The 115,343-nt window shown below is 34.7% G+C and carries 116 protein-coding genes, 6 pseudogenes, 1 riboswitch and 1 other annotated feature (1 of these 124 running past the window's edge); of the genes and pseudogenes, 87 read left to right on the forward strand and 35 right to left on the reverse strand.

Translation table 11 applies throughout. From position 1 onward, the window contains the following. The 3 pseudogenes from ILS93_RS16650 to ILS93_RS16660 form a co-directional block, all read left to right on the forward strand. A pseudogene (locus tag ILS93_RS16650) lies at nucleotides 1–485 on the forward strand (hypothetical protein); the annotation flags it as partial. Between the two features lie 963 nt (nucleotides 486–1,448). Further along, nucleotides 1,449–1,781, forward strand: a pseudogene (gene tnpA / locus ILS93_RS16655) (IS200/IS605 family transposase). Beyond that, nucleotides 1,766–1,915 (forward strand): annotated as a pseudogene (locus ILS93_RS16660) (RNA-guided endonuclease TnpB family protein); the annotation flags it as partial. The pseudogenes tnpA and ILS93_RS16660, both read left to right, overlap by 16 nt. A gap of 618 nt (nucleotides 1,916–2,533) precedes the next feature. Here ILS93_RS16660 and ILS93_RS16665 read toward each other — a convergent pair. Beyond that, on the reverse strand, nucleotides 2,534–3,397 hold the full coding sequence (locus ILS93_RS16665; RefSeq protein ID WP_222660924.1) for a flagellin N-terminal helical domain-containing protein: 864 nt from the start codon (nucleotides 3,395–3,397) through the stop codon (nucleotides 2,534–2,536). Between the two features lie 256 nt (nucleotides 3,398–3,653). Here ILS93_RS16665 and ILS93_RS16670 point away from each other — a divergent pair, with 256 nt between their 5' ends. The 17 genes from ILS93_RS16670 (at nucleotide 3,654) to ILS93_RS16750 (ending at nucleotide 17,293) form a co-directional block, all read left to right on the forward strand. Continuing rightward, on the forward strand, nucleotides 3,654–4,439 hold the full coding sequence (locus ILS93_RS16670) for a lytic transglycosylase domain-containing protein (RefSeq protein ID WP_222660926.1): 786 nt from the start codon (nucleotides 3,654–3,656) through the stop codon (nucleotides 4,437–4,439). 62 nt (nucleotides 4,440–4,501) lie between these two features. Beyond that, complete coding sequence (locus tag ILS93_RS16675; RefSeq protein ID WP_000775712.1) at nucleotides 4,502–4,726, forward strand: flagellar motor switch protein FliN; 225 nt, start codon at nucleotides 4,502–4,504, stop codon at nucleotides 4,724–4,726. Between the two features lie 14 nt (nucleotides 4,727–4,740). Then, nucleotides 4,741–5,727 carry a flagellar motor switch protein FliM gene (fliM, locus tag ILS93_RS16680; protein ID WP_222660929.1) on the forward strand — a complete coding sequence of 329 codons (987 nt, stop codon included), beginning with the start codon at nucleotides 4,741–4,743 and terminating at the stop codon, nucleotides 5,725–5,727. A 10-nt stretch (nucleotides 5,728–5,737) separates the two neighbouring features. Further along, nucleotides 5,738–6,097, forward strand: coding sequence for a flagellar motor switch protein FliN (gene fliN / locus ILS93_RS16685; RefSeq protein ID WP_000680010.1), 360 nt, complete (start codon nucleotides 5,738–5,740; stop codon nucleotides 6,095–6,097). A 12-nt stretch (nucleotides 6,098–6,109) separates the two neighbouring features. Further along, nucleotides 6,110–6,430, forward strand: a complete 321-nt coding sequence (locus tag ILS93_RS16690) for a hypothetical protein (RefSeq protein ID WP_000121176.1) — start codon at nucleotides 6,110–6,112, stop codon at nucleotides 6,428–6,430. Further along, complete coding sequence (locus ILS93_RS16695) at nucleotides 6,427–7,185, forward strand: flagellar type III secretion system pore protein FliP (RefSeq protein ID WP_001220582.1); 759 nt, start codon at nucleotides 6,427–6,429, stop codon at nucleotides 7,183–7,185. The genes ILS93_RS16690 and ILS93_RS16695 overlap by 4 nt, the downstream gene beginning before the upstream one ends. A gap of 33 nt (nucleotides 7,186–7,218) precedes the next feature. After that, nucleotides 7,219–7,494: a flagellar biosynthetic protein FliQ gene (locus ILS93_RS16700; protein WP_001098085.1), complete on the forward strand. Its 276-nt coding sequence runs from the start codon at nucleotides 7,219–7,221 to the stop codon at nucleotides 7,492–7,494. Between the two features lie 15 nt (nucleotides 7,495–7,509). Continuing rightward, nucleotides 7,510–8,271 carry a flagellar biosynthetic protein FliR gene (locus tag ILS93_RS16705; RefSeq protein ID WP_001055718.1) on the forward strand — a complete coding sequence of 254 codons (762 nt, stop codon included), beginning with the start codon at nucleotides 7,510–7,512 and terminating at the stop codon, nucleotides 8,269–8,271. A 10-nt stretch (nucleotides 8,272–8,281) separates the two neighbouring features. Continuing rightward, nucleotides 8,282–9,328: a flagellar type III secretion system protein FlhB gene (gene flhB, locus ILS93_RS16710; RefSeq protein WP_001040116.1), complete on the forward strand. Its 1,047-nt coding sequence runs from the start codon at nucleotides 8,282–8,284 to the stop codon at nucleotides 9,326–9,328. A gap of 24 nt (nucleotides 9,329–9,352) precedes the next feature. Next, the gene (gene flhA / locus ILS93_RS16715; RefSeq protein WP_097817754.1) at nucleotides 9,353–11,419 is read left to right on the forward strand and encodes a flagellar biosynthesis protein FlhA; all 2,067 of its coding nucleotides are present in this window, start codon (nucleotides 9,353–9,355) and stop codon (nucleotides 11,417–11,419) included. A 14-nt stretch (nucleotides 11,420–11,433) separates the two neighbouring features. After that, nucleotides 11,434–12,744 (forward strand): flagellar biosynthesis GTPase FlhF, encoded by a 1,311-nt coding sequence (flhF, locus tag ILS93_RS16720; protein ID WP_222660932.1) that lies wholly within the window; start codon nucleotides 11,434–11,436, stop codon nucleotides 12,742–12,744. 42 nt (nucleotides 12,745–12,786) lie between these two features. Then, nucleotides 12,787–13,560 (forward strand): flagellar basal-body rod protein FlgG, encoded by a 774-nt coding sequence (locus ILS93_RS16725; protein ID WP_098537403.1) that lies wholly within the window; start codon nucleotides 12,787–12,789, stop codon nucleotides 13,558–13,560. A 170-nt stretch (nucleotides 13,561–13,730) separates the two neighbouring features. Continuing rightward, nucleotides 13,731–15,026: an NtaA/DmoA family FMN-dependent monooxygenase gene (locus ILS93_RS16730; protein WP_088048459.1), complete on the forward strand. Its 1,296-nt coding sequence runs from the start codon at nucleotides 13,731–13,733 to the stop codon at nucleotides 15,024–15,026. A gap of 177 nt (nucleotides 15,027–15,203) precedes the next feature. Further along, nucleotides 15,204–16,040: a TrmB family transcriptional regulator gene (locus ILS93_RS16735; protein ID WP_222660934.1), complete on the forward strand. Its 837-nt coding sequence runs from the start codon at nucleotides 15,204–15,206 to the stop codon at nucleotides 16,038–16,040. Further along, a complete protein-coding gene (locus tag ILS93_RS16740; protein ID WP_088048461.1) occupies nucleotides 16,033–16,758 on the forward strand; it encodes an AzlC family ABC transporter permease in 726 nt (241 codons plus the stop codon). Before ILS93_RS16735 ends, ILS93_RS16740 begins: the two co-directional genes overlap by 8 nt. Further along, nucleotides 16,749–17,060 carry an AzlD domain-containing protein gene (locus ILS93_RS16745; protein ID WP_087986303.1) on the forward strand — a complete coding sequence of 104 codons (312 nt, stop codon included), beginning with the start codon at nucleotides 16,749–16,751 and terminating at the stop codon, nucleotides 17,058–17,060. Before ILS93_RS16740 ends, ILS93_RS16745 begins: the two co-directional genes overlap by 10 nt. A 62-nt stretch (nucleotides 17,061–17,122) precedes the next feature. Beyond that, entirely contained in the window at nucleotides 17,123–17,293 is a 171-nt protein-coding gene (locus ILS93_RS16750) for a DUF3951 domain-containing protein (protein WP_064476524.1), read from the forward strand. A 25-nt stretch (nucleotides 17,294–17,318) separates the two neighbouring features. Here the strand turns inward: ILS93_RS16750 and ILS93_RS16755 are convergent, their stop codons facing one another. The 5 genes from ILS93_RS16755 to ILS93_RS16775 form a co-directional block, all read right to left on the reverse strand. Beyond that, the gene (locus tag ILS93_RS16755; protein WP_098111819.1) at nucleotides 17,319–17,678 is read right to left on the reverse strand and encodes a hypothetical protein; all 360 of its coding nucleotides are present in this window, start codon (nucleotides 17,676–17,678) and stop codon (nucleotides 17,319–17,321) included. Between the two features lie 11 nt (nucleotides 17,679–17,689). Further along, a complete protein-coding gene (locus ILS93_RS16760; RefSeq protein WP_103655421.1) occupies nucleotides 17,690–18,283 on the reverse strand; it encodes a dienelactone hydrolase family protein in 594 nt (197 codons plus the stop codon). 2 nt (nucleotides 18,284–18,285) lie between these two features. Next, nucleotides 18,286–18,621 carry an antibiotic biosynthesis monooxygenase family protein gene (locus tag ILS93_RS16765; protein ID WP_222660936.1) on the reverse strand — a complete coding sequence of 112 codons (336 nt, stop codon included), beginning with the start codon at nucleotides 18,619–18,621 and terminating at the stop codon, nucleotides 18,286–18,288. A gap of 185 nt (nucleotides 18,622–18,806) precedes the next feature. Next, nucleotides 18,807–18,986 (reverse strand): H-type small acid-soluble spore protein, encoded by a 180-nt coding sequence (locus ILS93_RS16770; RefSeq protein ID WP_001025744.1) that lies wholly within the window; start codon nucleotides 18,984–18,986, stop codon nucleotides 18,807–18,809. A 66-nt stretch (nucleotides 18,987–19,052) separates the two neighbouring features. Next, nucleotides 19,053–20,267: a helix-turn-helix domain-containing protein gene (locus tag ILS93_RS16775; protein ID WP_222660938.1), complete on the reverse strand. Its 1,215-nt coding sequence runs from the start codon at nucleotides 20,265–20,267 to the stop codon at nucleotides 19,053–19,055. Nucleotides 20,268–20,385: 118 nt separating this feature from the next. On the opposite strand from ILS93_RS16775, the gene ILS93_RS16780 reads away from it, so the two are divergent. Together ILS93_RS16780 and ILS93_RS16785 are read left to right on the forward strand one after the other, a co-directional pair. Further along, a complete protein-coding gene (locus tag ILS93_RS16780) occupies nucleotides 20,386–21,654 on the forward strand; it encodes an MFS transporter (protein ID WP_222660940.1) in 1,269 nt (422 codons plus the stop codon). A 126-nt stretch (nucleotides 21,655–21,780) separates the two neighbouring features. Continuing rightward, entirely contained in the window at nucleotides 21,781–22,305 is a 525-nt protein-coding gene (locus tag ILS93_RS16785; RefSeq protein WP_000736432.1) for a COG3014 family protein, read from the forward strand. Nucleotides 22,306–22,345: 40 nt separating this feature from the next. Here the strand turns inward: ILS93_RS16785 and ILS93_RS16790 are convergent, their stop codons facing one another. Continuing rightward, a complete protein-coding gene (locus ILS93_RS16790; protein WP_098111814.1) occupies nucleotides 22,346–23,239 on the reverse strand; it encodes a LysR family transcriptional regulator in 894 nt (297 codons plus the stop codon). A 163-nt stretch (nucleotides 23,240–23,402) separates the two neighbouring features. Here ILS93_RS16790 and ILS93_RS16795 point away from each other — a divergent pair, with 163 nt between their 5' ends. Genes ILS93_RS16795 through ILS93_RS16815 form a run of 5 tightly spaced genes read left to right on the forward strand, consistent with a single transcriptional unit; the run spans nucleotide 23,403 to nucleotide 29,194 of the window. After that, nucleotides 23,403–24,395: an ABC transporter ATP-binding protein gene (locus ILS93_RS16795; RefSeq protein WP_098111813.1), complete on the forward strand. Its 993-nt coding sequence runs from the start codon at nucleotides 23,403–23,405 to the stop codon at nucleotides 24,393–24,395. After that, nucleotides 24,373–25,398 carry an ABC transporter substrate-binding protein gene (locus tag ILS93_RS16800; RefSeq protein WP_098111812.1) on the forward strand — a complete coding sequence of 342 codons (1,026 nt, stop codon included), beginning with the start codon at nucleotides 24,373–24,375 and terminating at the stop codon, nucleotides 25,396–25,398. Before ILS93_RS16795 ends, ILS93_RS16800 begins: the two co-directional genes overlap by 23 nt. Nucleotides 25,399–25,410: 12 nt before the next feature. Next, entirely contained in the window at nucleotides 25,411–27,081 is a 1,671-nt protein-coding gene (locus ILS93_RS16805; RefSeq protein WP_098111811.1) for an ABC transporter permease, read from the forward strand. Beyond that, nucleotides 27,078–28,340 (forward strand): MBL fold metallo-hydrolase, encoded by a 1,263-nt coding sequence (locus ILS93_RS16810; RefSeq protein ID WP_142315092.1) that lies wholly within the window; start codon nucleotides 27,078–27,080, stop codon nucleotides 28,338–28,340. Before ILS93_RS16805 ends, ILS93_RS16810 begins: the two co-directional genes overlap by 4 nt. A 20-nt stretch (nucleotides 28,341–28,360) precedes the next feature. Continuing rightward, nucleotides 28,361–29,194 (forward strand): hypothetical protein, encoded by an 834-nt coding sequence (locus tag ILS93_RS16815; protein ID WP_064476514.1) that lies wholly within the window; start codon nucleotides 28,361–28,363, stop codon nucleotides 29,192–29,194. Nucleotides 29,195–29,245: 51 nt separating this feature from the next. Here ILS93_RS16815 and ILS93_RS16820 read toward each other — a convergent pair whose 3' ends face one another. Further along, entirely contained in the window at nucleotides 29,246–29,668 is a 423-nt protein-coding gene (locus ILS93_RS16820) for a YfmQ family protein (protein ID WP_064476513.1), read from the reverse strand. A 131-nt stretch (nucleotides 29,669–29,799) separates the two neighbouring features. Here ILS93_RS16820 and ILS93_RS16825 point away from each other — a divergent pair, with 131 nt between their 5' ends. The 6 genes from ILS93_RS16825 (at nucleotide 29,800) to ILS93_RS16850 (ending at nucleotide 33,291) form a co-directional block, all read left to right on the forward strand. After that, nucleotides 29,800–29,916, forward strand: a complete 117-nt coding sequence (locus tag ILS93_RS16825; RefSeq protein WP_002011946.1) for a hypothetical protein — start codon at nucleotides 29,800–29,802, stop codon at nucleotides 29,914–29,916. Between the two features lie 65 nt (nucleotides 29,917–29,981). Continuing rightward, complete coding sequence (locus ILS93_RS16830; RefSeq protein ID WP_061680580.1) at nucleotides 29,982–30,143, forward strand: hypothetical protein; 162 nt, start codon at nucleotides 29,982–29,984, stop codon at nucleotides 30,141–30,143. 161 nt (nucleotides 30,144–30,304) lie between these two features. Then, on the forward strand, nucleotides 30,305–30,940 hold the full coding sequence (locus ILS93_RS16835; protein WP_142315435.1) for a cupin domain-containing protein: 636 nt from the start codon (nucleotides 30,305–30,307) through the stop codon (nucleotides 30,938–30,940). A 101-nt stretch (nucleotides 30,941–31,041) separates the two neighbouring features. Continuing rightward, nucleotides 31,042–32,133 (forward strand): serine hydrolase, encoded by a 1,092-nt coding sequence (locus ILS93_RS16840; protein ID WP_222660942.1) that lies wholly within the window; start codon nucleotides 31,042–31,044, stop codon nucleotides 32,131–32,133. Between the two features lie 121 nt (nucleotides 32,134–32,254). Further along, the gene (locus ILS93_RS16845; protein ID WP_222660944.1) at nucleotides 32,255–32,830 is read left to right on the forward strand and encodes a histidine phosphatase family protein; all 576 of its coding nucleotides are present in this window, start codon (nucleotides 32,255–32,257) and stop codon (nucleotides 32,828–32,830) included. 89 nt (nucleotides 32,831–32,919) lie between these two features. Next, a complete protein-coding gene (locus tag ILS93_RS16850) occupies nucleotides 32,920–33,291 on the forward strand; it encodes a hypothetical protein (RefSeq protein WP_046959012.1) in 372 nt (123 codons plus the stop codon). Nucleotides 33,292–33,309: 18 nt separating this feature from the next. On the opposite strand, the gene ILS93_RS16855 is transcribed toward ILS93_RS16850, so the two are convergent. Genes ILS93_RS16855 through ILS93_RS16865 form a run of 3 tightly spaced genes read right to left on the reverse strand, consistent with a single transcriptional unit; the run spans nucleotide 33,310 to nucleotide 34,930 of the window. After that, on the reverse strand, nucleotides 33,310–34,170 hold the full coding sequence (locus ILS93_RS16855) for an alpha/beta fold hydrolase (protein ID WP_149174132.1): 861 nt from the start codon (nucleotides 34,168–34,170) through the stop codon (nucleotides 33,310–33,312). A 36-nt stretch (nucleotides 34,171–34,206) separates the two neighbouring features. Further along, the gene (locus ILS93_RS16860; RefSeq protein ID WP_103655426.1) at nucleotides 34,207–34,536 is read right to left on the reverse strand and encodes a DUF3147 family protein; all 330 of its coding nucleotides are present in this window, start codon (nucleotides 34,534–34,536) and stop codon (nucleotides 34,207–34,209) included. Next, nucleotides 34,520–34,930, reverse strand: coding sequence for a MarR family winged helix-turn-helix transcriptional regulator (locus ILS93_RS16865; RefSeq protein ID WP_064476507.1), 411 nt, complete (start codon nucleotides 34,928–34,930; stop codon nucleotides 34,520–34,522). The genes ILS93_RS16860 and ILS93_RS16865 overlap by 17 nt, the downstream gene beginning before the upstream one ends. 124 nt (nucleotides 34,931–35,054) lie before the next feature. Here ILS93_RS16865 and ILS93_RS16870 point away from each other — a divergent pair, with 124 nt between their 5' ends. Then, nucleotides 35,055–35,882, forward strand: coding sequence for a PP2C family serine/threonine-protein phosphatase (locus ILS93_RS16870; protein WP_222660946.1), 828 nt, complete (start codon nucleotides 35,055–35,057; stop codon nucleotides 35,880–35,882). Between the two features lie 42 nt (nucleotides 35,883–35,924). On the opposite strand, the gene asnB is transcribed toward ILS93_RS16870, so the two are convergent. After that, the gene (asnB, locus tag ILS93_RS16875; protein WP_064476505.1) at nucleotides 35,925–37,748 is read right to left on the reverse strand and encodes an asparagine synthase (glutamine-hydrolyzing); all 1,824 of its coding nucleotides are present in this window, start codon (nucleotides 37,746–37,748) and stop codon (nucleotides 35,925–35,927) included. Nucleotides 37,749–38,011: 263 nt separating this feature from the next. On the opposite strand from asnB, the gene ILS93_RS16880 reads away from it, so the two are divergent. Next, a complete protein-coding gene (locus ILS93_RS16880; protein ID WP_098103325.1) occupies nucleotides 38,012–38,578 on the forward strand; it encodes a sigma-70 family RNA polymerase sigma factor in 567 nt (188 codons plus the stop codon). Then, a complete protein-coding gene (locus ILS93_RS16885; protein ID WP_222660949.1) occupies nucleotides 38,575–39,681 on the forward strand; it encodes a DUF4179 domain-containing protein in 1,107 nt (368 codons plus the stop codon). The genes ILS93_RS16880 and ILS93_RS16885 overlap by 4 nt, the downstream gene beginning before the upstream one ends. Nucleotides 39,682–39,720: 39 nt before the next feature. Here the strand turns inward: ILS93_RS16885 and ILS93_RS16890 are convergent, their stop codons facing one another. Next, complete coding sequence (locus ILS93_RS16890) at nucleotides 39,721–40,794, reverse strand: WD40/YVTN/BNR-like repeat-containing protein (RefSeq protein ID WP_064476502.1); 1,074 nt, start codon at nucleotides 40,792–40,794, stop codon at nucleotides 39,721–39,723. Nucleotides 40,795–41,006: 212 nt separating this feature from the next. Here ILS93_RS16890 and ILS93_RS16895 point away from each other — a divergent pair, with 212 nt between their 5' ends. Then, nucleotides 41,007–41,906: a cation diffusion facilitator family transporter gene (locus tag ILS93_RS16895; RefSeq protein WP_064476501.1), complete on the forward strand. Its 900-nt coding sequence runs from the start codon at nucleotides 41,007–41,009 to the stop codon at nucleotides 41,904–41,906. Nucleotides 41,907–42,099: 193 nt separating this feature from the next. Next, a complete protein-coding gene (fbpA, locus tag ILS93_RS16900; RefSeq protein ID WP_000098301.1) occupies nucleotides 42,100–42,270 on the forward strand; it encodes a Fur-regulated basic protein FbpA in 171 nt (56 codons plus the stop codon). 56 nt (nucleotides 42,271–42,326) lie between these two features. Here fbpA and ILS93_RS16905 read toward each other — a convergent pair whose 3' ends face one another. The 3 genes from ILS93_RS16905 to ILS93_RS16915 form a co-directional block, all read right to left on the reverse strand. Next, nucleotides 42,327–42,998 (reverse strand): GntR family transcriptional regulator, encoded by a 672-nt coding sequence (locus ILS93_RS16905; protein ID WP_222660951.1) that lies wholly within the window; start codon nucleotides 42,996–42,998, stop codon nucleotides 42,327–42,329. A 7-nt stretch (nucleotides 42,999–43,005) separates the two neighbouring features. Then, nucleotides 43,006–43,980 carry a DMT family transporter gene (locus tag ILS93_RS16910; protein WP_064476499.1) on the reverse strand — a complete coding sequence of 325 codons (975 nt, stop codon included), beginning with the start codon at nucleotides 43,978–43,980 and terminating at the stop codon, nucleotides 43,006–43,008. Between the two features lie 186 nt (nucleotides 43,981–44,166). Further along, nucleotides 44,167–45,354 carry a GTP-binding protein gene (locus ILS93_RS16915; RefSeq protein WP_222660953.1) on the reverse strand — a complete coding sequence of 396 codons (1,188 nt, stop codon included), beginning with the start codon at nucleotides 45,352–45,354 and terminating at the stop codon, nucleotides 44,167–44,169. 184 nt (nucleotides 45,355–45,538) lie between these two features. On the opposite strand from ILS93_RS16915, the gene ILS93_RS16920 reads away from it, so the two are divergent. The 4 genes from ILS93_RS16920 (at nucleotide 45,539) to nhaC (ending at nucleotide 49,914) form a co-directional block, all read left to right on the forward strand. Then, on the forward strand, nucleotides 45,539–46,516 hold the full coding sequence (locus ILS93_RS16920) for a permease (protein WP_064476497.1): 978 nt from the start codon (nucleotides 45,539–45,541) through the stop codon (nucleotides 46,514–46,516). Between the two features lie 13 nt (nucleotides 46,517–46,529). Continuing rightward, nucleotides 46,530–47,414, forward strand: a complete 885-nt coding sequence (locus ILS93_RS16925; RefSeq protein WP_222660955.1) for a TIGR03943 family putative permease subunit — start codon at nucleotides 46,530–46,532, stop codon at nucleotides 47,412–47,414. Between the two features lie 112 nt (nucleotides 47,415–47,526). Next, entirely contained in the window at nucleotides 47,527–48,186 is a 660-nt protein-coding gene (locus ILS93_RS16930; protein ID WP_064476495.1) for a class I SAM-dependent methyltransferase, read from the forward strand. A gap of 324 nt (nucleotides 48,187–48,510) precedes the next feature. Then, nucleotides 48,511–49,914 (forward strand): Na+/H+ antiporter NhaC, encoded by a 1,404-nt coding sequence (nhaC, locus tag ILS93_RS16935; protein WP_222660957.1) that lies wholly within the window; start codon nucleotides 48,511–48,513, stop codon nucleotides 49,912–49,914. A gap of 41 nt (nucleotides 49,915–49,955) precedes the next feature. On the opposite strand, the gene ILS93_RS16940 is transcribed toward nhaC, so the two are convergent. Next, nucleotides 49,956–50,336, reverse strand: a complete 381-nt coding sequence (locus tag ILS93_RS16940) for a MerR family transcriptional regulator (RefSeq protein WP_088048489.1) — start codon at nucleotides 50,334–50,336, stop codon at nucleotides 49,956–49,958. A gap of 16 nt (nucleotides 50,337–50,352) precedes the next feature. Next, complete coding sequence (locus ILS93_RS16945; protein ID WP_064476492.1) at nucleotides 50,353–51,063, reverse strand: SDR family NAD(P)-dependent oxidoreductase; 711 nt, start codon at nucleotides 51,061–51,063, stop codon at nucleotides 50,353–50,355. A gap of 192 nt (nucleotides 51,064–51,255) precedes the next feature. Here ILS93_RS16945 and fumC point away from each other — a divergent pair, with 192 nt between their 5' ends. Continuing rightward, the gene (gene fumC / locus ILS93_RS16950) at nucleotides 51,256–52,644 is read left to right on the forward strand and encodes a class II fumarate hydratase (RefSeq protein ID WP_222660959.1); all 1,389 of its coding nucleotides are present in this window, start codon (nucleotides 51,256–51,258) and stop codon (nucleotides 52,642–52,644) included. A 91-nt stretch (nucleotides 52,645–52,735) separates the two neighbouring features. Here the strand turns inward: fumC and ILS93_RS16955 are convergent, their stop codons facing one another. After that, entirely contained in the window at nucleotides 52,736–53,155 is a 420-nt protein-coding gene (locus tag ILS93_RS16955; protein ID WP_222660962.1) for a PH domain-containing protein, read from the reverse strand. 164 nt (nucleotides 53,156–53,319) lie between these two features. Here ILS93_RS16955 and ILS93_RS16960 point away from each other — a divergent pair, with 164 nt between their 5' ends. Then, nucleotides 53,320–53,481: a hypothetical protein gene (locus ILS93_RS16960; protein WP_222654999.1), complete on the forward strand. Its 162-nt coding sequence runs from the start codon at nucleotides 53,320–53,322 to the stop codon at nucleotides 53,479–53,481. A 37-nt stretch (nucleotides 53,482–53,518) separates the two neighbouring features. Here ILS93_RS16960 and ILS93_RS28715 read toward each other — a convergent pair. Then, nucleotides 53,519–53,698 (reverse strand): annotated as a pseudogene (locus tag ILS93_RS28715) (MBL fold metallo-hydrolase); the annotation flags it as partial. A gap of 255 nt (nucleotides 53,699–53,953) precedes the next feature. Here ILS93_RS28715 and ILS93_RS16965 point away from each other — a divergent pair. Both ILS93_RS16965 and ILS93_RS16970 read left to right on the forward strand, forming a co-directional pair. After that, nucleotides 53,954–54,718, forward strand: coding sequence for a DUF2087 domain-containing protein (locus ILS93_RS16965; protein ID WP_222654998.1), 765 nt, complete (start codon nucleotides 53,954–53,956; stop codon nucleotides 54,716–54,718). A gap of 99 nt (nucleotides 54,719–54,817) precedes the next feature. Then, complete coding sequence (locus ILS93_RS16970; protein WP_098103561.1) at nucleotides 54,818–56,227, forward strand: MATE family efflux transporter; 1,410 nt, start codon at nucleotides 54,818–54,820, stop codon at nucleotides 56,225–56,227. A gap of 56 nt (nucleotides 56,228–56,283) precedes the next feature. On the opposite strand, the gene ILS93_RS16975 is transcribed toward ILS93_RS16970, so the two are convergent. Then, the gene (locus ILS93_RS16975; RefSeq protein WP_064476487.1) at nucleotides 56,284–56,982 is read right to left on the reverse strand and encodes a peptidase E; all 699 of its coding nucleotides are present in this window, start codon (nucleotides 56,980–56,982) and stop codon (nucleotides 56,284–56,286) included. Nucleotides 56,983–57,471: 489 nt separating this feature from the next. Here ILS93_RS16975 and ILS93_RS16980 point away from each other — a divergent pair, with 489 nt between their 5' ends. From ILS93_RS16980 to ILS93_RS17005, 6 genes are all read left to right on the forward strand, one after another. Further along, the gene (locus ILS93_RS16980; protein ID WP_142289436.1) at nucleotides 57,472–57,870 is read left to right on the forward strand and encodes a DUF3942 family protein; all 399 of its coding nucleotides are present in this window, start codon (nucleotides 57,472–57,474) and stop codon (nucleotides 57,868–57,870) included. 107 nt (nucleotides 57,871–57,977) lie between these two features. Further along, nucleotides 57,978–58,394, forward strand: a complete 417-nt coding sequence (locus tag ILS93_RS16985; RefSeq protein WP_098103563.1) for a BlaI/MecI/CopY family transcriptional regulator — start codon at nucleotides 57,978–57,980, stop codon at nucleotides 58,392–58,394. 1 nt (nucleotide 58,395) lies between these two features. Continuing rightward, nucleotides 58,396–59,208: a M56 family metallopeptidase gene (locus ILS93_RS16990; RefSeq protein ID WP_222660964.1), complete on the forward strand. Its 813-nt coding sequence runs from the start codon at nucleotides 58,396–58,398 to the stop codon at nucleotides 59,206–59,208. A 53-nt stretch (nucleotides 59,209–59,261) separates the two neighbouring features. Next, on the forward strand, nucleotides 59,262–59,975 hold the full coding sequence (gene ccdA / locus ILS93_RS16995) for a cytochrome c-type biogenesis protein CcdA (protein WP_064476483.1): 714 nt from the start codon (nucleotides 59,262–59,264) through the stop codon (nucleotides 59,973–59,975). Between the two features lie 18 nt (nucleotides 59,976–59,993). Then, nucleotides 59,994–60,548: a TlpA family protein disulfide reductase gene (locus ILS93_RS17000; RefSeq protein ID WP_064476482.1), complete on the forward strand. Its 555-nt coding sequence runs from the start codon at nucleotides 59,994–59,996 to the stop codon at nucleotides 60,546–60,548. Between the two features lie 18 nt (nucleotides 60,549–60,566). Beyond that, nucleotides 60,567–61,247 (forward strand): prolipoprotein diacylglyceryl transferase family protein, encoded by a 681-nt coding sequence (locus ILS93_RS17005; RefSeq protein WP_064476481.1) that lies wholly within the window; start codon nucleotides 60,567–60,569, stop codon nucleotides 61,245–61,247. 53 nt (nucleotides 61,248–61,300) lie between these two features. On the opposite strand, the gene ILS93_RS17010 is transcribed toward ILS93_RS17005, so the two are convergent. After that, nucleotides 61,301–61,846, reverse strand: coding sequence for a helix-turn-helix domain-containing protein (locus ILS93_RS17010; RefSeq protein WP_064476480.1), 546 nt, complete (start codon nucleotides 61,844–61,846; stop codon nucleotides 61,301–61,303). Between the two features lie 149 nt (nucleotides 61,847–61,995). Between ILS93_RS17010 and dsdA the strand changes: the two genes are divergently transcribed. Both dsdA and ILS93_RS17020 read left to right on the forward strand, forming a co-directional pair. Next, on the forward strand, nucleotides 61,996–63,336 hold the full coding sequence (gene dsdA, locus ILS93_RS17015) for a D-serine ammonia-lyase (RefSeq protein WP_064476479.1): 1,341 nt from the start codon (nucleotides 61,996–61,998) through the stop codon (nucleotides 63,334–63,336). Between the two features lie 158 nt (nucleotides 63,337–63,494). Next, a complete protein-coding gene (locus tag ILS93_RS17020; RefSeq protein ID WP_088048501.1) occupies nucleotides 63,495–64,742 on the forward strand; it encodes a DUF445 domain-containing protein in 1,248 nt (415 codons plus the stop codon). Nucleotides 64,743–64,772: 30 nt separating this feature from the next. Here ILS93_RS17020 and exsE read toward each other — a convergent pair whose 3' ends face one another. The 4 genes from exsE to ILS93_RS17040 are packed head-to-tail and all read right to left on the reverse strand — an operon-like array spanning nucleotide 64,773 to nucleotide 67,711. After that, nucleotides 64,773–65,729 (reverse strand): exosporium protein ExsE, encoded by a 957-nt coding sequence (exsE, locus tag ILS93_RS17025; RefSeq protein WP_064476477.1) that lies wholly within the window; start codon nucleotides 65,727–65,729, stop codon nucleotides 64,773–64,775. Then, the gene (locus tag ILS93_RS17030) at nucleotides 65,726–66,796 is read right to left on the reverse strand and encodes a hypothetical protein (protein WP_064476476.1); all 1,071 of its coding nucleotides are present in this window, start codon (nucleotides 66,794–66,796) and stop codon (nucleotides 65,726–65,728) included. Before ILS93_RS17030 ends, exsE begins: the two co-directional genes overlap by 4 nt. Further along, nucleotides 66,789–67,232, reverse strand: coding sequence for a hypothetical protein (locus ILS93_RS17035; RefSeq protein WP_048543328.1), 444 nt, complete (start codon nucleotides 67,230–67,232; stop codon nucleotides 66,789–66,791). The genes ILS93_RS17030 and ILS93_RS17035 overlap by 8 nt, the downstream gene beginning before the upstream one ends. Then, the gene (locus ILS93_RS17040) at nucleotides 67,229–67,711 is read right to left on the reverse strand and encodes an RNA polymerase sigma factor (protein ID WP_154131357.1); all 483 of its coding nucleotides are present in this window, start codon (nucleotides 67,709–67,711) and stop codon (nucleotides 67,229–67,231) included. The genes ILS93_RS17035 and ILS93_RS17040 overlap by 4 nt, the downstream gene beginning before the upstream one ends. A gap of 282 nt (nucleotides 67,712–67,993) precedes the next feature. Between ILS93_RS17040 and ILS93_RS17045 the strand changes: the two genes are divergently transcribed. The 6 genes from ILS93_RS17045 (at nucleotide 67,994) to cls (ending at nucleotide 74,428) form a co-directional block, all read left to right on the forward strand. Next, on the forward strand, nucleotides 67,994–68,632 hold the full coding sequence (locus ILS93_RS17045; protein WP_000694104.1) for a response regulator transcription factor: 639 nt from the start codon (nucleotides 67,994–67,996) through the stop codon (nucleotides 68,630–68,632). A gap of 4 nt (nucleotides 68,633–68,636) precedes the next feature. Further along, nucleotides 68,637–69,737, forward strand: coding sequence for a sensor histidine kinase (locus tag ILS93_RS17050; protein ID WP_064476475.1), 1,101 nt, complete (start codon nucleotides 68,637–68,639; stop codon nucleotides 69,735–69,737). A gap of 136 nt (nucleotides 69,738–69,873) precedes the next feature. After that, the gene (locus ILS93_RS17055; RefSeq protein WP_222660967.1) at nucleotides 69,874–70,812 is read left to right on the forward strand and encodes an ABC transporter ATP-binding protein; all 939 of its coding nucleotides are present in this window, start codon (nucleotides 69,874–69,876) and stop codon (nucleotides 70,810–70,812) included. Between the two features lie 37 nt (nucleotides 70,813–70,849). Further along, nucleotides 70,850–71,959: an ABC transporter permease gene (locus ILS93_RS17060; RefSeq protein ID WP_064476474.1), complete on the forward strand. Its 1,110-nt coding sequence runs from the start codon at nucleotides 70,850–70,852 to the stop codon at nucleotides 71,957–71,959. 1 nt (nucleotide 71,960) lies between these two features. Beyond that, entirely contained in the window at nucleotides 71,961–73,106 is a 1,146-nt protein-coding gene (locus ILS93_RS17065) for an ABC transporter permease (protein ID WP_000651861.1), read from the forward strand. A gap of 110 nt (nucleotides 73,107–73,216) precedes the next feature. Continuing rightward, the gene (gene cls / locus ILS93_RS17070) at nucleotides 73,217–74,428 is read left to right on the forward strand and encodes a cardiolipin synthase (RefSeq protein ID WP_064476473.1); all 1,212 of its coding nucleotides are present in this window, start codon (nucleotides 73,217–73,219) and stop codon (nucleotides 74,426–74,428) included. A gap of 52 nt (nucleotides 74,429–74,480) precedes the next feature. Here the strand turns inward: cls and pyrH are convergent, their stop codons facing one another. After that, nucleotides 74,481–75,224 (reverse strand): UMP kinase, encoded by a 744-nt coding sequence (gene pyrH, locus ILS93_RS17075; protein ID WP_064476472.1) that lies wholly within the window; start codon nucleotides 75,222–75,224, stop codon nucleotides 74,481–74,483. A gap of 377 nt (nucleotides 75,225–75,601) precedes the next feature. Between pyrH and ILS93_RS17080 the strand changes: the two genes are divergently transcribed. From ILS93_RS17080 to ILS93_RS17105, 6 genes are all read left to right on the forward strand, one after another. Continuing rightward, the gene (locus tag ILS93_RS17080; RefSeq protein ID WP_000713278.1) at nucleotides 75,602–76,873 is read left to right on the forward strand and encodes a cation:dicarboxylate symporter family transporter; all 1,272 of its coding nucleotides are present in this window, start codon (nucleotides 75,602–75,604) and stop codon (nucleotides 76,871–76,873) included. A 24-nt stretch (nucleotides 76,874–76,897) separates the two neighbouring features. Beyond that, complete coding sequence (gene aspA, locus ILS93_RS17085) at nucleotides 76,898–78,337, forward strand: aspartate ammonia-lyase (RefSeq protein WP_222660969.1); 1,440 nt, start codon at nucleotides 76,898–76,900, stop codon at nucleotides 78,335–78,337. 75 nt (nucleotides 78,338–78,412) lie between these two features. Further along, nucleotides 78,413–80,125 carry an oxaloacetate-decarboxylating malate dehydrogenase gene (malS, locus tag ILS93_RS17090; protein WP_142289438.1) on the forward strand — a complete coding sequence of 571 codons (1,713 nt, stop codon included), beginning with the start codon at nucleotides 78,413–78,415 and terminating at the stop codon, nucleotides 80,123–80,125. Between the two features lie 63 nt (nucleotides 80,126–80,188). Then, on the forward strand, nucleotides 80,189–81,487 hold the full coding sequence (locus tag ILS93_RS17095) for a sensor histidine kinase (RefSeq protein WP_081257374.1): 1,299 nt from the start codon (nucleotides 80,189–80,191) through the stop codon (nucleotides 81,485–81,487). 2 nt (nucleotides 81,488–81,489) lie between these two features. Next, the gene (locus tag ILS93_RS17100) at nucleotides 81,490–82,422 is read left to right on the forward strand and encodes a response regulator (protein ID WP_064476470.1); all 933 of its coding nucleotides are present in this window, start codon (nucleotides 81,490–81,492) and stop codon (nucleotides 82,420–82,422) included. Nucleotides 82,423–82,540: 118 nt separating this feature from the next. Continuing rightward, on the forward strand, nucleotides 82,541–85,735 hold the full coding sequence (locus tag ILS93_RS17105) for a DEAD/DEAH box helicase (protein WP_222654992.1): 3,195 nt from the start codon (nucleotides 82,541–82,543) through the stop codon (nucleotides 85,733–85,735). Between the two features lie 100 nt (nucleotides 85,736–85,835). Here the strand turns inward: ILS93_RS17105 and ILS93_RS17110 are convergent, their stop codons facing one another. Beyond that, nucleotides 85,836–85,970, reverse strand: a complete 135-nt coding sequence (locus tag ILS93_RS17110) for a DUF3934 domain-containing protein (protein WP_000047588.1) — start codon at nucleotides 85,968–85,970, stop codon at nucleotides 85,836–85,838. Nucleotides 85,971–86,375: 405 nt separating this feature from the next. Next, nucleotides 86,376–86,634 (forward strand) — a binding site (T-box leader). A gap of 70 nt (nucleotides 86,635–86,704) precedes the next feature. Between ILS93_RS17110 and asnA the strand changes: the two genes are divergently transcribed. Next, nucleotides 86,705–87,688: an aspartate--ammonia ligase gene (gene asnA, locus ILS93_RS17115; RefSeq protein WP_061676615.1), complete on the forward strand. Its 984-nt coding sequence runs from the start codon at nucleotides 86,705–86,707 to the stop codon at nucleotides 87,686–87,688. A 136-nt stretch (nucleotides 87,689–87,824) separates the two neighbouring features. Further along, the gene (locus tag ILS93_RS17120) at nucleotides 87,825–88,262 is read left to right on the forward strand and encodes a helix-turn-helix domain-containing protein (RefSeq protein WP_064476468.1); all 438 of its coding nucleotides are present in this window, start codon (nucleotides 87,825–87,827) and stop codon (nucleotides 88,260–88,262) included. 207 nt (nucleotides 88,263–88,469) lie between these two features. Here the strand turns inward: ILS93_RS17120 and ILS93_RS17125 are convergent, their stop codons facing one another. Next, nucleotides 88,470–88,922, reverse strand: a complete 453-nt coding sequence (locus tag ILS93_RS17125; protein ID WP_064476467.1) for a VOC family protein — start codon at nucleotides 88,920–88,922, stop codon at nucleotides 88,470–88,472. Between the two features lie 357 nt (nucleotides 88,923–89,279). Further along, nucleotides 89,280–90,509 carry an aspartate kinase gene (locus ILS93_RS17130; protein ID WP_064476466.1) on the reverse strand — a complete coding sequence of 410 codons (1,230 nt, stop codon included), beginning with the start codon at nucleotides 90,507–90,509 and terminating at the stop codon, nucleotides 89,280–89,282. A 199-nt stretch (nucleotides 90,510–90,708) separates the two neighbouring features. Then, nucleotides 90,709–90,895: riboswitch (Lysine riboswitch) on the reverse strand. Nucleotides 90,896–91,086: 191 nt separating this feature from the next. Here ILS93_RS17130 and ILS93_RS17135 point away from each other — a divergent pair. The 3 genes from ILS93_RS17135 to ILS93_RS17145 are packed head-to-tail and all read left to right on the forward strand — an operon-like array spanning nucleotide 91,087 to nucleotide 94,241. Beyond that, on the forward strand, nucleotides 91,087–91,995 hold the full coding sequence (locus ILS93_RS17135) for a DoxX-like family protein (protein ID WP_064476465.1): 909 nt from the start codon (nucleotides 91,087–91,089) through the stop codon (nucleotides 91,993–91,995). 3 nt (nucleotides 91,996–91,998) lie between these two features. After that, nucleotides 91,999–92,610, forward strand: a complete 612-nt coding sequence (locus tag ILS93_RS17140) for a DUF4166 domain-containing protein (RefSeq protein ID WP_064476464.1) — start codon at nucleotides 91,999–92,001, stop codon at nucleotides 92,608–92,610. Nucleotides 92,611–92,615: 5 nt separating this feature from the next. After that, nucleotides 92,616–94,241 (forward strand): YndJ family protein, encoded by a 1,626-nt coding sequence (locus tag ILS93_RS17145; RefSeq protein ID WP_103655435.1) that lies wholly within the window; start codon nucleotides 92,616–92,618, stop codon nucleotides 94,239–94,241. Nucleotides 94,242–94,269: 28 nt separating this feature from the next. Here ILS93_RS17145 and ILS93_RS17150 read toward each other — a convergent pair whose 3' ends face one another. Beyond that, nucleotides 94,270–94,755, reverse strand: a complete 486-nt coding sequence (locus ILS93_RS17150) for an 8-oxo-dGTP diphosphatase (protein WP_222660972.1) — start codon at nucleotides 94,753–94,755, stop codon at nucleotides 94,270–94,272. A gap of 175 nt (nucleotides 94,756–94,930) precedes the next feature. Between ILS93_RS17150 and ILS93_RS17155 the strand changes: the two genes are divergently transcribed. The 4 genes and pseudogenes from ILS93_RS17155 (at nucleotide 94,931) to ILS93_RS17170 (ending at nucleotide 98,539) form a co-directional block, all read left to right on the forward strand. Further along, nucleotides 94,931–96,175: an N-acetylmuramoyl-L-alanine amidase gene (locus ILS93_RS17155; RefSeq protein ID WP_098111224.1), complete on the forward strand. Its 1,245-nt coding sequence runs from the start codon at nucleotides 94,931–94,933 to the stop codon at nucleotides 96,173–96,175. 255 nt (nucleotides 96,176–96,430) lie between these two features. Then, the gene (locus tag ILS93_RS17160; protein WP_103655436.1) at nucleotides 96,431–97,843 is read left to right on the forward strand and encodes an S-layer homology domain-containing protein; all 1,413 of its coding nucleotides are present in this window, start codon (nucleotides 96,431–96,433) and stop codon (nucleotides 97,841–97,843) included. 145 nt (nucleotides 97,844–97,988) lie between these two features. Next, nucleotides 97,989–98,126 (forward strand): annotated as a pseudogene (locus ILS93_RS17165) (MFS transporter); the annotation flags it as partial. Between the two features lie 134 nt (nucleotides 98,127–98,260). Then, complete coding sequence (locus tag ILS93_RS17170) at nucleotides 98,261–98,539, forward strand: hypothetical protein (RefSeq protein ID WP_098111222.1); 279 nt, start codon at nucleotides 98,261–98,263, stop codon at nucleotides 98,537–98,539. 19 nt (nucleotides 98,540–98,558) lie between these two features. On the opposite strand, the gene ILS93_RS17175 is transcribed toward ILS93_RS17170, so the two are convergent. Then, nucleotides 98,559–99,023: a hypothetical protein gene (locus tag ILS93_RS17175; protein ID WP_064476458.1), complete on the reverse strand. Its 465-nt coding sequence runs from the start codon at nucleotides 99,021–99,023 to the stop codon at nucleotides 98,559–98,561. 111 nt (nucleotides 99,024–99,134) lie between these two features. On the opposite strand from ILS93_RS17175, the pseudogene ILS93_RS28720 reads away from it, so the two are divergent. The 6 genes and pseudogenes from ILS93_RS28720 to ILS93_RS17205 form a co-directional block, all read left to right on the forward strand. Then, nucleotides 99,135–99,437, forward strand: a pseudogene (locus ILS93_RS28720) (carbon starvation CstA family protein); the annotation flags it as partial. A gap of 89 nt (nucleotides 99,438–99,526) precedes the next feature. Then, on the forward strand, nucleotides 99,527–100,339 hold the full coding sequence (locus ILS93_RS17185) for a polyphosphate kinase 2 family protein (RefSeq protein WP_064476456.1): 813 nt from the start codon (nucleotides 99,527–99,529) through the stop codon (nucleotides 100,337–100,339). A 177-nt stretch (nucleotides 100,340–100,516) separates the two neighbouring features. Next, nucleotides 100,517–101,056: a PadR family transcriptional regulator gene (locus ILS93_RS17190; RefSeq protein WP_098103673.1), complete on the forward strand. Its 540-nt coding sequence runs from the start codon at nucleotides 100,517–100,519 to the stop codon at nucleotides 101,054–101,056. Nucleotides 101,057–101,092: 36 nt separating this feature from the next. Next, the gene (locus ILS93_RS17195; protein WP_098103672.1) at nucleotides 101,093–102,841 is read left to right on the forward strand and encodes an MFS transporter; all 1,749 of its coding nucleotides are present in this window, start codon (nucleotides 101,093–101,095) and stop codon (nucleotides 102,839–102,841) included. 299 nt (nucleotides 102,842–103,140) lie between these two features. Next, nucleotides 103,141–103,476, forward strand: coding sequence for a YrdB family protein (locus ILS93_RS17200; RefSeq protein ID WP_064476453.1), 336 nt, complete (start codon nucleotides 103,141–103,143; stop codon nucleotides 103,474–103,476). Between the two features lie 218 nt (nucleotides 103,477–103,694). After that, nucleotides 103,695–104,963: an MFS transporter gene (locus tag ILS93_RS17205; RefSeq protein ID WP_064476452.1), complete on the forward strand. Its 1,269-nt coding sequence runs from the start codon at nucleotides 103,695–103,697 to the stop codon at nucleotides 104,961–104,963. Between the two features lie 87 nt (nucleotides 104,964–105,050). On the opposite strand, the gene ILS93_RS17210 is transcribed toward ILS93_RS17205, so the two are convergent. Continuing rightward, nucleotides 105,051–106,034, reverse strand: a complete 984-nt coding sequence (locus ILS93_RS17210) for a ketoacyl-ACP synthase III (protein ID WP_098103293.1) — start codon at nucleotides 106,032–106,034, stop codon at nucleotides 105,051–105,053. A 182-nt stretch (nucleotides 106,035–106,216) separates the two neighbouring features. On the opposite strand from ILS93_RS17210, the gene ILS93_RS17215 reads away from it, so the two are divergent. Both ILS93_RS17215 and hflX read left to right on the forward strand, forming a co-directional pair. Further along, on the forward strand, nucleotides 106,217–106,771 hold the full coding sequence (locus ILS93_RS17215; RefSeq protein WP_064476450.1) for a hypothetical protein: 555 nt from the start codon (nucleotides 106,217–106,219) through the stop codon (nucleotides 106,769–106,771). Nucleotides 106,772–107,255: 484 nt separating this feature from the next. Further along, the gene (gene hflX / locus ILS93_RS17220; protein ID WP_061673188.1) at nucleotides 107,256–108,515 is read left to right on the forward strand and encodes a GTPase HflX; all 1,260 of its coding nucleotides are present in this window, start codon (nucleotides 107,256–107,258) and stop codon (nucleotides 108,513–108,515) included. A 41-nt stretch (nucleotides 108,516–108,556) separates the two neighbouring features. Here the strand turns inward: hflX and ILS93_RS17225 are convergent, their stop codons facing one another. Then, entirely contained in the window at nucleotides 108,557–110,197 is a 1,641-nt protein-coding gene (locus ILS93_RS17225; protein ID WP_064476449.1) for a peptide ABC transporter substrate-binding protein, read from the reverse strand. Nucleotides 110,198–110,442: 245 nt separating this feature from the next. Here ILS93_RS17225 and ILS93_RS17230 point away from each other — a divergent pair, with 245 nt between their 5' ends. From ILS93_RS17230 to ILS93_RS17245, 4 genes are all read left to right on the forward strand, one after another. Beyond that, nucleotides 110,443–111,654: an MFS transporter gene (locus tag ILS93_RS17230; protein ID WP_064476448.1), complete on the forward strand. Its 1,212-nt coding sequence runs from the start codon at nucleotides 110,443–110,445 to the stop codon at nucleotides 111,652–111,654. A gap of 10 nt (nucleotides 111,655–111,664) precedes the next feature. Beyond that, complete coding sequence (cysK, locus tag ILS93_RS17235; RefSeq protein ID WP_064476447.1) at nucleotides 111,665–112,582, forward strand: cysteine synthase A; 918 nt, start codon at nucleotides 111,665–111,667, stop codon at nucleotides 112,580–112,582. Nucleotides 112,583–112,659: 77 nt separating this feature from the next. Continuing rightward, nucleotides 112,660–113,172 carry a GNAT family N-acetyltransferase gene (locus tag ILS93_RS17240; protein WP_222660974.1) on the forward strand — a complete coding sequence of 171 codons (513 nt, stop codon included), beginning with the start codon at nucleotides 112,660–112,662 and terminating at the stop codon, nucleotides 113,170–113,172. 99 nt (nucleotides 113,173–113,271) lie between these two features. Beyond that, nucleotides 113,272–114,096, forward strand: a complete 825-nt coding sequence (locus ILS93_RS17245) for a DUF4037 domain-containing protein (RefSeq protein WP_064476446.1) — start codon at nucleotides 113,272–113,274, stop codon at nucleotides 114,094–114,096. 38 nt (nucleotides 114,097–114,134) lie between these two features. On the opposite strand, the gene ILS93_RS17250 is transcribed toward ILS93_RS17245, so the two are convergent. Continuing rightward, nucleotides 114,135–115,343: the 3' portion of a putative polysaccharide biosynthesis protein gene (locus tag ILS93_RS17250; RefSeq protein ID WP_064476445.1), read on the reverse strand. Its footprint extends 426 nt past the window's final position; only the last 1,209 of its 1,635 coding nucleotides appear in the window; its start codon lies beyond the right edge, outside the window; it ends in the stop codon at nucleotides 114,135–114,137.

The following is a 115,343-nucleotide window of genomic DNA, read 5'->3' on the forward strand; positions in this document are numbered from 1 at the left end:
CAGAAGGTGACATTGTAAAAGTATACAATGTAGCGAAAGATGGAGAAGTAAAAGCAACATCAGAAGCAGTAGCTGACGGTGGAAAAGAAGCAACAATTAAAGTGAAAGACTTATTAGAGTCAACAGGTGGAACAGTGTACGTAACTGTGACAAAACCAAACAAAGATGAAAGTAGCCGAACAGCAGTAAAATACGCAACAGAAGTATCAGAAGCTCTAAAAGCAAACAATATTGTTGTGCTAAACAATGATGGTGAAGATGATATTGTAAGAGTAACAGGGTTAGCTACAGGTGATGTTGTAAATGTTTATGACGCATTAACAGAAGGGAAAAAACTAGGCACAAATACTGTAGGAGATAAAAAGACAGCAGTAAATGTAAAAATCAAACAACTAGGGGAACAGGCAGGAAAAGTTTATGTTACTGTCACAAAGAATAATAAGCTAGAAAGTGCACGCACAGCAAAAGATTATATTGCGGAGTAAATGAATAAATAATTTTTATAATTATTGATAAAAAAGCATCGGGACATTTCTGAAAAGAAAATACCTGGTGCTTTTTAATTTTCTTTGAGAGATTTTATAAAGAATAAGAAACTGAATGATTAAGAATAATGGAGAAGAACATAGGCGTATCTGAAAGCAAATATTTTAGGTTTCCTAATGTTATTTCTTTTTTATATATAAAGATGTTTTAAATTTAGGCATAGATTATTATTTCTATTAAATCATACTTGTAATTTAATTTTTTTATTGGTTACTCTAGATCATGTAATTTATATTTTTAGGTAGATAGAGATTATAAATATATACACTTTGATAAAGAAGTGCTTAAAAGAGAAGTGAGATAGGAGAAGGTTAATGGAATATAAAATGACTAGATGAATGAAAAAATAGTAAGGGAATTTGGTTTAAGAAGGCATATTGGTCATTATATGAAAAACAATATACCTTTTTAATTGTTATATAATTTTTGAAAATTTTTGGTAATGTTATAACTGTTTGTGGGACGAAATTTGCTTATTGTTGTTTATGATAATAATTTATATTTCACAAAATCACTAAAGTTTTTGGCTTTATAAGACCTATCTATAGGTGAAAAAGAATACAAGGATATGTTTTGAGTATTTGAGTGTCTAATATGTAATTGAAGCCGTTGTATCATTACATTCATTTTAGTATGGTGATGTTGCATTTCTTGGAATGCAATATTTATTTTTGTAATTGCTTTACTAGCCTCAGTCTTTGTTGTGATTTTAAGAGTACTTTTTACTAAAGAGGTTACCTTTTTACAGCCCTTTCCGAATGAGAAAGCCCATCGCCTTTAGAAATGGGATGAAAGTGAGGTTGGATACGGAGTATCACTAAAAATCGTAAGGTTTGTGGTGCTTTAAGTATCCAAAGTATTGGTAGTTTCTTCGAGTATTTTTTGTGATTTTTCGAAAATAACTGGTGCACTGTAACTATAATCATTTTGTAATTTGTCCACGATACAGAAGAAAGATTTTTTAAAATGCAAAAGTAGAAGAATGTTTCAAAGTGTTGGTTGAAGAGATATGTAAAGAACTTGATATTATTATTGCAATAGAATGTGTTAAAGACCACGTTCACTTGTTTTTAAATACACTGCCAACACTTAGTCCTGCTGATACAATGTCAAAAATAAAAGAAGTGCCATCGAAACGTTTGAGAGAGGAATCTCCTCATCTTATGTACTTGCAAGGTTTATGGGTGTGTGCCTACTTTATTTCTATTGCTAGAAATGTATGTCACAGACCATAACAGTTAAAGTGAAATTGCTTCCCACAAAAGAAAAAATTAGCTTATTGGAACAAAGTAGCCGTGAGTATATCAAACTCATGAATATGCCTGTATCTGAAATAGTTGAAGCAAGGGAAAGCACGAGAAAAAGTACAAGTGTCAACGTGGGTTTGAGACACATCGTGATATCGTTGAGACAATGAATATTCGCTACGCAACTGTGATTGATGGTAACAGCCAAAATCAGCCTAAGCACTTATATGGTCTGGTTTAGGGGGCAATAAGATGCTCTCATCTTGAAGGTTGTCCAAAACAGAAATGGACTGCGAACGTTTAGTTATTCAAGAATCCCACCCGTAAATCAGTAAATACGTAAGGGTTTGGCTTGAGACTTTAGTCGTGGGAGCCTTAATTAATGAAGAGAATAATAGGGCTTGTTGTAGGATCGAGTTTGTTATAAGTAAGTGAGTTGTTTGATTAAAAGGTGTTTTATTAAGAGAATTTATGGGGAAATCAGACACTTTTGTTAGCGCGACTAGTAGATTGTAAAGTATGGTTTCTTTTTTTGTGTATTATCTATTTTTGTAGAAGAACTATCTGGGAGTTTGTTCGATATAATTGATTGTTGAGATATATGAATTTTACCTTTATATGATGGTAGAGCCTTTGTAATAATTGAATGTATACCAGAACGTAGGAGTACATCTTTTTAAACATTGTAAAAAATACATCTCTCAGTAAGGAGAGATGTATTTTAGTAGAAATCAAATGGATTATTGTAATAATTTACTTACCATTTGTGGAGTTTGGTTTGCTTGAGAAAGCATGCTGATACCAGCTTCGTTCAAGATTTTAAACTTAGTCATTTCAGACATTTCTTTTGCCATGTCAGCGTCTTCGATTTGAGAAGCTGAAGATGCCATAGTAGATTCTTGGCTCTTTAAGTTATTAACATTGAAGTCAAAACGGTTTAATGTTGCACCAAGAGTAGCACGATTTTCAGCAACTGTTCTTAAGGCGTTATCAATAGCCTTAATTGCCTCAGTTGCACTTGAAGCGTCAGATGCCTGTGCAGCATCATCAGCATCCGCAATTGTATCTTCCCCAATTTTTACAGTGTCTTTTTGAAGTGATAATCCCTCTAATGAAGAATTTTTTAATTGAATTTTTAATTGTGTACCTGCATCAGATGAATCGATTGTTTGAATAGCAACTTCTTTATCATCTTTTAATAAAGATTGATCATTAAATTGAGTATTAGTCGCGATGTAATCAATTTGATCTTGTAATTCAGCAAATTCTTTTTGTAAAGATGCTTGGTTTCCTTTGTTGTTAGAACCAGTTGCAGATTGATTCGCAAGATCACGCATACGAAGTAAGATGTTAGATACAGAGTCTAAAGCTGAATCTGCTGTACGGATTAATGACATACCATCTTGTGTATTACGAGCAGCAACATTTAAGCCACTTTCTTTTGCACGCATACGAGTTGCGATAGCTAAACCAGCTGCATCATCGGCTGCACTGTTAATACGTTTACCACTTGATAAACGATTCATTGCATTATTCATTTTGTCTTGGTTTTGGCGCATATACTCTTGAGTACGCATGCTGTTAATGTTTGTATTAATTCTCATGTTAAGAACCCCCATTTTTTTATATTGACTTTTCTGCAAATTGAAAAACGGTAATATGCGAAAAAATCAATTTCGAGATTTATTGTAATCCCTGTCATAGCGGGTGTCAACTAAAAATTCGAATTAATAAATATAAAAAAATAACAGTTTAACAATATATTCATTTTTTTATTACAATATTATTAAAAGGATTATTGCAAACTTTAAAAAAAAACTCTAATATTAGATTATCTTTGTTTACCGAAAAGGTGATATTATGTTAGTTGGAAATATAGTAAAAGAAGTGCTTGCATATAAGAAAGGACAAATTCAGCAAAAGTTAAGTAGTCCACAAGCATTCGTTAGTAGTCGTTTTCAAGAGAAGTTGCAGAGTGAACCTGCGAAGGAGACGAAGGATACTGCGCAGCCGGTAAATGTAGAGGATATGAGTCAGCCGATACAATCTACGAAAATAGAAACGGTCGTAAATAAAACGGAACAATCTATTAATAAAGTAGAGGAAGCGAGTAAGCCTGAAGAAAAGGCTGAAACGAAGAACGTAGATGAAGTGCAAGTCGCACAAAAAGAGTTTGAACGACGTTTCCCAGAAACGAAAAATGAGGCTGCTGATACGTGGGGATTAACGAAGAAGTATAATATTCAAAAAATACGTTCTTCCAATGAGGGGAAGTATGAGGATATTATTGATCGCGCTAGCCGTACATACGGAATTCCGAAAACGTTAATTCAAAAAATGATTGAAGTAGAGTCTAATTTTAATCCGAAAACGGTGTCACATGCAGGTGCGATGGGTCTTATGCAGCTTATGCCAGCGAATGTGAAAGAGATGGGTATAAAAAATCCATTTTCACCAGCTGAAAGTATTGAGGGCGGTGTGAAAGAGTTAAGCGGTTATTTAAAGAAAAATAACGGCGACTTAGTATTGGCACTTGCTTCTTATAATGCTGGCCCTGGTAATGTGAGAAAGTACGGAGGCGTACCACCATTTAAAGAAACGCAAGGATATATTAAAAAAATATTAAATATCGACGTTTCAAAATAAGAAATTTCATATATAGAGAGAACATGAAATTTTCGTGAACATGATATGGGAGTTGGCTAGATTTGAAATTACAAGATGATATTCCGTTAACAATTTATTTTGAAATCGGAAATACGAAAAAGAAAATTGAAGATTTGCTTCATATTACGAAAGGTACATTGTATCGTCTTGAAAATTCAACGAAAAATACGGTGCGTCTTATGCTTGAGAATGAAGAGATTGGAACCGGAAAGATTTTGACGAAGAATGGAAAGATGTACGTTGAAATCGTTGAATTGAAAAGGTAGGGAAGGGGATTGTCATGAGTGGCGAAAAATTAAGCCAAGAGCAAATTGATGCCCTGCTGAAGGCGGTAAATGAAGGCGAGGAAATGCCAGCTTTCGCACAAGAAGCAGGGAAGCAAGAGAAATTTCAAGAGTATGATTTTAATAGACCGGAGAAGTTCGGTGTTGAGCATTTACGTAGCTTGCAAGCAATTGCTTCTACGTTTGGAAAACAGACGTCACAGACGTTGGCAGCACGTATGCGTATTCCGATTGAGTTAGAACCTTCAACGGTTGAGCAAGTTCCATTTACGAGTGAGTATGTGGAGAAAATGCCAAAAGATTATTATTTATATTGCGTTATTGACCTTGGTCTTCCAGAGCTTGGAGAAATTGTTATTGAGATTGATTTAGCGTTCGTTATTTACATTCATGAATGCTGGCTTGGCGGAGATAGTAAGCGTAACTTTACGATGCGCAGACCACTTACCGCATTTGAGTTTTTAACGCTTGATAATATTTTTATGCTCCTTTGCAAAAATTTAGAGCAATCATTTGAAAGTGTTGTGGCGATTGAACCAAAATTTGTAACGACGGAGACAGACCCGAATGCATTAAAGATTACGACGGCGAGTGATATTATTTCATTACTGAATGTAAATATGAAAACAGAGTTTTGGGATACGACGGTGCGCATCGGAATTCCGTTCTTATCTGTTGAAGAAATTATGGATAAGTTAACGTCTGAAAATATTGTTGAACATTCTTCAGATAAACGTAAAAAGTATACGTCTGAAGTGGAAGTGAAAGTAAATCAAGTGTACAAACCTGTTCACGTTGCAATTGGCGAGCAAAAGATGACGATGGGTGAGATTGAACAAATTGAAGAAGGCGATATTATTCCGCTTCATACGAAAGTTTCGGATGAATTACTTGGTTATGTAGATGGAAAGCATAAATTTAATTGTTTTATTGGAAAAGATGGAACGCGTAAGGCGCTCTTATTTAAAAGTTTTGTAGAGTAGGAGGATCCATATGAAGCATGAAGTATCTCCTGTGTCATTAATGGGATTAGAAGATTTTGCAGGGAAGCGAAATGAAGCAGGTAAAGCACATATTGATACTGTTTCAGACATTTCGATTGAACTTGGTGTAAAGCTTGGGAAGTCATCTATTACGCTTGGTGATGTGAAACAGTTAAAAGTGGGCGATGTTCTGGAAGTAGAGAAAAACTTAGGACATAAAGTAGATGTGTATTTAAGTAATATGAAAGTCGGCATCGGTGAAGCGATCGTAATGGACGAGAAGTTCGGTATTATCATTTCTGAAATTGAAGCCGATAAGAAGCAAGCTGCGCTTATGAAAGCGCAAAGTCAAATGCAAGATAAAGAGTAGAGGAGGAGTCATATGTCGTATATGACGACCTTATTTCAAGTCGTTTTACTGTTTGGTGCGCTCGGCTACGGTGCATATTATATGACGAAAAAGACGCGCAAGCAGCAGTTTTTTAAACAAGGTGAAAATGGCCATATTCAAGTGAAGGACGGCGTGTATTTAAATCATCAAACGAGTGCCTTTTTATTTGAAGTAGACGGCAAGCAAGTGTTCACTGTTATTAGTAATAACGGTGTACAATCTGTGCAATTAACAGGAACAGGAAATCAGTTTCAACAAGCGCTAGAAGACGCGGTGAAGAGTGAAACGAAAAAAGTAGAGGATCCATCATGAGAATAAAGAAACAGTTATCATTATTAGCCGTTATTTTCGTATTTTCTATCGTTTTTTCAATTATTTTTGTAAATCCAGCGTATGCGGCCCCGAACGGTTTTATTAATTTCGAAAATGGAAAAGAGTTTACGAGTAATTCAAGTGTACAATTATTTGCGCTCGTTACCCTTTTATCATTATCTTCTTCTATCGTTCTATTATTTACACATTTTACTTATTTTATGATCGTTCTTGGGATTACACGTCAAGGACTTGGGGTAATGAATTTACCACCGAACCAAGTACTTGTTGGACTTGCATTATTTTTATCACTCTTTACGATGCAGCCTGTACTTGGACAACTAAAGAGCGATGTGTGGGATCCGATGACGAAAGAGAAAATAACAGTAAGTCAAGCTGCGGAGACGACAGCTCCGATTATGAAAGAGTATATGTCAAAGCATACGTATAAGCATGATTTAAAAATGATGCTGAAAGTGCGCGGAGAAGAGTTGCCGAAAGATTTGAAAGATCTTTCCTTATTTACGCTCGTACCATCCTTTACGTTAACGCAAATTCAAAAGGGATTATTAACGGGGATGTTCATTTATTTAGCGTTTGTATTTATAGATTTGATTATTAGTACACTTTTAATGTACCTCGGGATGATGATGGTACCGCCGATGATTTTAAGTTTACCATTTAAAATACTCGTTTTCGTATATTTAGGTGGATATACAAAAATCGTCGACATTATGTTTAAAACGGTCGCCTGAAGCGTTTGATGCTATGTGATAGGAGTCATATAAATGAATACGTCACCAATTATAGATATTTTTCAAACCTTTTTTTACAAAGGGGTTATGATTTTAATGCCGGTTGCCGGCGTAAGTATGATTGTCGTTATTATTATCGCTGTCATTATGGCGATGATGCAAATTCAAGAGCAAACGCTGACGTTTTTACCGAAAATGGCGAGTATTGTACTCGTTATTATCATTTTAGGTCCGTGGATGTTTCAAGAGTTAACGACGCTTATTTTAGATTTATTTGATAAAATCCCATCGCTATTGCGTTCGTACTAAGATAGGTGAACTGAAATGAATATGGAATTATGGGCGGCGACGTTTTTTGCGTTTTGCCGCATTACTTCATTTTTATATTTTTTACCGTTTTTCTCAGGTCGATCGATTCCAGCGATGGCGAAGGTTACAGTAGGACTTGCCCTTTCGATTACAGTTGCCGATCAAGTTGATGTCTCTCATATCAAGACAGTTTGGGACGTTGCAGCTTATGCAGGAACGCAAATTGTAATTGGATTATCGCTTTCAAAAATTGTAGAAATGCTGTGGAATATTCCCAAAATGGCCGGGCATATTTTAGACTTTGATATCGGTTTATCACAGGCAAGTTTGTTTGATGTAAATGCAGGATCACAGTCTACTTTACTATCAACCATTTTTGATATATTTTTTCTCATTATTTTTATTTCACTTGGCGGCATTAATTATTTCGTTGCCACGATTTTAAAGTCGTTTCAATATACAGAGGCGATTTCAAAATTGCTGACGACTAGTTTTTTAGATAGTCTACTCGCAACGCTATTATTTGCGATTACATCAGCGGTTGAAATTGCTCTTCCGCTTATGGGAAGTTTATTCATCATTAACTTTGTTCTTATTTTAATCGCAAAAAACGCTCCGCAATTAAACGTTTTTATGAATGCGTATGTCATTAAAATTACATGTGGTATTTTGTTTATTGCGATGAGTGTACCGATGCTCGGTTATGTGTTTAAAAATATGACAGATGTATTGCTTGAGGAATATACGAAACTATTTAACTTTTTCTTAACGAAGTAGGGGGACGCGCATGGCAAAGGATAATAAAACAGAAAAGGCCACCCCGCAGAAGCGTAAAAAATCGCGTGAAGAAGGGAATATTGCCCGGAGTAAAGATTTAAATAATTTATTTTCCATACTTGTATTAGCGGTTGTCGTTTATTTTTTTGGAGATTGGCTTGGTTACGAGATTGCCAATTCTGTAGCGGTGCTGTTTGATCAAATTGGAAAAAATACAGATTCGACCGAGTATTTTTATTTAATGGGTATTTTATTACTAAAAGTATCAGCACCAATATTAATACTCGTATATGCTTTTCATTTATTTAATTATATGATTCAAGTCGGTTTCTTATTTTCTTCTAAAGTCATTAAGCCGAAAGCGTCGCGTATTAACCCAAAAAACTATTTTACGAGATTGTTTAGTCGTAAAAGTTTAGTAGATATTTTGAAATCACTATTTTATATGGGATTAATCGGTTACGTTGCGTACGTTCTCTTTAAAAAGAATTTAGAGAAAATCGTTAGTATGATTGGATTTAACTGGACTGCGTCACTTACTGAAATTATTAGGCAAATTAAATTTATCTTTTTAGCTATTTTAATTATATTAATCGTTCTTTCTATTATTGATTTTATTTATCAAAAATGGGAGTACGAACAAGATATTAAGATGAAAAAAGAAGAAGTAAAACAAGAGCATAAAGATAATGAAGGGGACCCGCAAGTAAAGGGGAAACGAAAAAACTTTATGCATGCGATCCTGCAAGGAACAATTGCGAAGAAGATGGATGGTGCAACGTTTATTGTAAACAACCCGACTCATATTTCGGTCGTACTTCGATACAATAAACAGGTTGATGCAGCACCAATTGTCGTTGCAAAAGGGGAAGATGAGCTCGCATTATATATACGAACGCTTGCCCGCGAACAAGAAATACCAATGGTGGAAAACCGTCCGCTTGCTCGTTCTTTATATTATCAAGTCGAGGAAGATGAGACGATTCCAGAAGATTTATACGTAGCTGTAATTGAAGTTATGCGCTATTTAATTCAAACGAATGAACTTGAAGTATAATAGCGCGGTTGGAGGAGATCTCTTGTGTTTAAGATAGATTCTGCAAGAACCTATTTTTCTATCTTTTTAGCAGCGTCATTCGTAGTGGCGCTCTTAATTCCACTTCCACCATTTATACTTGATATCGTTATCGTTTTTTTACTAAGTATGTCAGTGCTTATTTATATGCGAGCAACAAGTATTAACGAGTGGGATGAATTAAAGTCATTTCCGACGATGCTGTTATTAATCGGGATTTTCCGCGTATCGATTAACGTATCGACGACGCGAGCGATTTTGACAGACGGAAATGCGGGGCATGTTATTGAAGAGTTCGGTCAGTTTGTAATTGGCGGGAACTTATTAATTGGTATCGTTATTTTCATAGTATTAATCATATTCCAGTTTATTGTTGCAAACGGTGCGTCTCGTACTGCTGAAGTTGCAGCTCGTTTTACACTTGATTCTTTACCCGGGAAACAAATGTCAATCGATGCGGATTTAAACCAGCGTATTATTACTGAAAAAGATGCACAGGCAAAACGAAAAAAATTAAATATGGAAACAGAGTTTTACGGGGCGATGGATGGTGCCGGGAAGTTCATTAAAGGGGACGTTATTTTCGGGATCGTCATTTTATTCGTAAACATTATTTTCGGTTTAATTGTCGGCATAATGCAGCAAGGAATGAGTTTTGCTGAAGCAGCGATTCACTATACACAGCTAACTGTCGGTGACGGAATCGTAAACCAAATCGGTTCGTTAATGCTTGCGATTTCAACAGGTATTATCGTAACGCGTGTATTTGATGGCTCAGCGGATACAGTAACAGAAGGTATCTTTAAAGAGTTATTAGCACATGAAGTCGTTGTATATGCGCTTGGTGGTTTATTTATTGCGATGGGTATTTTCACGCCACTACCATTTCTACCATTCGCACTCGTTGGTGGAACAATTATCTTCTTAGGAATTCGCAATAAAAACCGAATAAAGAAAGAAAAAGAAGACGAGCTTCAAAAAGAATTAGAAATGATTCAAGGCGAAGATGAGCAGCTGCAACAAGTGGAAGATTCATTCGGAGTATTTACAGATAAATATCCAATTATAGTAGAGCTCGGTTTAGATTTAGCAGCCCTTGTAAAGCAGAAGATTAACGGGGAAACAGCTCGTGATAAAGTTGTTCTTATGAGGAAGTCGATTATTACCGATCTTGGTATTAACGTTCCTGGCATTAACTTTAAAGATAATACGAGTTTTAGACCACGCGGACGTTACATTATTCGTATTAAAGGTGCGAAGGCAGCTGAAGGTGTTTTAAAATCAGGTTATTTATTAGCACTGAAAACACCGAATGTAATGGCAGATTTAGATGCAGAACCAGCGAAAGATCCAATTTTCGGTGAAGATGGATATTGGATTTTAGAGCATATGGTACAAGATGCACAAATGAAAGGCTATCAAGTATTAGAGCCACTTAGCATATTAATTACACATTTAGATGTTGTTGTTAGACGTAATCTTCATGAGTTAATTCAGCGTCAACATGTAAAAGACTTAATTAACTCGCTTGAAAATGATAACGGCGTTTTATTAGAAGAGATTAAGAAGAAAGAAATTGACTTATCACTCGTTCAAAATGTTATTAAACAACTTCTAAAAGAAGGAATTTCTATTCGTGATTTACCAACCATTATTGAAGGTATTATTGACGGAAAAGAAATTTATCAAAATCATGTCGACGGTGTAACGTCATTCGTCCGTGAATGTATTTCAAAAGTTATTTGTGAAAATGCGAAAAATCCTGACGGTAAAATATATGCGGCGCTCTTCTCAGATTCAATCGAGTTAGATGCGGATGTTGTAAATAATTCATACCAAGGTTACTTATTAAACTGGGATTTAGATCTAGAAACACGTGTTGTTGAACAAGTACAGCGTGTCTTTAAACAAGCTCGTTTAATGGGAAGAGAACCAGTATTATTAACGCGTAGAAAAGATTTCAGATTTGCGATTGTAAGACTTCTTGAGCGTTATCAAGTAGAAGCGCAAGTACTTTGTATTAGCGAATTAGCACCGGAAATTGTTGTAGATCAAATTGCCTATATTGAATAGTAGGGGGTGAAGTAATGGAAAGTACAGAAAAGAAAGAAGCGTTAATGCGAATAAAAGCAGCTTCGAAAAATGAATTGTATCGAAAGTTATTTGACCAATATGGTACAGATTATTATTACGTTGTCGATGAAAGTGTAAAACGAAACATCCCGTTTTTTTGGAAAAAGAATTATGAAATGTTAGTTGCTTTTCCAGAGGATAAACAGGAAGAAGTGAATGAAGCCACAGCTCAATTTCACGAACAATTAATGGATGTTGTAAATGATCCTTCAGAACAAATTGTGAAGGCGAACGGAATTCAATCGGTACTGCACAATTTAGAAAACGTGACGACTTCTATGTCATATGCGGCGATGCAAACAGGAAATAGTGAAGAATGGACAAGAAAGAAAGAGAAACTATTAAAGCTGTTTGAAAAAGGTATCGTCGTTGTGAAACAGACGGAAGAAACGAAAGTAGCGAAAAAGCAAAAAGCTGTGAAAAAAGTCGTTCCGGTCAAGAAAGAAGAAATTGTTGTAAAAAAAGAAAAGCAAGAATCTGTACCGTTTATTATTCAAAAGGTAATTCGGATGCTAGAACAAAACGATGTAGAGCAATACTTCATTCATGCATATGCTGAAAAGTTAAAAGTAAAGTTTGAGAATGCGACGATGATTACAGAAGAAGAAGTGATCGGATACATATTGGAAGATATGAGATCTCATTTCAACACGGAAAACGTTTTTGAAAAAGAAGTGCAAACAATTGCATTAATCGGTCCAACTGGAGTTGGAAAAACGACGACACTTGCGAAAATGGCATGGCAGTTTCACGATAAGAACAAAACGGTCGGTTTTATTACGACAGATCATTCGCGCATTGGAACAGTACAGCAACTGCAAGATTACGTCAAGACAATTGGATTTGAAGTAATCGCTGTACGTGATGAAGCTGCAATGACAAGAGCGCTTACGTATTTTAAAGAAGAAGCGCGCGTCGATTATATTTTAATTGATACCGCCGGAAAAAATTATCGTGCGTCAGAAACAGTAGAAGAAATGATTGAAACGATGGGACAAGTAGAGCCAGATTATATTTGCTTAACGTTATCAGCTTCGATGAAAAGTAAAGATATGATTGAAATCATTACGAATTTTAAAGATATTCATATTGACGGTATCGTATTTACGAAATTTGATGAAACAGCAAGTAGTGGTGAATTATTGAAAATTCCAGCAGTATCATCAGCTCCAATTGTATTAATGACAGACGGACAAGACGTGAAGCAACATATACATATCGCTACAGCTGAACATTTAGCGAAACAAATGTTGCAAACATCATAGAAGAGAGGTGAAGAATAAGGCAACTGCCTTATTCAAACGATTATGAACGGTCTTTATATAGGTTCTATGGGTATGATGAATTACATGCAGCGCATTAATGTTCATTCGAATAACGTTGCAAATGCTCAAACGACAGGATTTAAAGCAGAAAATATGACTTCTAAAGTATTTGATGTACAAGACACATATCGCCGCGGAGATGGGGCTGTGACAAATATCGGTTCGGTCGATTACGCTGTAGTACCAGCTGCAACGCATGTGAACTTAGTACAAGGAAATATACAAATGACAAATAGTGATACAGATTTCTTTTTAGATGATGGAACTGCTGGCACAGCTTCGTTTTTCGTTACATCTAAAAATAATGAAACGTTTTTAACGAGAGACGGTAGTTTTACATTAAATAGTGATCGTTATTTACAAACAACTTCAGGCGCTTTCGTAATGGGAGAGAATAATGAACGTATTCGTATTCCAGAAGGAGCAAAAGTAGCTGTACAAGCAGACGGTACGTTATATGATGCAGTGACACAAAATGATATTGCTCGCCTGCAAACAAAAACAGTAGGTGCAGAAGCGAATAATCGTCTCGTACAAAGAGAGAACAAAAGCTTTACACTAGCAGAAGGAAACATTGCTGATTTACCGAACGGAGCAGGGACTGTAAAAAATCATATGCTAGAAAATTCAAATGTAGATATGACGAAAGAAATGGCTGATCTTATGACTGATCAAAAAATGATTTCAGCGTCACAACGTGTTATGACTTCATTTGATAAAATTTATGAAAAAGAAGCGAATGAAATATTGAGATAAGAGACTTCCCATAGCGGAAGTCTTTTTTTTTATTATTGCTTTTATTACAGTTACATCATAAAATGATAATGATTATCAATATCATTTTATCTATTTTCATAAGAATGGAATCTCATCATGGCAGTAATAATTGTTTAACTAAGTGAATTAAAAATAAGGGGATGGTGTGTATGTCTACAAAGAAACAACTTTGCATTGGATTATGTTTAATTTCTAGAAAGAAAGAAGATTGTATATTTGATTCGGGAATTGATGAACAAGTAGAGTTAGCACTACAGGCAGAAAAGGCTAAGTTAGATTTTGTTTTTAAGGCAGATTATTTAGTGGCGCACCCAGATTTAATTGCTCGTAATAAGGGAAATGTCATTTTAGATCCGACGTTATTGTTTACTGCTATTGCTTATGCAACAGAAAAAATTGGAGTCGTTACGACTGCTTCAACGTCGTTTTATCCACCATATATATTAGCGAGGCAATTACAATCTTTACACTGGATTAGTAACGGCCGAGTAGGGTGGAATATTGTTACATCCATTGACGGCGCTGAAAACTTTGGTGAGGAAGGTATGCCATCATCTGAGGAACGATACGCGAAAGCGGCAGAATGTACAGCGTTAGTAAGAAAACTTTGGGGGAGTCACCCTAATGAAGTATTGAAAGTAGATAACCCTGATGTGATTAGAGAGATGGTAAAGCCTATTGAGCATAATGGTGAATACTTTAAGGTGAAAGGTCCACTTAATATTCCGCAGCACATTTCAGGGGAAATGCCATTATTTCAAGCGGGTGCTTCAGAGTCAGGCCGGAATTTTGCTGCTTCTGTTGCGGATGCAATTTTTGCTGCAACGCCGGATTTAGAGTCAGGAATGGAATTGCGTCAAGATTTAAGAAGAAGAGCAGAACAGCATGGCCGAAAGCAAGATGATATACGTGTATTGCCTGGGTTATATTTCTTTATAGGTGATACATATGAAGAAGCGTTAGAAATGCATAGGCAAGCTCATCAACACCTCACAAAAGATAAGAGATACTCGTTACTCGAAATGGTTCTCGGACTAAATGCGAGAGGGATTCCGCTAGAAAGTAAGATTACGGAAGAGATGTTGCCAAGCCGTGATCAAACTGTTCGCAGTAAAACACACGCTGAATTATTACGCAACTACATTATTAAAAATGAACCAACTGTTGAACAAATACTAGAACGACCAGAAGTTGTTGGCTCGGCTCATTGGGTTGCGGTTGGTACAGCGCAAGACGTTGCGAAACAAATTATGGATAGGTTTGAGGCCGGAGCGTTAGATGGATTTATTGCTATTCCAGGAGGACCGCCAAAGTCACTAGATCTATTCTTTAGTGAAGTTATTCCTTTATTTGTGAAGGCCGGTGTATTTAGGGAAGAGTATACAGGCTCTACTTTACGGGAGCATTTGCAGGAGAATCTATCAAATACGTTGCAACTAAAATAAGTGAAATAGTATGTAGAAAAAGCCTTTTGATGAAAGGCTTTTTATTTTTGAGTTAAATTTCAGAATTATCAATTGACTTTACAGTTCTGTTTTTTTATATTAGTAGGTATACTAATAACTACTAATATATATGTATCGTTTTGAGATGAGAGTTATATAGAATGTGAGGGATTGCCGTTGGATGAAATAATAAAGGAATTACAAAAGTTAGGTTTTTCCCAGTACGAATGTAAAGCGTATATTGGATTATTAAAACATTCCCCAGTAACTGGGTATGAAGTGAGTAAACAGACAGGAGTACCTCGTTCGATGATTTATGAAGTGCTCGGTAAATTGATGGATAAAGGAGCAGTGCATATCGTTCCTACTGAACCAGTGAAATATGTACCAGTACCAGCTACGGAGCTAATGTATCGAATGCGAAAAGATTTTGAAAAGTCCTTTGAATTTTTAGACCGGAAATTAAATTGTTTAGAACAAGAGAGACAAATAGATGTAATTTCGCATATTCGCTCCAATGATCGTGTTGTAAAAGAAATATGCAATATAATTAATAGGGCAAAGGACGAGTTATGGATTTCGGTATGGGAAGATCAAGTGCATGAAATTGAGCCATATATTCGTCAAAAGGAAGAGGAAGGTGTACATATATTTTCAATCTTATTTGGCGCTCCAAACACAAAAATAGGCGCGACGTTTCACCATAATTATATGACGCCCCACGTTGTTGAAAAGAGAATGGGTGGTCATTTAACTGTTATTGCTCGTGATGGAGAGGAAGTATTAATTGCGAACTTCTCAAATGATAGCACTTCATGGGCCGTTACAACGTATGACCCAGCTTTAGTTCTCGTTGCTACAGAGTATGTGCGGCACGATATTATGGTTGAGGAAATTACGAAGGAGTTTGGAGCGGATAAGTTAGATACGTTATGGCGTAAAAATATAGATTTAGTTCATGTCGTAACAGGAAAACGAACGATGGAAGGAATGGAGGAAGATACGAATGAGTAAAGCTCAAGCACATGTAGCTTTGCAAAGCGATGATACATTTCAGCAAGGAGTAAAAGATTGTTTGCCGACTGTATTTGGTTATTTGAGCATCGGTATAGCAGCTGGTGTAATTGCAAAAACAGCAGGTTTTTCCATCATTGAAATTGCGTTTATGTCCACTTTAATTTATGCAGGTTCTGCCCAATTTATATTAGCTGGTATGTATGCAGCCGGTGCTCCTGCTTCAGCAATCATTTTCACCGTCTTTTTTGTTAATTTACGCCACCTTCTAATGAGTGCTGCCCTTGCTCCGTATTTTATGAAAATTCCTCTATTTAAAAACTTAATCATCGGTTCGCAAATTACAGATGAAACTTTCGGTGTTGCAGTGCAGCAGGCAGCGCAAAAAGGATATTTAGGTGAAAGATGGATGATCGGGCTTAATGTAACAGCGTATTTAAATTGGATACTTGCTACTATTATTGGCGGGCTGTTTGGTGAGTGGATACCAGATCCGCATACATACGGGATGGATTATGCATTACCAGCAATGTTTATCGGATTATTTGTTCTTCAGCTCATAAGTAGTAAACCGAAACTAGCAATTCATCTTACTGTTGCAATTGTAGCGATTATGATCGCATACGTTTCACACTTATTTATGCCAGATAGTATAGCGGTTATTATCGCAACATTATTAGCTGCGACGATTGGAGTTGTGATTGAAAAATGGAAATGAGATTGGACGTACTATTACTTTTACTAGCAGCAGGAGCTGTCACACTCGTGCCACGTATTTTACCTCTACTCGTATTTAGTAAACTACAAATTCCAGAATGGGGTTTAAAATGGTTAAATTACATACCCATTGCGATATTAGCAGCACTTTTAGCACAAGTATTATTTATGCATGAGACGATGCAGTGGGATTACCTTATCGCAGCAATCCCAACATTTCTTGTTGCAATATATACTCGTAGTTTATTAGGTACAGTATTAACGGGAGTGATTGTGATTATTTTGTTACGTTTCTTTTTCTAAAAAGGATTACGCTCATATAATAGCGAAAGGTGTAATAACATGAAAGATATAGGGGTGGTGTTATGATACTTTTAACGATAGGAGCAATTTTGTTAACGTTGTTTATTTTCTTTATTATCGGCTTCATTACGTTTATGATGTTTGTTGATAAGGCGACACCTCAAATATATTATACACCTTGTGAATCAGTGACAGTGAAAGCTAAAGGTAAACATAGAAGGAAGAAAAGTTGAAAGTTGGCTTTTCTTCCTTTTTCTATTACATCCCCGAAAGAACTAACAACAATAACCCAAATAGAAAACTAATAACGGAAAGAAAACAGATACATATGGAGAACACACGATTATTTCTCCATTCGCGCCAGAAAACGATACATCCTAAAATACAAAGAAAAAACCAAATGGGCAAGAATATGAATTCGCTAACTTTCTCGGGAGGTAACGTATAAAAAGTTGTTGAATATAAGATCCAATTTGTAAAAAATAAAATGCAAACGATAATAGATTGTAAGTGGGGGTGTTTGAAAAACTCCCCTTTTTTTACAGTTATAAAAATGATAGTTAGTGCTGCGAAAAAGGCAATGAATATGAAAAGAAGTAAGAGTAATGTAAGCGTTATTTGGATTTCCTTTATAAGATTGTTTTTGCAAGAAATGCATCTATTACATTGTATGCCTGCTTTGTAGAGTTCGCTCTATATTTTTCAGTGTACGGATTTAAAAAACCATGTTCACCGTGTAGTTGTTTTATTTCTAATAAAGGATTTTTTTGTTGCTGCAATGTTTGAATGAAAGAGGATACTGAAAAACTAACTTCTTTTTCAGGGAAAATAAGTAAGGTAGCGCATGTAGGTTTTATATGAATATAGTCACGTATACGGGAACCGTAACATCCGATAATAAAATCTATTTTCGGATTGTTACTGCATAGCCATGAGATGGTAGCGCCAACACTAAAGCCGATAAGTCCAATATGTGAATAATTACTTGAAAGAGTATTGATGAATTCTTTAATTTGTTCTTTTCCATCATCAAATCCAATATTATTTACAAAATGTTGATATGCTTTTTCTTCATCACTATAATGAAATGCATGTTGCGATTGTAGAAGATTAGGACAGAATACATCTATATGAGATGAAGTGAAGTGGTGGGTAACGTGATGCATATGGTCGTTCACACCATAAATTTCATGAACAGCAACGAGAGCTAATTTTTTCTCCATCGTTACAATGTACCTCTATGAAACTTAAATTCTTTCTCAACAAGGCAAATACGCAGGTGGAAGTTTTCATACCATTGCTCACGGCCTCTTTTTTTCGCTTCTTTATGTAAGGCGTTCTTTTTCCAATTTTCAATTGTTTCAAGTGATTCCCAATAAGAAATTGTAATGCCGAGGCCCGAATTATCTCGTGCACTTTCTACACCTAAAAATCCAGGTTGCTGTTTCGCAAGTTCCTCCATTGTTTCGGCAACGGTACTATAATCTGTTGTATCATTTGATAAACTAGAAGTGAATATAACTGCATAATAAGGTTTCTTTTTTTCTAAATCAGATTTCATTGTCTGTCCCCCTTAATGTATAGTACAAATAATTAATCCATAGTTTGTATTCTAGCAGGTCACAAAAAGAAAAGAAGTAGAAAATTCTTATTTTTTCATCCCATGTAAAATAGAAGATAGAAGAAATTTATAATAAGTAATCTAAAGGATGAAAAATGCCACTTCAAAAGTCGAAGTGGCATTTTTTATATTTCCTCTAAGCTATTAACTGGAACTGTTAATTCGCGTCCTGGGTTTTTAACTTCATATATGCGGGCGGTTTCATTGCTTTCGTCGACGTGTTGAATCGTAACAGGCATGCCTTGAAAACTGACATTAGCTTGCTCCGCTGACACAGAAAGCTCTTTTGCACGTTGAATATTCATTTATATTCCTCCCATCATTATTATCTTTGCTAAAAAAGAGGAATAATATACCATTTCGAGACATTCTTAAAGTTTTTGTATTGTTTGTAATGTTCCTTTAATAAATGAAGAGAAGATGGAATCAGGATAGCTATCTATCGCTTGAACTGCTTCTTTTGCTTCTTTGAGTGCAGCTGTTTTATCTTGAAGTTCTATATAGCAAAGAGCACGATAAGATCCAGCCGTTAATAACCACGATTGATCAAGTGGATGACTCATATAATCTGGTATAGTAGCATGTTTTAATGTTTCCAAAGCGTCCTTATAACGTTTTAAGCCATACAAAGATTTTCCTTTTTCAATATAATACAGTCCATCGTCTTGAAAAATTGGTACATCTTTTAGTTTTTCTCGGAATTGTTCTAAATGTTCTAATGCAATTGTATATTCATTCGTAACGGTATTGTAGTAATAAGCTTTTAATATATGTATATTTGCAGCGGATAAAGTATCTTCTGTAAAAATGGCAAATTGCTCAGATTTTTTTATGTAATATAAATATCTTTCTTTATCAGTTGTAATGATTTTTTGATAAGATAAAATACGGTAAAATTCATCTGTTTTATAATACACTTGGTGTTTTTTTGAAAATGCAAGTGCATCTAAAATGACTTTTTCACATTTTTCATAATTGCCATATGCGAGTAAAATAATTGCTTCTTTTAAATATAATTGTATATGTGTAATAAGATCCATTTCTAAATTCTTCGTTTTATATTCATCGCGAATTTTGGTAATCAACTGTAAACATTCTTTATATTTTTTCCGTTTGTAGAGCATATAGTAAAACAGTAGTTTCGTTTCAGTGCTTTCTCGATATAAAGTATATTTTTCAAATATAGAAACAGCGGTTTCAACGTAAGATTCAATATTATAATCGTTCATAATAGCTGCTCCTGTTAGGAACTGTTTATATAAACGAGCCGTATTTATAGTAGAAGATAGCTCTTTTTGAACAATCGGTAGTAGAGTTTCATATACTTCATCACATTTATTTTCCTTTATGAGTTGCTCCATTTTTGTAATGAGTTCTACAATTTCATCATCGTCTTCCTCTAATAAAAAGCTCGTTTCACATTCAAGTTTTTCAGCAATATATTGTAATGTTTTCATGGAAGGTGTAGCTTTTCCGTTTTCAATTTGACTAAGCATACTTTTTGTCAGTTCCGAACCTGCCAGCTCTGTTTGTGTAAGTTTTTTTTCTTTTCGTAATGCCTTAATTTTTTCGCCGAGAGTTGCCATATTATTGCTCCTTTATCATTAAAAAGTTAAATTGTATTTAACTTTTTGTTGTAAAAATTGGAAAGTTGATTATATAATAAGTTTAACACAATTTAACTTTTAAGGGGAGAAAGTCATTATGGGAGATATAAGTATAGGACAACATGATACAAGAATGAAAGTTGCAACGAGAAATATTATTTTGATGATGATTGGAAAGATGACGTCTTTATTAGGGGCAGGTATTTATACATTCGCAATGGGGTTATACGTATTAAATACAACTGGTTCAGGGATGGGGTTTGCTATTACGCTCGTTTGCGGATCACTACCAAGGATGATCTGTGGTCCGATTGCAGGTGCTGTAGCTGATCGTGTGAATCGAAAATGGCTTGTCATTGGCACGGATTTATTAAGTAGTGTAACGATGCTTATTATGTTTATTCTTGCTACTATATTTGGACCTTCACTTCTTTTTATCTATATTTCAGCAGCATTATTATCAATTTGTGCAAGTTTTTATTCTGTTGCATTAACTTCGTCTATTCCTAATTTAGTAGATGCGGGGCGTATTCAAAAAGCGAGTGCTTTAAATCAAACGGCAGCTTCTTTATCAAATATTTTAGGGCCAATTATTGGTGGAGTTGTATTTGGTTTCTTTTCAATTAAGTCGTTTTTTTTGTTAAATAGTGTTACGTTCTTTTTAGCAGTTATTTTGCAATTATTTATTGTATTTGATTTATATAAAAAAGAAGTGGCTGAGAGTAAAGAGGATTTCTTGACGAGTATAAAAGAAGGGTTTTCATATGTAAAACGACAGCATGAAATATATGGTTTAATGAAAATAGCATTGTGGGTAAACTTTTTTGCGTGTGGGCTAACCGTTGCACTTCCATACATTATCGTCCATACATTGCATTTATCTTCAAAGCAACTCGGTATCGTAGAGGGAATGTTAGCAGTCGGGATGCTAATGGGTGCGATTGCTTTATCGGTGCGTAAAGAAGTGAATAATCCGTTTCGTTCTATTTATACTGGGCTGTTTTTGTTTGCGGGTTTAAGTTTATGTACAGTCTTCCCATTGGTAGTTACCATTTCAAAAGGGGCAAGTTTTATTTACTATATTGCTTTTATGATGTTAACGGGTATAGCAATTATGATTGTAAATATTCCGATGCAAGTACATATGCAAAAAACGACAGATCCGAGCTACTTAGGGCGTGTGTTTGGCCTACTTGAAACAATTGCTACTGCAATCGCACCACTCGGTATGATTGTATATGGATTATTATTAGATATGTTGCCAACTAGCATTGTTATGATGACGATAGGCGGAGGTTTATTGTTAGTTGTATTAGTTGGAGTAAAGCAACATATGGGGAAAAAACAAGTAGGTGTGTCGGCTTAAAAATAAGAAAATAATAAAAATTCGACTTATCATTATAAAAATGACCAAATTAGTATTTTAGTTTTTGAAACTCTTTTTCATGTATGTTACAGTATAGTGAGCAGGCAAAGAAAAGGAGAAAACATCATGAAAAAATTAAGTTTTGTTATGCTTTTTCTGTTAGTCGTAATGGCTGGATGTAGTAATTATGACACATATATAGAAACAGGTATGCAATCGTTGAAAGATGAAAAATATAGTGATGCAACGATGTGGTTTGAAAAAGCGGAAAAAGAAAAGTCAGGAAATGAAGCAAAATCATATAAAGAAATGGCCGAGAAAATGGATCACGGAGCAACAGCATTAAAAGATGGTAAGTATTTAGAAGCAAAAGACATTGCAAATGAAGTGTTGCAAATGAAAAAAGACGATGCACTTGAAACAGCTGTAACATCAAATGCAGAGAATATGCTTCAAAAAGCAAAAGATGTGGAAAAGAAAGTAAATGAAAGAGTGGCAAAGCGGAGAAAGGTAGAAGAAGAGGGAATTGATAAACTGATTAAAGCGGTCGATAGTATAGATGACGTGAAAGAAAAAGAGAAGAAAGTTTCAGAAGCATTAGATAAGGCTGAAGAGGCGCAAGCAAAAATTGAAGCGAAGAAAAATAAATAGAGTTATAGTTTGAAAGGCTGTCGTGTATAACGACAGCCTTTTAATTTTTTGCGGCATAAGAAGTGATGCTATGTAGTAAAAAAGAAATAATTTTAGAATTCCATCTGTCCTCATGATGAATCGTATAAATGTTACGTTGAAATTCAAATCCAGGGATGGGTATGTAGCGTAGTTCATTTCGTTGTATTTCTTGTTCGATAGCGAGTTTAGAAATAAAAGCAATGCCATTACCATATTTTAAAATTTGTTTCATCGTTTCTAATGAATCTAATTCAATTTCAGATTGGAACGTAATGTTATGAGCTAACGTCCATTTTGTAAGTAAATCTCTCGTTGTAGATGGATTACGATGCAATAATATACGTTCCTTTTCGATATCTTGTAGTGATACATTTTCTTTTTTTGAAAAATGATGTTCTTTGGAGAAAGCAAGAACAAGTGTATCAGGCATTACATTTGTCTGTTTTAAAAGGGATTCATCAAACGGTGCTGCAGAAATTACCCCGAGGTCAATTTCATGATTTTGTAGCATCGTTCGAATTTCAGGAGCTGTTTTTACCATGAGTGTTATTTTTATATTTGGAAATTCGCATTGAAATTGGTGAATAATTTCTGGTAAAAGATAAGTCGCTGGTACATAACTAGCGCCAATTGTTATAGCGCCTTTATGAAAATCTTTAAACTCTTGCGTGACCCGCCTAGCTTCTTTCATAAGTGCATCTATTTTACAAGCATAATGATGCAATGCCTCACCAGCCTCCGTTAAGAAATATCTCCCGGATCGTAATTCAAATAAAGGTACACCGAGTTCCTCTTCTAAGCTTTTTATATGGAATGTAATAGTAGGTTGTTTAACACCAAGTTTTTCTGCAACAAGTGTAAGTTTTTTATATTTCCTAATAAGCACTACAATTTCTAATTTTAAGAGATTCATTATGAATTGCCCGCCTTTTTTATTTTAACTATAGAAAAAATCTATAGAAATAAATAGTTTATTAGAAGTTTTTTAATTTAATCTTTACAGTACATTAACATTCAGTATAAATCTTCCAGATAGAATGAAAGCAGGTTAAGAGTGAGGGGAGAGAGGTGAAACGATGGATATTAAAATTCATGGATTAGAAAAGAAGTTTGGAAAAACGCAGGCGTTAAAACCGTTACAAATTGTCATGAAACAAGGTGAATTCACCACACTTTTAGGACCTTCGGGATGCGGGAAAACGACTTTACTTAGAATGATTGCAGGACTTGAAGAGCCAGATAAAGGTGAAATATATTTTGGAGATAAGTGCATGTATTCTGGTGCGAAAAAAATAAAAACATCTCCTCATGAACGTAATATCGGTATGGTATTTCAAGATTTTGCTTTATGGCCGCATATGACTGTATTTGAAAATGTTGCATTTGGATTAAGGGCTACAAAGCAAACGAATCACTTACGAGAAAAGGTAGAAGATGCGATAAAGCGAGTTCGTCTGCAAGGTATGGAGAAAAGATATCCACACGAACTTTCTGGTGGACAGCAGCAACGTGTTGCATTTGCTAGAGCGATTGTAACAAAACCTCATTTTATTTTGTTTGATGAACCACTTAGTGCACTCGATGCAATTTTGCGTGAAGAAATGCGCTTAGAGCTTATGGATATCGTTCATTCTATTGGTTTAACGGCATTGTATGTCACTCACGATCAGACGGAAGCTATGTCAATGTCAGATCAAATTATTGTCATGAAACAAGGAGAAGTATTACAAAAAGGAACGCCAGAAGATATTTATGTGAAGCCGTCTCATGAATTTGTTGCAAAATTTGTTGGTAAAGCAAATTGGCTTGTAGAGGGTAAACAAATGATTCGTCCAGAGCATGTGAGCTGGACGAAAAATGAAGTGTGCGAAATGTATACAGGTGAAATTCAGCACGTTACATATGTAGGAGAACGGTATGAAATGAAAGTAAACATGGGTGCACTTGGAATATGGACAGTTTATCACAATAGTAAATTAAGCATCGGTAAACCAGTATTGTTATATGTGCCAAAAAAATGTATTCATCATATAGGGGGAGAATCGTATGAAGAAATTCAGTTCGCTTAAGTCTTTATTTGTATGTACTTTATTATTTTCGGCTGTAGTAACAGGGTGTAGTTCAAAGACAGGCAATGTAGATGCAAAAAGTAAAACTACGAATGAAAAGAAAATTGTTGTATATAGTGCAGGACCAAAAGGATTAGCAGAAAAGATTCAAAAGGATTTTGAAAAGAAAACAGGTATAAAAGTAGAAATGTTTCAAGGAACAACAGGTAAGATTTTAGCGAGAATGGAAGCTGAAAAGAAAAATCCAGTCGTTGATGTAGTCGTACTTGCATCATTACCAGCGATGGAAGGATTAAAAAAGGATGGACAAACGTTAGCTTATAAAGAAGCGAAACAAGCTGATAAGCTTCGTTCTGAATGGTCGGATGATAAAGGACATTATTTTGGATATAGTGCTTCAGCATTAGGAATTGTGTATAACACAAAAAATGTGAAGACAGCGCCTGAAGATTGGAGCGATATAACAAAAGGGGAATGGAAAGGAAAAGTGAATCTTCCGGATCCAGCACTATCAGGTTCAGCTTTAGACTTTGTAACAGGTTATGTGAAAAAGAATGGAAAAGATGGATGGAATTTATTTGAACAGCTTAAGAAAAATGAAGTTACAGTATCGGGGGCAAATCAAGAAGCGTTAGATCCAGTAGTAACAGGTGCGAAAGACATGGTCATTGCTGGTGTTGATTATATGACGTACAGTGCAAAAGCAAAGGGTGAACCGGTTGATATTGTTTATCCAAAAAGCGGAACAGTTATTAGCCCACGTGCAGCAGGGATTATGAAGGATAGTAAAAATGTAGAAGATGCAAAAGAGTTTATTGATTATTTATTATCAGATGATGTGCAAAAACAAGTTGCTAAAGCGTACTTATTACCAGGCAGAACAGATATAAAAGCTGAAAATAGACCGAATGTAGAAGAGATTCCGGTATTAAATATTGATTGGAAAACAGTTGAGAAAGAACAAGATGAAATCGGAAAACAATTTAAGAAAGTATTTCAATAAGATGGTGATTACATGGTAAATCGATTCGTATCAGTAAGACAAGTTGGAATGACGGTAGCGTTGTTGCTTGTGGCGATGTTAATCGTCATTCCGCTTTTCCTCATTTTATTTTCTAGTGTATACGAAAATAGTAGTTGGAATTTTTTAAAGCCTTTTGAAGTGATGCAGAGTGGTGGATTAGCGGGGATTTTTCTAAACTCGATGCTTTTAGGTGTACTTGTAGTAATAGGAGCAACCATATTTGCATTTCCATTAGCGTTTATTATGAGTAAAACAGATGTTGGAAAGTATAGTAAGTTGGATATTATTTTTATGATTCCATTTATGACACCGCCGTATATTGGATCGATGGGCTGGATTTTGTTCATGCAACCGAACGGCTATTTCGAACAGTTTTTTCCGATGCTAAAGACGATTTCATCTTCGTTTTTTAGTTTAGGCGGCATGGTTTTAATTATGAGTCTGCATTTATTCCCATTCCTTTACTTCATGTTGAAAAATACGTTACTTCAAATTGGGAGTAGTAAAGAAGAAGCTGCAGCAGTTCATGGTGGAGGCTTTTTCTACCGTTTAAGAAAAATAATATTGCCATTATTAGTATCAAGTTATGTAATGGGTGCTTTACTCATTTTCGTAAAGACGATTGCTGAATTTGGAACACCGGCTACATTCGGACGAAGAATAGGATTTCATGTGTTAACATCAGAGATTCATAAATTTATCTCGAGTTGGCCGATTGATTTTAGTAGTGCAACAGCATTATCTTCTTTATTACTTAGTGCATGTATGCTCATTTGGTATATGCAAAATGTATTGAATCGAAAGTACTCATATGCAATGGTTAGTGGAAAAGGTGTGAAATCTAAAAGGTATACATTGTCTATATTTACGCGCATTGTAGCATGGGTTTATGTAATTGGTTTATTAATCGTATCAATTGGAATCCCGTATTTTTCTATACTGATTGCTTCATTATCGAAATTAAGAGGCGACGGCTTACAGGTAAATAACTTTACAACGAGCCATTATGAAGCATTATTTACAATTGGCTCTCCAGGATTAGAAGCTTTATGGAACAGTTTTCTTTTTTCACTTATAACAGCGATTATTGCTGCTATGATTGGAGTATTTTTGGCACTTATGATCCGAAAGGGCGAAAAGTCTTCTGAAAAATGGCTTGATATGTGCGGTATGTTACCGAATATGGTACCAGGAATCGTGATGGTTGTAGGGCTTATTTTATTCTGGAATTCACCCTATATGCCCCTGTCAATTTACAATACACCAGTCATGGTTATCGTAACGTACGTCGTTCTTTTTTTACCTTATACGGTGCAGTATGTAAAAGCATCGCTTGGGCAAATTGATGATTCTCTTGTACAGGCAGGAAGTATTTTTTCTGGAAATTATATTTATATTTTTAGAAAAATAATATTACCTCTTATTATCCCGGGAATTCTTGCTGGATGGGCGATGACATTTACAATCTCGATAAGAGAATTAGTAGCATCTCTTCTCGTATTACCTCCATCAGTAGAAACGTCAGCAACATTTATTTTTGCTCAGTTTGAACAAGGAGAAGTATCTATTGGCATGGCAATGGCTGTCGTTTCCGTTGGACTTACAACAATATGTTTATTACTTCTGCAACATATGGAGCAAAAACGAAAAGGGGTAGCATGATGAGGATAGAAGTATGGGGAGGAGCGGGAGAATACGGTCGTTCCTGCTACTTCGTAAAAAATAAAGAGACGAAAATAGTATTTGATTGTGGTATTAATCGATCATATGAGGATAGTTATCCAAAAATAGATAGGGAAGTTGTACCGTTTTTAGATGCAGTATTTTTATCACATATTCATGAAGATCATACGATGGGCTTACCTTTATTAGCGAAGTATGGATATAAGAAAAAAATTTGGACGACTCGTTATACGAAGGAGCAACTTCCCGCTTATTATGAAAAATGGAGAAACTATAATTTGACGCAAGGATGGAATGTACCTTATAACGACCAAAATGTTAAAGATTTAAATTATGTATATATTGATGAGATTAGTAATCCGAATGAATGGATACAGATTACACCTACATTGCGTTTTCAATGGGGGTATAGTGGGCATGTATTGGGGGCTGTTTGGTTTTTAGTGGACATGAGTCATACATATGTATTTTATTCTGGCGATTATTCAGCAGAGTCTAACATACTAAGAGCTAATTTACCTGAGAAGTTGCGCGGCGATATAAAAGTCGCAATCGTAGATGCCGCTTATCATACTGATGATGTTTCGCAACATGAACGAATAAATGAACTGTGTACAGAAATTGAACGAGTTGCGCAAAAGAAAGGAATAGCATTATTGCCATTGCCACCGCTTGGTAGAGCGCAAGATATCGTATTGTATTTATATGAAAAGTATAAAGAACTTCCCATTATAGTAGATCAAGAAATTTTGGATGGATTCCAAGAAATGTTCGTATATAAAGATTGGCTCAAAAATAATGAAGAACTTGAACGGATCCTGGAGAGTTTAAAAAGAAACATAATCGTTATGGATCATGACATCGGTACGCAAAATAGTTATGGAATAGTTATAATGAGTGATGCGAATATGCAAACGAAACGAGCGCAGTTATATTATGAACAACTGCGATATGAAGAACGACATTCCATTATATTTACTGGACATATTGCTAAAGGGAGTTTTGCAGACAAAGTTTTGAAAGAACGTGTAGGTAAAGAATGTAGGGTGAAGCGAGTTCCATATAAAGTTCACCAAAGTATAAGAGATGTGAAAGAGATGTTAAATACATTATTACCAGAACATACGGTGTTAGTACATGCTTTGAAAGGGGATACGGATCGATTACAGAAAAAGCTTAGCACGGCAGGGTATGAAAATGTGTATTCACTTACTATGGAACGTATAGAAGTCATTTAAAATGCAAAGGAGATAGGTATATGAAAAAAGTATTTGTATTCGTAAGCATTTTATTTTGTTGTTTCCTTTATAACGTTAAGGAAGGGTTTGCTGCCAGTCCAATGACACCTAGTTTTGAAGTGAAGTTATTATTAAAGCCAGAACAAGTATTAGGTTACAACAAAGAAATGAACCAAGAGATATTAGAACATTTTCAGGCTGGTACAAATTATGAAAGAATACAAGTGCAATTTTTAGATACAGCAAATAAAAATTTAAATAATGAAGGGTGGTTTGCGAGAATTCGAAAGAAAGAATTTAGTAAAGATTTTGAGCTAACATATAAAAAAAGATATCCTATTCAAAATGGTGTAATTCAAGATGCACTAGAAGTGGCTAAAAAGGATGGATTTGATAGTAAAACCGATAACTATGAGGCGGAAATAGATTGGGGATTTGAGAAGAAAACGTTAAGTATTTCAAATAAGAAAACCTACAGTGCTAAAGGGTATGGAGTACTTGATTTACCGAACGAACGAGCCGCTCAAAACATGTTAATAGAAAAGTTGCCAGGGAAAATGAACAAATGGTCGTATACGAATTGGGGAGAAGAAATGCTCAAGAACTCTCGTATTTACGGTCCTGTATTAATGAAAAGGTATACAGGGGAGTTTGAAAATATAAAAACGAATATTGAAGTTTGGCCACTAAGTAATACAGGGAAAATAGAAGATGATTTCGTAATAGAAGTGTCGTTTAAAACAAATGAGGAAAGTATTGCAACAAAACAAAGAGAATTATTAATGAAGAGATTAGAACAAAAAGGATGGTTGTTACCGAAAGATAGTTTGAAGACAGAGCTTATTTTTCAGTGAATAGTAAAAAGGAATCCGTATATATGGATTCCTTTTTCTAATATATGAGTATTAAGCTAAATCAGCTGACACGAACATATCATTATTTTGAAGGTTTTTAGAGCGTAAACTATAAGCAACTACCTTCTTTTTATGTTGCTTTACAACATCAACATGCTCTTCATGACTATAAATGTAAAAGATAAAATCTTTTTTACCACGTTTTTCATTGATAATTAAAGGCGTGCCCTCATTGTGTGGTGGTGCGTAATAGCGATCTAAAAATAAACCTTCGTTAAAATCATGAATAATTTTGGATTTTTGTTCGCCTTCTAAGTTATTTCCATTAATTGTAACAGTCACATTCTCTTCTTCAAGTTGTGGATGTGTCTCGTACTTGCTAATAATGGATTCAATAACAGAGTTGGGAAGGCTAGAAACGATAATTTTAAATGCCCCAAATACAATTAACATTACAATAAACCAAGTCGTCATAGTATATCATCCCCTTTATCCCACAGTAACGGTCCGTAAAAGCCCGGTTGGTGCGGGCTAATAATCAGTGTGGGATAGATCCCCCATACTGACTAAAATTTCACTTTATCCTATTTAACAATATAACTCATATGGTAATAGTACATATGGTGAAGTTTTGTATAATTTGTGAAAAATATGCCATTTTTACGAACGAAATATTAGAAAAATCAATTTTGTTACAAAAAGTTGAAATCGAAGTATTTTAAAAGAAAAAGGTTTATAATAAAAATATAACTACTAACAACATTACTAATTATAAGGAAGTGTAACTATGAGTACTGTAACAATCGTATATGGTATTATTCTTTCTACAATTATTGGTTTATTTATTGTCGGGGTTTCACGTTATATTCATAAATGGAAAGAAGGCGTTGCGAAATTAAATCACATTGAAGAAGAACTTAGTGATTTAATGTTACATCATGGCAAGTAAAAAGTTTATTTTTTAACTAAACAATGTGAAGAATATCACAAAACATGCTCTCATCATGAAGGCATGTTTTTTTGTTATGTGAATGATAGGCACATTCATACATTTTTTCCATAGGATACAGTGTGAAAGTAGAAATGTTCGGAGTGGAAAAGAGGGATAAAATGAGTAGTTCAGGTTATGTTCCAGATAATAAAAATTTAAAGAAAAGTTCAGGAACTCCAAACCTTTTCTTTGATTCGAGAAAAAATGTCTTTTTTAAAAGGGATGATAAAAACGTTGCATATGAAGTTACGTCAACACAGTTACCAGCGATGATAGGAGGAGCGTTTGTTGATTTATTTATGACAAAAGGGCATATGCGGGAACCGCATTGGCATCCGAATGCGTGGGAATTAGATGTTGTTGTATCAGGAGAAGCAGTTACATCCATTTTAAATCCCGAAACGAATCAATTGCAAAATTATCATATAAAGGCGGGGCAAACTGTCTTTATTCCAATGGGATGGTGGCATTGGATTACAGCGATAACAGAAGAAGTACAATTACATTTGTTTTTCAATAACGATCAGTTTGAAACAGCAGAAGGATCAGACATACTTAGATTAACACCGCCAGAAGTATTTCAAGCTGCATATGGTGTAAGTGCAGAAAAATTAGGAAAGGATCTTTCGCCAATTAAGGAGTCAGTTGTAATTGGTCCTCCTAACTCAAATCGACTAAATAGCGTTAAAGAAAGTGACGACTCAAATATAGTTGTTACGTTAAATGGACACATAACATCATGTGAAATAGAGTAACTCTTTCATTTTTTAGGAAGAGTTACTCTATTTTGTATAATTTTGTATTTTGATTCGCTATAATATATTATATAGAAGGGGATTTATAGAGGGGGCATATTGTGAACATATTAAAGATTATAGGAATTGTTGCAGGAGTCATTATAGTAGCGGTTATAGCTTTCTTTGTTATTATGAAGTACTATTTGTCAAAAGAAGATCCTGATTACGTATTAAAGTACATAAAAGAACATAAAGATGATAAAACATGTTCATTACTAATTAGAAAAAATGGGGAAATATTAACATCTATAAATGAAAATGTAAAATTGTCATTAGCGAGTACGGCAAAAATCGTAATAGCAGTTGAATTTGCTAAGCAAGTGTCAGAAGGAAAGATAAGCCGTGATGAACAAATTTCATTGCAGGAGTTAGAAAAATATTACGTTAAAAACACTGATGGTGGAGCGCATCCTGACTGGTTAGAAGATGCCAAAGCGAGAGAATTAGTGAAAAATGGACAAATCGCCTTAGAAGAAGTCGCTAAAGGGATGATTCATTATAGTTCTAATGCAAATACAACATATTTGTTAGATAAGCTTGGAATAGAAAGGGTAAATGAAAGTATAAAAGAATTAGAGCTTACTAGTCATGACAAATTCTCTTCGTATACTGCTGCACTATATATGAGAGGGTATGTAGAAAAAGAGCTTCATGAGCCAGAAAATCAATCATTAGAAATGATACGTAACATGTCAAGTGATGAGTATAATAAACATGTGTTACAAATTCATGAATGGATGAAAGATGAAGAAGAATGGAAAAAACGGGATATCCCATTAAAAGTAGATATGGAATTTCAGCGAATTTGGTCAGATCGATTAGTGGGTGCAAACGCTAAAGATTATATGAGTATAATGGAAAAGATAAATAGTAGAAAGTATTTTCCAAAATCAATGCAAGAAGAAATCGAGAATATTTTCAAAGGAACAGTTGATAATAGTAAGTTAGAATTTGCTGGTCAAAAAGGTGGATCTACCGCATTCGTATTGACAAAAAGTTTGTATAGTACAGATAAGAAGGGGAATAAGGTAGAAGTTGTAATTATGTTTAATGGTATAGAAGATCAAGTTGCATATCAAAAGCTAAGAAATAATATAGATTATTTTATTCAAGATGCTATAACAGATGAAGAGTTTAGAAGGAAATTATAATGGAATAATTTTATTATGTAAACAAGGACGCTTTTTAGAAAGTGTCCTTTTCTTTTTATAATACAGGATTTCTTATTTGTTTCATTGAATATAGATTGAAAATAAGAAAGGAAGTTGAAAAATGACGACAATATATTTCGTTCGCCATGCCCACTCTACATATACAAAACAAGAACGGGAACGGCCGTTATCTGAAAAAGGGCATTGCGATGCAGAGAATGTAACACGCTTGTTAAAAGGTAAACATATCGATGTTGTGATCTCTAGCCCGTACAAAAGAGCAATTCAAACTGTGCAAGGAATCGCGAATACATATAATATATCGATACAAATAGAAGAAGATTTACGTGAAAGGTTATTAAGTACAGAGTCGGTACAGGATTTTGATGATGCTATGGAGAAAGTGTGGGGAGATTGGAATTATGCATACGAAGGCGGAGAATCAAATGATGTAGCACAAAGACGCGCTATAATATGTATGCAAAGTATATTAAAAAAATATAAAGGTAAGAATATTGTAATAGGTACTCATGGGAATATTATGGTATTACTAATGAATTATTTTGATTCGAAATATGATTTTCAGTTTTGGAAAATCCTTCATATGCCTGACGTGTATAAATTAACTTTTGATAATAATTGTTTCAGTTCTGCTGAAAGAATACAGTCTACAGATTATCAGATAAATAATTTGTAAAAGTTTATCAAAAAAAGAGGAAAGGGAGAAGTTATTGTAGAAGTATGACTTTGTAACATAAAAAATTTGTGTTAAAGGAGGCTGTTTACATGTTTGAGAAAGAGAAAGAAGGGCTTATTGAAGTTCAGAACGTATTTGAAATTGTACCAGCAGATGGAGCAATTATTGGTATGGCAACGGAAGAAGAAATGGAAATTGCTGCTGAACTAGAGCTGCAGTACTATGCCCATTCTCGTTTGTTAGAAGCAAATATTCAGTTAGACGGTTCCTCCTACAAAGAGTTACTTCAGGAGTTCCAGGAGTACGAAAGAAAATCAATGAGCTTTTGGCGAGCGATACATAAGCGTTTAGCTGTGCCGTGGGCATGGGTATTACGTATTGACGTTGCGAATGGCCCTATATATGTAAGTAATGGGAATTCGTATTATGAAGAAATCGATGATGAAGAAGATTATGAATAGATAAGTAAGGAAGCAGCGTTAGTTGCTTCCTTTTTTTATTTGCAAGGGGTGAATTGCTTCAATAATAATATCTGGTCGATCATTTTCTATTCCGTGACCAGCATGTTCGGCAAGTATATATTGACTATTTATTGAGAGTTGTAGTTGTTCATGAATCAGTTCTTGCCACATTGCTTCTAGTTGTGTGGCTTCCTCTTTTGGCATGCCATCCTCAGTCAACTGAGTAATAGAATATTGAGGGTCTCTACCGATAACGATTAAAGGTGTTTCTAATGTTTTATATAACTCTTTTATTAAGCGAGCACAATTTTTCCACGCACATAGTTCAGAAGCTGTCGCTTTATATAATAGAGGAGAGGTAGAAAATTCAATGTACTGTCTTGGTTGATCAACGAGTATAGGTTTTAGTTCATTATAAAGCATATCTATATCCATTTTGGAGTATGTAATATATTTTTGAAACCACATATTATCCGAATCCGTTTGGTCAGAAATTGGTAAATGAAGTTCATCTAATCGGTGTAAGTTCATAGAAGTAGAATCAACTAAAATAAGTGCTTGCAGCTTATCTTCATGTAACATCGCAAAATGTTGTGCACATAAGCCTCCATAGGAATGACCGATTAGAATGATAGGTTCCTGAATAGCAAGTTTATGTAGTAACATATGAAGTTCGTTTGTCGCTTGTCTTGTAGTACGCGAATAATCTCCTAGTTCACTTTTTCCGTAACCTGGGCGATGGTATGAAATGACTGTAAAATGTTGTGAAAGTTTTTCTATAATAGGGAGCCAATCATAAAATGAGCAACACATTCCGGTCTGAATAACTACCGTTTGTTTACTACTTCCTTTTATATATACTTCTATAGTTTGCCCCAGTACCTCTACAAATTTATAAATAGTAAACCCTCCTAACTAAGCTTGAAATAATTTTTGACAAGCAAAAACGATACACCAAACCCCAATTCCGAGTAGGACAGATGCACTAAGTGAAAACGAATTTTTCAACCCAATATAGACGATAAATAATAGTAGTGCGGATGCAGGAAATCCGTATAATACGCCTATAGCAAATTGACTTAATTCTTGTTTGTTCCCACCTTCGAAAGAAATCCAAAATAGGCTTAGTAAACTAACGAGTGGAAGGGCAGCAATAAAGCCGCCTACCGTACTATAATGTTTGGCGACTTCAGTAATCACACCGATAATAAGTGCCGAAACGATTACTTTAACGAGGAAATGCATATTGTGCCTCCTTCGCTAATAACGAAAAGGCTTTTTCAATTAATTGTTGTTCTTCTTTTGATAACTGTGATTCTAATATTTTTATCTTTTCTTTATCTAGTAAAGTATGCTTTTCTAATACTTCAATGCCGTCTTTCGTTAAAGTAAGGTTTACGACCCTTTCATCTTGTTTATTTCTTTCTTTCATGATAAATCCTTTTTGAATAAGGCGCTTTACGTGTTCAGACGCTGTGTTATGAGAGAGACTAAGCTCAGTAGCCACTTTTCCAATTGTTATATCTTTCTCACGAGAAACGATTTGTAAAATACGAATGGCTTGGTGGGAAAGGTTGTCTTCATATTCATATCGTAAGTGATAATAAATACTTTCCCAATGTTGATTGATGTCTTTCATAATGATAAATCCCCCTATTTTTATATCGCATAGTAAGATATATTCGTGAGAATAGAAATAAAATCCTTTTATTTGGATGGAAAATGTTGAAAAAGTTTATTTTTATTGAAATATAAGGTAATCTATGTGTAAAGGTATACATTTAGCAGGAGAGAGGATGATAGCTGTGAATACATTCAAATGGATGAGTCATGAACAGATGTATGTAGATGAAATACATGTTGAAAAATGTGGTCCTCTTTCAGTCGGCGTATATGGGGGAAATCAAGAAAGTGATGCATATGAAAGAGGAGATGCGGTGCTTGCTTGGTGGGATCCTGAATTACAATTTGAATTTGTTATGATTTTTGATACACACCACAAAACAAAAAATATAAATTATATAATAGAAGCGATTTCAGAAAGAAAAGAGAAACTAAAAGAGCTATTCTCATACCCAATACATTTAGCTTTTCATCATACACATATGTACTTATTAGCGTTATTTACAGATGAGCTGTTTATTGAAAAATGTGATCAAGATGATGAGGAACTTGCATGCTTAATTTGTTTACGAAAAGGTGAATTTTTATATTGGCTATCAGTTGGTGATTGCTTCGCATATTTATTCCATTCTGAGAAAACGAAGAATGGTAAAGGGCGGTTAAATAAACGGAAGAATTACGAATATATCGGTAGGAAAAATATTTTCGCAGCAAATACACCTTGTTTTACGTCAGGTGTAAGGGGATTAGAAAAAGGAATGAATCACATCGTCATGGCAACGGACGGTATTTTAGAGTGTGATAAACGAAAATTTGATGATGATCAATCTTTAGTAGAAATATTGCACGACGGAAGTTGCTTACAGATTGAGCCAGTATTAACAAATGTACTGCAGTGGAAAGGTAGAGATTGTGCCACAATTATTGGGTGGTCTATTGATACTGAAAATAAACAATGTGCTAATTAATATAAAAGGAGTTCAAGGTTTTTATCCTTGAACTCCTTTTTGTTAAGCAATATGAATATGATACGTTTTCAACCATTCATTTACTTGTAGCATATATTCCATAGCACTTCTTGCTTCAAAATTGTTAATTTCTTTATTACTTTCATCGGCAATGGCAAGTAATGTGGAATGATTAATAAGTGAGAAAATAGGATTGTTTTTATTACTGCACAAGTCGAGTGATAAATGACGGATTGTTTGTAAATAATGTGGATCTTGTGAAGTTGGATAAGCACTTTTTCTTCTATTGCGTACATCGTCAGGTAAAGCAGGTTGCAGTGCTCTACGTAAAATACCTTTTTCAATATTATCAATGCTTTTTATGTTGAAAGGAACGTTCCATAAATATTCAACTAATCTATAGTCGCAAAACGGTACACGAACTTCAAATCCTACAGCCATACTCATACGGTCTTTACGGTCAAGTAAAAACGGGAGAAATCTCGTTAAAAATAAATAAAACATTTGACGTTGTTTCGCGGATTTTTTATTTTCGCCTTCAAGAGTAGGTACTTCAAGTATCGCTTCTTGGAATCGTGTATCAATATAGTTTTCTAATTTGCATTGGTTACTTACTTCATTTAGTAGAAGAGGGGAAGTGTTTTTCCAATTTGTTAGCCAAGGAAATTTATCGACAAATAGTAAATCCTCTTGATGAAACCAAGGGTACCCACCAAATACTTCATCAGCAGATTCTCCGGATAAAGCTACAGTTGCATCTTTTTTCATTTCGCAAAATAGTAAATATAGTGAAGTTTCCATTTCGCCAGCACTCGGTAAATCTTTTGCACGGAGAGGAACGAATAAGTGATTTGCTAATTCTTCAGCATTCACAATAATGTCATGATGCGATGTCCCTACATGTTCAGAAACGCGTTTTACCCAAGGGGCGTCTAAACCAGTGCGAGCAAATGTCAGCTCGAAATCTTTGGCGCTATTTACAAAGTCAACGGAATACGTATGAAGTGTTTTATTTTCAGCGGCAAATTCTTTCCCCGCTAGTGCAGTAATACCGCTAGAATCTAACCCGCCCGATAACATGCAGACAAGAGGAACATCGGCAATTAATTGTCTTTTTACTGTATCTTGTAAAATAGATAAAATATGTGATGATGTATCTTCAGTACAGTCTGTATGAACTTTACTTTCTAAATTCCAATACTTCTTAACTACTTTTTTATCACGTGTAAACGTTATAGAATGTCCAGCACGCACTTCTTGAATATGTTTAAAGACGCCACATCCTGGAGTTCGAAATAAGCCTAATCCAAATATTTCGCTTATGCCATTTGCATCAATTTCAGCAGGAACAGATGGATGAGCTAATAATGCTTTAATTTCAGATCCGAAAATAATGCTGTCATTTCTTTCAGTGTAAAAGAGTGGCTTTACGCCTAAATGATCACGTGCTAAAAACAACTGTTGCTTCTGATCATCCCATAAGGCGAAAGCGAAAATTCCGTTTAAATGTTGTACGCAATCTTCTTTCCATTCTAAATAAGCATGTAGTAACACTTCTGTATCTGAATGCGTTTCAAATGCATGACCACATTTTCGAAGTTGCTCTCTCAGTTCACGGAAATTATAAATTTCTCCATTATAAGTAAGAGCATACGTATAATCACCAGCACGAAATGTCTTCGGCTGTGTCCCGCCTTCTGGATCAATAACAATTAAACGCCGGTGTGCAAAAGCCGCACGTGGTGAAAACCAAAATCCTTCAGCATCAGGACCACGATGCTGAATACTATTTGCCATCTCTTCTAAAATAACATGTTGTTTTGAAAGATCTTCCTTCCAATCGACCCAACCTGTAATTCCACACATACACATCTCATCTCCTAATTTAAAATAGTAGATTAATGAAATAAAATGTACATCAAGTTAAAAAGTCACTACATAAATAGTGTACTACATGAATTAAAGGGCAGACTTGAGAAAATTTTCTTGTAATACATAGTTATGTGAGACAATGGCTTAGGGAAAGTATTCCATAACATACAAAAAATAAAAAAAGATGAGAGAAAATATTTTGTAAGACGTTATATAGGGTGTAAAAGCTTTTACAAAAAAATAAGGGGAATCGCTACATGAAATCAAATGAGAAAAATTTTATAAAAAGATTACAACGGCAAAAAGAAGATGCACTAGAATTCGTTGTCGATACATACTTACCACTCATAAAAGGAATAACGCACAAAGTTCTTATTCCAGTTCAAAATGATGGACTCATAGAGGAATGTGTAAACGATATATTTCTTTCCATTTGGAATAACGCAAATAAATTTCATGGAGAGCCGAGTGACTTTAAAAAATGGATTGCGGCGATTGCGAAATTTAAGGCGATTGATTATTATCGGAAAGCGACTAGGAAAGTAGAAATTATTTCAGATGAGTTTCATATTAGTACGGAAAAGTCAGCGGAAGATGAATTAATCGTTATGGAAGATAGGGAAGAGTTATTGAAGCTTATTAATCAATTAGAACCGTTAGATCAAAAGGTGTTCATTATGAAATATCTTCTCGGTATGAAGACAGAAGAAATAGGAGATAAGTTAGGGTTAACTCGGGCAGCGATCGATAATCGTGTGTACCGTGGAAAAAAGAAACTACAACAAAATGCTACGAATATTAGTTTTGGAGGTAGTGCAATATGAAAGACATTTATGAACTATTAAATGACATTGATATAGATGAAAAAGAACTTGAGGAAATTGAGGCTTCTGAAATTGAAAAAGAAAAAGCGAAGCGCAATGTAAAACAATCGATACGTACGAAGAAAAAGATGAAAAGTTGGAAAAAAAGTGTCGCTGCTGCATCTATTTTAGTAGGGTTATCAGTTGCAACGCTTGGTATCGGGTTTCCTACATATGCCGGGGGATTGCCAATTGTAGGTGACATATTCCGATTTTTAGATAATGGTAGAACAGGGTTATATGAAAATTATAAAGAATTTTCGACTGAATTGAATATGATGAGAGAGAGTAATGGGGTTAAGGTTACAATTAATGATGCTGTGTTCGATGGTAGAACAATTACAATCACATATTCTATTGAAAGCGAAAAAGATTTAGGAGAGAAACCGTTCCCATTTGGAAGTCCGCAAGTGATGGGCTTTGATGGCGGAGGAGGTAGTTCGGACGTTACAAAAGTTGGAGAGGGAAAGTATGTAGGTATGACTACGATGAGTGGTCATGGTAGTGAAAGGTTAGATGTTGCAAATGTTTGGTGGGATATAGAGGCAATTGAGTTGGATTATGAAGGTAATGCAATAAAGGGGAACTGGAATTTCGCGCTTAGTTTAAAAGCAATGGATAGTAAAGAAGTAAAGGTTAATAGGGTTTCTGAAAATGAATTAATAAAAGTAAATATAGACAAAATGGAAGTAACCCCGATGTCCTTTATCGTTTTTTATAATCAAGAAGAAACTAAGGCATTACGAAGTATATGGGATAGTGCGGATGTTGAGTTAGAAATAAAAGATGATTTAGGAAATCATTATGCTGGTGAAGGAAATGGCGGAAGTAGTACAGTAGCAGAACCCCATAAAAGTAGTTGGAGTGCTACATTCCAAAAGTTAAACGAAAATGCCACAAAGCTTATCGTTACACCTCGTGTGCACTTGCGAGTTCATACACCTGAAAATCATGGTGGAGTGGAGTATGTGAATGGAAAAGAGAAGAAAATTGAAGTGCCGAAAAAAGAAGCGAAGAGTAAAGATATTGTTCTAGATGATATCGTAATTGATTTAAAGAAATAGAAGAGAGACTGCCTAAAACCGTTAGGCAGTCTTTTTTCGTTAAGAACTAGCTACAAGTAACGCATGCGGATGCTGCGTTTTATACTCATCTTTCCAAGGAATGTTTAGTTGTTCCCACGATTCGCCGCTATCATTGGATTGAAAGATGCCATTGTTATTTAAAGTGTAAAACGTATGTGGTTCTGCTGGATTTGTTGCAAACATTGAAATGACTGTACCAATTGCAGATGGTAGACCTTGCTGCACTTGCTGGAAAGGAGAATCTTTCGTTTTACGATAAATATAAGATTCATAAGGAATACGATGATGAGCGAGGTCAGCACTCGGTGCGGCAGAAACGAGGATTGTATCACAATCAGCCGGATCGATAGCCATGCTATATAGATAATGATGTTCAAGTCCTTCACTGCATGAGATCCAGCTGTTTCCACTGTTATAACTTTCAAGATATGCACGATCAGGTCCGCCCATAAATCCGTCACCACATGATGCATAAAGGCGATTTGGAGCGTCAGGGTGCATAAGCAATTGATGAGCATCGATAGGAGCACCAAATTTTTTATCAATCCAAGTATGCCCTCTATCATTACTTTGAATAACAGCACCAGCTTCAATTGAAACATGGATTGTATTTGGGGTGTTTGGATCAACTGTAATCCAGCGTACGTGATGGGTGAAAGGTCTAGGCGGAAAAGCCCACGTATAAGAAGATAATAATGATTTCATATTTTTAAGTTCAGTCCACGTTTCACCACCATTTTCAGAACGGAATAAAGCGCTCGGTTCTGTGCCTACATAAACGACGCCATAGCCGTTAACTTGCTCATTTGAGCTTATCGTTATAGAAGTAATCGAAGAATGTAAAATACCATCTTCTTTAGGGAAATCAAAGTAACGATATGAATCTCCAATCGGTCTCCATGAATCCCCACCATCGTCACTTAACCATAAACCTCGTCCAAATGTGCCGCAATATACACGGTTCTTTTGAAATGGATCAACAGCAATACAGGTAGGTTGCATATTTTGTAAGTGATACGCTGTTTCAAAGTGACCATATTGTTCTTTCACTACAACAAGTTCACGCTCCATACAGAGAAATAAACGTTTCATTTTAGTAACCTCCTTAGAAATTCTTTCATTAGTAAACAATATGAAGCTGAAAAGGAAGTAGTCTTATTTTTTGTTGAGAAAAAGGACTTGTTTGAAAAATAGCGAAGTGTGTAGATAGAGGAAGCGGGCGTTTATGGGCAGTTAATGGGGGATAAAGATAGGGAATGTGTTTCATACTAACATACAGATATTGCACTTAAAGGAGCATTCGTATGGGACATTCACATGATCACGGTCATTCAAAAAATAAAAAAGCGTTATTAATTGCCTTCTTATTAACGACAAGCTTTATGATTGCTGAAGTTATTGGGGGATTTGTAACGAATAGCTTAGCACTATTATCTGACGCGGGGCATATGCTAAGTGATGCAGTATCCTTAGCGCTAAGTTTACTTGCATTCAAGCTTGGAGAAAAAACAGCAACAACTGCGAAAACATATGGGTATAAGCGAGTCGAAATGTTAGCGGCATTATGTAACGGTGTCGTTCTTATTGTCATTTCAGTATACATTTTTATTGAAGCAATTCGCCGTTTTAAAGAGCCAGTTGAGATTGCTAGTAATGGGATGCTCATTATTGCTGTACTTGGTCTGCTTATTAATATTTTATCAGCTTGGATATTAATGAGAGGCGGAGATGTGAAGGGGAATTTGAATTTAAGAAGCGCGTTCCTACACGTATTAGGCGATCTATTAGGATCAGTCGGAGCGATTATTGCTGCGCTATTTATTAAATTTTTCGGATGGACTGTTGCTGATGCGATTGCTAGTATTCTTGTGTCTATTTTAGTCATTATTAGCGGATGGCGTGTAACACGTGATACCGTTCATATATTAATGGAAGGTGCACCCCAACACATAAATGTTGAAGAGGTAAAAAGTACATTATTAAATATTACGGTTGTAAAAGAAGTTCATGATTTGCACATATGGTCTGTCACATCTGATTTTCAAGTATTAACTTGCCATTTGATTATTAAAGGTGATGAAACGCAAAATGTATTAAAAGAGGCTACGGATGTATTAAAGGAGAAGTTTCATGTAGAACATGTCACCATTCAAGTAGAAATAGATGGTGAATTTAATCATAGTGAGACAACTTGCAAAGTATGAAAGAAAAAGGATAAGAAAATGTGTCATAACATTTTTCGCACGGCATACATATATATAATGTGGCCACAAATACTTTGTAAGGTAAATATTTCATGAAATTACTTTACTTATAAAGAGTCATCTTTTATAATCAAAAGTGGTAATTGATAAAGATTATCATTTTCAATGATCGTGGAAAGGAGTTTTTTAAAAGATGAGTAGTCAACTCCGTTTTGCTGTTGAAAATCGTAAGAGGCATTTAATTGATGAGTTAATTGGAGCAGGTGTGTTTAAAATTCGCGACCGACAATTATACGAGCTGTCTTTAGAAGAATTGGAAAAAGAGTACGAAGATATGGAAGATTATGCAGATATTCAGGCATAGCTATATAGATTAGTAAAAGGTGAGCTGGTTACGATTTTGTGTAACCAGCTTTATTATTATTTCGTAGAAATTATTTTTGATATTTCTTTCATTGGACGGAGCCAGTTTTGAGACATCATTTGTTCCATTTGTTTTTCGTCCTGCTTTTGCAATGCTTGAATGATAGAGTGATGTTCTTCAATAGATTGACTTGCTGGAACAAAGTTTTGGAAAAATAAATATTCAAGGCGTAGAACATGAAGTTGCATATTTCCTAGAAAGGGTTCAATATATTGGTTTTTAGCAATAGAAGAAATTGTATTGTGAAATTGTATATCTAGTTTTAAAGCTTGTTTTGCGTTTTTCTTCTCTATAGAGCGCTGAAAATCAGCATTTATTTCAGAAAGTAGTTTCAGATCAGCGTCTGTAATGTTTTGAAGTGCTTGCTTTCCTATAATAGAGTGAAGACCAGCCATCGTTTCATAAATGATAGGAATGTCGTCTAACTTAATAGGAGCAATTTTTGTTTTTTGCCCAGGTACCATTTCCACTAATCCAGAAAGCTCTAATATTTGAAGTGCTTCTCTTACAGGTGTTCTGCTTACTCCTAGTGCTCCAGCCAATTCCCCATCATTAATTTTTTCATCAGGCTGTAAAACACCTTCAATAATCCAATCTTGTAATTGATTTAAAACGAGTGATTTTGCCGAAACTCTTCCTTGTTTTTTATAATTTTGAGGGATGGGCATAGTGAATTCAATCCTTTCGTTGTATATTTTCTTTTTTCTCATGAACAAACTTTAATTCCTGTTTCCCTTCATCCGGTTTTTGACTTAAGATGAGCACCATTACAATGACACAAAAAGCCCCTAATAACTGAAAAGATTGAAAGGGTACGTGCAATATAAGTACAGAAGAAATAATAGCCGCGAGTGGTTCAGTACAACCGAATAATGTTGTTTCTTTCGGAGTCAGGTATCGTATGCTGTCTAAGTATAAATAAAATGCAATCAGTGTCCCGAAAATGACGACAAATGTTATGAGCGGTAGGGTACTTAGTTTTACATATTTCATAGTCGATAATAAAATGAATTCGTTTGTAGAAATAAAGTGTAGAATCGTAACGCCAATACCCCCAATAATCATGCCCCATCCAACGATAACAGAGGAAGACCACCTTTCTAGTAATCCCTTTGAATATAAACTATAAAAAGCAAGAGATAATCCAGATAAAATACCCCAAATAATAGCTGGTGTAGAAACAGCCAAGTTATGAACAGACCCGTTTGTTAGTAAGAGAAAAGTGCCTACTAATGAAAGGGTAATGGAAATGAAATCAATTTTTGATGGTCGAACGTTCCATTTGAAAAGTAAGTATACAGTGATGAATATGGGAGCTAAATATTGCAATAATGTTGCGACAGCGGCATTTCCCTCTTTAATAGAAGCGAAGTACGTGTACTGTACAGCAAGCATACCGAATAGGCCAAACAATATCATTTTAGTAGCATCAGATCTTTGTTTCCATATGCCGAATATTTCTTTTTTTCTCGTTCCGAATGATGAAATAAGGAGCAAGATAAAGCCTGATATAAGCAAACGAATTGTAACTAACCATTCAGTAGAAACATTTTCATATTGAAAAAGTTGTTGTGCAGCTGTCCCGGACAAGCCCCATAAACAAGCACCAATTACAACCATAATGATTCCTTTTAAACGATTTGGATCCATACTGTATATAGTCCTCCTTTTAAAAATATATATCGGATACAATATGCAATATATCACAGAAAGAAACATTAATAAATTGAAATTTCTTTCTTAATGTAAAGTGTTATTCAAATTAAAGAAAATTTGTTAAATAAGAGAACGATAAAATAAAAAGGCTTCTGTTTACGGAAGCCTTTTTATTTTAGATTATGAAGTGTAAGTAAAAGCCGGAATAGGATCAACAAATGTATTCCACTTTTGTTCCATTTCCTTGTCTGTTAATAGACAATCATCTAATGATTGTTCAATCACAGAATGATTCATATCAATACCGATAAATACGAGCTCAGTTATTCGATCTCCATATCGCTCGTCCCAGTTTTTCAATACTTCGGGTTCTTCTTTAATAATTTGATTTCTTTCAGTTTCAGGTAATGCGGCTATCCATTCACCTGCTCCTTGAATTGTAATAGAGGAACCTGCTTGAGATAGAAGCCCTATCATATTATTACGAGATGCGAGCCAGAAAAAGCCTTTCGCTCTTACAACATCTACAGGCCATTTTTCTAGCCAATTCATAAGGCGTTCAGGATGAAAAGGGGATTTACGACGGTATACAAAGGAATTGATACCATATTCTTCAGTTTCGGGTGTATGATGTTCACTATTTAGTTCTTGCATCCAGCCCGCCGATTGACTCGCTTCCTCATAATTAAATAAATTTGTATTTAAAATTTCTTGCAATGGTACATTGCTAAATGAAGCTTCAATAATTTTTGCACCGGGATTTAATTTTTGTAGTAAATGATGAAGTTCTACCCTATCTTCTTTTTCTAGTAAATCAATTTTATTAAGAATAATGACATTCGCAAATTCAATTTGGTCTATTAGTAAATCAATAACTTCTCGAGTATCATTTTCATCGATAGCCTGTTTACGGTCTAATAAACTTTCACCATCTGCAAAATCATCCCAAAATTTATTTGCATCTACAACTGTAACCATCGTATCGAGGCGACAATTTCTCGTTAAATCGATATTAAGTACTTCGTCAGTATAAGTAAATGTTTGGGCAACTGGAATCGGCTCACTTATACCTGAAGCTTCAATAACTATATAGTCAATATCACCGTTTTCAACAAGCCGACTCACTTCTATCATTAAATCTTCTCGTAGTGTACAGCAGATACAACCATTTTGAATTTCTACTAATTTCTCTTCCGTACGTGAAAACCCACCTTTTTTTATAAGCGATGCATCAATGTTTATTGCACTCATATCGTTAACGATAACAGCCACTTTTAAGTTGCTCTTATTAGCCAAAATATGATGTAGTAGAGTAGTTTTTCCAGCTCCTAGAAACCCACTTAATACAGTGATAGGTACTTTTTTCATAAAATGATCTCTCCTTTAAATCGTAATGATTACGTTTTATATTAAGTGATAGAAAAGAAAAAATCAATAATAAATCATAATGATTACGATTTAAGAATAGGAATAGACTATAAAATTTGTGCTGTAGTAGTGTAGGGCATTTGGACAAGTATACAATTTAATATGAATAAAGTGGGGGATAATGTTGGTCTTTAATAGAGTTTCAAAAGAATTAATAGGAATAGCCCTTATTTCTATTTTTCTTTTTTTATTATTTTTTGTAGATTTTACAAGTCTAGCAAATTTGCACAAAAGTATGCCACAAGAATGGTTGAATGTGAATACCGTGTTTTTAAGTATTATATTCGAAGCAATACCTTTTATTTTATTAGGGGTAATTGTTTCTTCACTCATTCAAGTGTTTGTGACGGAAGATATGATTCAAAAAGTAATGCCGAAATCAAAGATTGTTGCAATGATTCCAGCGGTATTTGTCGGAATCATTTTTCCGATGTGTGAATGTGTCATTATACCAATTGTAAGAAGACTTATTCAAAAAGGACTCCCTCTTCATGTAGGAATTGTAATTTTATTGAGTGCACCTATTATGAATCCGATTGTTCTTTTATCTACCGTATATGCATTTCAAAAAAATGATGTAATTGTATATGCACGCTTTGGGATAACGATTTGTGCGGCGCTATTAGTTGGGCTAATTGTGTATTATGTCTATCGCGGGAACAATATTTTAAAAGATATAGAGGATCCGGTTCAGAAAAAAGAAAAAAAGGGCTGGGGGAATGTTGTGAATCACACTGTAGATGAGTTTTTTGATACGGGTAAATATTTATTGATTGGTGCTTTTTTTGCGAGCGTATTTCAAACGTTTTTTGATCGAAATGTACTTGATGCAGTGGCCCATAATGAAGTAATTTCCCCAATTATTATGATGGGATTTGGTTATGTTTTATCCATTTGCTCAGCAGCTGATGCATTTATAGCGGCATCTTTTGGACATGTCTTCTCTGTAAAAGCACTTCTCGCATTTCTTGTGTTTGGACCTATGCTTGATATGAAAAATACATTAATGCTATTTGCTTATTTTCAAAAGAGATTTGTATTCTTTTTGATTGGAATTATTATTTTATCGGTGTACACAATCGTGCAAATTACAACGTTATAGGAGGTGGGAAACAGTGGAGGAACAGGAACAGAAGGCCTATCATCGCTATATTCGTGGCATTATTTTAATTGGTTTAGCGATGCTCTTATTTAAACTACTTGTAACAGGCAATATTTATAATTTTATCGCTCCAAAAATGATTAAATTTACGTATATAGCTTTTGTAGTGATTTTACTTCTTGGTTCTTTACAAGTTTGGAGAGATGGGGGAGAAAAACGGGATGATTGTAATTGTTGTAAGCATCATACAGCATTAAAATCAGGGATGAAAAGTTTCTTTGTATATGTTTTATTTGTTGTTCCGATTATTAGTGCTTTTCTATTTGGAAGTGTAACAATTGACGGAAGTTTAGCGGGAAAAAGAGGTATGAATCAAAGTGTACAGGCGAGAGGTATGGAAAAGAACGAAAAAGGGGGAATACAGGCAAATTCTGTTTGGAAAGAAAGATTAGTTGATCAAGATGAAACCTCGAATTTAAAAGTGATTAATCAAGTGGAAGAACAATTAGAAAAAAGTATGTTAGGACAACGAAAAATACAAGTAGAGGATAAGGATTATGTTCAAACAATGAGTATAATTGGCCAAGAGGTAAAAGGGTTTAAAGGGAAAGAAATTACATTCTCAGGGTTTATATATAATGATAAGGATGTGACGGGTGATAAAGCGGTAGTGGCGCGATACGGCATAACTTGTTGTATTGCGGATGCATCAGTCTGGGGGATGATTGTTGCAGGGGAAAACGTAAAAAAGCTCCCACAGGAAACATGGGTGAAAATAACAGGTTTGTTGGACGAAACGACATATAAAGGAACACTATTTCCACTTGTAAAAGTAAGTAAAGTAGAGAAAATTAATACGCCTGCAGATCCGTATGTATACGATGCTTTACCGCAATAAGAAAGGAATAATAATTCATATTTTTATGAAATAAAATCATAATTACAATGATAAAAAAATAAAGATAAGAGTAATTTGGTTTGTTAAAAATATGTGTAGAAGGAGAAATGTGATGAGCTGGGTTACTCATAAACCAACATTTGAATTTGATCAATATAGTCCATATATTCGAATGAACTCTGCGTGGGTGGGACATTTAAACTTCGCTTATGATTTAGTAAGATTTGAAAAACCAGAAATATTAGTTGAGTTAGGTACACATTTAGGAGCTTCTTTTTTTAGTTTTTGCCAAGGGGTAAAAGATGGAGGAGTATCTACAAAATGCTTTGCTGTAGATACTTGGGCAGGAGATGAGCACACAGGTCCATATGGAGAAGGTGTTTTTCAAATAGTGAGTAAATTCGTGAGCACGAGTTATCCTCAAATAGGGAATTTAATTCGGTCTACTTTTGATGAGGCTGTGGATCAGTTTCAAGATGGAACGATAAATTTGTTGCATATTGATGGCTATCATACGTATGAAGCAGTTTCTCATGATTATAAAACATGGTTACCGAAACTTGCGAATAACGGTATCGTGTTATTTCACGATATTGAGGTGAAAGATCGAAATTTCGGCGTGTATAAATTTTGGGATGAGGTCAAAGCGAAGTACCCTCATTTTCAGTTTGAGCATTCATATGGGCTCGGAGTGTTATTTCCGAAAGGTTGTAGTGATAAGTTTGTGGAAATACTTAAAAATAAAGAAGAAATACAAAATATGTATAAATAAAAGTGGAGCATGCATCATTTTAATGATGTGTGCTTTTTTGTGGGGAAAAATGGTAGTCCTTAAAAGGTGAGGATAATAGTAAAAAATTTGTTATGGCAAATATTAAAAAAGTTATTTATGGATTGTTCTATATAAAAAATGTAACATTTTTTATATTTTCCATTGCGAAAAGTAACATCTACTTTTACAATAGAAAAGGTGTTATATTATACTGGAAAAATAAATCGAAATAATATGAAAATTTTGTTTTGTCTTCGCTAATTGTATATTACATACATGTAAGACGACACACGTCATGTTATCGACTTGTAAGGAGAGAAAAAAATGAAAAGTGTAAGATTACCATCGATGCTAGAAATCATAGTTCTTTTATTACTATTTCTTGCTGTTGTCTTTTCCTTCCAAACGATTTTTGATCTCCCAATTCAATTAGCGCTATTTATTTCATGGTTTTTAGTAATTGCGCTTGGATTAAGATTAGGATTTCGTTATCAAGAATTGCAAGATGCAATTACGAAAGGAATTTCTAACGGATTAGAAGCAATACTGATTTTAGTTGCAGTAGGTGCTTTAATTGGAACGTGGATTGCTGGTGGCGTAGTACCAACATTAATCTATTATGGATTAGAATTTATTCACCCTAGCATATTCCTATTAGCAACATTAATCATATGTTCGATTACTTCTATCGCAACAGGAACATCATGGGGAACAGTAGGAACAGCGGGTATTGCTATGATGGCGATTGGTGAGGGACTTGGATTACCACTTCCGCTTGTTGCGGGTGCAGTTCTTTCAGGAGCTTATTTCGGCGACAAATTATCACCACTTTCTGATAGTACAGTTCTTGCAGCTTCTATGGCGAAAGTAGACGTTATTGCTCACGTTCGAGCTATGCTCGTATTAGATGTTCCGGCTTATATTATTACTAGCATTATGTTTACTGTAGCTGGTTGGATGTATGGCGGCGATAATGTAGATTTGAATCGAGTAGAGTTTTTAAAAGAAGCTTTATTAAAGCAATTTGATATTAAAATATGGATGCTTGTTCCGGCGGTCATTGTTATTGTTCTATTAGCGATGAAGAAACCGTCTATGCCGACAATTGCAATGGGAGCTTTAATTGGTGCAATTTGGGCAGCTCTTTTCCAAGGAATGAACTTTGGAGAGGCGATTGGAACAGCGTATAACGGATTTTCAATTCAATCTGGTGTTGAGTTTGTTGACAAGTTATTAAACCGTGGTGGAATTAACGGTATGCTTGGATCAGTAGCCGTTATTATTTTCGGTTTAGGATTTGGTGGATTACTTGAAAAACTAGGTGTTTTAAAAGTAATCGTATCAAAATTTGAGAAGAAATTAAATTCTGCAGGCAATGTAACATTGTCTACATTAATCGTGGCATTCTTAGCAAATATATTTGGTTGTGCGATGTACGTATCACTAATTTTAACACCGAAAATTATGGAAGATAGCTATGATAAATTAAAAATAGACCGACGTGTATTAGCACGTAACTCAGAAGTAGGTGGAACGTTAACTTCAGGTATGGTTCCATGGTCTGATAATGGTATTTTTATGGCTGGTATTTTAGGTGTAGCAACATTCTCATACGTTCCATTTATGTGGTTAAGCTTCGTATCATTAATTTTAGCAGTTATTTACGGATATACAGGCAAATTTATTTGGTATGTAGGTGATGCCGATAAAGGAAAGCAAGCATCATAAAATAAAAAATCACCTTCTACAATATGTAGAAGGTGATTTTTTTATTTTGTAATAGGAGTTGAAGAAGTTATCTCGACCTCATATTTAGCAATTTTTTGTTGTATCTTTTTTAAGTTTTTTTCAGTGTCTTGAATGAGTTGTAAGACATTGGTCTCCTGTTGTTGCATTAATTCCAACCGTCGAAGGATTGTAGATTCTCCCTCCATAGACCAGTCGATAAATTGTTTTATTTTTTGAATGGGCATACCGGTGTTTTTTAAGCATAAAATCATCTCTAAATATTTCAGTGCTTCTTCATCAAAAACTCGATCTCCTTTTTCATTTCTTTTAAGAAAAGGGAACAGTCCTTGTTTATCGTAATAACGTATTTGAGAAATAGTTAAGAGGTGCATTTTGGCGACTTGCCCAATTGTATAATACATATCGTTCATCCCTTTATTACCAAGGTATAATGCCATCTTTATTTAGTATTTTACCATTATAGTTTGTTTCACTTAATGCATATTTAATAATAATTTTAGCACTTTCATTAGTCGTATGGCCACCTGGGGAATTTCCATTTAGGTCAGTAGTTGTAAAACCAGGAGTTACTCCGAAAATTTCTGGACCGTTAGTGCCAAATTCTTTGCTAAAAGCTAATGTTAAAGCATTAATAGCTGTTTTTGAAGAATTATATCCTAATGTATTAATCGGGTGTGTTTCACCACTAGCAAACATTGTTAGTGAGGCCATGTCAGTTGTTACATTAATAATTTTACTGTTACTTGATTTCTTTAATAATGGTAAAAAGGCTTGCACCATTTGGAATGTTCCAAAAAAGTTAACCTCAAATCCTTGGCGTAAAGTTTCAATATTTAATTCACTAGGTATCGTATGGAAGTCGAGTGCTATGCCTGCATTATTGATTAATAAATCTAAGTGGTCAGTCGTTTCATGGATTTTTTTGATTGCTTCTTGAATGGATTGAGCACTAGAAATGTCTACTTGAATATAGGAAACGTTTGAAACATGTAAAGATTTTACCGCTTGTTGTCCAAGTTGTTTATTACGAGCACCTAAAAATACGTGATAGTCTTTTTCTGCTAATTGACGAACCAGTTCATATCCGATCCCTTTATTCGCACCTGTTATGAAAGCATATTTTTTCATTTTAAATTCCTCCAGTAGTGTTATAGTAGGTTACAATGGTAAGGATACAGCCTAAACTTAAGTTTAGGTCAAGAGGAATTTTTGAAAAAAATATTGAATATTTGCATATATATAAGTGAGAATTCTTATCATTTGATTGAAAGTCTGTTAAAATGAGAAATGTAGGTATTTTATTTTCAAGGGGATGAAAAAATGGAGTACAGAATTGAAAGAGATACAATAGGAGAAATAAAAGTTCCAGCTGATAAATTATGGGCAGCACAAACGCAACGTAGTAAAGAAAACTTCCCGATTGGAACAGAGCAAATGCCGCTTGAAATTGTAAAAGCATTTGCCATTTTAAAGAAGAGTGCAGCACTTAGTAATCAAAAATTAGGAAAGCTATCAGAAGAAAAAGCAGAAGCAATTGTGGCAGCAGCTGACGAAGTGATTGCAGGGAAATGGAATGAACATTTTCCACTTGTCGTATGGCAAACAGGTAGTGGTACTCAGTCAAACATGAATGTGAATGAAGTAATTGCAAATCGAGGGAATCAAATTTTGAAAGAGAAGGGATCTGACGTACATATTCATCCGAATGATGATGTGAACATGTCTCAAAGTTCAAATGATACATTTCCAACAGCGCTTCATGTAGCATGTGTAATCACAGTAGAAAATCACGTATTACCAGCAATTACGAAATTAAAAGAAACATTAGCAGAAAAAGTAACTGCATTTGAACATATTATAAAAATTGGTCGTACACACTTACAAGATGCAACACCGTTAACATTAGGACAAGAAATTAGCGGATGGCATCGTATGCTTGAAAAAACAGAGCGTATGATTGCAGAGAGCAATACATATATGAAAGAACTTGCGATTGGTGGTACTGCAGTTGGAACAGGTATTAATGCTCACCCTAAATTTGGTGAGATGGTGTCAGAGGAAATTAGCCAATTTACAGGTAAGCAATTTATTTCTGCGCCAAATAAGTTTCACGCATTAACGAGCCATGATGAAGCTGTATATACGCATGGTGCATTAAAAGCATTAGCAGCTGATTTAATGAAGATCGCTAACGATGTGCGTTGGTTGGCAAGTGGTCCACGTAGTGGTCTAGGAGAAATTATTATTCCGGCAAATGAGCCAGGAAGCTCTATTATGCCAGGTAAAGTAAATCCAACGCAAAGTGAAGCGTTAACGATGGTTGTAGCGCAAGTGATGGGAAATGACGCAACAATTGGATTTGCTGCGAGTCAAGGTAATTTTGAGTTGAACGTATTTAAACCTGTTATTGCATATAACTTCTTACAATCCGCTCACTTATTAGCAGATGCAATTGTTTCATTTAATGATAATTGTGCAGTTGGTATTGAAGCAGATGAAGAAGTAATTAAAGAGAATGTAAATCGTTCATTAATGCTTGTTACAGCATTAAACCCGCATATCGGATATGAAAATGCAGCGAAAATTGCGAAGCATGCTCATAAAGAGGGCTTAACGTTAAAAGAGGCAGCACTGCAATCTGGATTACTAACAGAAGAACAATTTGATGAAATTGTCGATCCGAAAAAAATGATTGCTCCGAAAGAGTAATAAAAAGCCAAGATTCTATGTTTAGAATCTTGGCTTTTTTGATATTTATTTGTAGGTCTTCCATTTGTATTACTGCAAGTACCAAAATATATTATTTGTTAGCAGGCATATTCAATACTTTCATCTGTGGACAGTTTTCTTTTAAGAGTGAAAGGAAGTTTTCTTCTTCTTGAGGTACGAAAGTTGTCACAGAGTCAAATAAATTGTAATGGATTTCTAATTGCTGTCTAGTCCATTGTTTTGAATGAAGTTTTTTACCAGAGTATGTAACGTGACGAATTTCTTCAAATGGAATTTCAGTACGCAATATGAAACCATGTTTTACAACAAGAGATGATTCCGTTACGTTGTAGTAAGAAAAATAGAATGAAGAAAGATTTACGATATTTATAAACATCATGAGAGTGAAAAAAATAGAATTTTCATTTTGGAAGAATAATAAAATGAAAAAAATTATAAATAATATAATAAAAATGAAGTGAAAAGGATTTTTTTTCGCTTTAAATTTCAAGTTAATCACCTCGGTATACTTGTTCTTTAACTAAATTAAATCACAACATCGCGATAAAACGTGTAAATATGCAGAATTGCATGTTCTTTCGGCTTATTATTCATGTAAAATTTCTTGATGGGATAAATTTTACATGAAGTTTTGTAATAGTGGAGTGGCATGAAGTGACTTACAAGAATCGAAAGGTAGCGTTAGTCATAATTAGTTGTATGATGATTATGGGTAGTTGTACTAATAAATTTGTTGAAGATGGAAACGGAAAGCATGTATTCGTACAGGGAAGTAAAGTTTTAGTAGAGATTGTAATTAGAATATATAAAAGATAAAAAGGTGTTTTCGTATACGGAAACACCTTTTTTGTATTTAAAATTGAATGCTGAAGTTTTGGAATGAGTGAATACCAGTTCCATGTTGAACTAGGTTGTTATTACTTAAATATTGAATAGCATATTTCACTTCTTTCAATATAGCAGGTGAAAGACCGAGAGTATGATGTGAACCGTAAATTTGATTAATAGGTGAGAAATTTGTAATTTTGTTTAACAGTAAACCAAAGGTCGTGCAGAATAGTCATGTTTTGTTTCATATCCTATCGTAATTCATTTATTAAATACATTCGCTTTTCATTGTTTTAAGTCTTTTTTTAGTTTGTTTAATAGATTTTTTTATAAAAGTTTATAAAATGGGTAAACGGAATGTTGAAATGTTTATTTATGTTATGTTAAGATGGTGAAGTGATAACAAACGTTATTGTGATTTGTTTAGTCTTTAAATAAACGTTTTGGAGGAGTGTTTAGTGTGAATGATATTTCAGAGAAGTTTTGGGATGCGTCGGTTGAGGAATTGAAGAAAGGGTATGTGTTTGAAGCGGAAGCAGAGGAGTATATTTGTTTAGCTTGTGGAGAAGCGTTTATTAAGGGAGTTATTTATCAAGATAATCAAGTTTTGTATGAAGCAGAGAAGTTTGTACAATTGCATGTGCAAAATGAACATACGTCTATGTTTGATTATTTATTAAACCTTGATAAGAAGTATACTGGTTTAACTGATTTGCAAAAGAAAATGGTTCAGTTTTTTCATATGGGGCTGAATGATAAAGAGATTGTAAACGAGATGGATGGCGGAAGTACTTCGACCATTCGAAATCATCGATTTACACTTCGAGAGAAAATGAAGCAAGCGAAAGTGTTTTTAGCGTTAATGGAACTATCAGAAGAAAAATCAAAAGTACAAACGAAATTTGTACCCATTCATAGAACAGCAACGATGGTAGATGATCGCTACAATATTACGGAAGAAGAAAATAATGAAGTATTAAAAGCACACTTTACAGAAGGATTAGATGGACCGCTTTCTAAATTTCCGAAAAAGCAAAAGCGTAAATTAATTATATTACGCCATTTAGTGACGAAGTTTGATAGTAATAAAAAGTACACTGAAAAAGAAGTAAATACTGTCATAGAAAGAGTATATCCGGATTTTGTAACTTTAAGAAGATATTTAATCGAATATGGGTTTTTAGATAGAACAGCAGATGGAAGCCAATATTGGGTGAAGTTATAATCATACGGAAAAGAATATGCATAGAAGCACATTATTATAACAAATATACAAAGAGATAGAAGTTGAAAAACAGATTTTTAATAAAAGGAGAAATGAAATTTGAAACCACCTACAGATAACAATAAAGAAGGTGCGGAGTCACATAAGTTAGAAAGTGAGAGTAAACCGATTTGGAAGTCGATGTCCATGTTTTTAGTACCGTTACTATTAAGTAATGTACTACAATCGATTGGACAATTATTCGGTATGGTAGTAGTAGGAAGATGGCTTGGAGTGAATGATTTAGCAGCCATCTCAGCATTCTTCCCGCTATTTTTCTTACTCGTTTCATTTGTAATTGGTATTGGTTCAGGTAGTTCGATTTTAATTGGTCAGGCGTTTGGTGCTAAAAACGAAGATCGTTTAAAAGCGATCGTTGGTACGACACTGACATTTACCTTTATTATTGGAGTTGTGCTGGCGATAATAGGTAGTGTTTTTGCGATGGATATTATGCGCCTTATGGGAACGCCAGAAAATATTATTGATATAAGTGTTCATTATGCGCGTATTTTATTTATATCGATGCCAGTCTTATTTTTATACTTCGCATACACAACATTTATGAGGGGTACAGGAGATTCTAAAACGCCATTTTACTTTTTAATTGTAAGTACAGCGCTAAATATGATCTTATTACCGATTCTTATTTTCGGATGGTTAGGAGCTCCGAAATTAGATGTGTATGGAGCAGCCTATGCTTCTGTTATATCTACAGTTATTACGTTTATTGTCATGTTAGTGTATTTAAAGAAGAAAAATCACCCACTACAATTAGATAGTACGGTAAGGAAATATCTTCGCATGGATGGGGAGTTATTAAAGCTATTGCTACGACTCGGAATTCCAGCGAGTATTAATATGATATTAGTTTCATTATCTGAAATTGCGGTAATCGCGTTTGTAAATCGTTACGGTTCGGATGCAACAGCGGCATATGGCGTCGTGAATCAGGTTGCAAGTTATGTACAAATGCCAGCAGTTAGCCTTGGTATTACAGTTTCTATTTTTGCAGCGCAATCAATTGGTGCAAATCAATTCGATCGACTGCAGAAAGTTGTGAAGGCCGGGATTATTATGAACTACGTCATCGGTGGTGTGCTAATATCTCTTATTTATTTGTTCTCAAGAGACATTCTATCACTATTTTTAACGAGTCAAACTACAATTGAAATTGCTCATAGCCTCGTTATGATTACGTTATGGAGTTATTTAATTTTCGGGCATGCGCAAATTATTAGTGCGACAATGCGAGCGAGTGGTACAGTATTATGGCCAACTGTTATCGGTGTTGTATCAATTTGGCTTGTTGAAGTACCTGTAGCGTATTACCTTTCTTACCATACAAGTCTTGGCATAGAAGGGATATGGATTGGGTACCCAGCAGCATTTATTGTCAGCTTAATATTACAGTATGCATATTATAAGCTTTCATGGCAGAAGAAACGAATTACACGACTAGTGAGTTAAATCATGCAAATGTCCCTAAGCTATTATACTTAGGGACATTTTTTGTAAGTGTAGGTTTACAAATAGCTTTTTAAAGTGATATCAAAATGTTGTCTAATGAGCTTGTTATCACTCATATAAAACTCCCACGCTTTTTCAGGTTCACCGATAATTTCAAAAGATTCTTCTGTAATATATAAAGCGCAATTATCCTCTAGTGCAATTCCTTCTATATTACCTTGATGATTTTGTAAAAAGGAATGGAAGGCGTTCATTCTATTTAATTGATTATAATGTGGACAAAACCTTTTGTTAACAATCCCCCAACCGTTACACTCTATATAACCAGAACCTTCATAATCGGATCGGATACTAGATGTGAACCAGCACATAGCACCGGCGCTATACCCCGCAATGAGCGTTCCTTGTTGCAAAGCAAATAATAATTTTTCATCTAGTTTATGTTCTTTCCATTGTGTAAGCATGTGAATATAGTTCCCGCCACCGAGATAAATTAAATCAGCAGACTGAATCATTTCGTCTATTTCATATTTAGAAGGTGTATCAGCTATAGTACGTAAAATTTGTACTTCACAGTGTAATTGTGTTTCGAACGTGTCCAAAAATAGCTTTATATAGCTTTCATCATCATGACTAGCTGTAGGAATGAATAATACTTTTGGATACTGTTTATTTGTTAATTCTATAAGTCGCTCATTAATAGGCGAGTGATTTGAATCTTGTAAATCACCGCCACCAATGACAGCTAATTTCATAGTAAAGCACCACCTAATCATTTTTGTTATATAAAAGTTCGATAGAAGAGAGTAACATTCCTTCTATCATGTAATGAATAAGTAGAAAATATAGTTTAAGTATATCGGAATAGTAAAGGTAGTGAGAACTTTATAGAAAAATGAATTTGAAACAATTTACCCCGATATTTGTGGGCTGCCCGTAAAAGCCTGATTGGTGAGGGCTGATAATCAGTGGGGATGAACAAAACCCTCATTGATTAAAATTTCACTTTATCGATATATAATACTTCATACTATTGTTTCAAAATATGGAAACAATATGTTTAAATGGATATAACGAAGCATTAATTCAAATTGAATTAGTGTTTATACTTTAAAAAGGAGTCGGAAATAATAGAGATTTCACAAATCGTTTTTTACTTTTAATAGGAAGTTGTATTACAATATGGTAAAATTATTTCAATATATTTATTTAATATAAAAATACAAAAAGGGAGCGTGAAAAAGGTGGATTTTCGATTTGAGTTTGCAGCGAAGGTGAAAGAATACTTAGATGATGAGAAGGATGAAAAAATAATAAAAGATGGACATAGAGATATAATTTTTCACTATTTATATGCGTTAGAGGCTGAAATTGGCGTTGTTAAAAATCCTAATTTTACTTTTTTTACATCAGGAAGACGTTCACATATCGTATTAGAAAATATTGAATTTAAAACAGAGGTAAATGTAAAAAGTAACATCATAGAAATTACAAAAATAGTGGATAATGTCGTTATTCCTTTAGATACTATCGTAGCAAAGGATCGGGAATTATTTGCACTTGGGCGCAATGAGAAGTTTAATGTACAAATATTAGAGCAGTATCTCTTTGAGACATTTGGAGAGAAATTAGGTTTAAAATGAATGGAATGGCCTACGTATTTATAGGTAGTGAATTTTAGTGTATATCATTTTTGTTTGACCTTTCATTTAATTTATACTACAATTCGTAGTGTGAAAGGAGCCACATTATGTTTACTCAAAACTACAAGTTAAATGAGCAAGGATTAAATCACTTTTTTGGACCACTTGAAGCGAGAATTATGGAGATCGTTTGGTCCACCGAGGGTATTACGATTAAAGAAGTGCAGCAGAAATTAAGTGAAGAATCACCTGTGAATTTTAATACGGTCATGACAGTTATGAACAGGTTAGTAGAGAAATTCCACTTAGAAAAACAGACTGTGAAAAGAAGTGGCATATATCGTACTGTACAAACAAAAGAAGAATTCTTATCCAATCAAACGAAGAAGATGACACAGGAATTGATGGGGGAATTTGGACATTTAGTTGTAAATCATATGCTAGATGAGTTAGAGCAGGCTGATCCGACTTTAATAAAAAAATTAGAAGACAAATTGAGTCAGTTAAAAAAAGAGGATCAATGAAATGAAATGGCAAATGCGTAAAATCGTATTGTTAGCAGTAATTGTTAGTACCCTCTTTTTCAGTATGTTAGTGTATTACGTTACATATCCATTTCTGTTTCAAAATAAGGCGTTCTTTCTTTCAAATTTTTGCTTGTTTCAATTAGAACAACATATGAAGGAATTATCGCTCATTCGTATTATAATTGCTGGATTACTATTATTTACAGTACTCATAGTATGCAAAAGAATTTGGCGACAATTTTTCTATAGTCAAAAATTACAAAAAGTACTTATCCCTTTCATTCGAAAAGGAAAACAAATATATATATTGCCGACCGCGGAAGTTGCGGCATTTACAATTGGGTTATTTCGTCCGAAAGTTGTCATGTCAGAAGGCATGCTTCAAGCATTTTCAGATGAAGAAATGGATGCGATTATTTTCCATGAAGAATATCATCAAACTAATCGAGATCCATTAAAATTATTTTGTTTTACGTTATTAGCAGAAGGAATGGTGTACATCCCGATATTAAAAGGGTTATTGCAGCGCTATCATGTGTATCAGGAGTTAGCAGCAGATAAATATGCAATGCAAAAGATGAAATCTTCATTCGAATTAGGTAGTGCATTATTAAAATTAATTAAAATAAAGACAATGGAAAATCGATGTGTGACAGCTTCATTTGCAAAAACAGCAATAAATTTACGAATCGAGCAAGTGTTAAATGAAAAAGTTGTTAAGCTCAATATTCCGTTGCATACGAATTCGGTATATGTAACATTAGGTTTATTCTGTATGTCGATTGTACTTATTGTCGGAGAGTGCATATAGCCTCTTTTTTTTAGAATTAACACTACTCATTGTAGTGCTATAGGGGGAATAAAATGAATGCAGCAGATTTAACAATTTGGCTTGTAGCTGGGGCAGGGGTATTGTCATTTATATCACCATGTTCTTTACCGCTATATCCATCTTATTTATCATATATTACAGGTGTGTCTATTCAAGATTTAAAAGAGAATCGTGGAATTATGCAAAAATCAGCGATTATACATACCGTATTTTTTATGATCGGATTTTCGGTTATATTTTATGCGTTAGGTTTATCGGTAAGTTGGATTGGAATAACATTTTCATCTAACCAAAAATTGATTCAACAAATTGGTGGGATTTTTATTGTTTTGATGGGACTGTTTATGACAGGTTTGTTTCAACCTAAGTGGCTTATGGCAGAGAAAAAGGTACAATACAGAAGTAAATCGACTGGATATATTCGCTCGATTTTAGTCGGTATGACATATGCAGCGGGTTGGACGCCATGTGTTGGACCGATATTTTCAGCTGTACTCATGCTTGGTGCGACAAATCCTGAAGGGGCACTTCTTTATATTACTGCGTATACTCTTGGGTTTGCGGTTCCGTTTTTCGTGATGGCATTCTTTATTGGGAAGGTAAAATGGATTGTTACATATGCCAACGTCATGATGAAAATTGGCGGTGGAATGATGATTGTAACAGGGGTTTTATTGTATACAAATCAAATGACGAAAATTACCGCATTCTTTATTCGTCTATTCGGTGGATTTAAAGGCTTTTAAAAATGAGGAGGAAGAAAAGTGAAGAAGCTAATTGCGATTATAATGGCCGGGGCATTGATTTGGGCCGGAGTTAATTTTTATAATACAAAAAAAGAAGAAAAAGAAAGAAAAGCAAAACAAGCGGAGTTACAAGAAACAGAAGTATTACCACAAGTAGGATTTAAAGCGCCAAACATAACGTTAAAAGGGTTAGACGGGAAGTTGTATTCGTTAAATGATGCAAAAGGAAAGCCATATCTTATTAATTTTTGGGCATCATGGTGTGGCCCATGTGAAATGGAGGCACCTGACTTAGTTCGTATGTATGATAAATATAAAAAGGATGTTGAAATTTTTGCGGTAAATGCGACAATTGGAGATCCAGTACAAGAAGCGAGTGCATTTGCAGATCGTCACGGATTTAAGTTTCCTGTTTTACTAGATATGGACGGAGTAGCTGGATTAGATTATAAAGTATTTTCGTTACCAACAACATTTTTTGTTAATAAAGATGGAATTATCGTAGAGCAAGTACGAGGCGTATTACCTCCAGATCAATTAGAAGAGAAATTTAAGAAATTAATTGAGAGTTAAAGAGGGGATTTCATAGTGATGGAGTGGATCGTGAGGTTACAATCCGTATCTCTTATAATTGGAAGTCTATTTGGGTTTATGTTGATGAAACGAAAGATGAAGAACGAAAGTGTACCATATGAAAAAATGATGGATGCAGTAACAAATGCTTTTCTTATCATCGTATTTGTATGGAAATTTGCACCGGCAATTTTAAATCCAGTATGGGCTTTTAGGTCGCCAGTGCAGGCACTATTAGCTGTAGGAAGTATGCAGCATATTATAGCAGGATGTGTAATTGCGAGTGTATACATTGTTTGGAAAAGTAAAAAAGGACAATTTTCGCTTCGTATTTTACTTGATGCATTACCTATCGGACTATGTATGAGTATTATTTTTTATTTTCTATTCAACCACAAAATAGGTGTACAAACGACATTGCCTTGGGGTGTGAAAATATATGAATCTAAATTTTTATATCACCCTATTTTCGTATACGAGATCATTCTCGCCCTTTGTATAATCGGCTTGTTATGGATGAAAAATGAAAGGCTCGGAAATGGAAAGAATATAAGTGTTTTTCTAATTGTTGAGGGGTTTGCTCATATCATTATTTCACTTGTTAGTGAACAAAATTCGGTTCTATTTGGTTTATCAGCACAGCAAATAATGAGCTTTTTTGTTATTAGTTTAGGAATTTTGTTGATACCGAAAAAATAAAAAGGTAGCCACGTATGGAGTGTGTCCGTACGTGGCTACCTTTTTATTATATATTAAAAAATTGGAGGAGTAACAGAAAATAAAACAATGGCATTTTTCTCGAATTGATTTATCCATTTATGTTTTAAATAAGCGGGTATTTTTACGCTATCACCCGTTTCTAATATGTATTTTTCTTCATTTAAATGTAATGTGATTTTCCCGTCTAATACGTATGCTAACTCTTCACCTTTATGTTCTAGTACATTTTCTGATGAAGCTGTATTCGGTGGAACAGTCATAATTGCTGTTGCTAAATTTCCTGTGAAATCAGGTGATAGCATTTCATATGATAAATTATCGATAATCATTTTTTTTCGTTTATGAGAACGTACAATTAAATCGTCTGTATTTGTATCTTCCAGTAAAAAGCTAAATGTTGGAACATCTAACGCTTTAGCGAGTACTTTTAATGTTTGAATAGAAGGGTTAGCAGACCCACGCTCAATTTGACTTAACATAGATGGTGTTATACCTGCCATCGTTGCTAGTTCTTTACTCGTTAAACCTTTTTCTTTTCTTTGTTTTTCAATTTTTTTACCGATATCTATATTTTCCATGATAAAAGCTCCTTACTAATTATTAAATTATATTTAAAAAAATTAAATTAAAATTAACTTAAGCGAATAATTTATGTTAAACTATATTTAAATTAATTTAATTATAATTTATTGAATCGTAAGCTACAAGGTTATGAGGAGGAAGAGAAATGAAGGGAATAGAGAAATTAAACGAGGAATATCCACTATTAAATAAATTAATCGCAACAGAAGAAGTGTTTTGGGTAAATCCGAACATGGAAAAGTATGAAACGGCAATAAAAGATTCCCCATTGAATGAAGAGAATGTAAAAGATGCGGAAGAGAGGTTAAAGCGTTTTGCACCGTACATTGCGAAAGTTTTTCCGGAAACGAAAGAAACGGGCGGCATTATAGAATCACCTTTAGTGAAGATACCTACTATGAAACAGTCTTTAGAGAAAAATTACGGGAAACCTATATTAGGTGAATTACTATTAAAATGTGATAGCGGGCTTCCGATATCAGGATCCATTAAAGCTAGAGGTGGCATTTATGAAGTGCTGAAGCATGCGGAGAAATTAGCTTTGCAGCATGGAATGTTAACAGAAGAACATGATTATTCCATTTTAGACAGTGATACATGTAGAGAGTTTTTTGCGAAATACTCAATTGCGGTAGGTTCTACAGGTAATTTAGGACTAAGCATTGGGATTATGAGTGCAAAACTAGGTTTTAACGTAACTGTTCATATGTCAGCAGACGCAAAAGAATGGAAAAAAGATTTATTAAGAAGTAAAGGTGTAGAAGTTATTGAATATGAAGCTGATTATAGTAAAGCAGTAGAAGAGGGGCGTCAGCAAGCAGATGCAGATCCTAGCTGTTATTTTGTAGATGATGAAAACTCACATGATTTATTTTTAGGATACGCAGTAGCAGCATCGCGTTTACAAAAGCAATTAAAAGAGTTAGAGATTGTAGTAGATGAAGAGCACCCTTTATTTGTTTACCTTCCGTGCGGAGTAGGGGGCGGACCTGGCGGAGTCGCATTTGGTTTAAAGTTATTGTATAAAGACAACGTGCACTGTTTCTTTGCGGAGCCTACGCACTCTCCATGTATGTTACTCGGTTTAATGACAGGACTTCATGATAAAATTGCCGTTCAAGATATAGGGATTGATAATGTAACAGACGCGGACGGACTAGCGGTAGGAAGACCGTCTGGATTTGTCGGTAAAACGATGGAACCATTTTTGAGTGGAAATTACACAGTAAGTGATGAAGAGTTATATAGATTGCTAAAAGAACTAGCTGATACGGAAAATATTTATTTAGAGCCCTCTGCGCTAGCGGGAATGATAGGGCCAGTGAAAGTGTGTAAAGAAGATGAGTATTTACAAAAGAAACAGTTAATGGAGAAGATGAAGAAAGGTACTCATATTGTGTGGGGAACTGGCGGTAGTATGGTTCCAGAAGATGTGATGAATGGGTATTATAAAACAGGTGAGTCATTAACAATATTAGAAAAATGAGGCTAATTGTGGCCTCATTTTTTATTTATATGACATATGTATTATTATAAATTCTTTGTTATTTTCGCATTAGTTCATTATAGTATAGATATAAAGAACGAATAGCAAATAAATATAACAAAAAGCATTATTTTACATAATAAGAGGATGTGTATACGATGTCATTACAGACTAAATATATAGCGGGTATTTCGCTTGGGGTTATGGGAGTAGGTTTTGCGGCTTCTATCCCGTTTCAAGGAACGGTAGCAGGTGAGATTATACAAGGGGGATTTGAAGCTGGATTGGTTGGCGGACTTGCGGATTGGTTCGCAGTTACAGCATTATTCCGTCATCCGATGGGAATTCCAATTCCACATACAGCGTTATTACCTAAAAACCGTAAACGAGTAACGAAAGGGCTCATTCATACGTTAGAAAATGAATGGCTGACGAAAGAAAGTATTACGAATAAAGTAAAAGAAATGCAGTTAGCACAAATGGTATTGCAAATTGCTGAAAGAGAAATGCAGTCTGACGCTGTGAAAAAAGGAATTGTAACGATTGCGGAGAAAGCGATTGTTACGATAGATACGGAAAAATTAGCGGTTATTATTGAAAAAGAATTAAAAACATATTTGCATACCATTAATACAAGTAACATATTACAAGTGCTTGTTGATCAATTAGTTGTGCAAGAATATGATGAAAAGACACTTGATTACATTTTAGTAAAAGTGAAAGATTGGACAGCGCAAGATGAAGCGCGTTATCAGCTCGGAAGCTTAGGTATGAAGGCGATGGAAAACATAAAAGTAGATGGATTTTTACAGTTTACTTTGAAATCATTTATGAATATTGTAGATGAAGATAAAATTGGTGGTATTTTGCAGAAGTTTATTATTAGCAATATTAACAGCTTACAAGATGCAGATAATAGCACAAGACAACTTATATTAGCGAAAATTCGTCAAGAAATTATAAATGTAAAAGAAAATGAAGCGTTACTACAAGAATTAGAAAATTGGAAAGAAAAATGGATTGCCAATTGGGATGCTACTGACAAAATTAAAGAGATGCTGGAGCAAGTACAACAAAGGGCAATTACTTTTGTGAAAAATGAAGAATTTACGGATAAATATGTTATGCCATTTTTACAAAAACAAATGAATAAAATAAAAGAAGATGAACAGATTGTTCAAAAAATAGAAGAGTGGTTACAAAAACAAGTTGTCACACTGGTTGAAAAGAATCATTCGAAAATCGGAAAACTTGTACAAGAAAATCTTGATAAGTTAGATGATAAAATGTTAATTGAAATGATTGAAAATAACGTCGGTAAAGATTTGCAATGGATCCGAGTAAACGGAGCGGTTTGCGGATTTATGATTGGATTAGTATTAGAAGGAATTAAAGCGATTATATGAGAAAAACCTTCCACAATTGTGGAAGGTTTTTTATTTTTCAATAATACTCATATTTATATTATAAGCTTTCTCAATATTTAATTTGTACGTCCCATTTCCTGTTTTAATCGAATTTTTATACCAATGTTCTTGCTCGTTGAATTCTGGATTTTCTTCTGAAGAATTATTTTCTTTTTTCGTTAAATCTTCAACTTGTTCCCAAGGTGTGTTTCCATGTGCTTCTTTTTTGTTTGTTACGGCGATTAAAGATACATCGCTTTCTTTCGTTAAATGAACAGATACATTTGAACTTTCTTGTACAAACCAATTATTTTGTAATTGACCTGGATAAAGGGATAGCTCGTTATTTGAAGCACGAACTTCTACATTTTTATTTTGCGGAAGAACGAGTGTCGGTTTGACCTGTGGTGCTGAATTCCATAACGTATGTTGAACTGGTAATGATTTTAAAGTGATATACATCGTTTCCCCAGCTGTTTGAACTGAAAGAAAATCTTCTTGTTTTAAATTGAGTTTTTCATTAGCTTTCGTCGACATTTCATATGTTCCAAGAAGGTGAATTTGATTTGTATTATTTCCCTCTATTGTTAGAGGATAATGCCCTGCATCCACTACGATTTTTTTGATAGATTCAGGTATATCAAGTTGTTCACTTGGAATATTACTCGTTTGGCGAGTTGTATGAATAGAATGACGAACTTCATCTAGTAATCCAGTGGATAATAAACAGTAAAAAGCAATTCCGACGCTTCCTAAAACGCCGATAAAGAAAATACTAAAAATATCATATTTAATAAAGGATTGTTCCTTCTTAGAAAATAGAAGGTATAGTAAAATTTCCACGCCAAGTATGACAAGTAAAACAGGCCACCAAGCTGTTAAGGAATCTAATACCTCAGTACCTTTTATAACTGAAAATAGTAAGAAGCAACCTAATGAAATAATAGAAAGCCCCATTGAAAATGTTCCAACGCGCCATGTTCTCATTCTTGTGTACCACCTTTGTTTTCTTTATTTCCAACTAACAATTTAAAGCCGCCACCAATTAAGAGGAGTGCAACGATAGATGTTTGGAAATAGCGATAATACAGTTCGCTAAGATGAATGTTAAATATAGTTGCAAAGTAATCATTCAAAATAGGAAGGACTGTTTGATCTAATAAATAATAACCACCAAGTGTAATTAACCCAATACCGATCCATCTTTGATGATTGATAAAATAATCAATGATAGGTTCGTCATGTACACGTTCTTTTCCATACTTTGCAGTTTGTTGTAAAGCGTCAAAAAAGCTATAGAACCAAATGATTGGAACTAAAAATAAAAACGCTGAAAGTCTTAATAAGTCGAGTAAATATATAGAAAGTAAAAAGGCTGCCATAAGCTGAAGGCCCCGGCGTTGTAAGCCTAAATACATATGTCCTGCTCCGGGGAACATCGCTAAAATAGAAGCGAATGTTTTATTCTTCTTTCCTTGTTCACGATGCTCTTCAAACTCTTCGAAAATAGTACGATCATCTAGTTGCTCGCCACGTTCTTTTTTCTGGAGTTGCTGAACAACATCAAAGAAATTGTAAATCCATAAAACAGGTAATGTAATAAGGAAGATAAGGAAACTTTCTTGCGATGTTAAAAGTGCAACGAAAATAATCATACTTCCGATTCCTGTGCAAGCTACTAAAAATGTAAGTCCACGTTGCATAAGTCCTAATTGAAAATGTCCAAGTCCAGGGATGATGGATAGGAGAATGATATAAAATCGTTCGCTTTCTTTAGAGGACTCTGTAAATTCTCCTGCAGCTTGTTTTTTCGATTGGTTAATAATAGTGATAACTAAATCTAATAAATTGATCGCCCATAAGACAACTAGTAAAAATAGAGAAAGAAAAGCAATATCACGCGCACCTAATGCTATTGTACAAAATGCTGCAAAGATAAATAGAAATACAGCCCCTCCGCTATATAAAATAAACCGTCCAAATTTCTTTAAATATAAATGTCCAAGCCCGGGAATTAGCCCTAATACAAGTGCTAAAAAGGGATTTTTATTCATGCTTTGAACCTCCGTCCTTTTTTGATGTGTCTACCGATTTGTTTACAATTTGTTGTGAGATAGAAGACTCGTTATGTTTTGAAGATTTCTCGAAATTTGATGTCGCTGTGAAAATATATTGGAATAAACCACTTACCATAAAAATAATTGTAGCCGCAGTCGCAATTATGTAGTGAATAATGGTGCGCTTTAGTGAGTTTGTTTTTATATTTTCATTAGGTTGTAGCGTTTCAAAATTAATTTGCGTCATAACTTCGTTCGTAAATGAATCATCATTTATCATTGGAAGGTTTTCATGTTGTTCATCGATACTTTCCATATAAAGTGCTAAACAATGATCACATTCATAAAGGTGTTCTTCCATAGATTCACGTCCATTGCTTTCTATAAAATCTAAAGTATAATTGCGCCAATCCTCTTTTGAATAATGCATCATAGAAACTCTTCCTCCTTCCAATGTTTTTTAATCCATTTTCTTGCCCGGTACAGTTTCATTTCGACTGTTTTCACTTCGATGTTTTCCTGTAAAGAAATTTCTTGATAACTTTTTTCTTCTAAGTAATGTGCGAGAACGACGTCACGGTAATTTTCGGGAAGTTCTCTCAGTTTTTGAGCAATGAGTAATTTTTGCTCTTTCGTCAATAATAAAGCCTCAATATTATGAGAGGATTTTATATTTTCCCCAGTTTCTTTACATAAGGAGAGTTCTTCGTTTTCTCTAGCTTTCTTCCTTTTATAATCAATAGCGTGATTGGTGGCAATACGTGCCATCCACGTTTTTAATCCGCGAAATTGATAATTTGGGAGAGAGGCGTGAATTTTTAAGAATACTTCTTGTGTAACATCTTTCGCATCTTCTTCATGTCTTAAAATAGAAAAGATAACTTGAAAAATATAATGACGATATGTTTGCACAAGGATACGAAAAGCATGTTCGCTTCCTTGCTGTGCTTTTTCAATTAATTGTTTTTCCTCAATGGGTCTCTCCCTCCTTTTTGACGCATTCTATTATATAGACGTAAGAAACGATTGGACACCCTACACATGTTGTAAAAAAAGAATAATATATTTTTAGGAAGGAAGCTATATGAAAAAGGTGTGAAAAAATGGTAAAAAGAAGTATATAATGAGCAAGTGGGAAATGTTACGTGAAGAAAGGATGTGAATGTTAGTAGGGGAAGGTCCATACTAACAAACATGAAAATTAAAATATTAATAGCGGATGATAATTCTTTTATTAGAGAAGGCATGAAAATTATTTTAAATACATATGAAGAGTTCGAAGTAGTAGATACTGTGAATGATGGGAAGGAAGCGGTGGAATATTGCAAAAAGAACGACGTTGATATCGCTCTTTTAGATGTCCGTATGCCAAATATGAACGGGGTAGAGGCAACGAAATTTATTTGTGAAGAAACGGAAACGAAACCACTAATTTTAACGACGTTCGATGATGATGAATATATTTTGGACGCAGTGAAGAACGGGGCGAAAGGTTATTTATTAAAAAATAATGATCCAGAGCGTATTCGTGATGCAATAAAAGGAGTATATAACGGTCAAACTGTTATGCAAGATGTAGTGCTTGATAAAATTAAGAGCAATTTAATGGAGAGCAAAGAGGATGAATGTAAAATAGATACAAGTCTTTTTACAGAAAGAGAACTTAGTATTATCGCATTAATTGCGAAAGGTTTCTCGAATAAAGAAATTTCAAAGCAACTTTTCATATCAGAAGGAACGATTGCTAATTATATTACATCAGTTTTAGGGAAAACTGGACTTGAACATCGTACACAAATTGCGATTTATTATTTAACAGGGAAAGTAGATTAAAGATATGGAATTTTGGTTAATTGTAAGTAAATTAATTGTCTTTATATATATTGTGTTTAGTTACATTTATTTAAATGTTGCGAACTTACCATGGATTATACTTGCTTTGCTTTTATATCTTTCTGTAAACGTGCTAATCTCTATATTTAAAAAAGGTACGCACAAAAACATATTAACTTCTCTGTCAATTGGAATAGTTATATTATTCGCATGGAAGATTCATCCGTTTTTTATTTTGTTTTTACCATTGAACTTATATGAAATTATATTTCGTTATATAGAGAATAAATGGCTGATCTTTATCATTATGATGATTCCTATTATCTTTACCGATGAAAGTATTCGAATGACATATGGATTAATTGTTGCATTTTCTTTCATTGTACTAACTATGGCAGAACGGTATATATCGCGTGTATTAAAGCTTGAATCACAAAATGATAAGATGCGAAAAGATATGCAGCGGTTGACGAAAAGTTTACATGAAAATAAAGAGTACATAAAGCAATCAGAGTATACATTTAAGTTAGAAGAGAGAAATCGGTTGTCACAAGAAATTCATGATAAAATTGGCCACTCGATGACAGGGGCGCTAATTCAAATGGAAGCAGCAAAGAGATTAATGGGGATAGATAAAGAAAAATCTGCCGAGTTATTACAAAATGCAATTCATATTTCAAAAGATGGAATTGAAAGTATTCGAGTTACATTAAAAAATATGAAGCCACCAACTGAGCAAATTGGCATTCATCGTATGAAATTATTCATAGAGGAATTTGCCGGTAAGCATGAAATAAATATTCCTTTCGTATATAAAGGGAATTTAGATATGATTTCACCGATTCAGTGGAAGATTATCGGTGAAAATGTTACGGAGGCATTAACTAATGCGATGAAATATGCTGATGCGACAGTCATTTCAATCGATATTCATGTACTTAATAAGATGGTGAAAGTACAAGTGAAGGATAATGGAAAAGGTGCAGCTCTCGTTAAGAAAGGTCTCGGGATTATGGGGATGGAGGAGCGAACAGCATCAGTAAACGGAAAAATTATTGTAGACGGAAGAAGTGGTTTTTCAGTAACGATGTTGTTGCCCATATAGGAAATTATGACGAGGATGAATCATCTCATATGAAAAAAGTGAATAATCTCATGTGAAAAGAATGAACTTCTGCACTGAGCAGGTTCATTTTTTTTGTTTATACTAAAAGCAGAGAAACCGAAATAGGGGTGAAATGATGAATACATTAGAAATTAAAAATTTAACGAAAAAATTTGGTGATTTCATCGCGGTAGATAATATGTCTTTATCTATTAAAGAAGGAGAGATATTTGGCTTTTTAGGATCAAATGGTGCTGGTAAAAGTACAACGATAAATATGATTGCTGGGTTGTTAAGAAGTAATGAAGGTGAAATTAGCATATTAGGAAAAAATATAAAGAAACATAATCGATTTGCGAAGATGAATATCGGTATCGTTCCGCAAGATATTGCGATTTATGAAGAGTTAACTGCCTATGAAAATGTGAAATTCTTTGCTGGACTGTACGGGTTAAGAGGAGCTGAGCTAAAAGCGAGAGTAGAGGAAGCACTTCAATTTGTAGGGCTTAGTGATAAACATAAAAGTTACCCGAAAAACTTTTCTGGCGGGATGAAACGAAGACTGAATATCGCTTGTGCGATCGCTCATAGACCGAAGTTAATTATTATGGATGAGCCGACAGTTGGAATTGATCCACAGTCAAGAAACTATATCCTTCAGTCTGTTCGGAAATTAAATGAAATGGGAAGTACTATTATTTATACGAGTCACTACATGGAAGAAGTAGAAGAGATTTGTTCTAAAATAGCAATTGTAGATCACGGTAAAGTGATTGCAGAAGGAACGAAAGAACAGTTAAAAGCGATTATTACTGATACGAAAGACATTTGGGTTGAAGTGAAGTCAGTAGAAAATTTAGATGTAGAAAAGTTAAAAGAGATAAACGGTGTGAAAGCTGTTCAAGTTGAAGAGAACGTAATCAAGGTAAACTCGGATGCAGGAGTAAATAATTTAAATAAAATTATTCAGCATTTCATTAATCATGACATTGAAATTCGTTCGTTAGAGGAGCAGGCCCCGGACTTAGAAACAGTATTCCTTACGTTGACTGGAAGAAACTTACGAGATAAATAAAAGGTAAATGAAGAAAAGGTAAAGGGAGGTTCATCAATTGAACATCTTCAATATTGCAGTTATGCATATTAAAAGAGATTTCAGGGACGTAAGAACTTTAGTTTTTATGTTAGCATTTCCGATTGTACTAATGCTTGTGTTAGGAACAGCGTTAACGAATGCATTTGATAGCGATAGTCAAGCGATTAAAGATATACAAGTGCTCTACAAAGATGAAACGAGTAGCACATTTTCTCAAACGTTCGAAGCATTTACGAAAGAAGTCGATAAATCGGGTATTCATTTTAAAAAAGCTTCCGGCAGTATAGATGGGAAAGAAGAAGTGAAGCAAAATAAATATGCTGCTTATGTAGAATTAAATAAAGATGGTGCGAAATTTTACGGAAGTGACAAAAGTAGTATTGAGGGAAGTATTGTGGAAGGCATGCTTACAACATTTATTGATAAGTACAATGTAGCGGCCGAAGTTGCAAAAGTTGATCCTAGTAAGGTGGGCACGGTTATTTCAAGCGGAAATCATAATGATTATATAAAAGAAACATCTTTACAAGCTGCACAAAAGCCAGGTTCTATGGATTACTACGCGGTTGTAATGACAACGATGATTGCATTATATGCTGCGATGGGAGCGAGTTCTTTAATTCGAGGAGAACGAATACGTAAAACAGGAGATCGTCTCATTGCTGCACCTATAAGTAAGGCTGAAATATTCATTGGAAAAGTACTTGGTAGCCTAGTAGCAAATGCTCTGTGCATATTACTCGTCATGTTATTTAGTAAATTTGTTTTTCAAGCGAATTGGGGCGACCATCTTGGAATCATATTTCTTATTTTATTAACACAAATTTTTCTAGCAATTAGCTTCGGTTTAGGAATTGGATATATTACAAAAACACCGGAATCATCTAGAGCGATTATTATGGTTATTGTGCAATTAGCCTCTATTTTTGGTGGTGCATATTTCGTAATAGAAGAAAATTTCGTTACGAATTTATCACCATTAACGTGGGCAAACACAGCTGTTATGAAAATTATTTATGCAAATGATGTAGGAGCAGCACTACCGGTAATATGTTTAAACCTTGGCATTTCAGCACTCTTTTTATTAATTGCAATTATTGCATTACGTAGACGGGAGGGGCTATAGTATGAAAGATATTTTATGGCTCATACAAAAAACGTTATCTGTCCTTTTGAAAAATAAAAAAGGGTTATTCATTATTATTAGTTTGCCGATAATCGGAACACTAATCTCCTTCTCGATGTATGGGAATATGGGGCAAGGGACGTTAAATATCGGGGTTATTAATAAAGAAAATCAATCTATAGCAAATGATACGGTGAAATTTTTAGAAGGATTAAATCATGTAAAGGTAAGTAAAATTAAAGAATCTGAAGTAGAAGATAAACTCACTTCCAAAAAACTTGATGGAGTTATTACATTAGATTCTGGTTTTTCAAAAAGTGTTCGAGAAGGGAAACCAAATCATATTGAAATTTCATCGATTAAAGGTGATCAAGTAACAGGATTTATAAAATCATATTTATACAATTATATTGATAATGTAGCAGCTATTAGTAAAGTAGCAGGAACAGATCAAAGTGCATTTGATACTATGTACGCAGGATATCAAAAAGGTTCATTTAAAATGAAAACTGAGACGCTAGAAGATACTTCGAAAAATAAAGATATGACAAACCAAACGATGGGTTACCTTATTATGTTTATGCTATTTTCAGCAGCGAACTTATCAGGTTATATTTTAAAAGAAAAAGAAAATAGAACGTATTTTAGACTCTTATCAACGCCGATAGATGGGAAGAAATTCATATTATCTAATGTCGGGGTAAATATGCTGCTATTAACAGTACAAATTCTGATTACAATCTTATTCCTAACGAATATTTTTCATATAAATATCAATATGCCTTTCATAGTGATGATTGGTGTACTCATGCTATTTGCTTTAATAGCGATTGGAATATCGTTAGTCCTTGTCGCTTTTTCGAAAAACTCAGCATCAGCAAATGCACTGCAAAATATGATCATTGTACCGACATGTTTACTGGCTGGATGTTATTTTCCATATGACATTATGCCGAAAGCAGTGCAAAAAGTAGCTGATTTTCTTCCACAGAGATGGCTATTAGACACAGTATCAAAACTACAACAAGGAATTCCGATTTCAGATTTGTATTTAAATATTTTAATCTTATTTGCCTTTGCGGTAGCATTCTTCTTAATTGCTATTTATAAGTTTGGAAGAAATAATGATGCGAGAAACTTTGTTTAATATGAAAAGGGTGTGACGTTAAGTCGCATCCTTTTTTGTATGAAGCATGAAATCTAAATTTGAATGACAAAATAGAAAGGTGGAAAGAAAATGAGCGGAAGGAAATCAAAATGATTAAAAAAATATTGCGAGTTACTTCTATTGTAATTACTATTTTCGTTTTTGTTTTAATTTGGATGCATATTGACGTTACGCTCGGAAGAAAAATGGAAGTCGGGAAAAATATGCCGACAGAGTACGCTCCTCATTATAGTGATTTTCAATTATATGTAGAAGGAAAGTCATTTTATAAACAGTTATTTACTGATATAAGAGAGGCGAAGCAATCTATTTACACGTACTTTTTTATTTTGTCGGATGATAAAAGTAGCCATACTTTTTTAAACTTATTAAAAGAGAAGGCAAAAGAAGGAGTAAACGTCTATTTATCAGTTGATCGCATTAATGATTTATCATTTGAAAGAAAGATGAAAAATGAATTGCGGGAAAGTGGTGTGCATTTTACATATAGTAGAAAACCTGAATTGCCATTCGGATTTTATTCACTTCACCATCGTAATCATCGCCGTATTACGACCATTGATGGCGAGATTGGCTATACGGGTGGTTTTAATATGGGAGATGAGTACTTAGGAAAAGATAAACGATTTGGATATTGGCGTGATTATCATGTGCGGCTTAGAGGAGAAGGAGCGAAAGATTTAGAAGAGCAATTCGCTTTAGATTGGAAACGAGATACGAAAGAACATATAAAAAGAAGTACGAATAAAGCTAGTAAAGGGAACACATTACATACGATGACTAACTATAATGGACATTACGTCGCTGAAAAGTATATCGAATTAATAAAACAAGCGAAGCATTCAATTGTCATTACAACACCTTATTTTATAGCGAAAAATAAAGAATTTATGAATGCTTTAATGGAAGCGCAAAAACGTGGTGTCACAGTGAAAATACTTTGGTCATATAAACCAGATATTCCTCTCATTAAAGAGGCAGCGTATCCTTATATTCGTCAAGCTGTTAATAATGGGATTAAAGTATATGGTTATAAAAAAGGAATGTTTCATGGAAAGTTAATGCTGATTGATAATGAACTAACTGTTATCGGTACAACGAACATAACGGCACGTAGCTTTTATATTAATGATGAGATGAACTTGTATATTCACGGTGGGACTATCGTATCAGAAGTGAATGAGGCGTTAACAAAAGATTTTCGTGATTCAAAAGAGATGACGAAAGAGTTTTTTGAGACGTTATCGTTTTGGGAGCGGTGTAAGGAGAAATTAGCAGGATTGGTGGATTTTTATTTATAAAGGTTAATGGAAAAGGGTGTCTTTTATAGACACCCTTTTTAATGAGAAATCATTAGTTTTCATGCATAAGCAATGAAGCATCATCATTAATCAATGTCCCCACATGCTCACCTAAGCAAATTCTTTTCATAACTCCAGGCTCATCAAAGTTAAAGACGTGTGCTGGCAAATTATAATCACGGGCAAGTAATAAAGCGGCTTGATCCATTACTTGTATGTTTTGCCTAACGATGTCGTTATAGTTTAGTTTTCTGTACATTTTTGCTGATTTATTATGTTTTGGATCACTAGTAAAGACGCCATCTACTCCTTGTTTTGCGACTAATATAGCGTCACTATTCATTTCAATGGCTCTTTGGACACTTGGATAATCTGTCGTAACAAATGGTTGCCCGTTACCACCTCCAAAGATAATGATATAACCGTTATCTAAATGATGTACTGCGCGTAGGCGGATATATGGTTCAGCTACAGCATTAAACGGGATGGAAGTCATAACGCGTACTTCTTTATTTGTTTTACTTGTTAAAACGCCGCGTAGCATTAGACTGTTGATAATTGTACCTAACGTACCGATATTATCAGCTTCTACACGATCAATTCCCCATTCTTCAGCTAAATGGCCTCTGAAAATGTTACCGCCTCCGATGACAATAGATACCTCGATACCTAAATCAACAATGGATAAAATCTCGTTTGCGATATGTTCTAATCTTTTGGAGTTAAAGCTATTTCCGGTTTGATCGGCAAGTGCACCGCCGCTTAATTTAATTAAGACACGTTTATATGGCCTCATAACAATTCCCCCTATATAGATCGCAATAAAAAAGGAACAAAGGCAAATGCCTTTGTTCCTTTTTTAGAAAATGAAAAAGAAAAGAAGAAGATAAGACGAATTTTTGTACATAATTTTTCATATCATCCACTCCTTTTCATTTCGATTTGTTGTAAGTATATATCTTTTTGATTATACGAAACAATCTGATTACTTATCAAGTATATTTTATTTCTTTTTAATGAAAAGGTGTCAATGAAAAAGAAAAGAAAAATTTTCGAATTTTTTGTGACGAACTTGTAGGTTTTTGTATGATTTTGTAGGTTCGCCTATAAGATGTGTGAGTAAGCTTTTATAAATACGAAATGAAAGCGTTCGCATGAAGGGGATGAACATAAATGAAAAAATTCGGATTGGCAACACAAATTTTTGTCGCGCTTGTTTTAGGGATTGTAGTAGGGGCAATCTTTTATGGCAATAAAACGGCGATTTCTTATATCACACCAATTGGGGATATATTTATTCACTTAATTAAAATGATTGTAGTACCAATTGTTATTTCAGCATTAATTGTTGCGGTAGCTGGTGTAGGAGATATGAAGAAGCTTGGGAAACTGGGCGGTAAGACAATTCTTTATTTCGAAATTATTACGACGATTGCTATTTTAATGGGATTACTTGCGGCGAATATATTCCAACCAGGTACTGGCGTTGATATGAGTAACTTACAGCAAAGTGATATTTCTTCTTATAAACAAACAGCAGATGCTACAGAGAAGAAAGGTTTTGCTGAGACAATTGTTCATATTGTACCGAAAAACGTATTTGAATCGATTGCACAAGGTGACTTATTACCGATTATTTTCTTCTCAGTATTATTCGGTTTAGGAGTTGCGGCAATTGGAGACAAAGGAAAGCCCGTCTTTAACTTCTTTGAAGGTGTACTCGAAGCGATGTTTTGGGTTACAAATCAAGTTATGAAATTTGCACCATTTGGTGTATTCGCATTAATTGCAGTTACGGTTGCAAAATTTGGTGTAGCAACACTACTTCCTTTAGGAAAACTAGTGCTAGCTGTATACGTAACTGTTATACTATTCGTTGTGATTGTATTAGGTATTAATGCACGAATGGTTGGCGTAAACATTTTTACATTAATGAAAATTTTAAAAGAAGAACTTATTCTTTCATTTACGACAGCAAGTTCAGAAGCTGTTTTACCTAATATAATGAGAAAAATGGAAGAGTTCGGTTGTCCAAAGGCAGTTGCCTCTTTCGTTATTCCGACAGGTTATACATTCAACTTGACTGGATCGGCTATTTATCAAGCGTTAGCGGCATTGTTTGTTGCACAAATGTACGGTGTGCACATGTCACTGACAGAGCAAATTACGTTATTATTCGTTCTCATGTTAACATCCAAGGGTATGGCGGGAGTTCCAGGTGCATCGTTCGTTGTTGTATTAGCAACGTTAGGTTCAATGGGATTACCACTAGAAGGTATCGCGTTAATTGCGGGAATTGACCGCATTTTAGATATGATTCGCTCATCTGTCAATGTATTAGGAAATGCATTAGCGGCCATTGTTATGTCGAAGTGGGAAGGCGAATTCGATAATGAGAAAGCAAAACAATATGTAGAAACAGTCAAAGAAACAAAAGCAGCATAAGAAATCGTTAAGGAGTGAATAATCATGGAAACATTAACTGAAGTTAAAAATGGTGTTCGAATTGAAAAAGATTTTTTAGGTGAAAAAGAAGTGCCAAACTATGCGTACTACGGCGTACAAACAATGCGTGCAGTAGAAAACTTCCCAATTACAGGATACAAAATCCATGAAGGCTTAATTAAAGCATTCGCAATTGTAAAAAAGGCTGCAGCGCTTGCTAATACAGATGTAGGAAGATTGGAATTGAACAAGGGCGGCGCGATCGCAGAAGCCGCTCAAGAAATTCTTGATGGAAAATGGCATGATCATTTCATCGTAGATCCAATCCAAGGCGGAGCAGGTACTTCAATGAATATGAATGCAAATGAAGTCATGGCCAATCGTGCTCTTGAATTATTAGGAATGGAAAAGGGAGACTATCATTATATTAGTCCAAATAGTCATGTAAACATGGCGCAATCAACAAACGATGCATTCCCAACGGCGATTCATATTGCAACATTAAATGCATTAGAAGGCTTATTACAAACGATGGGTTATATGCACGATGTATTTGAATTAAAAGCAGAGCAGTTCGATCATGTTATTAAAATGGGTCGTACACATTTACAAGACGCTGTGCCAATTCGTCTTGGACAAGAATTTAAAGCGTATTCTCGCGTACTTGAACGTGATATGAAACGTATCAAGCAATCACGTCAACATCTATATGAAGTAAATATGGGAGCAACTGCAGTTGGTACAGGCTTAAATGCAGATCCAGAATATATTGAAGCAGTTGTAAAACATTTAGCTACAATTAGTGAACTGCCACTTGTTGGTGCAGAAGACTTAGTAGATGCAACGCAAAATACGGATGCATACACAGAAGTATCAGCAGCACTAAAAGTATGTATGATGAATATGTCTAAAATTGCGAATGACCTTCGCTTAATGGCATCAGGTCCACGTGTTGGCTTAGCGGAAATTATGTTGCCTGCTCGTCAACCAGGTTCATCTATTATGCCAGGGAAAGTAAACCCTGTTATGCCAGAAGTAATTAATCAAATTGCGTTCCAAGTAATTGGTAACGACCATACAATTTGCCTTGCTTCAGAAGCAGGACAATTAGAATTAAACGTTATGGAACCAGTACTTGTTTTCAACTTACTTCAATCTATTAGCATTATGAATAACGGTTTCCGTGCCTTTACAGATAATTGCTTAAAAGGAATTGAAGCGAATGAAGATCGCTTAAAAGAGTATGTTGAGAAGAGTGTAGGAATTATTACAGCCGTGAACCCTCATATCGGTTATGAAGCAGCAGCTCGCGTTGCGAAAGAAGCAATTGCAACAGGTCAATCCGTTCGAGAACTTTGTGTGAAAAACGGTGTACTGTCACAAGAAGACTTAGAGTTAATTCTAGATCCATTCGAAATGACGCACCCAGGGATTGCAGGAGCAACTCTTTTAAAGAAAAATTAAAAGAAGAGGGGGGACAATCCCCTCTTTTTTGTTTACAATATAGAAATGCTATATATGAATAGAGGTAGGGATGTTATGAGTAAGTTTACAGTAGCTTCTAATGGTTCATTAGAAACGACATTAAGAGGAGTAGAAGTATTATCGACACCACTTTTAAATAAAGGGGTCGCTTTCACGCAAGAAGAGAGAGAAGAATTAGGTTTAAAAGGGTTATTACCGCCAGCAGTTTTAACATTAGAAGAACAAGCACGCCGAGCGTATGAACAATTTTGTTCTCAGCCGGATGATTTATTAAAGAACGTATATTTAACAGCGTTACATGATCGAAATGAAGTATTATTTTATCGTATATTAACAAATCACTTACGTGAAATGTTACCAATTGTATATACACCAACAGTCGGTGTAGCAATTCAAAGGTATAGTCATGAATACCGTAAACCGCGTGGTGTGTATTTATCAATTAACGATCCGTCGGGTATCGAAGAAGCATTCGCCAATATCGGTGCAACAGCTGAAAACATTGATTTAGTCGTTGTAACAGATGGAGAAGGCATACTTGGAATTGGTGACTGGGGTGTTGGTGGTATAAACATCGCAATCGGGAAATTAGCTGTTTATACGGCCGCAGTTGGTATCGATCCTAGCCGTGTATTACCGGTAATTTTAGATGTGGGTACAAATCGTGAGGAACTATTAAACAATCCATTTTATATTGGAAATCGTCACCCTCGTATAACTGGTGAAGCTTACGATGAATTTATTGATACATTTGTACAAGCAGTGAATAAACAATTCCCGAAAGCACTTTTACATTGGGAAGACTTTAGCTCTCGAAATGCACGAAAAATTTTAGATAAATATCGTCATGATATTTGTACATTTAATGATGATATTCAAGGTACAGGTGCAGTTTCACTTGCTGCTGTGTTATCGGCAGTGAAAGTTTCGGGTGTACCACTAAGTGAACACCGCGTTGTTGTGTTTGGTGCTGGTACGGCTGGAATCGGTATCGCAGATCAAGTTAGAGATGCAATGGTCCGCGTTGGCGTATCAGAAGAAGAATCATATAAGCGTTTCTGGTGTATTGATCGTAACGGGTTAGTTACAGATAATATGGAAGATCTTCTTGATTTCCAAATTCCATATGCAAGAAAAGAAGCGGAAGTAAGTGAGTGGAAGAAAAATGATATGATCGGACTTGCTGAAGTTGTGAAACATGTAAAACCGACAATTTTAATCGGTACATCAACTGTTGCAGGTGCATTTAAAGAAGAGATTATTAAAGAAATGGCTTCTCACGTAGAAAGACCAATCATTTTACCAATGTCGAATCCGACGCCACTTGCTGAAGCAAAACCAGCTGATTTAATCGAGTGGACAGAAGGAAGAGCATTAGTTGCAACAGGAAGTCCATTTGAACCAGTTACATACAACGGTGTAACGTATGTGATTGGACAATCAAATAATGCACTTATTTTCCCGGGACTTGGTCTTGGAACAATTGTCGTACGTGCAAGCGTCATGACGGATGGAATGTTTGCAGCAGCTGCTGAAGCAGTTGCAAGCATGGTAGATACAAGTCAGCCAGGAGCACCTATCTTACCAGAAGTTGAAGAGTTACGTAATATCTCGGAAATGGTTGCAATTGAAGTAGCGAAAGTTGCCGTTGCAGAAGGTGTTGCTAGAGAGAACTTAAGTGATAACGATATCAAGATTGCAGTGAAAGAAGCAATATGGGAGCCGGAGTACCGCCAAATAAAAGCGGTAGAAAAGGTTAGAATATAGAAATAAAGCCCGTTTATTATAATAAGCGGGCTTTCACTTTTATTGTCGAAAAAAGTATAGGAAGTGGCACCTTTGAATTGGAATCAATTATGGAAGAAAGATATATCCCTTTTAATTATATTAATGGTTGTTGTTCCGATTGCTGGAGAGCTTAATTTTCATCCTTTTAACGATACGTTTCGCGTTAGCTTTGGGACACCGCTTTTCTTCTTTTTATTACTATTTTTAAGAAGAATACCAGCAGCGGCTGCAGGTATTCTTGTCGGTATATGTGTCGTTTTATTCCGTGTATGCCTTGATTGGATCATGCAAGGTTCATTTCATATGACAGAATCATTTTATTTGCGCTATGCTGTGTTCTTTTATTATTTTATTTATGGAAGTCTTTTTTCACTTTTTAGGGTGAATAAGTTTCATCAGAAACCAATTGTTATTGGGTGCCTTGGAATTACAATTGAAATTATCGCAAGTATGTCAGAACTTGCGATTTATCATATGGTAGTGCTCGGTACAACAATAACAGTTTCTGAAGTGAATAAATTAATTATTATTGCTATTTTCCGTAGTTTCTTTGCACTTGGCTTTTTAAATATGATGATTTTATATGAAACGAAATTAAAAGAGTCACAAGTCCGAAAAGAAAATGAAAAAATGTTAATGCACCTTTCAAATTTATATGTAGAATCTGTTCACTTGAAAAAAACGTTACAAAATGCAGAGTTGATTACACAAGAAGCATATCAACTATATCGGAATTTACAGACAAGCGATGATTCTAGCAGTAAAATAGCATTGAAAATAGCGGGAGAAGTACATGAAATAAAAAAGGATAATCAAAGAATTTTTGCAGGGTTATCTAAACTGTTATTAGATAAAAATGTGGCTGAGTATGTAGAAGGTCATGAGCTTACAGAAATGATCGTAAGAATAAATGAGAAATATGCTGAAATGCTAGGGAAAGATATACGTTTTTCTAAACATATAGAAGGTGAACACGCTGCATATCACGTGTATACAGTGCTATCAATCTTTAATAACTTAGTTGCAAATGCAGTGGAAGCAATTGAAGATAGAGGTCTCATTCGTATTAAGTTATATAAACGAGATCAACATGTAATCTTTGAAGTAATTGACGATGGCCCTGGTATTGCACAAAAGTATAAGAAATTAGTATTTAAGCCAGGGTTTACTTCCAAGTATGATCAAACAGGAACACCGTCAACAGGTATTGGACTTTCTTACATACACGAAATGGTTACAGAGCTCGGCGGAGAAGTAAGGTTAGAAGACAATGAAACTGAAAAAGGGTGTAAGTTTATCGTTTGTTTACCGGAGTGCAGTTTAAAGCGGGAAGGGGAATAGGTTTGTTTTATTATATCGTAGATGATGATGAAGTTTTCCGTTCGATGCTTTCGCAAATTATTGAGGATGGCGATCTTGGGGAAGTAATTGGAGAATCGGAAGATGGAGCGTTTATTGAAGCAGAACAGCTAAATTATAAAAAAGTAGATATTTTATTTATTGATTTACTAATGCCGATGAGAGATGGCATTGAAACAGTTCGCCATATAGCATCTTCGTTTTCTGGGAAAATTATTATGATTTCCCAAGTTGAATCGAAACAGCTCATTGGTGAGGCGTATACACTTGGTGTGGAATATTATATTACGAAACCACTAAACAAAATAGAAGTAGTATCTGTTGTACGAAAAGTGATAGAGCGTATTCGTTTGGAACGTTCTATATATGACATTCAAAAATCATTAAATAATGTGTTTCAGTGGGAAAAGCCGCAAATGCGTAGTGAAACAGTGCAAGAAGGAAAAAAGATATCAGATTCAGGACGCTTCTTACTAGCAGAACTCGGTATTGCGGGAGAGAACGGAAGTAAAGATTTACTTAGTATGCTGGAATATTTATATGGACAAGAAAAGGCGCAAACATTTGAATTTGGATTTCCTGCTTTAAAAGATATCTTTCACCAAATAACATTAAAAAAATTAGATCATATAACTTCGGATGCAGATATAGATAAGGAGAGAAAAGCATCTGAACAACGTGTAAGAAGAGCAATTTATCAATCCTTGAATCATTTAGCTTCCCTTGGACTGACAGACTTTTCAAATCCGAAATTTGAAAGTTATGCTCCGAAGTTTTTTGATTTCACTGTAGTTAGAAAGCGGATGACAGAAATGACAAAGGATGAAGTAGCAACTTCTGGCCATATACGAATTAATACGAAGAAATTTATTCAGGTGCTGTATTTTGAAGCGAAACGGTTGATGGAGATAGAGTGAAGAAGGTGCTTATAAATAAGTACCTTTTTTTGTTAAATCTATATTTTATATTTTCTCGTTGAGCATGTAAAATGTTAAGTAAGAGAAAATGGTTTTACATTAAGGAAGTGTCAAAACAATGAGCTTTACATTAAATAAATCGATTATAAAAGAAGTATGCGGAGAGACCTCATATAAAAGAGGCGAAGCTTATTATAAAGCAAATAAAGTAATTGTGAATCATTATGATGAAACGAAAGAAATTTGTGAGGCGACGGTAAAAGGGAATGAAGATTTTCATGTTACAGTAGAAAAAGCTAAAAAAGGTGATGTAGTTGCGAGATGCAGTTGTCCTTCATTAGCGTCTTTTCAAACGTACTGTCAACATGTTGCAGCCGTACTAATACAAATAAATTATAATCAGCAAACGGGTGGCATGGGCTCTGTTAGTAGCAGAAGTGATCAATTAACAAACGGGATGTTTCAGTTGTTTGCAGAAAAACCACTGAGGCCCAAAAGTAAACAACACCGTTTTGATACACGTGAAATATTAGATGTGGCGTTTATCTGTTCACCAGTAGCAACGAAAAGCGGTGGGGCCCTTCTTGGAATTCAGTTAAAACTTGCGAAAACATATTTTATAAATCAGATTAGAGAATTTCTTTCTAAAGTGGAGAAAAGAGAGACTTTTCATTGTTCCAATGAATTTACATACACGCCAGATGTACATAGTTTTAAACAAGAAACGGACGCGATTATACAACAACTCATTAAAATATATCATAACGAAAAAATGTATGAAGATGCACTAGAAGTACATGCGAAACAAGATGAAAGTATGATATTCATACCGCCAGCTTCGTGGAAAGATATGCTCTCTTCACTTTCTAAAGTTGAGTATGTACAACTGAAACAAAATGAACAACAGTTTCAGGGCTTACAAATTTCAAACGGTTTATTGCCATTACATTTTGAGTTTACGAAAGGAAATAATGGTGGATTCACACTTCATATAGACGGCCTAAATCGTGTTCAAGTTATGGAAATGTATAACAACGCTCTTTACGATGGGAAATTATATCATTTACCTATGGAAGATTGTATGCGACTTATTGAATTGCAAAAGATGATGAATCGCTCAAATAGCAATCAGTTTTATATTCCTGAAAGTAAGATGGAACATTTTGTAGCGAAAGTTGTGCCAGGATTAATGAAACTTGGAACGGTACGAATTGATAAAGTAATATCAGATCGTGTTGAAACGCCGTCGCTAAAAGCAAAACTGTATTTAGATCGTGTGAAAAATCGTTTGTTAGCAGGTCTTGAATTTCATTATGGAAACGTCATGATCAATCCGTTAGAAGAAGACGGACAGCCGTCTGTTTTTAATCGTGATGAGAAAAAGGAAAAAGAGATTTTAGACGTTATGAGTGAAAGTGCCTTTGCGAAAACAGAAGGCGGTTACTTTATGCATAATGAAGAGGCGGAGTATAACTTTTTATATCACGTCGTTCCGTCGTTAAAAGGATTAGTTGATATTTATGCGACGACAGCAATTAAATTACGTATTCATAAAGGGGATACAGCACCACTTATTAGAGTGAGAAGAAAAGAAAGAATTGATTGGTTATCATTTCGTTTTGATATAAAAGGAATACCGGAAGCAGAAATTAAAGGTGTATTAGTCGCTCTTGAAGAGAAACGCAAATATTACCGATTAGCGAATGGTTCTTTATTATCACTAGAGAGCAAAGAGTTTAATGAAATTAATCAGTTTGTAAAAGAATCGGGTATTCGAAAAGAATTTTTACACGGGGAAGAAGTGAATGTTCCGCTTATTCGGAGTGTGAAATGGATGAGTGGACTTCACGAAGGTAATGTTTTAAGTTTAGATGAATCTGTGCAAGATTTAGTTGAAAGTATTCAAAATCCGAAAAAATTAAAGTTTACAGTGCCGCAAACTTTACATGCTGTAATGAGAGAGTATCAAGTATACGGATTCGAGTGGATGAAAACACTTGCCCATTACCGTTTTGGTGGTATTTTAGCAGACGATATGGGGCTTGGAAAAACGCTGCAAAGTATTGCTTTTATAGATTCTGTTTTGCCTGAAATTAGAGAGAAGAAGCTGCCTATATTAGTCGTTTCTCCGTCATCTCTTGTTTATAATTGGTTAAGTGAATTGAAAAAATTCGCTCCGCATATTAGAGCAGTGATTGCAGATGGAAATCAAACAGAGCGGCGAAAAATCTTAAAAGATATAGCGGAATTTGATGTCGTAATTACGTCATATCCATTACTGAGAAGAGATATAAGATCGTATGCAAGGCCATTTCATACACTGTTTCTTGATGAAGCACAGGCGTTTAAAAATCCTACAACGCAAACTGCAAGAGCGGTAAAAACGATTCAAGCTGAGTATCGTTTCGGACTAACGGGAACGCCTGTCGAAAATTCATTAGAAGAGTTATGGTCTATCTTCCATGTCGTATTTCCGGAATTATTACCAGGAAGAAAAGAATTCGGTGATTTAAGGCGCGAAGATATAGCGAAGCGCATTAAACCTTTCGTATTAAGACGATTAAAAGAAGACGTATTACAGGAGCTTCCAGATAAAATAGAGCACTTACAGTCATCGGAGTTATTACCAGATCAAAAGAGGCTTTATGCTGCTTATTTAGCGAAGTTAAGAGAAGAAACGTTAAAACATTTAGATAAAGATACGTTACGTAAAAATAAAATTAGAATTTTAGCTGGTTTAACGAGACTGCGACAAATTTGTAATCATCCGGCTTTATTCGTTGATGATTATAAGGGGAGTTCAGCTAAATTTGAACAACTGTTAGAGATACTAGAGGAATGTAGAAGTACTGGTAAGAGAATTTTAATCTTTTCTCAATTTACGAAGATGCTGTCTATTATTGGTCGTGAGTTAAATCGTCAAGCGATTCCATACTTTTATTTAGACGGGAGTACACCATCACAAGAACGTGTAGAGCTATGTAATCGATTTAACGAGGGGGAAGGGGATCTATTTCTCATTTCTTTAAAAGCTGGTGGTACGGGTCTTAACTTAACGGGTGCCGATACGGTTATATTATACGATTTATGGTGGAATCCAGCTGTTGAACAACAAGCAGCAGATAGAGCATATCGAATGGGACAAAAAAATACAGTACAAGTTATAAAATTAGTAGCCCACGGAACAATTGAGGAAAAAATGCATGAACTGCAAGAGAGTAAGAAAAATTTAATCGCTCAAGTGATTGAGCCGGGAGAAGAGAAATTATCATCAATCACGGAGGAAGAAATTCGAGATATTTTAATGATTTAATATAAAAAGCTATGCCTTCAAATGTATGAGTGCATAGCTTTTTTGTTGTAATAATTATATTTTGTTTTGTACAAAGTAAAGAAATCAAATGTTATTTAAATTACTTCTTTGTACCTTTACTTTTGTATGGCTTTGCAGCTGCCTTTTTCTTTGCACTTGATTGCCAACGATTCCATCCTTTACTTCCTGTACCTTGCCCTACACCTTTTTTCGGTTTTGCTTTCGTTTTACTCATATGATCACTCCGTTATATAAAAATCTTATTTGATAATAGTCAATGATTTAGAAAATACTCTTTATAAATGACTATGATTACTTTAAGTAAAAATAAACTGCTTGAATGCTATAGTATAACATGAATTTGCAAGTAAACTGAAAGGAATTACAAAGAAAATGAAAATAATACGAAATACTGCGGATTCTATATTTCGAACGATTACATTACTTGTTGTGTATATGTTAGTCTCGGTTAGTGAAACGTTTTTTGGATTGACAAGGCAAAAGAAGTGAAGATGTTATATTGAAAACAATCAATAAAGCCGTAAAATAAAGAATTGAAAAATATTTTTAAATTTTTGTTGACTTTCTTTATTTTTTGTATAGAATAATCATTAATAAAATGTTTCAGAGATGTGACAACAAAACGACTATGAAAGGACGAGTAGTAGTAGGATGTAGTCTAAGCGAGTCAGGGGTGGTGTGAGCCTGATACGAAGCCTATTATGAAGAACCTCCTGGAGTTGCTAACCGAAATCCTTTACAGGAAAGTAGACTTAGCCGGGAACTTCGCCGTTACAAGAAGAACAGTATCGAGATATTTCATCTCCGTATTGTATAAGTGAGCAACCTCTGTTGCTAATTTGGGTGGTACCGCGGAACCAAAGTCTTTCGTCCCAGTTTTTTGGGAAAGAAGGGCTTTTTTTGTTGGCTTCTTTTCACAACATCCAAACATTTTAGGAGGAAACCACCATGTATCAATCATTAATGACAGTAAGAGAGACTCAAATCGCAATTAAGGAAGTTAAAACATTTTTCGAGGATCAATTAGCAAAACGCCTTGAACTATTCCGCGTATCTGCACCATTATTCGTAACGAAAAAATCAGGATTAAACGATCACTTAAACGGTGTAGAACGCCCAATTGAATTTGATATGTTACATTCAGGAGAAGAATTAGAAATTGTTCACTCACTAGCGAAGTGGAAAAGATTCGCATTACATGAATACGGATATGAAGCTGGTGAAGGTTTATATACAAACATGAACGCAATTCGTCGTGATGAAGAACTTGATGCAACACATTCCATTTACGTTGACCAATGGGATTGGGAAAAAATCGTTCAAAAAGAATGGCGTACTGTAGACTACTTACAAAAAACAGTACAAACAATTTATGGAATATTCAAAGATTTAGAAGACCACTTATTTGAAAAGTATCCGTTCCTTGGAAAGTATTTACCAGAAGAAATTGTTTTCATCACTTCCCAAGAACTAGAAGATAAATATCCAGAATTAACACCGAAAGATCGTGAACATGCAATTGCGAAAGAGCATGGTGCAGTATTCATTATCGGAATTGGTGATGCACTTCGTTCAGGTGAAAAGCATGATGGACGCGCAGCTGATTATGATGATTGGAAATTAAACGGTGACATTTTATTCTGGCACCCAGTATTACAATCTTCATTCGAATTATCATCAATGGGAATTCGTGTTGATAGTAAATCACTTGATGAGCAGTTAACGAAAACAGGTGAAGACTTCAAACGTGAGTATGATTTCCATAAAGGTATTTTAGAAGACGTACTACCATTAACAATTGGCGGTGGTATTGGACAATCAAGAATGTGCATGTACTTCTTACGAAAAGCACATATCGGTGAAGTTCAATCTTCTGTATGGCCTGACGATTTACGTGAAGCTTGCAAGAAGGAAAACATTCATCTGTTTTAATAGAAGAGAGAGGATAACTCAAAGAGTTATTCTCTCTTTTTTATTGTGTAAACGAATGGTTTACAGTGAATTTTACCAATAGTTTCTTTCTTTTTTATCTCCTATTATGTAATAATTTGTTAAAGGAGGGGACGTTATGAGCTTAGGACAACAACTTAAAAAATTAAGAGAATCAAAAGGATTTTCACAAGAAGATGTTGCTAAAAAAATTGGTGTGACAAGGCAAGCTGTGTATAAATGGGAACATGATAAAAGCTGTCCGGATATTGATAATTTAATTTTGCTTAGCGAAATGTATAATGTTACGCTCGATGAGTTAATAAAAGGGAACCGAAATTTAAAAGAGAAAATACATATTGATGAAGATGAGTATTTTGAGAAAGAGAATGAGTTTGGTTTTTATATTGGGTTTGGTTTGCTAATTGTGAGTGCTTTCGTTGATTATGAAGGAATGCAAGAGATCTTATTAGGAATAGCACTATTCATGATGGTTTTTTACTCTGACGTGAAGAAAGTTATTTTGAATGAGTTCAGATCGTTTTTTAAAAGAAAAGATATATATGATAAAAAGTGAGAAGAGCTAGTTATATTTCTTAGGAAAGAGTATAACAAGTAATTGAATTGTTTTATAATGATTTCGGGATGTTGATAGTATGTTAAAAAGCTCAAACAAGTATAACCCCGTTTTAAAGCTAGGACGGGGTTGAAAATCTAAGTTTTATTAATCAAGAAGTTCTTTTAAATATTTTTATTTCAGTAAAGACTTCTTATAAAACATTACTTACTTGTTACCGAGTTGTTCCGCTAAACCGATTAAAATTCCTTCGGTTCCACGAATGTAGCAGAGTCGATATGAGTTCTCGTACTGAACTACTTCGCCAACGAGTTGAGCACCATGCTTAATCAGTCTCGATACCATTTCGTCAATGTCTTCGACAGTGAACATGACGCGCAAATAACCGAGGGTGTTTACAGGAGCTGTCCGGTGATCTGCTATAGTAGATGGTGTGAGAAATCGAGAAAGTTCAATTCGGCTATGGCCATCTGGGGTCACCATCATAGCAATCTCCACGCACTGAGAACCGAGTCCGGTTACGCGACCAGCCCATTCACCTTCGACAGTAGCTCGCCCTTCGAGTTTTAATCCAATCTCTTCGAAGAAAGATATTGCGTTATCAAGGGATTCTACAACGATGCTGACATTGTCCATTCTTAGTAATCTGTTGTTTGCCATAGTCTTTATCTCCTTATATGTATAAATTTATTATTTAATTCTCCCCATAATTATACTAAAATCTCTTCTAAATAAAAAACACCTTGTCACAGTGTAGGGAAATGTGACAAGGTGTTTTCAGGTATAGTATATAACATCTTGTTAACGAACAACACTTCGAAAACCTTCTACTACTGAGATACGCATGAACTTTATTTCGTGAATGCTATTATGTTCAAGTAGTTTCAAGAATTTGATACTGTAATTGCTATTCGATAGAATAACTTCGACTTTCCCACAAAACAGTCCTACCCTGTTTCTATTTATATAGGAAGAAAATAGATTCATATAATTTGTTTTAAGTGTTACTAGTGGAAATTAACTCATCTGCACTAAAGGCTCAATTTTTGCCATAAATGATTGATGCAGCGCCTCAACACCTGTTACTAAATGAAGGCGGTCAATAACGACAGATACTTTAATTTCTGATGTACTTACCATTTTAATATGAATATCTTCTTCTTTTAAAGTAGTGAACATATTCGCAGCAACTCCTGGATTAGAGACCATACCAGATCCTACAATGGATACTTTTGCTAAATGATTTTCATATTCTACAGATTCATAGTGAAGTGTTTCTTGATTTTGTTCCAATACCTCTAATGTTTCTTTTAAATCATTAGAATGGATTGAGAAGGAGAGGTGAACAGTTCCTTCATTTGTAATACTTTGAATGATGATATCTACATTAATATGTGCTGTTGCCAATGTAGAGAAAACTGTTGAAAGTGCACCTTGTTCCAATCCTTTCATTGTGACGCGTGTAATATTATCTTCAAATGCAATACCTTTAACGATTGATTGTTGTTCCATGTTACATTCTCCTTTTACAATTGTTCCGTTTTCTTGTTCCATACTTGAGCGAACTTCTAACATGACATTATGATTTTTAGCAAACTCAACAGCACGCGGGTGTAATACACCAGCACCGAGGTTTGCTAGTTCTAGCATTTCGTCATAAGAAATTTCATCTAATTTATAAGCATCTTTTACAACTCGTGGGTCCGTCGTATATACACCGGTCACATCCGTGTAAATATCACATTTTTTTGCTTTCAGTGCAGCAGCTAATGCAACAGCAGTTGTATCAGAACCACCGCGGCCAAGCGTTGTAATTTCATGGTTTTCGCTGATTCCTTGGAAGCCAGCTACAATAACAATCGTGCCTTCAGTAAGATAAGACTGAATTCGATCTGTATGAATTTCAGTAATCCGTGCACTACTATGTACAGATTCTGTCGTAATACCAGCTTGCCATCCAGTTAATGAAATTGCGTTATAGCCTTTTGCTTGTAGTGCCATCGTTAATAATGAAATAGTCACTTGCTCTCCTGTTGATAGAAGCATATCCATTTCGCGTTTACTCGGATTTTCTGAAATCGCGTTAGCAAGTGCTACGAGTTCATCTGTGCTTTTTCCCATTGCTGAAACGACAGAGACGATGCTATGTCCTCGTTCATATTCTTCAATAATTAAATTTGCTACATGTTGAATGCGCTCAACGCTTCCAACAGAAGTGCCACCAAATTTTTGTACAATCGTTTCCATTACGAATTCCTTCTTTCATCCATTTTTAAGAATAGATTAGGACATATATAGATCCCAATATTCCTGTAGTTACCAGAGAAAAACAAAAAACACCATCTCAAATAAGTGAGGATGGTGCTGTTACAGGAAAAGGGAAACAGAAAACGGAGCTAATAAAAAAACCGCCAAAAAAGGAATACCATAAAAATGATATCTCTTTTTTGTAGATAGCTCTTCATACATACACTTCTGTACATATGACAGTTCTGTTTCTATTCGAAAACAGCCCCAATCGATAAATGCAGAGAAAATTATCGATTTCGGCAATACTTCCTTTCATCTAATTTCATAGACATCTCTGTGTCTCCATTAGAATAATCATAAGTATCGCAACCTCTATCTCACGTTTTAGGCGAGAGTGTTTGATTTATGAAGTTGTTGGTAACATTTATTTTATAATAATTTAAATTTTTCGGGGAATCAAGTGTTTTGTATAAATTTTAAAAATTCTTTCTTTTCTTGAAGGAGTTTGTGAAAACTGTAGCAAAATAAATTCATAGCATGTACATTAAATTTATAGTGCATAGGAGGTGGAAGAATGAAGGGGAAAAAGCCTATTTATGTTTCGGCAGAAATGAACACAACAATGGAAAAAATATGGGGATATACACAGGAACCAGATATACATACAGAATGGGATGCTCGCTTTACTGAAATTTCGTATTTAGAGAAAAAAGAAGGAGAACCGCAGAAGTTTTTATATAAAACTAAAATTGGATTTGGACTTGAAATAGCTGGTGAAGGGGAATCGATAGGTGAAATAAGAAAAGAAACGGGTGAAAGAATTTCTTCTTTAAAATTTTGGACAGATAATAAATTATCACTTATTCAAATAGGGCGTGGTTATTGGAAGTATACACCGCGTGAAGAATACATTCATTTTGAGACGCAATATGATTACGATACGAGGTTTGGTCGTATAGGAAATGTAATAGATTTCTATATGTTTCGTCCGTTATTAGGCTGGGCGACTGCTTGGAGTTTTGATGCGTTAAAATTATGGATAGAAAAGGGACTTCATCCGAGATTACTAATTAGAAGAACGATGACATATTGGCTCGTATGTTTTTTATTTGCTTTTGTATGGATGTATCAAGGAATAGTGCCGAAACTATTGTTTACTCATTCAGAAGAAGTAAAAATGCTATCTGTGATGATTGGTTCAACTGAACATAGTATTTTTGTACTTAAAATAATTGGATTACTAGAACTTATTTTTGGTGTCATATGGTTGTTGCCATTTCAAAAACGAAAAGTATTTATCGTACATATTTTTATGTTAATAGCCTTAACGATAGCGGCGGGTTTTACGAATATCGTAAGCTTTACAGAGCCGTTTAATCCAATTACATTAAACGTTCTACTAATGGGGTTATCAATTGTCGGTTATATAAATAGCACGAATTTGCCAAGCGCAAAAAATTGCAAGAGGAAGAGAAAGGGATAATGTATGGCTAATATGTATGAAAGACTATTAGGGGATTCTTATAAAAAGCTTCATCCAAAATTACAGAAACGCTATGAAATTACAGAAGAAAATAGCTTTACTGGAGAAGGAAATATGGATGAAATTTACGGAGGTTCTTTTTTCGTGAAATTGATATTAAAAATTGCATCGAAGTTTAGAATGTTTTTCTCTGAGCGGGGGAAGGAAGTGCCATTTACAATACATAATACCGCTGAGCGAGATGAACATGGAAATGAACTTGTGCGGTGGAATCGTACTTTTTATTTTCATAATAAAAAAAGATATTTTAACGCCGTTATGCAGTTGGATGAAGAGAATAATGAAATTGTAGATTATTTTGGTGAACCGCACATACTTGTTTCTACGTTGGATTTTCATATTGATGAGGTGGGGGCAATACATATTTCTTCAAAGAAACAATGGTTCTACATGTTTGGAAGAAAATGCCTGTTACCTAGATTTTTATACGGAGAGGCCAAAATTGTGGAAAGTTATGATGAAACACTACAATGTTTTCGAATTCATGTACAAGTACGCAATCCGTTAATTGGTTCATTATTTTCATATAAGGGAACATTTGTGGAGAGGAAATAAATGTTATGAAAAATATAATAGTTGGGCTTGCTTGTTATATTATTTTTCTAATATGTGAGTGGTCAAATATAAACCCAGTGGAAGCAATTATATTATTATCTATTTTGTTATTTATACCGATGTCATTTTGCATCATTGATAAGAAAACAAGAAATGGATCGTATGTATCTTTTTATAAATTTGTATCGCTGTTATATCCAATCGCAGCAATTAGTGCAACGTTAGCTTTCGTAACAAATCACTATTTCTTTGCGATACTTTGGTTTGTATATACAGGAATTATTGCGTTATTTGGTGTAAGTAGAGTGCTAGAAAGAGGATGGAAACAGTTAGAAGAGACAGCTATTGATAGTGCGTTTATTTATTTGTTTCTAGGTGGTTTTTGGTTTTTTGCTTCAGTAGCAAAGCTTTCCATTATGCACTTTAGTTCTGACATTGTTTTGCTTACCGCTGCACACTTTCATTATTCGGCATTTCTATTGCCGTTATCAGCTGGTTTAATTGGGAGAAAAAGAGAAAAAAGAAGTAAAGTATATGATGCTATTATGTTTGTCATCGTCATTTCACCTATGACAGTTGCAATAGGGATTACGTACTCAAGAGTATTTGAATTTTTTGCAGTGTTCCTATATTTATGTGCTATTTATGGTTATGGGATTTATGTTTGGCGCACGAAATTTAATGCTATCAGTGCAAAGATTCTCCTGATCATATCGTCTAGTACACTCATGGTAACAATTATGTTTTCACTTATATATTCGTATGGGAATTTGAAACATGTACTGATGATTACAATTGCTCAAATGGTTTGGATTCACGGTGTTGTCAATGGAATTGGAGTAGCGTTACCAGCATTTGTCGGCTGGATGATTGAAAATAGTGCCCCGAATTATAAATATTACGGGAAACCAATGAGCGGGTTAAGAGGAAATGCGACAGTTGGTGAAGCATTTTTACATAACAGAAATTTAATAGATAGCAAGGAATACAAAGGTTTAGTTGATAAAATGAATGATTTTCATAGTGAGGCATTTGACGTGACGAAGATTCCTTTAAGTATTACTCGTTTTTATGAAAATACAAAAGAGTATGAGTTACAATCGCATATTAAGTGGGCTCGTTGGTTTCGTCCGGTTGCATTTTGCTATGAGAAAATGAGTAAGCGTGTAGGACAAATACATTTAGGAATGGGCGGTAAGTGGGAAACGATGCATGGCTCTATCGTTGGGATAATAGATGAGAAAGATGGAAGGGAGAATGTAAGGGCTTGGCTAAGAAAAAATGAAGCAGGAGAATCTATTTTTGTAGCTCTTTACTCAAAGCACACATATAAGAGCGAGACATATATGAATATTGCATTACCTTTACCATATTCGAATATGACGGGGGTTTTAAAATTATGTAATAAGAGTAATGATTTCATTATTACTAGTAAGTTGAGAAAAAATGGTAAGGGGGATGAGGGGATTTATTTACATACTCGTTTCTTTACAATACGTTTACCGTTAGCAGAGACTTTTATTATGAAAGAGTGCACGGATCAACTACTAGAAGCAAATCATAGAATGTGGATATTTGGAGTTAAGTTTTTAGAAATTGATTATGAGATTAAGAAAATAGAGAAGAAGTAAAAAAACTTGGAGAGATTCCAAGCTTTTTTTATGTATGCGTAATTGTCATAGTAACTTGTTTATCTAAGTCTCGGTCCCAAACGCGTTGAATTTCAAACGTAACTTTTTCAAAAAATAATGGGAATCTTTCTTTAAACCAATCTTGCATAGGAAGATTTAATGCTGTTTCGATTGGTACCCATAATAATTCGCCTTCAGGAGGATTCAAAAGGAGTTCACCTTCAAATGAATCTGTCCAATAGTTAAATACCATATATCGAACATTTTCTTTCGGATTTACGTATTCATCTAATCCCTTAAAAGTTAAATTTGAAACAAGTAATCCAGTTTCTTCTTTTACTTCTCGTTTAGCAGCTTGGACGATACTTTCTGGAAAATCTACTTTACCGCCAGGAGCGATATAACCAGGGAATCCTAGATGATCGGGGCGCTGTATTAGCAATACTTTGTTATTACGCTGAATCATACACATTGTATACATACGGTGTTCTATATCTTTCCAATCCTTGCTCATGGGAACCTCTCCTCTTATAAAATAAGAATCTTATAGTTTTTAACTATAGTTATATATGACAAAAAATACAATAATAATACAAATTTATACAAATTTCAATTGACTATTACTAATTTTCAGAACTATAATTAGTCTGTTATATAAATACATTGTACTTGAGAGGGGAATATATTCTATGAAAAATAGAATAATTGCAGCAGGATTAATTGCAGCTAGTATATTAACTTATTCATCTAGTAGTTTCGCACAAACAAAAAAATTTCCAGATGTCGTAGCTAAACATTGGGCAGAAGATTCTATTTACTATTTAGTAGATAAAGGTGCAGTTACAGGTAACGATAAAGGAATGTTCGAGCCTGGAAAAGAAATCACTCGTGCAGAAGCAGCTACAATGATGGCTAAAATCTTAAACTTACCAATCGATAAAAATGCTAAACCATCTTTCGGTGATTCTCAAAACGATTGGTACACTCCATTCATCGCAGCTGTAGAAAAAGCTGGTGTTGTTAAAGGGAAAGGCCCAGGCGTCTTTGACCCAACTGGGAAAATTGACCGAGTTTCAATGGCATCTCTTCTTGTAGAAGCTTACAAATTAGAGTCTAAAGTAAACGGTACTCCAGCAACTAAATTCAAAGATTTAGAAACATTAAACTGGGGTAAAGAAAAAGCTAACATCCTAGTTGAATTAGGCATCTCTCTTGGTACTGGTGAGAAGTGGGAGCCTAAGAAAACTGTAACGAAAGCAGAAGCAGCACAGTTTATTGCAAAGGCTGACTCACTTAAAGTAGGTAATCCTTTAGTAGAGCAGATGATTATTATTGATCCAGGTCATGGAGGAACAGATCCTGGGAAAGCAACACAAGGATTACATGAGAGTGATATTGTATTAGATACATCTAAAAGATTACAAAGTTTAATAGAGAAACATACTCCATTCCGTGTGATGTTAACACGTGAAACAGATATTCGTCTTGGTGAAAAACAAGGAGAAGACCTTAAAAATCGTGTGGATTTCGCGAAAGAACATAATGGAGATATTTTTGTAAGTATCCATGCAAATGCTTCTCAAAAACATGATGGACATGGAACAGAAACTTTTTATTATAAAGGATCTGAAAAGAAAGAATTAACTGAGCGTGAAAAAGATAGTTATATGTTAGCTGATAAAATACAAAAGCGATTAGTTAAAGCTCTAGATACAAGAGATCGTGGTGTGAAACCAGAAGACTTTTATGTACTAAGAGAAAATGAGATGCCAGCAGTACTAACGGAGCTAGCATTTTTAGATAACAGCGCGGATTATGAGAAGTTAGCTTCAGAATCTGGAAGACAAATAGCTGCTGAGGCAATTTATGCGGGTATTTTAGATTATTATGAGTGGAAAGGTTTTGATGTTTCAAAATCTCGTTTAACGAAATAACAATGTTGATTGTTAAGTCCATCGTCTATATAGAGGTGGGCTTTTTATGTAAGTTTTTGTGATTTTATATCGGAATAAAAAGATATATCGTATTATGCTGATTATGAATAAAATAAAGGTAGATTAGTTTATTTTTATCACGTATACTTTTACTGTTGACTAATTAAGAGTTTGTTAGTTTAATAGGGAAAATTATACGATAAAGGGAGGCAAGTTAACACGGTACAAGCATATAGAAAACGTGTTAAACAATTTATGAAAAAAGTTATTTCTAATGTGTTAGCAGTGACAGTCGCACTTCAAGTAGTGCTGGCTCCAGCAACTTCGTTTGCATCTACAAAAGAGTTTCCAGACGTTCCGAAAAATCATTGGGCACTTGAAGCGATTACTGATTTAACGTCAAAAGGGGTTATTGCAGGTTACGATAATGGTAAATTTGGCTTTGGAGACGTTGTAACTCGTGAGCAAGTAGCAGCATTAATGTATCGCGCATTAAAACCAGAATTAAAAAGCGATTATAAAAATCCATACTCTGATATTAGCGCAGGAACGACGATGTTCCCAAAAGAAATTTTGGCATTAACAGATATGGGGATTTTCGTAGGTGATGGTAAAGGGACGTTTAGACCGAAAGAATCATTAACTCGTGCTGAAATGTCTGTTATTTTGCAAAGAGCATTTAAATTAGAAGTAAAAGCACCACATACATTTAATGATATAGATGCAACACACTGGTGGGCAAAAGAAGCAATTAGTGCATTGCAATCCAATGGTGTATCGGTAGGGAATGGGCTTGGAGGATTTGATCCATCGGGTGTATTAACACGTGAAAGCTATGCACAATTATTATATAAAGCGATGCAAATTAAAAATGATGTTCCTGTTGAACAGCCATCGTATATTAATTTAGACGTAACTTTGCCATCTAACGTAACGGCACTAGAGATTGATAATTTCATTAAAAAATCGCATTCGGATAGTCCACTTATTGGAACTGGTAAAGATTTTATTCAAGCACAAAATGAGTACGGTGTGAGCGCACTATATTTAGCTGCACATGCAATCTTAGAATCTGCGTACGGTAAATCAGAAATTGCATATCGTAAACATAATTTATTTGGTTTAAGAGCATATGATCGTGACCCATTTGCATATGCAAAATATTTACCGTCATATAAGGAAAGTATTTCTTACAATGCTGATTATGTAAGGAAGAACTACTTAGAAGAAGGTGCAAATTATTTCAGCGGTTACACATTACCTGATATGAATGAAAAGTATGCAACAGATAAAGAATGGGCTGGCAAAATCGCTAATATTATGGAGCGTATTAAACCGTTTAACAAGAAAGATTATGAAAATGTAAAACGATTACCGAAAAATCCTAATACATTAAATGTAGAGGCATTAGGAAAAGACATTCCATATAAAGATTATGCAAAAGATGCAACAGGTACTGTTCAATTAGTAGGCTCTTACTATCAAGTGCCATATCCATTTGGCTATACAATTAAGAGTGTACCGAATGTTACACAAAATGAAGTTGGAAAATTAGAAAATGGTAAGAAAGTAAATGTATATCGTGAAGATCCAAACGGTTGGGTAGAATTTTCATTTGAAAATGCTCAAGAAAAGTATTGGACATTGAAGAAGAACTTAAAATTATAAATAAAAAAGGTGTTTTCATTTATGAAAACACCTTTTTTATATTTTTACCAATAATTTAACAGTTTCATATATAATTAAAATTATTTAAGATTGAATTTTCTGTTTTATAATCGATATTAACTTAATTTGAAAAGAGGAGAGAGGTATGCAAGGAGAAATACGAACAGAGAAAAATGTAAGTTATATTGGTAAATTGTTATTGCCGGTTAAAGTGTCACCATATATTAATATTTTATGGATTGGGCAATTATTTTCGACTTTAGGTAGTTCGATAACGATGGTTAGCTATTGTCATAAGTGGCGAGATAACGATTATAACACTAGTTATATTAGTACTTGTAACAATGGGAGTAGCATTATGTGTACCAAGTATTCGACGAGTTGATTGATGATATAAGGGAAAGGAGAATAACTTATATGATTATAGAAAACTTGAACGATATAGTAGCAAAGGAATTGGTCAGCCAATACACTTTGCAGGAAAAGGTCTTTGAAGCAAAAAATTTCACAATCTATATCGCCACCCATAGAGAAAATAAGCTAACATATAATCAACTAGTATTAGTAAAACATCTTTGTAACGAAAAGCCTTCCGTACATATTTGGGACAAGAAAATTAGTACGGAAGCAACAGAACTAGAAATCACAAAAGAAGTAACAGAAGCGATTCAATCTGGTTTTGTAAATGAAGAATAAGCCCTAATCAAATTAGGGCTTATTCTTCATTAAACACAAATGTTTGTTTCATTTGTTCCCCCTCATTTACCGGATGACCGTTGTATGAGAAATTTTTTTCTTCCCAAGTAATGACGACTTTAAAATTATGGCTATTAAAGTCTAAAGGGAATACGATGTAGTCAGAGCTTGTTTGACTTTTAGAAACGTTGCTATTTAACGTAGTAGGATTAAAAGTAGCTTTAGAGGTAGGAGTGTTATCAAGTATTTCCACTGATACATTTGATACATCATTACCGATGTTTTTTACGAGTAAACTATATGTATCATATACACCCTGTTTTGGCTGCACTGCTTGCTTGTTTGCGTTATGAGATTTGTCAATTTCGATATACCACTGTTTAGACTTTGATTCAATTGGTAGTGAGTGAAATGTGTATGCACTAGCTTGTATTGGTAGTGCGAAACAGATTAGTGCAAAGAGAGAAAATATTTTTCGTTTCATCTTTAAAGTACTCCCATTCTGTAACGGATTTATTTGTTATTATCTTCTTTTTTTGAGAGGGTATACCATAATTCAATTGTAAAAAAATATAGTCTCTCTTTGTGAATAAGATGGAGATATTTCTCTTGGGCTAACCAATCGACTGCAGCAATTGCGTGATGGATTGGAACGATGTATTTATTCATAAAAGGGAAACCGTATGTTGTTTCCTTAATTCCCGCGAAAGTCATGCAACTCATGACTTTCATTTACATTTTAAATGCAAAAATTGGTTTTAATATTCCGTTAAACACATCTTATATGGTAGGTGCGGTTATTACCGTTATGTTAACTGCTGTATTCTTTATAAAAGCTGTGAAAAATAAAAATGAGAATATTGAAGTAGATGTGCAATTAGAGAAGGAAGCTGTGTAGAGATTTTTCTACACAGTTTTTTCTAATGTGAAAAAATTTCCAATAATATGTTAAAATAACATTGTCATACAACAAGGGGGATTTGTTTTATGGAAAATGGATATCTTGCTAAAGTAGATGTAACGAAAAGAATTGAATCGAAATCTAAGTACAATAAGAGACTAGAAAAATATCAAAGGCGCTTATTAGCATTGCAGCAAATTGTAAAAGAAGAAAAAATTGCGGTTATGCTCGTTATGGAAGGCTGGGATGCGGCTGGAAAAGGCGGAGCGATTAAGCGAGTGACGGAACATCTTGATCCGCGCGGGTTTCAAGTAAATCCAATTGGAGCACCAGCACCTCATGAAAAACGGTACCATTACTTGCAACGTTTCTGGCGAAAACTTCCTCAGTACGGGCAAATTACTATTTTTGATCGCTCATGGTACGGACGTGTGTTAGTGGAGCGTGTTGAAGGGTTTGCTACAAAGGAAGAGTGGACGAGAGGGTATGATGAGATTAATGATTTTGAAAAACTATTAACAGATGATCATTATATAATCGGGAAGTTTTTCTATCATATTAGTAAAGATGAACAATTAAAGAGGTTTAAAGATAGAGAGAACAATCCTTTGAAAAGATGGAAAATTACAGACGAAGATTGGCGTAACCGTGAAAAGTGGGACGAGTATGTTGAAGCAATGGAAGACATGTTTGAAAAAACAAATAAGCCAAATGCGAAATGGGAAATTATCGAAAGTAATGATAAATTGTATGCTCGTGTGAAAACGTTAAAAATCATTATTGCATTAATTGAGGATTATTTCTTAGAGCATGGTATAGAATTACCTTCGTATTATTATGAAATGAAAGAGGGTAAGACAGAAGGTTTTGAAGCTAATCAAGATGAAGTTGTAAAATAGTACAAAGTTTGTATATGAAATATAAAGTAGAGCTACCCTGTAATTTTGAACAATAAAATTACAGGGTGTTCTTTTATTTAGAAACATTTTACAATTAATAGAATAGGGTATATAATCAATAATCATATTAATATTGTTAATATGATTATTGATTATATACTATGTGGGGGTCTTATTTTGAAGGGAAGAGATGTTGTTTTAGGTTTATTGATGGAAAAAGAATTGTCTGGTTATGATATTAAAATTGTGTTCGAAGACGTATTTACTCATTTTTTTGATGGGAGTTTTGGAATGATCTATCCAACGTTACGACAGTTGGAAAAAGAGGGGAAAATAAAGAAAGAGGTTATTATGCAAGAAGGGAAACCGAATAAGAAAATGTACTTTATTACAGATGAAGGGCGTGAAGAGTTTTATCAATACATGCAAACAGATGTAGAGAAAGATGTTTTACGTTCAGATTTTTTAATGAGGATGTATTTTGGTAATTATAGCGATGACAAGGCGATAAAAAAATGGATTGAGGACGAAATTGAAAGGAAAGAGGTATACATTGCGGATCTTCGTTTGAAATATGAAAAGTGGAGAGAAGGTATTACTTTTGTTGAGGAAATTTCACTCGATTTAGGTATTGCATCATATAGTGCTCAAGTAGAGACATTGAAAAGAAAACTAGAGCAACTAGAAGTAAAAAAACACAATAAAACAGAAGAATGAAAAACACGTTCATAATAAATAAAGGGGTAGATGAACATGGAGCAATCAAAGGGTATTAAGATTGTCTTTTTAATGTGCTTAGGTATATTTCTTTGTATGATTGATACGACAATTATGAATATAGCTTTACCGGCCATACAAACGAGTGTAAATACTTCATTAGAAAAGATGTCTTGGATATTAAATGTTTATACGATGACGATTGCAGTACTAGCCATTCCACTAGGACGGATAGCTGATATTTTTGGGAAAGCAAAGATGTATATTCTTGGTTTGATAATTTTTGGTGGTGGATCAGTGCTTTGTGCTTTTGCTAATACGGGCGATTTTCTCATCTTTTCTCGTTTTATACAAAGTATTGGTGCAGCAATTTTATTTCCGACAAGTATGGTAATCGGCGTTTCAGCAATGCCATTAGCAAAGAGACATGTTGCACTTGCAATTTTAGGGGTAACACAAGGACTATCAGCTGCAATGGGACCAGTAATAGGTGGAATTATTACACAAAATTTCGGTTGGAGATGGGTGTTCTTCATAAATGTTCCTATTTGTATTCTTGGAATCATTTTATGCTGTATTATGCTGCAAATAAAAAATGAAGAACGTATTATCTCAAAAATAGATTGGGTAGGACTACTATTAAGTAGCACAGCAATTTTTTCTTTTACTCTCATATTAGTAAAAGGCAATACATGGGGATGGCAAAGTAATATTGCTTTGTCTTGTTATGCAATTAGCACTATTTCTCTTATTCTATTTGTTTTAGTAGAACGAAAGATTCATAATCCAATGGTGAATTTAAAGTTATTTCAAGATCGAATGTTTGTCGGAGCGTCTATCGTTGTCATATTAAGTAATTTATTTTTAATTGGAGTTACTGTATTGCTTCCGACGTTCTTGACGAAAATACAAGGCCGAACGGAAATTGAAGCAGCTTTTTTAGTGACACCTATTTCAGCAATGATATTTTTTGTCTCACCAGTTGCAGCAACTTTAATTAAAAAACTCGGAAAAGTAACTATTATTTTGTCAGGCTTTCTTGTTATGGGTTTCTCTTATTATTGGTTGCAAATGATTGATGTTAATTCAACGAATATTGAAATTATTATTCCATGTATGATATTAGGTGTTGGGTATGGTTTAGTAGTAGGTCCAATTACAGTTTTAAGTGCTTCTTCGTTTGAAGGGGAATTATTAACCGCTTCTCAAAGTGTTGTCTCGATGTTGCGGCAAGTAGGAATTGTATTAGCAGTTGCAATATTTGTATCTAACTTAACGCACAATTTAGCTGTAAATAAAGAGAATGTATATCGTTATGCAGAAGAAAAATTGCATAATATTCATGTGAGTAGTGCCCAGCAGGCTGAGATATTAGAAATAACAAAAGGAAAAATAGAGAACCAAAGTATAGAAACAAATGTAGAAAAACATCAAAATGAAACATTTGTAGGGTTAAATAAAGAGAAAAAAGATGCATTAATTCACCAAAAAGTGGATGAAGTATTAAGAGAAATTCCAGTAGAATATAGAGATGTAAAAAGAGAAGAAGTTATGAATCAAGTGACAAAAGAAGTTGAAAAACAAGAGGAAAGTATAAAGAAAGAAGTACTCGCATTTTCGGATGATGTGAATCACTATGCTCAAAATCAGATGGCAATGAGTTTTACAGATTTATATAAAGCAAGTGTGCCGATTATCTTAGTTTTTGCTTTAGTAAGTTTGTTATTTTGGGAAGGAAAGGCTTTGAGTAAAAGAAGGGAAAAAAGGATAGTAGGGGGATTGTAAGGGAAATAGGCTAAATATGAATTTCACCCTAATTATTGAAAGTTGGTTATTAACAAAGGAAAGAACTCCATGGACGAAACGTGAATGGCGAAGTTCTTCCCTTTGTGCTTATAGGCATATGTGTCACTATCATTTAAGTATTTACTCTCATTCATTATCAGCCAAAATCAAAGATGAACTGAATAGTATGAATAAGTATTTTTACATACAATGAATAGGTACGTATCAAGTTCAAATATAGGATGCATAATATTATTTTTATAGGATTCTACATAAGTTTTCAAGGGGGGCTTTATAATATGTCTATAAAACATATAAATCTGGTGACAAGATTTTTTATAGAATTATTTGCTCTTGCATCACTATGTTATTGGGGCTTTCAATTTTTTGGGGATGTATATGGGAAATATGTTTTTGGTATTGGTTCACCACTACTTTTTGCGATAATATGGGGGCGGTTCATTGCACCTAAAGCATCATTAAAATTGACAGAACCATATAGGTTTATGTTAGAAATCATATTGTTTGGAGTTAGCTCTGTTGCTCTATATACTGTTGATCAAATAACCTTTGCTATTATTCTTGCAGTGTTATTTATAATAAATCGCACTTTAATCATTGTTTGGAAACAATAAATTTACTACGGTATCTATATAAAATCATATGTTATGTAGTTTTTTTATTATATTATTTAACTTTAATAATACAGAAGAGTAGTGTTAAAACTTAGGGGATTATTATTTGAAGTGGAGGAGCAATAAAATATGAATAAATTTAAGAGTTATAAATTGGGGATTTTGCTGTTCTATAGTACATTAACAAGGGGGATTAGTTTTATAGAGAGGGTGAGGAAATGATAGATACAGCAGATGCTTCAATAAGTAATCATATATATACAGAAGAAGAACAACAAAAATTATACAAAAGAACATTACTAATCGTAAGTATTTCACAAATGTTCGGTGGAGCAGGGTTAGCTGCCGGAATTACAGTAGGTGCACTTCTTGCGCAGCAAATGCTTGGGACAGATGCATATGCAGGGTTACCAGCTGCTATGTTTACAATGGGATCTGCGGTAGCGGCTTTCTTTGTTGGGAAGTTATCACAAAAACATGGTCGTCGCATAGGGCTTGCAGGAGGTTTTATAGTAGGTGGAATAGGGGCTATTGGAGTTGTGGTGGCAGCTTTAACAAATAGTATTATTCTTTTACTAGTTTCTTTACTTATATATGGCGCGGGCACAGCTACGAATTTACAAGCACGTTATGCTGGAACCGATTTAGCGAATAAGAAGCAAAGAGCAACTGCTATTAGTATTACGATGGTAATGACGACCTTTGGTGCAGTCGCAGGTCCAAATTTAGTAGGTGTAATGGGAAGGTTTGCTCATTCAATTGGAATTCCTGAACTTGCTGGTCCGTTCATATTATCGGCAGCAGCATTTATACTAGCTGGTCTTATTCTATTTGTTATGCTTCGTCCAGATCCGTTACTTATTGCTAATATGATAGAAACATATAAACAAGAGCATACATATAAAGGGCAACCAGTAATAGAAGAAGCAACAGAAAATAAACGAGGTATTACAGTTGGAGCTATCGTAATGATACTTACGCAAATCGTGATGGTTGCGATTATGACGATGACGCCAGTTCATATGGGACACCACGGTCATGCTTTAAGTGCAGTAGGTCTTGTAATTGGTTTTCATGTAGGTGCAATGTATCTTCCGTCTCTCGTTACGGGAATGTTAATTGATAAAATTGGCAGAACTACGATGAGTATAGCTGGTGGAGTGATTTTACTAGCAGCAGGTGTCATAGCGGCGATAGCGCCAAGTGATTCTTTAATACTATTAATTCTTGCTTTGTCTTTACTTGGATTAGGATGGAACCTCGGTTTAATCAGTGGTACGGCTCAAATTGTTGATGCAACTATACCTTCCACACGTGCAAAAACACAAGGGAAAATAGATGTGTTTATTGCGCTAGCTGGAGCTTCAGGTGGAGCGATGTCAGGAATGGTAGTGGCAAATTCAAGTTATGCGGCATTGTCATTAGCTGGAGGAGTTTTAGCTTTCATGCTTATTCCTGTTGTGATATGGACTCGGACAGGTAAATAAAATTAAGATAGTAGAAGCAGCGTTCAAAGGGAGGTAATCAATCTTTGAATGCTGCTTTTTTGTAGTTAGTTGTATAAAAGAAAAATGTTAGTTTAAATCCCACTCCACAATAAGCCCTAAATGAGTAAGACCACCACCAAACCCGTATAGTAAAAGTGTGTCTCCGTTATTTAATTTCCCTTCTTTTCTAGCTAAATCTAGAGCGAGTGGAATAGAAGCTGAAGATGTATTCCCCATGTATTTTACACTCGTTAAAGTATTTTGAATTGGAATTTCTGTTTTCTCACAAATAGATTCAATCATTCGTAAGTTAACACTGTGTGGTATGAACCAGTCTATATCATCTATTTGCATATTGGCGGTATGTAATAGTTCTTTTATACCTGCTGGTACCGTACGTGTTGCCCATTTATATACTTCTCTCCCATTCTGAACGATTTTTTCATTTGTTTGTAGTGGTGTACCATTCATAGTAGTAGATAAGTTTGTTCTGTATAGATGAATGCCACCAGCACCATTTGTTCCCATATGAGCAGCGATAAAGCTTGGTTTGTTTTCATCTCTTTCTAATAAAATAGCTCCAGCACCATCACCGAATAAAATACAGGTCGTTCTATCGGTGTAATCGGTAACTTTTGATAATGTCTCTGTCGCTACGACAGGTACTTTTTCATGTGATCCAGAAGTGATTAAGCTATTAGCTACGTGTAGTCCATATGTGAAACCGGCGCAAGTTGCATTTAAATCAAAAGCTAGTGTATGGGGGATGTTGAAGTGTTGTTGTATTTGACATGCGACACTAGGAAAAACATAGTCAGCAGTTGTTGTAGCGACGATGATACAGTTGATATCTTCTAAGTTCTTTTTAAATGTTGTACATAAATTTTCAATTGCGTTAATGGCTAAGTGTGAGGAGTATTCGCCTTCGCTAGTAATCCTTCTTTCCTTTATTCCTGTTCTTTGTACAATCCATTCATCAATCGTATCGATCATTTTTTCTAAATCATTATTAGATAATATTTGATTTGGAACATGAGTACCAATTGTAGTAATACGGGATTTAGAATGCATGGGAACATCTCCTAACTTTTATTTTTATAACCGGATACTAATATCAGGTTATAAAAATGTCAATAAAGACTTTTGTTGTATTGAAACGATAATGCTTAACTTACTATGAAGGAATTTGGTGAGTGTTGTAAAAATAATATACGAGAAGTTTCAAAAATTGATAATGGGGGGAGTTGAGCTCCTTGAAAAGGATTTTATACATGGTTTCTGTTGTCATTATTTATAGCTTTATTCTTATTATTTTTCCAGAGAAATCTCATGCTTGTGATTGTGTTAACGTATCAGCAAAAGATGCATTTCAAAAAAACGATGTAGTGTTTGAGGGGAAGGTAATTGAGGTTGGAAGGAAAGAAGGGGGTGGAATTGAAGTATTATTTGAAGTGAAGGGAATTTGGAAAGGGACAACATCTTCGCAAATTATTGTATATACAAATGGTGGTGATTGTGTGTTTCACTTTGTAGAGGGAGGAGAGTACTTAGTATATTCTTCTCAAAGAGGATCAGACAAACAATTATACACACATAGTTGCAGTAGAACGAAGAGATTAGATGAGGCAGGGGCGGACAAAGTGGCTTTAAGTCAAATTGCAAAAGAGTCTGTTCCGACGAAGAAAGTGGATTTGAAAGGAGAAATGGTGAGTGATTTAAGTTGGTGGCAAGTTGTTACTCTTTCTATAGGTCTGTTACTGATAGTAGCTCTTGTGATTTTTATTGTAAGAAGAATGCGCAAAAAATGACGATTAAAGTAAAAATACAAAGATTTTCTTTCTGTTTCTATAGGTGGTTTAATCTTGTGAAAGCGAATTACTTATGCTACACTTTATGTAACTTAAAATGAACGGAGGGGCTTCCTTTGATCTTAATCAGATTACGTCTCAATACTTTGTGCCAATAATTGAATAGCGCTCAAAGGCTCTGTCTGTGTACAGAGTGAACGGGATTGGTCTGCCTATTTTAAAGGAACCCTTTATTAAGCTTATATGTGAAAAAGAGGGAGGGACGAATACGCCCTCTTTTTGTTTTGCCTTTATAAATAGAATGAGATCGTATAGGTGAACACTTATTGTGGATGCGTTATATGATCATGGGACTTTTTGACTATGAGATAGGATGAAAGTATAACTTTCTTCTATTTCTTTGGTGAACCCTTATCCGTTTACGAAAACACAGGCAGTAACCTGTGTTTTTTATTTTACGTAATCGAAATGGAGGAATAAATATATGGAAGAATTATTACAAAGAGCAGTTTTAGTTGGAGTGAATTTAGGTAATGAAGATGATTTTGCATATTCAATGGAAGAGCTAACAAACCTTGCAGAAGCTTGTGATGTAGAGGTAATTGGGCAAGTGACGCAAAATTTACAACGAGTAAATCCTTCCCATTATATTGGAAAAGGAAAGATTGAAGAAGTAGCAGCGTATGTAAATGAAGTAGATGCGAATATGGTAATCTTTAACGACGAATTATCTCCTTCACAAATTCGAAATTTAGAAGCGGATTTAGATTGTAAAGTAATTGACCGTACCATATTAATTTTAGATATTTTTGCGCAACGTGCGAAAACGAAAGAAGCACAGTTGCAAGTAGAGGTAGCGCACCTTCAGTATATGATGCCTCGTTTAATCGGTCTTCGTGAATCGTTAGGAAGACAGAGCGGCGGAGTTGGTACGAAAAATAAAGGTGTCGGTGAGAAGAAATTAGAGTTAGATCGTCGTAAAATTGAAGAACAAATTTCAGTTTTAAATAAAGATCTAGAAGCACTTGTTGCCCAGCGTCAAACGCAGCGAAAGCAACGTAAGAAAAATGAAGTACCAGTTGTAGCATTAGTAGGCTATACGAACGCCGGAAAGTCAACGACGATGAATGCAATGCTTGAAATTTACAATGGTACTGAAGAAAAACAAGTATTTGAAAAAGATATGTTATTCGCGACGTTAGAAACATCTGTACGAAATATTGATTTGCCAGATAACAAATCATTCTTATTAACAGATACAGTTGGATTTGTAAGCAAATTACCGCATCACCTTGTAAAAGCTTTCCGTTCAACATTGGAAGAGGTAGCTGAAGCAGACCTACTTATTCACGTTGTAGATTACGCAAATCCAAATTACGAACAATTAATTGATATTACAAATGAAACGTTAAAGAAAATTGGAGTAGAAAATATTCCAACCATTTATGCTTATAATAAATCAGATATGGTAGACGTTGAAATTCCGAAAGTACAAGAAGACCGGGTTTATTTATCAGCGAAGAAACATGTTGGGATAGAAGAGCTTGTCGAAATGATTCGTTCACACATTTATAAAGAGTATACGAAGTGTGAAATGTTAATTCCGTATGATCAAGGACAGGTAGTTTCTTATTTCAATAATCATGCGCACGTTTTATCTACAAGTTATGAAAACGAAGGTACGAAACTAGAAGTAGAATGTAAGACGAGTGATTACGAAAAGTATAAGCGTTTTGCGATTTAATAAAAAAGGCGATCCTAATATATGTTAGGATCGCCTTTTTCTTATTCTGTAATAGAAGCCCACTTATAAGAATAAATTCCTGCAAATGGACGAATAACAACATCTTTTACTGTTGGACGTTCTAAATATACAAGTCCTGATTGGAAGATTGGAGCGATAGCTGCATCATCTTCCAGTAATATTTTCTCAGCATCTTGGAACGCTTTCCAACGTGCTGGTAAATCAGTTGCTAAAGTAGAGCTCGTTTTCTCAATTAATTCGTCGTATTGTTTGTTTGAATAGCTCATTTTATTAAATGGTCCATCTGTGACGAACATATTTAAAAATGTTGTAGGATCAGGATAATCTGGTCCCCATGTAGAAAGTGAAATTTCAAAATCACCATTTCCTTCACGATCTAAAAATGCTTTTACTGGAAGTGGCTGTAATGTGATTTTTAATCCAGGTAAGTTTTTCTCCAATTCACCTTTTAAAAACTCGCTAATTTTTTTATCGTTAGACTCATCAGTTGTTATGATTGAAAGAGAAGCGTTTTGTAAATTTGTTTCTTTTTTCGCCGTTTCCCATAGTGTTTTAGCTTCTTTCACATTTGTTTCTACTTTTACATTACTTGTACTGCGAAAATCTTTGTTATCAGGTCCTTTTACGAATCCTTTCGGAACGAATGCATTCGCAGGTATAGAACCATTATTTAAAATCGTTGTTGCGATTCCTTGTTTATCAAAAGCGAGCGAAATAGCTTTTCGAGCATTTTTGTTTGCTAATAAAGGATTCTTTTGGCTAAATCGGAAAAACGTCATAGAAGGACGTTCCATTTTCTTTAAGCTCGGATCTTTTTGATATTTATCAACAAACTCTGAATTAATCGTAATTCGGTCTACTTGTTTGCTTTCAAATAAATTAACGGCTGTGGAAGTATCTTTTACGATATTTACATTAATTTCATTTAACTTCACATTTTTATTATCCCAGTAGTTCGGGTTTTTTGTCATTTTATAACTTGTATCATGTTTCCATTCACTTAATTGGAACGGCCCGTTATAAACTACATTTGCAGCTTCAAGTCCGTAATTTTTCCCTTGTGCTACTACAACTTTTTGGTTTTGAGGATAAAATGTTGCAAATCCCATTAACCCTAAAAAGTATGGAACAGGGTGTTCTAACTGTACTTCAAGCGTTTTATTATCAATCGCTTTTACACCAAATGAATCAATTGGTAATTCTTTTTTATTTATTTTTTCTGCATTTTTAATATCGAACATAATATGTGCGTATTCAGAAGCAGTTTCTGGATTTATGGCACGTTTCCATGCATATTCAAAATCATGAGCAGTCACTGGATCACCATTTGACCATTTGGAGTCGTGTAATGTAAATGTATATGTTTTTCCATCTTCGCTCAGTTTGTATGATTCAGCTGCTGCAGGAACAGGTTTATTGTCAGGACCAGGCATATATAATCCTTCCATTACGTTGTTTAATGCAGCGTAAGAAAACCCATCAGTTGCGATAGATGAATCAAGTGTAGAAATTTCCCCAGCTTCTACAATGTTTAATACTTGTTTTGAAGATTCTTTTTTCTTTTCTCCGGTAGTTGTTGCCTCTTGTTTTTGACCACATGCTGTTAAAAGTATAGATAATGTGATTGAGAGTGCAACGATTCCTTTAGATTTTTTCTTCATAGTTGTCATCCCTTCCTTCATCTCTGTCCTAGTATAAAAGAAAATATAGAAAATTTCTATAAATAAATCCGATAAAACTTATAGAAAAAATATATTATTTCTATAAGTGATATTTCTGGAAAAAGAAATGAAACCAGTATAGAATATAAATGTTTCAAAAGTCAGAATTTATTGAGGTTAAAGTTTTACTTTATTACACTTGCTGTAATAAATATATATATTGTACAGGAAGGAGAAATACACGTATGCAGGCAGTTTCGCAAAAAAACACTGTTGAAACACCGACGATATATCGAATACTATTTGCAATTAGTTTCGGTCATTTTTTAAATGACTCGATGCAAGCAGTTGTGCCGGCATTGTTTCCTATTTTGGAAAAAACGATGAATTTATCCTATATGCAAGTAGGGTGGATTGCGTTTGCATTAAATATGACGTCATCGATTATGCAGCCGTTTTTTGGTATGTATTCGGATAAGAAGCCGTCACCATTTTTATTACCACTCGGTATGTTTTCGAGTATGCTTGGGATGATTGGACTTGGGTTTGCACCGAACTTTATTATTGTTATTATTTCTGTTTTATTTATCGGATTAGGTTCCGCAGTCTTTCATCCAGAAGGTGCTCGTGTTGCTTATATGGCAGCTGGTGCAAAACGGGGTTTAGCGCAAGCGATTTATCAAGTGGGAGGAAATACAGGGAATTCCCTAGCTCCTATTTTTACAGCGTTAATTTTCGTTCCGCTCGGCCAAATTGGTTCTTTAGGTTTTACAGCATTTGCAGCGGTAGGAATTGTATTATTAATTTTCGTATCAAATTGGTATAGGAATGAATTAGCAACTGGCGCTGTGAGAAGAAAAAAGAGGGCTGCGCTTGAGGCGGAAAATGCGATTGTAAGTACACATATTAAATTTGTTATTCTACTTCTTGTTTTTCTTACCTTTGTACGTTCTTGGTACGGTGCTGGTATCGGGAATTTTTATCAATTTTACTTAATTGAGCATTACGGTTTATCTATAAAAAATGCCCAGTATTTCGTATTCGCATTTATGATTGCCGGTGTATTAGGAACTTTCTTTGGTGGACCGTTAGCAGATCGATTTGGAAAGAAAACAATTATTGTATTTTCAATGCTAGGTTCGGCACCACTCGCCCTTTTATTACCTCACGTTTCGCTAGTGTGGGTTGTACCGCTATTTTTATGTATCGGTTTTATTAGTTCAAGTAGTTTTAGTGTAATTGTTGTTTATGCGCAAGAGCTTGTTCCTGGAAAAGTAGGGATGGTATCTGGATTAATTGTAGGGCTTGCGTTTGGACTAGGAGCTTTAGGATCTGTAGTACTTGGGAAATTGGCTGACATATATAGTCTACAATTCATTATGTTACTATGTAGTTGTCTGCCATTAATTGGACTTACTTCTTGGTTATTACCAAATGATAAGAAAACGATAGAATAGGGGATGCACTATGAAATTATGTGAAAATGTTACAGAATTAATAGGAGATACACCTGTCGTCCGATTATCTAAATTTATTCCAGAAGACGCAGCAGATGTGTATGTGAAACTAGAAATGTTTAATCCATCACGCAGTGTGAAGGACCGCGCTGCCTATAATTTACTGCACGTTGCAGAAGAGCATGGTCTCATCAAACCAGGAGATACAATTATTGAACCGACAAGCGGAAATACAGGAATAGGCTTAGCAATGAATGCAGCTGCGAAAGGGTATAAAGCGATTTTAATTATGCCAGACAATATGTCAAAAGAGCGTATAAATTTATTGAAAGCATACGGAGCAGAAGTAGTTTTAACACCGGCAGAACAAAGAATGCCAGGAGCAATTGCGAAGGCGTTAGAACTGCAAAAGCAAATACCAAATAGTTTTATTCCGCAACAATTTGAAAATCCAGCAAACCCGAATATTCATCGTTATACGACTGCACTTGAAATTTATGAACAAATGGATGGCGAGCTTGATGCATTCGTAGCAACGGCAGGAACTGGTGGAACTATTACAGGTACTGGGGAAACGTTAAAAGAGAAACTACCAAACTTATATATTGCAGTAGTAGAACCGAAAGGATCTCCCGTTTTATCAGGCGGTGTTCCAGGTCCTCATAAACTAGTAGGAACAAGTCCAGGGTTTATCCCGAAAAATTTAAATACAGAAGTGTATAACGAAATTATTCAAATTGCAGACGAAGAGGCTTTAACGACAATGAGAAACTTAGCAAGACAAGAGGGGTTATTAGTTGGACCATCTTCTGGAGCTTCTGTTTATGCAGCGATTATGATAGCAAAACGATTAGGCGCTGGTAAAAAAGTTTTATGTATTGCACCTGATACGGGAGAACGGTATTTAAGTATGGGATTATTTGAATAAAAATGATAGAAACCCCTTAATGGTGAAATAGCGCTATTAAGGGGTTTGTTGTAGGTAGTTAAGAGAGGGGAAGTACAATGAAACTATTAAAACCAACAAATGAACATAGTGAACAAATTATGGAGTATCGGGAAGCGTTTTTATATGCTGACGAACAACCACACGGCAGTAGTTCTTTACATAATTTTGATTCTCTCCATGAATGGTTTGAAAAAGTGAGTAAACAGGAACTGGGAGAAAACTTACTAGGTAATCGAGTACCATCTAGTCAATTTTTAAGTGTTGAAAAAGGGGAACTTATAGGTTTTGTGAATATTAGACAACGATTAAACGAAGAATTATTGCGGGAAAGTGGTCATATTGGATATAGTGTTCATCCGAATAAACGTCGCCAAGGTTACGCGACAAAACAATTGAAACTCGCATTATATGAAGCACGAAAGTTAGGGTTGCAGAAAGTGTTAATAACTTGCAATAAAACTAATATTGCTTCGGCTAAAACGATTCAAAAGGTTGGCGGTGTGTTAGAAAATGAAGTAGTTTCTTCTCATAGTGGGGAAATTGTTCAGCGTTATTGGATAGAAATATGATTTAGTGGAACAGTGAAAAGGAAATATAATGCGTCATATCGAAGTAGATAAATGAAAAAGTAAGAGTAAGAGTGTACTGCAATTTTAGGGGGAAATGAAGTGGTATTAAAAGAGAAAGCAATAGAAATGTCGGAGATTTATAGGAGAAATCCGAAGATTGAAGCTGTTATTTTAGCGGGTTCAGTAGCTAGAAAGTTAGAAGATGAACATTCAGATATAGAATTACATATTTTATGGTCAGCACCACCAGAGGACGAGGATCGTAAAGGGCCTATTAATCATATTGGTGGAACAATATTGTCATATCATCCTTACGAGGAAGAAGAATGGTCGGAAACATATTTGACAAAAGAGGGAATTAAATTAGAGATTAGTAACTTTTTAACTGAAACAGTAGAGAAAGTGATTTTAGGTGTGGTGGATCAATATGATATAAGTTATGAAAAACAATGTATTGTCTCATCCGTTCATGATGGTGTTAGTTTGTATGGAGAAGAGAAAGTACAGGAATTAAAAGATAAAGTGGTATCATATCCAGAAGACCTAGCGAAACGGATGATTTCAGAAAATCTTTGGTTAAGCAATCGCTGGCATAATCGCGAGGCTCTTTTAAAACGAAAAGATTGGCTTATGCTTTATGATGTTATTTGTGAAGTGCAAAGAAATATATTTGGGGTCTTATTTGGTCTAAACCGAATGTATGTGCATCATCCTGCATTTAAATGGATGCCGAATAATGTGGAACGAATGAGTATTAAGCCTGAAAATTTATATGAGCGTATGGAGAATACGTTAATAGGGAAACCGGAGTATAGTGTACAGGAGTTAGAGGTGTTAATCGAAGAGCTATTACATTTAGTAGAACAACATGCTCCAGAATTACATATTGTTGAACAACAAAAACATATTCAATATGCGAAGTAGAAAAGAAGGGATGTAACAATGCGTTACATCCCTTCTTTTTATTTGATTAATTTACCTAGTACGGGTAATCGCTGAATCCTATCACCGAGAATATGTGAAGCAAGTCCGCTTGTTAATACGAATAAAAGGTAAACAAGTCCTCCTGCGACGCCACAAATACATACAATAAGCAGTGATTCGATATAAGATTGTCCAGGAATTAACCATTTTAAAATTGCTTTTAATGCGATTACAACAGCAGACATTGCTGCGGAATAAATCGTAATAAGAAATACTGTTTTTGCTGTTTCGCCAATTTTAAATTTCGCAAACTTAACGATGCAGTACAACATAATAACATTGGAAACGAGGTATCCAAGAATTGTTCCCATTACAGCACCGTGTCCGCCAAATAAATGTAAGAGCGGTGTATTTACTAAAACTTTAACGAGAATACCGGCTGAGAATGCAATCATTGTTTTTCTTTGATAATCGATTCCTTGTAAAATAGCTGCTGAAACTGTGAAAATCGCACTTAATATAGCAGAAGGTGCAAATGAAATTAAATATTGTGATCCACCAAGTGCAATTTCAGGATTTACATAAACCATACGGAATGCATCGTGAGCGATGCTAGCAAGACCGAATGCAGCTGGGATAGTGAAGAATAACAAGACTTGAAATATCTTTGAAATTTGTTCTTGTAATTCTTCTAGTTTCCCGCTTGTATAAGATTTCGTTATAGCTGGAATAATCGTTAACGAGAATCCAGTTGCAAGTGAAGCTGGAATCATAATTAACTTTTGGGCATAGTTCGTTATATAAGCGAACACTGCATTCGCTGTTTCTAAAGGCTCGCCCATCGCTCTAAGGACATCAGCTACAGTATATTGATCTACTAACGTATAGAGCGGGATTGCAATACCGACAAATACAATTGGGATTGCATATCGAAGTAATTCCATATAAATATTTTTTAATGGAATATTTGATGCCCTTGACTTTAATTCTCCTTCGGGAGGCTTTAATCTATTATATTTTTTCCAGTACAACGTTAAAATTGAAACGCTGGCAATCGCTCCGATAACAGCGCCAAACGTAGCAACTGCAACAGAAGAAGCTACGGAACCCCCTAATAGTTTTGAGACGATAAAACTACCAACTAAAATGAAAACAACGCGTGCAATTTGTTCTACGACTTGAGAAACGGCACTTGGTTTCATATGTTGAAAACCTTGGAAATAGCCACGTGTAACACTCATAGCTGG

The organism is Bacillus sp. 16GRE42 (assembly GCF_019837435.1).
GTDB lineage: Bacteria > Bacillota > Bacilli > Bacillales > Bacillaceae_G > Bacillus_A > Bacillus_A wiedmannii.

Bases quoted from the DNA above. Each gene is read 5' to 3' on its own strand.
- ILS93_RS17160 (WP_103655436.1), top strand. From the start codon at position 96,431: ATGAAAAAAGTTATTTCTAATGTGTTAGCAGTGACAGTCGCACTTCAA.
- ILS93_RS17200 (WP_064476453.1), top strand. From the start codon at position 103,141: ATGTCTATAAAACATATAAATCTGGTGACAAGATTTTTTATAGAATTA.
- ILS93_RS17120 (WP_064476468.1), top strand. From the start codon at position 87,825: ATGAGCTTAGGACAACAACTTAAAAAATTAAGAGAATCAAAAGGATTT.
- fliM (WP_222660929.1), top strand. From the start codon at position 4,741: ATGAGTGGCGAAAAATTAAGCCAAGAGCAAATTGATGCCCTGCTGAAG.
- ILS93_RS16745 (WP_087986303.1), top strand. From the start codon at position 16,749: ATGGAAATGAGATTGGACGTACTATTACTTTTACTAGCAGCAGGAGCT.
- fliN (WP_000680010.1), top strand. From the start codon at position 5,738: ATGAAGCATGAAGTATCTCCTGTGTCATTAATGGGATTAGAAGATTTT.
- ILS93_RS16830 (WP_061680580.1), top strand. From the start codon at position 29,982: ATGAGTACTGTAACAATCGTATATGGTATTATTCTTTCTACAATTATT.
- ILS93_RS16670 (WP_222660926.1), top strand. From the start codon at position 3,654: ATGTTAGTTGGAAATATAGTAAAAGAAGTGCTTGCATATAAGAAAGGA.
- malS (WP_142289438.1), top strand. From the start codon at position 78,413: ATGAGTAAGTTTACAGTAGCTTCTAATGGTTCATTAGAAACGACATTA.
- exsE (WP_064476477.1), bottom strand. From the start codon at position 65,729: ATGAGAACATGGCGCGTTGGAACATTTTCAATGGGGCTTTCTATTATT.
- flhF (WP_222660932.1), top strand. From the start codon at position 11,434: ATGGAAAGTACAGAAAAGAAAGAAGCGTTAATGCGAATAAAAGCAGCT.
- ILS93_RS17145 (WP_103655435.1), top strand. From the start codon at position 92,616: ATGAAAAATATAATAGTTGGGCTTGCTTGTTATATTATTTTTCTAATA.
- fumC (WP_222660959.1), top strand. From the start codon at position 51,256: ATGGAGTACAGAATTGAAAGAGATACAATAGGAGAAATAAAAGTTCCA.
- ILS93_RS16930 (WP_064476495.1), top strand. From the start codon at position 47,527: ATGAGCTGGGTTACTCATAAACCAACATTTGAATTTGATCAATATAGT.
- ILS93_RS17030 (WP_064476476.1), bottom strand. From the start codon at position 66,796: ATGAATAAAAATCCCTTTTTAGCACTTGTATTAGGGCTAATTCCCGGG.
- ILS93_RS17125 (WP_064476467.1), bottom strand. From the start codon at position 88,922: ATGGCAAACAACAGATTACTAAGAATGGACAATGTCAGCATCGTTGTA.
- ILS93_RS16880 (WP_098103325.1), top strand. From the start codon at position 38,012: ATGAAATCAAATGAGAAAAATTTTATAAAAAGATTACAACGGCAAAAA.
- ILS93_RS16870 (WP_222660946.1), top strand. From the start codon at position 35,055: ATGTGTAAAGGTATACATTTAGCAGGAGAGAGGATGATAGCTGTGAAT.
- ILS93_RS16665 (WP_222660924.1), bottom strand. From the start codon at position 3,397: ATGAGAATTAATACAAACATTAACAGCATGCGTACTCAAGAGTATATG.
- ILS93_RS17045 (WP_000694104.1), top strand. From the start codon at position 67,994: ATGAAAATTAAAATATTAATAGCGGATGATAATTCTTTTATTAGAGAA.
- aspA (WP_222660969.1), top strand. From the start codon at position 76,898: ATGGAAACATTAACTGAAGTTAAAAATGGTGTTCGAATTGAAAAAGAT.
- ILS93_RS16785 (WP_000736432.1), top strand. From the start codon at position 21,781: ATGAAAAAATTAAGTTTTGTTATGCTTTTTCTGTTAGTCGTAATGGCT.
- hflX (WP_061673188.1), top strand. From the start codon at position 107,256: ATGGAAGAATTATTACAAAGAGCAGTTTTAGTTGGAGTGAATTTAGGT.
- ILS93_RS16940 (WP_088048489.1), bottom strand. From the start codon at position 50,336: ATGTATTATACAATTGGGCAAGTCGCCAAAATGCACCTCTTAACTATT.
- ILS93_RS17225 (WP_064476449.1), bottom strand. From the start codon at position 110,197: ATGAAGAAAAAATCTAAAGGAATCGTTGCACTCTCAATCACATTATCT.
- ILS93_RS17230 (WP_064476448.1), top strand. From the start codon at position 110,443: ATGCAGGCAGTTTCGCAAAAAAACACTGTTGAAACACCGACGATATAT.
- ILS93_RS16705 (WP_001055718.1), top strand. From the start codon at position 7,510: ATGAATATGGAATTATGGGCGGCGACGTTTTTTGCGTTTTGCCGCATT.
- ILS93_RS16760 (WP_103655421.1), bottom strand. From the start codon at position 18,283: ATGGAGAAAAAATTAGCTCTCGTTGCTGTTCATGAAATTTATGGTGTG.
- ILS93_RS16890 (WP_064476502.1), bottom strand. From the start codon at position 40,794: ATGAAACGTTTATTTCTCTGTATGGAGCGTGAACTTGTTGTAGTGAAA.
- ILS93_RS17205 (WP_064476452.1), top strand. From the start codon at position 103,695: ATGATAGATACAGCAGATGCTTCAATAAGTAATCATATATATACAGAA.
- ILS93_RS16910 (WP_064476499.1), bottom strand. From the start codon at position 43,980: ATGGATCCAAATCGTTTAAAAGGAATCATTATGGTTGTAATTGGTGCT.
- ILS93_RS16990 (WP_222660964.1), top strand. From the start codon at position 58,396: ATGAAATGGCAAATGCGTAAAATCGTATTGTTAGCAGTAATTGTTAGT.
- ILS93_RS16805 (WP_098111811.1), top strand. From the start codon at position 25,411: ATGGTAAATCGATTCGTATCAGTAAGACAAGTTGGAATGACGGTAGCG.
- fbpA (WP_000098301.1), top strand. From the start codon at position 42,100: ATGAGTAGTCAACTCCGTTTTGCTGTTGAAAATCGTAAGAGGCATTTA.
- ILS93_RS16700 (WP_001098085.1), top strand. From the start codon at position 7,219: ATGAATACGTCACCAATTATAGATATTTTTCAAACCTTTTTTTACAAA.
- ILS93_RS17185 (WP_064476456.1), top strand. From the start codon at position 99,527: ATGGAAAATGGATATCTTGCTAAAGTAGATGTAACGAAAAGAATTGAA.
- ILS93_RS16695 (WP_001220582.1), top strand. From the start codon at position 6,427: ATGAGAATAAAGAAACAGTTATCATTATTAGCCGTTATTTTCGTATTT.
- ILS93_RS16845 (WP_222660944.1), top strand. From the start codon at position 32,255: ATGACGACAATATATTTCGTTCGCCATGCCCACTCTACATATACAAAA.
- ILS93_RS16775 (WP_222660938.1), bottom strand. From the start codon at position 20,267: ATGGCAACTCTCGGCGAAAAAATTAAGGCATTACGAAAAGAAAAAAAA.
- ILS93_RS16730 (WP_088048459.1), top strand. From the start codon at position 13,731: ATGTCTACAAAGAAACAACTTTGCATTGGATTATGTTTAATTTCTAGA.
- ILS93_RS17065 (WP_000651861.1), top strand. From the start codon at position 71,961: ATGAAAGATATTTTATGGCTCATACAAAAAACGTTATCTGTCCTTTTG.
- ILS93_RS17050 (WP_064476475.1), top strand. From the start codon at position 68,637: ATGGAATTTTGGTTAATTGTAAGTAAATTAATTGTCTTTATATATATT.
- ILS93_RS17135 (WP_064476465.1), top strand. From the start codon at position 91,087: ATGAAGGGGAAAAAGCCTATTTATGTTTCGGCAGAAATGAACACAACA.
- ILS93_RS16740 (WP_088048461.1), top strand. From the start codon at position 16,033: ATGAGTAAAGCTCAAGCACATGTAGCTTTGCAAAGCGATGATACATTT.
- cysK (WP_064476447.1), top strand. From the start codon at position 111,665: ATGAAATTATGTGAAAATGTTACAGAATTAATAGGAGATACACCTGTC.
- ILS93_RS16985 (WP_098103563.1), top strand. From the start codon at position 57,978: ATGTTTACTCAAAACTACAAGTTAAATGAGCAAGGATTAAATCACTTT.
- ILS93_RS16780 (WP_222660940.1), top strand. From the start codon at position 20,386: ATGGGAGATATAAGTATAGGACAACATGATACAAGAATGAAAGTTGCA.
- ccdA (WP_064476483.1), top strand. From the start codon at position 59,262: ATGAATGCAGCAGATTTAACAATTTGGCTTGTAGCTGGGGCAGGGGTA.
- ILS93_RS17080 (WP_000713278.1), top strand. From the start codon at position 75,602: ATGAAAAAATTCGGATTGGCAACACAAATTTTTGTCGCGCTTGTTTTA.
- ILS93_RS16945 (WP_064476492.1), bottom strand. From the start codon at position 51,063: ATGAAAAAATATGCTTTCATAACAGGTGCGAATAAAGGGATCGGATAT.
- ILS93_RS16860 (WP_103655426.1), bottom strand. From the start codon at position 34,536: ATGCATTTCCTCGTTAAAGTAATCGTTTCGGCACTTATTATCGGTGTG.
- asnB (WP_064476505.1), bottom strand. From the start codon at position 37,748: ATGTGTGGAATTACAGGTTGGGTCGATTGGAAGGAAGATCTTTCAAAA.
- ILS93_RS17240 (WP_222660974.1), top strand. From the start codon at position 112,660: ATGAAACTATTAAAACCAACAAATGAACATAGTGAACAAATTATGGAG.
- ILS93_RS16825 (WP_002011946.1), top strand. From the start codon at position 29,800: ATGGTAATAGTACATATGGTGAAGTTTTGTATAATTTGTGAAAAATAT.
- ILS93_RS17195 (WP_098103672.1), top strand. From the start codon at position 101,093: ATGGAGCAATCAAAGGGTATTAAGATTGTCTTTTTAATGTGCTTAGGT.
- ILS93_RS17155 (WP_098111224.1), top strand. From the start codon at position 94,931: ATGAAAAATAGAATAATTGCAGCAGGATTAATTGCAGCTAGTATATTA.
- ILS93_RS16835 (WP_142315435.1), top strand. From the start codon at position 30,305: ATGAGTAGTTCAGGTTATGTTCCAGATAATAAAAATTTAAAGAAAAGT.
- nhaC (WP_222660957.1), top strand. From the start codon at position 48,511: ATGAAAAGTGTAAGATTACCATCGATGCTAGAAATCATAGTTCTTTTA.
- ILS93_RS16725 (WP_098537403.1), top strand. From the start codon at position 12,787: ATGAACGGTCTTTATATAGGTTCTATGGGTATGATGAATTACATGCAG.
- ILS93_RS16770 (WP_001025744.1), bottom strand. From the start codon at position 18,986: ATGAATATTCAACGTGCAAAAGAGCTTTCTGTGTCAGCGGAGCAAGCT.
- ILS93_RS16820 (WP_064476513.1), bottom strand. From the start codon at position 29,668: ATGACGACTTGGTTTATTGTAATGTTAATTGTATTTGGGGCATTTAAA.
- ILS93_RS17110 (WP_000047588.1), bottom strand. From the start codon at position 85,970: ATGAGTAAAACGAAAGCAAAACCGAAAAAAGGTGTAGGGCAAGGTACA.
- ILS93_RS16750 (WP_064476524.1), top strand. From the start codon at position 17,123: ATGATACTTTTAACGATAGGAGCAATTTTGTTAACGTTGTTTATTTTC.
- ILS93_RS16865 (WP_064476507.1), bottom strand. From the start codon at position 34,930: ATGAAAGACATCAATCAACATTGGGAAAGTATTTATTATCACTTACGA.
- ILS93_RS17105 (WP_222654992.1), top strand. From the start codon at position 82,541: ATGAGCTTTACATTAAATAAATCGATTATAAAAGAAGTATGCGGAGAG.
- ILS93_RS16885 (WP_222660949.1), top strand. From the start codon at position 38,575: ATGAAAGACATTTATGAACTATTAAATGACATTGATATAGATGAAAAA.
- ILS93_RS16850 (WP_046959012.1), top strand. From the start codon at position 32,920: ATGTTTGAGAAAGAGAAAGAAGGGCTTATTGAAGTTCAGAACGTATTT.
- ILS93_RS16795 (WP_098111813.1), top strand. From the start codon at position 23,403: ATGGATATTAAAATTCATGGATTAGAAAAGAAGTTTGGAAAAACGCAG.
- ILS93_RS16905 (WP_222660951.1), bottom strand. From the start codon at position 42,998: ATGCCCATCCCTCAAAATTATAAAAAACAAGGAAGAGTTTCGGCAAAA.
- ILS93_RS17035 (WP_048543328.1), bottom strand. From the start codon at position 67,232: ATGATGCATTATTCAAAAGAGGATTGGCGCAATTATACTTTAGATTTT.
- ILS93_RS16815 (WP_064476514.1), top strand. From the start codon at position 28,361: ATGAAAAAAGTATTTGTATTCGTAAGCATTTTATTTTGTTGTTTCCTT.
- ILS93_RS17170 (WP_098111222.1), top strand. From the start codon at position 98,261: ATGATTATAGAAAACTTGAACGATATAGTAGCAAAGGAATTGGTCAGC.
- ILS93_RS16800 (WP_098111812.1), top strand. From the start codon at position 24,373: ATGAAGAAATTCAGTTCGCTTAAGTCTTTATTTGTATGTACTTTATTA.
- ILS93_RS16975 (WP_064476487.1), bottom strand. From the start codon at position 56,982: ATGAAATTAGCTGTCATTGGTGGCGGTGATTTACAAGATTCAAATCAC.
- ILS93_RS17010 (WP_064476480.1), bottom strand. From the start codon at position 61,846: ATGGAAAATATAGATATCGGTAAAAAAATTGAAAAACAAAGAAAAGAA.
- dsdA (WP_064476479.1), top strand. From the start codon at position 61,996: ATGAAGGGAATAGAGAAATTAAACGAGGAATATCCACTATTAAATAAA.
- ILS93_RS17140 (WP_064476464.1), top strand. From the start codon at position 91,999: ATGGCTAATATGTATGAAAGACTATTAGGGGATTCTTATAAAAAGCTT.
- ILS93_RS16690 (WP_000121176.1), top strand. From the start codon at position 6,110: ATGTCGTATATGACGACCTTATTTCAAGTCGTTTTACTGTTTGGTGCG.
- flhB (WP_001040116.1), top strand. From the start codon at position 8,282: ATGGCAAAGGATAATAAAACAGAAAAGGCCACCCCGCAGAAGCGTAAA.
- ILS93_RS17175 (WP_064476458.1), bottom strand. From the start codon at position 99,023: ATGAAACGAAAAATATTTTCTCTCTTTGCACTAATCTGTTTCGCACTA.
- ILS93_RS16765 (WP_222660936.1), bottom strand. From the start codon at position 18,621: ATGAAATCTGATTTAGAAAAAAAGAAACCTTATTATGCAGTTATATTC.
- ILS93_RS16790 (WP_098111814.1), bottom strand. From the start codon at position 23,239: ATGAATCTCTTAAAATTAGAAATTGTAGTGCTTATTAGGAAATATAAA.
- ILS93_RS16810 (WP_142315092.1), top strand. From the start codon at position 27,078: ATGATGAGGATAGAAGTATGGGGAGGAGCGGGAGAATACGGTCGTTCC.
- pyrH (WP_064476472.1), bottom strand. From the start codon at position 75,224: ATGAGGCCATATAAACGTGTCTTAATTAAATTAAGCGGCGGTGCACTT.
- ILS93_RS17055 (WP_222660967.1), top strand. From the start codon at position 69,874: ATGAATACATTAGAAATTAAAAATTTAACGAAAAAATTTGGTGATTTC.
- ILS93_RS17150 (WP_222660972.1), bottom strand. From the start codon at position 94,755: ATGAGCAAGGATTGGAAAGATATAGAACACCGTATGTATACAATGTGT.
- ILS93_RS16895 (WP_064476501.1), top strand. From the start codon at position 41,007: ATGGGACATTCACATGATCACGGTCATTCAAAAAATAAAAAAGCGTTA.
- ILS93_RS17130 (WP_064476466.1), bottom strand. From the start codon at position 90,509: ATGGAAACGATTGTACAAAAATTTGGTGGCACTTCTGTTGGAAGCGTT.
- asnA (WP_061676615.1), top strand. From the start codon at position 86,705: ATGTATCAATCATTAATGACAGTAAGAGAGACTCAAATCGCAATTAAG.
- ILS93_RS17210 (WP_098103293.1), bottom strand. From the start codon at position 106,034: ATGCATTCTAAATCCCGTATTACTACAATTGGTACTCATGTTCCAAAT.
- cls (WP_064476473.1), top strand. From the start codon at position 73,217: ATGATTAAAAAAATATTGCGAGTTACTTCTATTGTAATTACTATTTTC.
- ILS93_RS17020 (WP_088048501.1), top strand. From the start codon at position 63,495: ATGTCATTACAGACTAAATATATAGCGGGTATTTCGCTTGGGGTTATG.
- ILS93_RS17005 (WP_064476481.1), top strand. From the start codon at position 60,567: ATGGAGTGGATCGTGAGGTTACAATCCGTATCTCTTATAATTGGAAGT.
- ILS93_RS16915 (WP_222660953.1), bottom strand. From the start codon at position 45,354: ATGAAAAAAGTACCTATCACTGTATTAAGTGGGTTTCTAGGAGCTGGA.